Genomic DNA, 115,343 nt, shown 5'->3' on the forward strand with positions numbered 1-115,343 from the left:
GCGTCCGCATCACCCCCCACACCCCCACCACCACCTGGCTCCACACCCTCCAGGAACACCAGGTGGCTGCACGTCAACACGATTACCTGCCGCTGGCGCAGGTCCAGGCCCAGGCGGGGCTGCCGGGTGACACCCCGTTGTTCGACAGCCTGGTGGTGTTCGAGAACTACCCGGTGGAGGAGGGTTCGGCCGAGGAACACGGTCTGAAGGTCCTCGACGTCACCGCCGAGGAAGCCACCAACTACCCGCTGGCACTCAGCGCGTACGCCACTGAGCGGATCCGTCTGCTCATCGGCTACGAACCCGACCATTTCGACGAGGAGACCGTCCACCGTCTGCTCGAGGACCTGTCGGCGATCCTCACCTCACTGGTCCAGGAACCCGGCCGTCCCCTGGCCGCCGTGGCGGGCGCGGACACCTCCGCCACCACCGCCTTCACCGACGGCGCGCAGCTGGATCTGCCCGAGGACACGGTCACCGCGTTGTTCGCCGAGCAGGCACGGCTCCGTCCCGACGCCACCGCGCTCGTCGGCGAGGACGTGGAGTGGACCTACGCCGAGCTCGACCAGCGGGCTCGGGAAATCGCCGACCATCTGCGTGCCCACGGGGCCGGCCACGAGTCCCGCGTGTTCTTGTCCATGCCGCGCTCGCCGCGCGTGGTCGCCGCCATGCTCGGGGTCCTGAAGGCGGGTGCCACCTACGTCCCGCTGCACGACGCCGTTCCGGCCGAACGAGTGGCCGCTCTGGCCGCTGACCACGGGGTGGACACCGCGATCGTCGACCCGGGGATGCTGGAGCTGTACACCGGCACCCCGATCACCGTGCACCAGTACGGTCCGGACGGGATCACCACCCGGTCCGGGGGCCGACCGGAACGGCCGGGCCCCCGNCTCGGCCGCCTACGTGATGTTCACCTCCGGCTCCACCGGCAGGCCCAAGGGCGTGGTGGTCGACCACCGCAACATCGTGGCCCTGACCCGGGACTCCCGTTGGGCGGAGGCGCACGGACGGATCCTGTTCCACTCCCCGCACGCCTTCGACGCGGCCACCTACGAGGTCTGGGTCGCCTTGCTCAACGGCGGAACCGTGGTGCTCGCTCCCGAGCACGGGATCACCACCGACACGGTCCGGTCGGGGGTGCGCGACCACGGGATCACGGCGCTGTTCCTGACCACGGCCCTGTTCAACCTCTTCGCCCAGCAGGACCCCGCCTGCTTCGCGGGACTGCGCCAGGTGTGGACCGGCGGTGAGGCCGCCGACCCGGCCTCCTTCACCCGGGTATCGGAGGCGTGCGAGGCCACCGAGATCGTGCACGTCTACGGCCCGACCGAAACCACCACGTTCGCGACCTGCGCCCCGATCGGCCCTGGGCACGCAGGGAAGGCAAGCTGTCCGATCGGCCGCCCCATGGACGGAACCAGCGCCCACGTGTTGGACACCGCCCTGCGACCGGTCCCGGTCGGCGCGGTCGGCGAGCTCTACATCTCCGGAGAGGGAGTGGCGCGCGGCTACGACCGGCGGCCGGAACTGACCGCCGAGCGGTTCGTCGCCGACCCCTTCGGGTCCGGCGGGCGCCTCTACCGCACCGGCGACCTGGTGCGGTGGCAGGACGATGGACAGATCGAGTTCCTGGGCCGCGCCGACGGACAGATCAAGCTCCGGGGCCACCGGATCGAGCTCGGCGAGATCGAGAACGCCATGGCCGGCGCTGCGGGTGTATCCCGGGCCGCGGCGGCCGTGGTCTCCTCCCCCTCCGGGACACCGGTCCTGGCCGGATACCTGACCGAGGCCGTGCCCGGCACCGTGGACACAGCAGCGGTGGCCGAAGCCATCGCCCGGGTGCTGCCCGGCTACATGGTCCCGTCGTCGATGACCGTCATGGCGTCCCTACCGCTCAACGACAACGGCAAGGTGGACCGCCGTGCGCTGCCCGCACCGGACCGGCCCGCCGAGACCCGGTACGTGGCACCGGAAACACCCACCGAGGAACTCGTGGCCGAGGTCTGGTCCCACCTCCTCGAGGTCGAGCGGATCGGACGCGACGACAACTTCTTCGACGTCGGGGGTGACTCGGTCAAGAGCATCCAGGTCGTCGGGGAGATCCGCACGGCTTTGGACATCACCATGCCCAACCGGGCGCTGTTCGACCACCAGACCGTTCGAGCCTACGCCCGGGCCCTCGAGGACGAGCTCATGGGTGACCTGGCGGACTGATCCCCGGCCGGAAGTGTGGATCGAGGGGCCGGGCGCCTCCGGCGCACGGCCCTGTGTCCCCCCGCCCCACGAACACGGCAGGAGCATGACGTATGAACGACAGCCACAGCGACACCGGACGCGCGACCTCCGACCGGGCGAGGTTGCGTGAAGAGATCCAACGCAGAATGCGTGACCGGGGAAAACGCCACGACGAGATCCCGCTCGTGTCCCGGGACGAGCCCGCCGTACTGTCCTTCGCCCAGCAGCGGCTGTGGATCCTGGACCGGATCGAGCCGGGCCGTGTCGACTACAATTCCGGGTTCGCCCTGGATCTCCGCGGAAGCCTGGAAACCGGGGCGCTCGGGCGGGCGCTGACCGCCCTGGCCCACCGGCACGAGTCCCTGCGCACCACGTTCACCGAGGTCGACGGGCAGGGGCGCCAGGTCGTGGGCTCCCCCGCTCCGGTCCCTCTCTCCGTCACCGACACCGACGACGAGGAGGAACTCGCCGAGCTCGTCGGCCGCCGCTACCGGGAACCCTTCGACCTGGAGACCGGACCGCTGCTACGCGTGCACCTGTTCCGGAACGGGGAACACCGCCACGTCCTGCTCGCCGTCATGCACCACATCATCACCGACGGCTGGTCGCTCGGCACCCTCCAACAGGAGCTGGACCAGCTCTACACCACCGCGCTCGAGAACCCGCATCTGAGCGGTGACGCGCTCGCAGCGGCTCTGGCTCCGCTCCCGTTCCAGTACCTGGACTACGCGGCCTGGCAACGCGGTCGGCTCAGCGGGGAGGCCTACGAGCGCTCACTCACCCATTGGCGGGACCGGCTGACCGGGGCCCGGCCGCTCGAGCTGCCCACCGACCGGCCCCGCCCGCCGGTACGGAGCACGCGGGGCGCCGAATACGGTTTCCGGCTCCCCTCCGCTCTGGTCTCCCGCCTCGAGCAGGTGGGGCGTGCGCACAACACGAACCTGTACATGGTGCTGATGGCTGCCACCCGGATCGCCATGGCGCGGTGGACCCGCGATGACGACGTGGTCCTCGGCACCGTCACGGCGGGCCGGGAGGACCCCCGGTTGCATGGTCTGACCGGCTTCTTCGTCAACACTCTCGCGCTGCGCGGCCGCGTGGACGAGTCGCTGTCCTTCTCCGGGAACCTCACTCGGACCCGTGATGAGGTCCTGGCCGATTTCGACCACGCCGAGGTCCCCTTCGACGCCGTGGTGGACGCGGTCCTGGCCGAACGCGATCCCGCCGTTCCTCCGTTGGTGCAGGCCGCCCTCGTCCTCCAGAATGCCCAGGGCGGCGAGCCGGTGTCCCTGGGTGGACTGGAGGTAAGGCCCTTCCCGGTACGGCGGGGGGGGGAGCACGCGGTCTTCGACCTGACCCTGCAGTTCCATGCGGACTCCGAAGGGCTCGCTGGTTCCGCGGAGTTCAACGCCGACCTCTTCGACGAGACCACCATCGCCCGTTTCGTCTCCGATCTGCACGAGGTCCTGGACTGCGCCGAGGACGTGCGTCCCCTGCAGGCCCTGCGACCTGCAGGGAAGAACATGGGCGCCCTGACCGGTCCGGCCGGGCCCCGGCCGCGGACGCTGTCCGATCTCGTGGCCGAACGGGTGAGCGCCCACCCCGAGGCCGCGGCCCTGACGGGCACCGGGGGCCCGATCTCCTTCGCCGGGCTCGACGCCCGGGCCGCTCGGATCGCCGGCTACCTGCGCGCCCACGGGATCGGGCGCGGGGACCGGGTCGGAGTGTGCGTGGAACGCACCCCGGAGCTGGCTGTGCTGTTCCTGGCGGTGGTCTACGCCGGTGCCGTCCACGTGCCGTTGGATCCGTCCTATCCGTCGGCGAGGCTGGCCCATATGGTCGAGGACGCCGGTCTGGCGGCCGTGTTGGCGTCACCGGGCCAGGAGGGCCAGTGGCTCGGATCGGTACCGGTGCTCCTTCCCGAGGACGGCCGGGGACACGGCCCGCTGCGCGAACCCGTCACTGTGCACGACCCGGCGTACATGCTCTACACCTCCGGTTCCACCGGACGTCCCAAGGGCGTGGTCGTCTCGCACCATGGTCTCGCGGCTCTGGCCCGTACTCTGGGCCGGCCGATGGAGGCCGGGCCGGGCTCCCGATGGCTGCAGTTCGCGTCCCCGAGCTTCGACGCCTTCATCGCCGAGCTGCTGGTCGCGCTGCTCAACGGAGCCACGTCCGTCCTGCTTCCCCAGGCCGACCTGGTCGGTGACGGACTTCCCGCCGCCCTGCGCGAGTACAGCATCAGCCACGTCATCCTGCCTCCAGCGCTCCTGCCGAGCCTGTCGCCCGAGGACCTGGAGCCGGTCGAGCACCTGCTCGTCGCGGGTGAGGCCTGCCCCGGGGAGTTGGTGGCACGTTTCTCGGCGGGCCGCCGGATGTACAACGCCTACGGCCCCACCGAGGCCACCGTGTGCTCCACCGTGAGCGCGCCGTTGTCCGGCTCGGGCACTCCGCCCATGGGCGTTCCGGCCGACGGAACGCGGATCCAGGTGCTGGACCGCTGGCTGCGGCCGGTACGCGACGGGGTCCCGGGTGAGCTCTACATCAGCGGGGACGGCCTCGCACACGGGTACTGGAACCGGCCCGGACTGACTGCGTCGAGTTTCGTCGCCGATCCTCTCGGTCCGCCCGGGGCCCGCATGTACCGGTCCGGGGACGTGGTGCGCCGCCGTCCCGACGGGGAGCTGGAGTTCCTGGGCCGGTCGGACGAACAGGTCAAGATCCGCGGGCACCGCGTCGAACCGGGCGAGGTGGAGACCGCGCTGCAGGACCTGTCCGAGATCGCGCAGGCCGTGGTGACCGTGGACACGGATGCGGCCGGGCCCAGGTTGGCCGCCTACGTGGTGCTCTCCACCGCTCCCGCGCCCACCCCCGCAGAACTGGCCGAGCAGGCTGCCGCGGTACTCCCGGGCTACATGGTCCCCTCCGCGTTCGTCCCGGTGGACCGGATCCCGCTGACCCCCAACGGCAAGACCGACCGCAAGGCGCTGCCGGCCGTCGATTGGACCGAACAGTCCGGGGCCGAGTACACGGCCCCGCGTACCCGGGCCGAACAAGAGCTCGCCGACCTGTGGTGCGTACTGCTCGGGCTGGAGCGTGTGGGTGTCCACGACGACTTCTTCCGGGTGGGCGGGGATTCGGTCGGCGCGGTCCGGATGGTGGCCCGAGCCGCCGACGTCTTCGGTACACGGCTCCAGGTACGCATGGTCTTCGACCACCCCACCATCGCCGAGCTCGCCGGGCTGCTGACGGCCGAGAGGGCCGGGGGCGGGACCGCCGAGGCCGCCCTGGTTCCCGTGTCCCGCGACGCCGCCCTTCCGCTGTCGGCCGCCCAACGCCGCTTGTGGTTCCTCGACCGGTACGAGCCCGGTGGTTCGGAGTACAACTCCGGTGGCGCGCTGCGGCTGACCGGGGCGTTGGACGTGTCCGCCCTGACCGCGGCCCTGGACGCCCTGGTCCACCGGCACGAGTCCCTGCGCACCACGTTCGCCGAAGACGGCGGACGCCCCGTGCAGATCATCGGCGCCTCCACGCAGGCGCGCACGGAAACGGCCGACCTGGGCGACGTCCCCGGCCGGGACCGGGAATCGCGGCTCGATGCACTGCTCCACGAATTCGTGCACCGCCCCTTCGACCTCGCAGAGGGCCCCCTCTTCCGCGCCCTGCTGGTCGGCCTGGGCCCCACAGAACACGTATTGGTCCTGGGTATCCACCACATCGTCGTGGACGCTTGGTCCCTGTCCGTTCTGACCCGGGAACTCGGCCTGCTGTATCGGGCCGCCGTCCGGCCGGGAAGCCGATCCGGACCCGGCCCGCTGGCCGAGGAGGCCGGGCTGCTGCCGCCCCGGTTGCAGTACGCCGATTTCGCCGCGTGGCAGGACGCCTCTCTGGAGTCCGAAACCTTCCATGACGGGCTCGAGTACTGGCGAAGCCTCCTGGAGGGCGCCGAACCCCTCGCGCTTCCCACCGACCGGCCGCGTCCGCCCGTTCGCCGGGGGAGGGGCGCCACCCGCGCCTTCGAGGTCCCCGAGGCCACGCTCGCCGCGGTCAGGTCCCTGGAGGCCGAGCACGGCATCACCCTGTTCATGGTGCTGGCCGCCGCCGTGCAGGTGGTCCTGTCGCGCTACACCGGGCAACGCGACATCGTCCTGGGAACGGTGACCTCCGGCCGCGATCGCGCGGAGCTGGAGGACGTGGTGGGCTTCTTCGTCAACACGCTCGCGCTGCGCATGCGGGTGGAGGAGTCGCTCACCGGATCCGAGCTCCTGGCGAGTGTCCGCGAGAGCCTGCTCACCGCTTACCAGTACGGCGACGTCCCCTTCGACACGGTGGTGGAAGCCGTCGCCCCGCGCCGGGACCCGTCGCGGCCCACACTGGTCCAGGCGGTCCTCTCGTTGCAGAACGCACCCGCTCAGACCTGGGAGATCGACGGTCTGGCCGTGGCCGAGCAGCCGTTGTCCCGGCGCAGTTCCCTGTTCGACCTCAGTGTGGACTTCTACGAGGACGGTGGACGGCTGCACGGGTCGGTGGAGTACGACGTCGACCTGTTCGTCCCGGAGACGATCGACCGGTTCACCGACCACATGTGCCGGGTGTTGACCGGCATCTCGACGGCCCCGGGCGCTGCCGTGCACACGGTGGACCTGGCGTCACCGGAGGAGCACACCGCTCTTCTCGCCGCCGGAGAGGCCGCGGAGGAGGACACCGGGTCCCACGTTCTCGACGGTCTGACCGAATCGGCCGCGACCCGCCCCGACGCGCCGGCACTCACGGGCGGGGCGCACACGCTGACATTCGGTGAACTGGACGAGCGCGTCAACCGTCTGGCCCGGCACCTTGCCGGTACGGGTACCGGCCCCGGTGACCGGGTGGCCACGGTCCTGCCGCGCACCACCGAGGCCGTGACGGGCCTGTTCGCGGTCCTACGCGCGGGTGCGGCCTACGTGCCGATCGACCCCGACGCCCCGGCCGAGCGGGCACGCACCGTCCTGGAGCGTTCGGGAGCCGACCGGGTGCTGACCGTCCCGGACATGGTGGAGCGGGTACGGCGGACCTTGGGCGAGCGGGTCCCGGTCACGACGGTGGAGGCGGCCTCGACCGGACCGGGCGCGCCGGTCACCGACGCCGACAGGACACGCCCGCTGTACGGTGCCCACCCCGCCTACGTGATGTACACGTCCGGCTCGACCGGGACCCCCAAGGGTGTGGTCGTCACCCACGCCAACCTGTGCGCCATGGCCTCTGCCTACCGGGCCGCGGTCCTGGCCGGCCCCGAGACCGCGGGTCGGCAGCTCACCGCCGCGCACGTGGCCGCGTGGACCTTCGATGCTTCCTGGGACCCGCTCGTCTGGCTGCTGAACGGCCACCACCTGCACGTCATCGACGAGCACACCCGCACCGACGCCGAGGCCCTCTGCGACCATCTCGACCGGGAACGGGTGGATTACCTCGACACCACACCCTCGTACCTGGCCCAACTGGTCAACGCCGGTCTGGCGGACGAGGGGCGGCACCGGCTCACCGTACTGACGGTGGGAGCCGAGGCCTTGGACGAGGGCCTGGCCGAACGGCTCTCCTCCGCCGGTGTCCGCGCCGTGCACAATTTCTACGGGCCGACCGAGAACACCGTGAACAGCACGGTCTGGCAGGTCCGTCCCGGAACCTCTCCTCTGATCGGCCGCCCGGTCGCCGGCACCCGTGCTCTGGTGCTCGACCCCTGGATGCGCCCGGTCCCGGTGGGTGTGCGCGGCGAGCTCTACCTGGCGGGGCCCTCACTGGCCCGGGGCTACGACGGAGCACCGGGCCAGACCGCCGAGCGTTTCGTCGCCGATCCCCACGGCTCCGGAGAGCGGATCTACCGGACCGGGGACATCGTCCGCTGGACGAGTGAGCGAGAGCTGCAGTTCATCGGGCGCGACGACGACCAGGTCAAGATCCGCGGTTTCCGGATCGAACTGGGCGAGGTCGAGTCGGTGCTCTGCGCACTGCCCGGTCTACGTTCGGCCTTCGTCCTGGTCCGGGAGGACCGTCCCGGGGTCCGGCGGCTGGTCGGCTACGTCGTCGCGGAGGAGGACTCCTCGGCCGTGAGTGCTGCGACCGTGCGTGAAGGGGCCGCTCGACGGCTGCCCGACTACATGGTTCCGACCGCCGTGGTCGTTCTGGAGGATCTGCCGCTCAACGCCAACGGCAAGGTCGACCGCGGGGCGTTGCCGGCGCCTGCGAACGAGGCCTTCGACACCGCCGGATACGTTCCACCGAGCGGTCCGACGCAGGCTCTCCTGGCCCAGGTCTGGGAAGAGTTGCTGGGTGTGGAGAAGATCGGTGCCCACGACAACTTCTTCGATCTGGGCGGAGACTCGATCCTGAGTATCCAGCTCGTGTCCCGGGTCCGCGCCGCCGGCCGGGAACTGTCCTCCAAGGACGTCTTCCTCCACCAGACCGTCGAGGCGCTGGCCGGCGCCATGGACGAGCAGAAGGAATCGGCCGGTCCGCATGCCGAGGGGCCCGTCCTCGGTGAGGTCACTCCGACCCCGGTGCAGCGTTGGTTCCTCGAGACGCACCCGCGCTCTCCCGAGCACTTCGACATGTCCCTGCTGGCGGAGACCGCCGCGGGCACCGATCCCCACCGGCTCGCACGTGCGGCCGAACACGTGCTGGCCCACCACGACATGCTCAGGCTCAGGGTCGAACACACCGGAAAGGACTGGCGGCAGCATCTGGACGCGGACCCCTCACCCGGGGCGGTGCGTGTCGTGGACGCCGCCGGTCTGTCCGAGTCCGGTGTCGAGGAGGTCCTCGCCCGCGAGGCCGGTCGGCACCGTCCGGCCACACGTTTGGCCCAAGGACCGTTGTTCGAGGCGGTGGTCGTGGACACCGGCGCCGCCGACCGGCACCGCCTGCTGTTGTCGGCCCACCACATGGTGGTCGACGGGGTCTCATGGCGCATCGTCCTGGAGGATCTGGCCACCGCCTACGGGCAGCTGCGTGATGAGCGCCCGGTCGATCTCGGGGCGAGGACCACACCCTTCCCGGTGTGGGCCGAGCGGCTGACCGCCTTCACCCGTCAGGGCGGGTTCGCCGACGACCTGGACGCCTGGCTCGGAGCCGTCTCCGGGGCCGCTCCGTCCGTACCGGTGGATCTGGCCGAAGGCCGCAACGACGTGGCCTCCCAGGCCGTGGTCCCCTCGGATCTTTCCGAGGAGGAGACCGGCGCCCTGCTCTCCCGGGTGCCGGGCGCGTTCCGCTGCCGGATCGACGATGTGCTCCTGGCCGCGCTGGGACGGGTCCTGGCCGACTGGACCGGGTCGGGCCGAGTCCTGGTCGAGAAGGAGGGCCACGGGCGCGAGGACCTGTTCGAAGAGGTGGACCTGTCCCGCACGGTCGGATGGTTCACCACGATTTATCCGGTTCTGCTGGAGCTGCCCGAGGGGGCCGACTGGACCGCAACCGTGGCCGCGGTCAAACGCCGGACCAGGAGCGCCCCGAGCGGTATCGGGTTCGGTGCGTTGCGGTACCTGGACGAGGGCCCCGGCACCGAGCCGCTGCGCCGCCTGCCGGAGGTCCCGGTCTCCTTCAACTATCTGGGCCGTTTCGCGCAGGAGAGCGAGGAGGGGCTCCTCCGCCGGTTCGTGCCCGTGCCCGCTTCGGACCACGCGCCGTCCGAGGAACGCACCAACCTGCTCGACGTCACCGGGTCGGTCACCGGGGGCCGGCTGCACTTCTCCTGGACCTACTCGACCAACCGGCACCACCGGCGGACCGTCGAACGGCTCGCCGAGTCCTTCACCCGGGCTCTGCGCGAGCTGATCTCCGCAGCCGCGAACCGCCGCGGCCGCCGGAACTGATCCACACCCTGCACCGCAACCGTGAGAGGAACGAGGAGTTCATGAGCAACAACCCTTTCGAGAACGAGGACGCCACGTACCTGGTCCTGGTCAACGCCGAGGGCCAGCATTCCTTGTGGCCCTCTTTCGCCGAGGTCCCCGATGGCTGGGACATCGCCTTGGAGGAGACCTCCCGTGAGAAGGCCCTGGCCTACGTGGAGGAGAACTGGACGGACATGCGCCCCAAGAGCCTGGTGAACGCTCTGGGTGAGTGACCCGGGCCCACGAGGGCGGGGGCACCGGTGCGATCCGGTCGCCCCCGCCCCGTTCTTGTACGGGACCGGTGTTCACGCGGGCTCGGCCAGGCGGGCACGTACACGGAACCGCTGCCCCGGGGCCCCCGCGCCGCAGCGGTTCAGAAGCGCCGTCCCCAGGTCGGTGGCCGAGTGCCGGACCCTGTTGCCCTCCCGGGTCGTGGTGATCAACCCGGCTTCCCGAAGCGCTGCGGTGTGTTCGCTGACGGAGGTGGCGGAGACGTGCAGGGCCCGGGCCAGCTCCCCCGTGGAGGTCGGGGTGAGGAGTTCGGTCAGGACCGCCGAGCGGGTACGCCCGAGCAGGCGGCCCAATGCTTGCTGGGAGCGGTCCGGACCCAGGAGCGCGGAGTCCAGGGACCGGTCCGGCCCCAGGGCCGGAAACAGCAGCGCCGTGCGGGAGCGCCCCGAGCCCGGGTCGGTCCACTGCTGCACCCGGGGGCCGGTTCCCAGGAACACCGAGGGGAAGAGGAGGAGCCCGTCGTCCGGGTACACGGTCCGATGCTGCCCGTCCTCCAGTTCCAGACCGTTCTCGCTCCACCGGCAGTCTCTCCCCAGGGAACCGACCACCGCTTCTGCACCCTCCTTGGCCAACCGGGATCCGGCCCGGTCGGCGGCCAAGGACTGGAGCGCATCCACCCGTGCCTGATCGGGAGCCACGACAGCTCGGCCCACCCGGGCCAGGGTTCGCACCGCGCATCGTGCACGCTCGTGCACCGGCAGATCGAACGTGTGCTCCCCGCCGGTCGAGGAGCACTCCCACGGCGGTAAGCAGGAGCGGAAGGACAGAGCTCTGACCAATTCCGCCCGCACGAACGGAAGCTCGGACAAACGGGCGCGGGTCCGGCGTGTCCATTCGCCCCCTCCGGGACGGCCCGGTCCGTGGAGCACGGCCTCCAATGCGTGGACGGTCTCCACCAAGGGGGACAGTCCCGGGTGAATTCGGATACGCGCCGTGTCCCGCACCGTCAAATGGACTCTGGTCACGTACGACAACCTTTCCGATGAGGGTCCTCCGGGTCCGGGGCCACGAGCGGCCTCAGCGGACTCTGCGCAGGTAGGCACGTAGCGCGAGCGGCAGGAGGATGACGTGGCACAGGACCACGGCCACCAGGCTCAACGCCAGCGGGCCCGCAACGGGTCCGCCGATCATCAGCCCACGCACGGTGTCCACGAAGTGGCTGACCGGGTTGACCCCGACCCACAGCTCGAGCCAGCGGGGCATGGTCTCGGGGTCGGCGAAGATGTTGCTCCCGAAGGTCAGCGGCAGGATGACCGCCATCGAGACCCCCGGAACCGCCTGCGGATTGGCGACCATCATCCCGATCAACACCGAGAACCAGCACAGGGTCAGCCCGAACACGATGACCAGCACGCAGGCGAGCAGGGCCGACAACGGGTCGGTCTGGACCCGAAAGCCCAGGGCGAGAGCGAGCAGCAACAGGACGGTCACCGCCACGGCGTAGCGGACGACGTCGCCCAGCACAGCTCCGACCAGGGGAGCCGAGCGTGCGATCGGCAGGCTCCGGAAACGGTCGAAGACCCCTTTGGAGATGTCGGTGTTGAGCGCCATCCCCGTTCCGATGCTCGCGTACATGGTGATCTGCACCATCAGGCCCGGCACCAGGGTCTGCAGGTAGCCCTGCCAAGTACCGGAGATCGCGCCCCCGAACAGGAACACGAACACCATCAGGAACAGGACCGGCTGGATGACCGTGTCGATCAAGGTCGTGGGCGTGCGCACGACGTAGCGCAGGTTGCGTTTGGCCAGGGTCAGCCCGTGCCCGGTCGCCTCCAGGGCACCGATCCGCCGCTTGACCGGCGGAGTCAGGGTGTTTTCCGGGGTCAGGGTCGGAGCGCTCACGCGGAGGCCTCCTCATGGTCGTCGCCGGGCAGGGCACGGCCGGTCAAGGAGAAGAAGACGTCGTCGAGGCTGGGCAACCGCAGGGCCAGTTCGTCGGTGGTGACCGCCTCCTGGTCCAAGCGCCGGACCAGGGCCGACAGCAGCACGGGGTCGTCGGTCGGCGCGGAGATCGAGACCCCGTCGGATGCCAGGGCGGGCTCGGTGTCCAGCAGCTCGGTGAGGAAACCGATCACCCGGTCGGTGTCGGCAGGGTCGACCGTGCGCACATGCAGTGTCTGGGAGCCGGTCGTGCGCTTGAGCTCGGCGGGGGTCCCCCCGGCCACGGTCCGGCCGTGGTCGATCACGGTGATCCGGTCCGCGAGTTCGTCGGCCTCCTCCAAGTACTGCGTGGTGAGCAGGACGGTGGTGCCCTCCTCGGCCAGATCGCGCACGGTCTGCCACAGGTCACCGCGGCTGCGCGGGTCCAAGCCCGTGGTGGGCTCGTCGAGGTAGAGCACCCGGGGGCGTCCGACCAGGCTGGCCGCCAGGTCGATCCGTCGCCGCATACCGCCCGAGTAGGTCTTGACCGGCCGCTCCCCGGCCTCGGTCAGGTCGAAGCGCCCCACGAGTTCCCGGGCGCGTGTCTTCCACTCCCGGCCGGGCAGGCGCAGCAGTTGCCCGATGAGTTCGAGGTTCTCCCTACCGGTGAGCTCTTCATCCACCGACGCGTACTGGCCGGTGAGCCCGATCAGACCGCGTACCGCGACCGGGTCGCGCAGGGCGTCGTGGCCGGCCACGTGCACACTGCCCTGGTCGGGCTGCGCCAGCGTCGCCAGGATCCGCACCATCGTGGTCTTGCCGGCCCCGTTGGGGCCCAGGACCCCCAGGATCGACCCGGTGGGAACCTCTAGATCCACCCCGTCCAGTGCGGTGGTGTGGCCGAATCGCTTGACCAGGCCGGAGGCCCGGATACATACGTCCGTCACGATTCCTCCTCTCGTTCGCACCACTGTCCCGGCGCGGGCGGACACCGGGCGGACAGTGGGCGGACAGGAGCGGACACCGGCCGGACGAGGGGCTCTTCAATCGCCTGCTCCGATCACCTCCGTCGGCGTGGTGCGCAGAGCAAGGCGCACCGGGAGCACGACCGAGGCGTACCCCAGCACGGCCGTGGCGGAGACAAGGGCGACGTAGACCAAGGGCGAGCCCGCCGGGACGGGGGTTCCGAGGAAGGCCGTGCTCAGCACCGCCAGGGGCAGCGCGGCCACCAGAGTGCCCAGCAGGACCGCGAGCACGATGATCACGCACGCCTCCCACCTCTGCGCGTTCAGTACTTGGCGGCGAGTGGCCCCGATCATCCGCAGCAGGGCGAACTCGCGCGAGCGGGCAGTGGTGGACATCACCAGACTGTTGACCACCGCGATCGCGATGTAGCCCAGGATGACCGCCAAACCGGTGAGGTTGACCCAAGCGGCCAGGTCGGCCTCGGCCCGAGCGCTGTCCGCGAACCCTTCCCGGTCGGTGATCTGCAGGGTCGGGTACCGCTCGGTGAAATCGGCCAGCGCCGAGTGCAGTTCCTCGGTCCGAACCCCTTCGGCCGCACCGGCCAGGACCTGGGACGGCGGGCCCGTGTGACCCTCCACGGCCTCCTCGGGCAGCATCGCCTCGCCCAGCCCCAGCCCACGGTCGTAGGTGGCGACCAGTTGCACCGTGGCCGGCGTGCCGTCTCCCAGGTACACGTCGATCTCCTCCCCCACGTCCGCCCCGAGCAGGTTCGCCCCGGAACGCTCCATCGCCACCGCCGCGCCGCTCAGGTCGGCCAGGTCGCCCTCGACGAGACCGGGATCCAGGTTCTCCCGCAGTCCTTCGCTCTCGACCCCCCGGGCAGAGAAGGAGGCCAGTTCGGGATCACCGAAGATCGGGCGGGGCACGACCAGACGGGTCTCCTGCAGTGGAGTGACCGCGCCGGCCTCGGGCAGCTCCGCCAGGTCCTCGACGACCTCGGGGGCCATCCCCCCGGAACCGGTGTCGCTCACCACCGCGTCCGCGCCGATCCCTTCCTCGACCTGGCCGGAGACCGCCCCGGCCACCACCGACTGGGTGTGGACCATGGACAGGGTGAAGCCGACGGCGAGCACCAGCGGGGTCAGCACGCCCCCCAGCCGGCGCAGGTCGGCCCCGGCGGACTCGGCGGCGAGGAAACCGCTCACCCGGCTCCGGCGCAGCGGGCGCACCAGGGCCTCCACCAGCGGGCGCAGCAGCACGGGCCCCAGCAGCGCCACCGCGATCACCAGCAGCAGGGCCGCGCTGCCCGTCCCCGCGGCCCCGGCATCGTTGCGCAGGGCGATCGGGGTCATCGCCGCACTGGCGGCGAGCACCACGCACACCATCCCCGCTACGCCCCGCCATCGTGCGGGAGGACCGGAGGTGGGAGTGGTCTCGCGCATCGCCTCCACGGGGTTGGCCCACGCAGGGCGCAATGCCACGGCCGTGCCCGCGAGCAGGGCGGTCAGCGTGATCAGCAGCACCGCGGCGACCATGGGCAGCGCTCCGACCACGAGCGGCAGGTCGGCGGGCAGGACCCCGAACCGTGTGAAGGCCCCGTGCATGGCCCGGGCGACCAGGATCCCGGGCAGGCAACCCAGAAGGCCGGCCACCAGGGACAGCAGCAGGGCCTCGGCGCCGACCATGCGCAAGAGCTGGCCAGGGGTGGAGCCGATGGCGCGCAGGACCGCGAGTTCGCGCCGGCGGGCGTTGAGCGACAGGGCCATCGTCCCCGAGACCACGAACAGGGCGATGAGCACCGCCAAGCCGCCGAAGGAGGCGGAGATCATCAGCAGGAGCCCGCGCGCTTCCCCCACGTCGGAGAACTCGGCCCGGCTGGTGTCCTGGCCTGTGCGGACGGTCACGGGGGTCTGCCCCGCGGCGGCCTCCACGGCACCGGTCAGCTCCTCGGCAGCCACACCCGGAGCAGCCACGAGCCCGATCGCGTCGAAGGACCCGGGTTCCTGTGCCAGGCTGCGGGCCTCGTCCGGGTGCAGGAACACCGAGCCGCCGCGTCCCTCGCCGGCGTTCTGGTGGGCGACGGTGCCGCTGACCCGGTACTCGGCGGGAACGGCCCCGCTGACCAGGTCCACGGTCTCCCCCGGCCCGGTCCCGAGTTCCTCGGCCAGGCCGGTGGTCAACGCCACCTCCCCGGTCTCCTCGGGGGCCCTGCCCTCCTGGGGCGTGAAAGGCGCCAGCGGGGCGGTGTCCCAACCGTGGCCGGAGACCGGCACGGGATCCCGGCCGCCGGGTGCGGCCGCGGCCAGGGACAGGTGGTGGTCACCGACCGCCGTGTCCACCTCCTCCAGGGTTTCCAGTTCGCCGACCAGGTCGGCGGGCAGGCGGACCGGTTCGGAAAGGCGCTCGGAGACGGTGAAGTCACCGCCGGGCAACCGCAGGGTCTGCTCACCGTCGACGACCGCGTCGGCGCCGGCATAACGGTGGGGGTCCACGGAAGAGCGCAAGCCGGACTCGACGAGGATCCCGGAGGCCGTGATCAGAGCGGCCGCGCACAGCAGGGAGACGAACGCCCCCGCGAAAGAACCCTTGCGGGCGCGCAAGGTCTTCCAGGCGATCTCGAACATCACCGCTCCCCGAGCCGGCTGATCCGCTCGGCCACAGCGGCAGGGGTCGGGGCCCCGAGGGAATCCACGAGCCGGCCGTCGGCCAGGAAGAGCACGTTCTGGGCGTAGGAAGCGGCCACGGGGTCGTGGGTGACCATCAGTACGGTCTGGCCCAGCTCGTCCGCGCTCTCGCGCAGGAGCGAGAGCACCTGGGCACCGGAGCGGGAGTCCAGGGCCCCGGTGGGCTCGTCGGCCAACACCAGTTCGGGACGGGTGATGAGCGCGCGGGCCACGGCGGCCCGCTGCTGTTGACCGCCGGACAGTTCGGCGGGCCGGTGGTGCAACCGTTCGGCCATCCCGACCCGGCCGACCACCTGCTCGGCCCACTCCCGGTCCACGGCGGTGCCGCTCAACCGCAGCGGCATGGTGATGTTGTCCTGGACCGTGAGCGCCGACAGCAGGTTGTAGGCCTGGAAGACGAATCCCACACGTTCGCGGCGCAGCCGGGTGAGCCGGTTCTCCGACAGCCCGGAGAGCTCGGTCTGCCCCAGCCACACCTCACCGCTGGTCGGACGGTCCAGGCCGGCGGCGCAGTGCAGGAACGTGCTCTTGCCCGATCCGGAGGGGCCCATTACCGCAGTGAAGCCGGATTTGGCAAGCTCTACGGAAATACCTTGAAGTGCGCTCACTTTTCCAGCACCCGAACCATAGGTGCGGTAAACTTCCCTCATTCTCAGTGCGAAGCCCTCTTCCGCAATTACGGAAGGCCCGGAACAACCCCTGCCGCTTGCATCTCTTCCTTCGAGCAAAAGAACTCCCTTGTCGATTCCCCGGCGGATGCTACCATCAACCCGGAATTGGCCCCTCACAGATTTCCGGGGATTTTCCTTTGACGCACGCGGGTGAACTCCTGCATCAACACCGGACGGCACTGGAACACACGGCCCGTGGAGCGCGCTACACCGCGTCGGCGGGGGCGGGAGCCTTGCGCTCCTGGGCGTTGTCGGGCGGATTCCTGCTGACCCATGTACTGGTCGTCCTCCTTGTCGGCGCTTCGCTGCTCGAACGGATGAAGAGGCTGCTCGAACAGAGCACCGAGAAGGACCTTCGACTGGCTCGCGCGCACTTGGACCGGGACTCCGACCGCGAAGGACCACCATCCCACCGAGTGGAATTCCGGGTCTCGCTGTGCTGGATGGTCGCCCATTCCCTGGCCGGCCTGGCCTGCGCGCTCGTGATGTTCGTCCTGGCTGTGGGTGTCGTTGTTTCCCTGACCTGTCCGCTGTGGTGGTGGATGCTGCCCCCGGAAATAGCGGTCAGCCCCGGCGGCTATCCGGTGGACTCCTGGCCCGCGGCACTGCTCACCCCGATCGTGGCCCTGGTCTATCTCGCCCTGTTCGTGGTCTGCGTCCCGCGCCTGGCGGACGGCCACGCCCTGCTGGCCCACAAGATGCTGCTCGGCACGAACAGAGGCAGGCTCAGGACCCGGATCGCGGAGGTCACCGCGCTGAGGCAGACGGCCCTGGAAGCGCACGGCCTGGAGCTGCGCCGGATCGAGCGCGACCTGCACGACGGGACCCAGAACCGGCTGGTCGCGGTCCGTATGCATCTGGGCCTGGTCGAACGCCTGCTGGCCGAGGATCCCGAACGTGCCCGGGAACTCGTCGCGGTCGCCAAGGGCGCCGCCGAAGAGGCGCTCGGTGAGCTGCGCGGTGTCGTGCGCAGTATCTATCCGCCCATCCTGGCCGACCAGGGCTTGGCCACGGCGTTGTCCTCCCTGGCCTCGCGCTCGACCGTGGACTGCTCGGTGGACGTGTCGGAGCTGTCCCGGCTGCCCGCAGCGGTGGAGACGGCCGCCTACTTCGTGGTCACCGAGGCGCTGACCAACATCACCAAACACTCCGGGGCCTCCCGCGCGCACGTGGTGGTCGGTGAGCACGACGGTGAGATCGGCATCGAGGTCACCGACGACGGGCGGGGCGGCGCCGATGAACAACAGGGAAGCGGGCTGTCCGGAATCCGTCAGCGGGTGGCGGCTTTCGAGGGACGGACCCGGATCATCAGCCCGCCGGGCGGGCCGACCACGATAGAGGTGAAACTGCCGTGCGCGTTCTGATCGCCGAGGACGACGCGCTCCTGCGCCAAGGACTCGTCCTGCTTCTGGAGACGGAGGGGTTCGACGTCGTCGGAGCTGCCCGGGACATCGCGGAGTTCTGGGCGCTCTTCGACGAGCACCGGCCCGATGCGGCCGTCCTCGACATCCGTCTGCCGCCCGATTTCCGCCGCGAGGGGTTGGAGGCCGCGATCCGGCTCCGCCAACAGAGCCCGGGCTTTCCGGTACTGGTGTTGTCGGCCCATGTCGAGGAGGGTTACGCCGCCGAACTGCTCTCCGACAGCCGGGCCGTCGGCTATCTCCTCAAGGACCGGGTCGGTGACGTCGCCGAGTTCGCGGAGGCGCTCGAGCGGGTCACCCGTGGCGGGGTTGCGCTGGACCCGGAGGTGGTCTCCCACCTGATGCGCGGCCCCAGTAGCGGGGACCCGTTGGGGTCGCTGACCCCCAGGGAGCTCCAGGTGCTCGGGCTCATGGCCGAAGGCCACGGCAACACGCGCATCCGCGAGTTGCTCGGGCTGTCCACACCCGCGGTGGGCAAACACATCGGTTCGGTCTTCACCAAGCTCGGGCTCACCCAGGAAGGCAGCGGGCATCGCCGTGTCCAAGCGGTGCTGGCCTACTTGGGGAGCGGCACGGCACCTGAGGCGCCCTCGGCGTAGGCGCGTGCGAACCCTTCCTCACCCATCTTCCCGGCCAGTTCACGCACCAGCGAACGCACCCTGGGATTGCCGTGGTCGCGCCGTCCCCGCAGGCGGGTGGCGGTACCGAGCGCGCGTGCCGCACCCGCCGGGTCCTCCGCCTGCCCCAGGGCGCCGGCCACCAGTTCGGCCGTTTGCGCGCGGACGTCGGGCACCCCGAGCAGGCGGGCGGACTCCCACGCTCGGAGCGCCCTCTCTCGGGCCCGCTCCGTCTCGTTCTCGGCCAGGGCGAGCATTCCCTCCTGGCGCAGCAGCACCACTCGTAGGTAGTCCGGGTCGGCCAGGGGGCCCGACATCAGGTTCCGGGCCCGCGTGAGCAGCTCGCGTGCGGCCCCGGGCTGTTCTCGGAGCAGCGCCAGGTCCGCCAGGCCGACCAGACACAGGATGCGGTGTTCGACGGTGGGGGCCTCCGTGGTGTCCAGGACCTCGCGGAAGGTTTCCTCGGCCTCGGTGGTGTTCCCGGCCCGGGCGAGCTCGTCGCCCAACCGGATCAGGATGAGGGTGAAGTGCTCGGAGGCGCCCAACGAACGCTTCAGTTCCAGGGCTCTCCTGAGGTCGGCGACCGCACCGTCCACGTCGCCGCGCGCGGAACGGAACCCCGCTGAGGCGGCGATCAGCTGCGCGCTCGTCCACGCGTCCCCCAGTTCCCAGAAGGCCTCCGCCGCGACCTGGATGTCGCGCTCGGCCCCGGCCGCGTCCCCGGCGGCCTCGACGGCCAGCGCGGAGGTGGCCCGGCCCGCGGCCCGCACCCAGGGATGAGGGTGGGCCAGGGCGGTCTCGGCGTCGGCCCGCACCCCCTCGTGGTCGTCCTGCAGCAGACGGTGCTTGGGGGTGATCATCGCCAACGGTGGGTGCGCCGCCAGCGCGGCGGCGTCGGGGACCGCCGGCCCGGTGCGGGTGCCGGCTTGCGAGGGGCCGGCGGTCTCGGGCCGGGGCAGGATCGAACGCACCGCGTCCGCGAGCATCCGGGTGGTCGGTCCGTGGACCCCCTGGTGACGGTCGAGTTCCTCGTACCAGCGTCCGGCCTCCTCGTAGCGGCCCCGGATGATCCAGTACCAGCTCGAGGCCGCGGTGATCCGCACCGCCCGGTCCGGATCCCCGTCACCACAGGCGTGGCGCAGGCTTTCCAGGAGGTTGTCGTGCTCGCTGTCGAGGATCTCCAACCCGCGCGGTTGGTCGCGGCCGAGCAGCATCTCGGCGGCGTCCTCGGCCAGGGCGGCGGCGTGGTCGGCGGCCGCGTTCCGCGTACGTGTCTCCTCACCGGCATCACGCAGGCGTTCGGCCAGGTAGACCCGTGCGGTCTCCAACAGGCGGTACCGCGGCTCCCCCGGGCGCGGTTCGGTGACCGAGAGCAGGGACTTGTCGGTGAGGGAGGACAGCAGGTACGGCACCTCGTCCCCGGACACGCTCTCCGCGGCGCACACGGCCCGGGCGGTGTCGACGGTGGCACCGCCCGGCAACACCGACAGACGGCGCGCCATCAGCCGCTCCTGGTCGGTCAACAGGTCCCAGGTCCAGTCCAGGACGGCTCGCAGGGTCCGGTGGCGGGCGTTGGCGGCGCGCCGTGTGCCCGACAGGAGCCGGAAGCGTTCGTCGAGGTGGTGGGCGATCTGCTGCACCGTCATCGAGCGGGTGCGCGCGGCGGCCAGTTCGATGCCCAGGGGGAGCCCGTCCAGCCGGCGGCAGATCTCGATCACCACGGAGGCGTTGTCGGCACCGACGGTGAACCCGGGCCGGGCCAGGGAGGCCAGTTCGGTGAACATCGCCACGGCCTCTCCTCCGTCTTCCTCGGGCACGTGCAGGGGCTCGACACGGAGCAGGGCCTCGCCGTCGGTCGCCAGGGGCTCGCGGCTGGTGGTCAGGATCTGCAGATCCGGGCATCGGGTGAGCAGACGGTGCACGAGGGCGGCGGCCTCGTCGGCCAGGTGTTCGCAGTTGTCCAGGACCAGCAGGGTGGGGGCGGCCGACAGGGCCGAGACCAACCGGGTGAACCTGTCGTGGCCGGGGGGCGCCAGGAGGGCCTCGCCCGTGCCCAGCATGGCGGCGACGGCCTCGATCAGGCTGTCGTCCCCACGCAGGGGCCCCAACTCGGCGAAGCGCACTCGCAGGTGCGCAGCGGCTCGGGCGGTGTACTCGGCGGCCAGCCGGGTCTTGCCCACCCCTCCTGGGCCGAGCAGGGTCACCAGGCGGGTGCGTTCCATGAGCGTGCCGATGGCGGCGAGTTCCTCGGCCCGCCCGAAGAAGCGGGTCAGGTAGGGGTTGGTCCACTCCGAGGTCCGTGCCGGGGCGTGATCACGCAGGATCTGACCGTGGAGTTCACCGATCCACGGGGCCGGGTCGGCGCCCAGCTCCTCGGCCAGGGTGCGCCGTAGGTCCTCGTGAACGGTCAGGGCCGCGCTGCTCTGCCCGCTCTCGTGCAGGACCCGCATGAGCAGACCGTGGCAGCGTTCCCGGGTGGGATGGGCCGAGCACAGGGCGCGGAGTTCGGGAATGGTCCCGGTGGGATCGCCCGTGCGCGAGACGGCGTCGGCGCGGTCCTCGGCGGCCGCGGTCCTGAGCTCTTCCAGGCGCGGTACTTCTCTGCGGGCGAACTCGGCCTCCACACCGCTCAGGGGGGCTCCCCGCCACAGCGCCAACGCCTCGTTCAGCAGCCCTTCCGCGCGGTCGGGGGCGTGCGCCCTGAGCAGCCGGGCGCCGTCGGCGACGAGGTGTTCGAAGTGCAAGGCGTCGACCTCTTCGGCCGGCAGGTCCAGGAGGTAGCCGCCGCGTTGGGCATGGGGGCCGATCCTCAGGCCGTGTTCGCCCAGCCGGGTCCGGGCGCGTGAGGCGAGGCGGCGCAGAGTGTCCGCGCCGCCCTCGGGGGGAGCGCTGTCCCACAGGTCGTCGATGAGCGTGTCCACGGACACCGCCCGGCCCGGGGACAGGGCCAGCCGTGCCAGGAGAACGGACATGCGCCGTCCTCCGAGCGGTAGGGCATCGCCCTTCTCGTCCCGGATCTGGAGGGGGCCCAGCATGCACACGCGCACCCGGTCAATCTGCCAGAGCAGTCGGCGAACCCACAAATCCGGGGGCGTGCTTTCCGTGCCCGCGCGCTGCCTGCCCGTTGCCCGCCGCTGTCCACCAGTGGCGCAGGCGGCCTCGTCCGCACCGGTCCCTGTACATACGGCGAACTGCGCATCCCGGAACCGCGGGGGAAACAGCACACGGATCGGACATATACAACAGAAGTCAATTTCTGAATCATGCGATACAGAATCCTCATGAATCAACCGGAGAATCAGCAACGCCGACAAGGCCCTCATCTTCCAGAGCGCGCTCTCCCACCACCGGTTGTCGGGCACGGGGCGGACACCATCCGCCCCGTGTTCTCCACCCGTCCCTACGGTCGGCTCGGGCCTCACAGGGGCAGGTATTGAGCCGACAAGAGAGCGCCGAACAGAAGGATGAGTGCGAGGAGCACGGTCCCGACCACCGATACCGTCGTCCACCGTGTGGCGGGCAGGCGCCGGAGCACGACGATGCTCACCGGCAGCAGCACGAGCACGCTCGTGGCCACCCTCGGCATGGGACTCCACGTCACGAAGCTGACCATGACGTGGCCGGCGGCGTTGACGATCAGCGCGTAGAAGACCGCCGAGAGGGCCTCGGTGCTCCACCGAGGCGGCAGGAACACCGAAACCACGGCGAGGACCCCCACGGCCACGGTCACGATGACGAACGCGGCCGTGAACTGTCCGTCGCTCAGTTGGAGGGCCTGGGTGGGAAACCACGGTTGCGCGGCAAGCCACCGGTAGAGGCCGAACGCGCCCTCTTCGACGTTGTGCCCCGTCCACATGCCCCCGGTGTCCGGGCAGGTGCAGACCGGGACCACCTCGGCGGGTGTTTGTCCTCCGTACGGGTTCGGGCCGCTTCTACTCTGGCCCTTCCAGGGGGAGTTCACACGCACGGAGGGGCAGAGCAATGAGCGAATCCATCCCCGGTTACACCTACGCCGGCAACGACACAGCCGCGTCACCGGTCCACACGCAAGAGCTGGACCGGCTCAAGGCCACCGTGATGTTCACCGGCGAGGACGAACAGGCGCTACGGCTGGCGGGGGACGTGCTCGAGGACCAGGTCGATGACGTGCTCGACGTCTGGTACGGGTTCGTCGCCGACCATCCCCATCTGGTGGCCTACTTCTCCACGCCCGGCGGGGAACCGGTCCAGGGGTACCTGGACCGGGTGCGGCCGCGGTTCGGCCAGTGGATCCTCGACACGTGCCGGCGCCCCTACGACCAGCCTTGGTTGGATTACCAGGAAGAGATCGCCCAGCGCCACACCCACGAGAAGAAGAACACTACCGACGACGCGGACTCGGTCGACAACATCCCGCTGCGCTACATCATCGCCTTCATCTATCCCATCACCGCCACCATGCGGGGCTTCCTGGCCCAGAAGGGGCACGGCGCCGAGCAGGTGGAGGCGATGCACCAGGCCTGGTTCAAGGCGGTGACCCTGCACGTGGCGCTGTGGTCGCGCCCGTACGTGCGCGACGGCGACTGGTAGAGCGTGGTCAGCGGCCCGGGCCCCGCCCGGGCCGCACGGACCGATCACAGCCACGGCATTTCCCCGACCGAATGCCCTCCTTTTACTTCCGAGAAAAGCCGTGAAAAGCCGAGGGACATAGAATTCGGGAGATGACCTACGTGATCGCCCAACCGTGTGTGGACGTGTTGGACCGCTCTTGTGTGGACGAGTGTCCGGTCGACTGCATCTACGAAGGCGACCGGATGCTCTACATCCAACCCGAGGAATGCATCGACTGCGGCGCCTGCGAACCGGTGTGCCCGGTCGAGGCCATCTACTACGAGGACGACCTGCCCACGGAGTTCGGGGCCTACCTGGCCGACAACGAGGAGTTCTTCACCCAACCCCTGCCCGGCCGCACGGGCCCGTTGGGTTCGCCCGGCGGCGCCTCGAGGGTCGGCGTGGTCGGAGTGGATACGCCGATGGTGGCGGGACTGCCCCCGCAAGGCGCACGTCGAGGAGCCGAGGACAGCACCTGACCCGGGCCGCAGCCGCGGAGAAAAACCACGCACGCCCGTACCGGTTCACAAGCAGGCAGCGGCGGGAAGCCTGCCGGAGACCCAGAACCCCTGTTGCGCTCGGAGGCCCGATGGACCGGATACACCGAATCACCGATGACGTCTTCCTCGTCCGGGGGACGGCGGTGAACTGGATCCTCCTGCGCGAGGGCCGCGACCTCACTCTCGTGGACGCCGGCTACCCCCGCGACCTCGGTCTCCTCCTGGCCTCGGTCGAACAGCTCGGGCACCGGATCGAGGACCTCCGCGGTGTTCTCATCACCCACGCCCACGTCGACCACATCGGCGCCCTGCCAGAACTCCTGCGCCGCCACCCCGCCCCCGTGTACGCGCATCCGGACGAGGTTGCGCTGCTGCGCGGCGAGAAACACGAGCAGGCGAGCACCTGGGACGTGGTCTCCCGCAGCTGGCGCCCCCGCTTCGCCCGGTGGGCGCTCACCGTCGCCCGCGCCGGGGCCCGCACCCACGTCCGCATCCCCGAAGCGGTGCCCTTCCCCGGGCCTGGGCCCCTGGACCTGCCCGGACGGCCGAGCCCGGTCCCCTGCCCCGGCCACACCTCGGGCCACACCGCCTACGAACTCGCCGACGCGGGCACCGTCCTCACCGGCGACGCCCTCATCACCGCACACCCGCTCAGCGGCCACAGCGGCCCCCAGCTCCTGCCGGCGTTCTTCACCCACGACACCCGCGCGAGCCTTGCCGCCCTCGACGCGCTGCGCGGACTCGGCGCCGACACCGTCGTGCCCGGCCACGGCCCGGTGTGGCGCGGCCCCGTCGCGAAGGCCGTCGACGCCGCCCGCGCCCACGCGCCACAGGGGTACCGGGGCCGGCAACGCTGACTGGCGCCCTTTGCAGACCCGTGCGCAGTTGGTGTTGCCCTCACGAGGCATGGGAGAGTCCGAGCACGAGGCACGCCGGGTCCGCTGGCAGGCTGGGTGTGCGACGCCCGGCCGTGTTCTCCCAGCCGCACGCCGACCAGCGCCCGCTCCCGCCCGACACCCGGTTCCGGACGGAACCGGGTCCTGCCCGGGCAGGAGAACCATGCATCAGTTCGCCGACGACCCCATGCGAGGTACCGCTATGGCCATCGATCCGAAACCGCGCAGCCGCACCGTCACCGACGGTGTCGAGGCCGCCCCCGCCCGCGGCATGCTCCGCGCCGTCGGTATGGGCGACGGCGACTGGGACAAACCGATCATCGGTGTGGCCAGTTCGTGGAACGAGATCACCCCCTGCAACCTCTCCCTGGACCGTCTGGCCCGCGCGTCGAAGAGCGGCGTGCACGCCGGTGGCGGTTACCCCCTGGAGTTCGGCACGATCTCCGTCTCCGACGGCATCTCCATGGGCCACAAGGGCATGCACTTCTCCCTGGTCTCGCGTGAGGTGATCGCCGACTCCGTCGAGACGGTCATGCAGGCCGAGCGACTGGACGGTTCGGTCCTGCTCGCGGGCTGCGACAAGTCGCTGCCGGGCATGCTCATGGCGGCCGCACGCCTGGACCTGGCCTCCGTCTTCATGTACGCGGGCACCATCGCGCCCGGGTGGGTGAAGCTGTCCGACGGCACGGAGAAGGACGTGACCCTCATCGACGCCTTCGAGGGTGTGGGTGCCTGCAAGTCCGGAAGGATGAGCGAGGCCGACCTCGACCGGGTCGAACGTGCCATCTGCCCCGGTGAGGGTGCCTGCGGTGGCATGTTCACCGCCAACACGATGGCCTCGATCTCCGAGGCGATGGGGATGAGCCTTCCCGGTTCGACCTCGCCCCCCTCCGCCGACCGGCGCCGTGACCACGACGCGCACCGGTCCGGCGAGGCGGTGGTCAACATGCTCGAGCAGGGCATCTCCGCGCGCGACATCATGACGAGGAAGGCGTTCGAGAACGCCATCACCGTGGTCATGGCGCTGGGCGGTTCCACCAACGCCGTCCTGCACCTGCTCGCCATCGCCCACGAGGCCAAGGTCGACCTCGAGCTCGACGACTTCAACCGCATCGGTGACCGTGTGCCGCACATCGGCGACCTCAAGCCGTTCGGCAAGCACGTGATGAAGGACGTCGACCAGGTGGGCGGCGTGCCCGTGTTGATGAAGGCGCTCCTGGACGCGGGGCTCCTGCACGGTGACGCCCTCACCGTCACGGGCCGGACGGTCGCGGAGAACCTCCAGGAACTGGAGCCGGACCCCATCGACGGCACCGTCCTGCGCGGCCTCGACGACCCTCTCCACCCCACCGGCGGCCTCACCGTCCTGCGGGGCTCGCTCGCACCGGAGGGCGCTGTGGTCAAGAGCGCCGGTTTCGACACCGAGGTCTTCACGGGCCCGGCGCGTGTGTTCGAACGCGAGCAGGCGGCGTTGGACGCGCTCAGCGCCGGAGAGATCCACAAGGGCGATGTCGTGGTGATCCGCTACGAGGGGCCCAAGGGCGGCCCCGGCATGCGGGAGATGCTGGCCATCACCGCGGCGATCAAGGGCGCGGGCCTGGGCCAGGACGTGCTGTTGCTGACCGACGGGCGCTTCTCCGGCGGCACGACGGGCCTGTGCGTGGGCCACCTCGCCCCGGAGGCGGTCGACGGCGGAGCCATCGCGTTCGTCCGCGACGGGGACGGCATCAGTGTCGACATCGGTGGGCGCACCATCGATCTCCACGTCGACGCGGAGGAGCTCGAGGCACGGCGGGACGGTTGGGAGCCTCTGCCCAACGAGTTCCCGGAGGGTGTGCTCGGCAAGTACACGAAGCTGGTGCGTTCCGCCTCCACCGGCGCCATCACGTACTGAGGCTGTAGGGGCGCGGCCGGCGCGATGTGGCGGCCGCGCCGGCTTCAGGTTGTTAGTGCTCTTGTGGGCACTGAAAACGTTTTCTGGTGCCTGTACTAGCACTAACAACCTCGCCCGGCGGCCCGTGCCAGGACCGAGGTGATGTAGGCGGGCCGAGCCAGGTCCTGCCAGGTGAACCGGACGATGCGCACCTCCGGGTAGTGCAACTGAAGGGCGTTCTGGCGTGTGCGGTCCCTGGCCAGCATCTCAGGTCGGCTGTGCGGTCCGAGACCGTCCGCTTCACCGAGGAGCCGCAGATCCTCCCACCACAGGTCGGCCACAGCGATGAGCCGACCGGAACCGTCCACGAAGCGATGCTGGAGGCCGGTGGGTGGGAACCCCGCGTCCGTACAGGCCAAACGCACCCTGGTCTCCAACGGGCTCTCGGCCCGACCGTCCGCCAGGAACCACCAAGGGTATGTGCGTACGCACCCCTTGCGGTTCCGGTTGGCCAGGGCCAGAGCCTCGAGGTCTTCCTCGCGGACGAGGGCCTGGTTGAGCGCTGAGTCCATGAGGCACACGGCGGTCTCCCGGTCCACCCCCAGAAGGGTGTCGCACAGGCTCCGCCCGGGCGTGGTCACCCGCAGGAGGCCGTCGAGCGTGGTGGTCTCTCCCGGGGCGATCTCCCAAGTGTGCAACGTGATGTGGGGGCGGTGCCGCTTCGTTCCGGGACCGGGAACGACCATGTGCACCGTGTGCCCGTCCCAGCGCGGCAGCCCCTGCATGCCCCAGAGGTGTGCAGCCGTCTCCGCCCCCGCGAAAGAACGCGGCCCCAACGCCAACTGTGCGGCCATGACCGACGTGCGAAGGAAACCGTCGGTGTCGGAGCGGTCCACGAGTGAACGCACGGAGTAGACCCCGGTGTAGGGGTGGCCCAGGGTGCCGTTGCGCTTGAGACCGCGAAGGTCGCTGTGGCTGAGCCCTGCGTACCTGGCCTGGTGTCCGCTGATCACCCCGTGCTGCTCGTCGGCGATCGCCAGGGCGTTGAGGAAAGGGGTATCGGGGTGGTCGCCCCGGACGGGAGGGGAGGGGACTGCCGGCACATCCATGGCTCAAGGATGATCGCAAGCTCTCAGCTCGCACAGGTGTGAACCTCGGCCTGTGGACAACGCGGGAGACGGTCCACCCTGACCGGGCACGAGGGAGAGGTCGGATCGGTGGTCTTCACCGCCGATGGCGGCGGCGTCTTCGCGGCCGGGGAGGGCAGCATGCTCCACAAGTGGACGCTCCCTTGAGCGCTCCCGGCCCCCGCGCTAGGGGATCTCGATGAGTCCGGCGAGCACGCGGCGCACCATCCGTTCGAACAAGGTGTGGGTGTCCTGTTCCGTTTCGGCGCCGGGGCTGCCCGCCAGAGCGGCCGTGATGAACGGGTGGTGTTCCTCGGTCGCGGCGGTGGCCAGGTAGGAGGTGTGCGCGAGCTGTGGGTCGGCGGGCGAACTCCGTCGTCGTAGCTCGGTGCGGGCGAACAGGGTCACCAGCCCGTTGAGCAGTCCGATGGTCTCCAGCCGGGCCGGTGGGGACAGCGGGGCGGGCGCCAGCGCGCGCAGCGCCTGCTCGAGGTAGTCCATGCCCCGGGGTCCCACCGTGGGCTCGGTGGGCAGGTCGAGCAGCCACGGGTGGCGCAGGTGAACCTGTTTCGCGCGCTTCGCGAGCGTGAGCAGGTCCTCGACGGGGTCCCCGCTGAGCGGGTCGCCGAGGTCGATCTCCCCTGCGGTGGCGTCGGCCATGAGGGCGAGGAGCTCGTCCCGGGTGGTGACGTAGCGGTAGAGCGAGGCCGGGCCGGTACCCAACCGCTTGGCCACCTGCCGCATGGACACCGCCGCGAGGCCGCCCTCGTCGGCCAGTTCGATCGCGGCGGCGGTGATCTGGCTTCGGCTGCGCCCCGGTGCGGGTCCGCGTTCTCCTCGTTCGGGGCGGCTCCACACGGCTGTCGGTTCCTCTGCCACCGGCTCCCCTGTCTTCCCCTGTTGCGGCTCTTCCTCTACCCTAATATTGCGAACACCGATCGCAGTATCTTGAAAGGCGGAACCATGGACCCACAGCTGTGGACCCCCACCCGTTGGGCACGCAACGGAAACGTTCGACTGGCCTTCGACACCTGGGCCGGCACGGGTGACGGTGAGCCGCTCCTGCTGTTCATGGGACTCGGGGTCAACAGGGCGTGGTGGCCGGACGGTCTGTGCCGGACCCTGTCCGAGCACGGCTTCGCGGTGGCCCGCTACGACCAGCGCGACGCCGGCGAGTCGACGCACCTGCCCCCGACGAGCACCCGTCTGCCCGTGACCGCCCTGTTGGGCAGACGCGGCGAGGCGTACACGGCCGAGGACATGGCCGACGACGCCGTCGCCGTCCTGGACGCACTCGGGTGGAAGTCCGCGCACCTGTTCGGCATGTCGCTCGGCGGCGCCGTGGCACAACGTGTCGCGGTGCGCCACCCCGACCGTGTGCGGACCCTGACCTCGATGTCGGCGGTCCCCGGGGACGCGGCAGGGCTGCGTACCCTGCGCTACATCCACCTCCCGGCGCTCGCCCGGCTCAGCCGGATGAAGCACCCCGACACCAGGGAAGGCACCATCCAGGCGAGTCTGGCCATCTCCCGGTTCTGTGCCTCGCCCGCACAGCCCTTCGACGAACAGCAGGCACGCGCGCAGGCCGAACACCTCGCCGACTCCGGCACCCGCGACACCCGCGCGCAGAGCCGCCAGATCGGCGCCCAGTGGCACGGCCCGGCGATCAGCGCGATCACGGCGCCCACGCTGGTGCTGCACGGCCAGGACGACCCGCTGCTCAAGCCGCGCGCGGCCGCCGCGATCGCCTCACGTGTTCCCGGTGCGCGTCTGGTCGCCCTTCCCGGCGTCGGCCACGACATCCCCGCACCGGTGTGGGCGACCGTCGCCGAAGAGGTACGCGCCCTTGCGGAGGGATCCACGAGGCGGGCCGAGTCGCGGTGACGCCCTCCGGGTGGGGACACCTCTCAGCCGGGCTGTCCGGCCGAGGCCGGACAGCCCGGAGCTCGTCTCAGACCGGAGGTTGGGTGCGCGGGCTCAGGGCCCAGAGGAGAGCGAGAAGCTCGTCCCAGGTGCGGGCCTCGGTCAGGCCGGCAGCGGAGGCGACCCAGTAGGACTGGGTGGCTTCCCCGTAGAAGATGATCAGCCCCCGGTGGCGGGCTTGGAGCACGGCGGCGTTGTGGTGCTCGGTGGAGAACTCGGCGCGGTGCCCGCCGAGCCGGGGCAGGGACTGGGCCCGGTGGGTGCGGCAGGTGCTGTGCGCGCACGTGGGACACGAGGTGCCGGGGAGGTCGCCGGGCTGCGCGGGAGGGGGCGTGGTGTGGGCCGACTGCGCGGTGCGGGGCTGAGGGGTAGGATGCATGGCCGATCCTGCTTTCTATGTCTTTGGTCTGGCTTGGGATTCAGGGTTTGTGTGGGGCTCAGGAGACGTTGGCGCGTCTTCTGAGCCCTCTTTCATGTGTGGAGCCCGTGCGGTTGCCCTACACCTGGCTCCACGGGTTCTCGTCGAGGTCGTGGTCCAGGAAGAACCAGACCTTGCGCAACTCCGGGTGGGCGTTGTCGCCCCACGAGGTCGCCAGGGTGTCGACCAGCGCCAGCCCGCGCCCCGACTCACACCCCACGCGCGTGCCCCCGGGCTCGGGTTCCAGCCGGCCCCACCGGCGCTGGGTGAGGCTGCCCCGATCGGCGCAGGTCAGATGCAAGCCCCGCGTGGAACGGCGGACCTGGAGCGTGAAGCTGCCGCCCGGGCGGCTGGAGCGGCTGTGCTGGATCGCGTTGGAGGCCAGCTCGCTGCCCAACAGCGTGAAGAGGTAGCGGTAGTCGGCGGAGTAGGTCACCGCGCAGGTGTCCAGGAACGCCCGCACCAGCGGCAGGAGCGTCGGGATCCCGGGGAAGCTGTACTGGCGGTGCCGGTAGTGCGGGCGGTCACGGCGCCCGGAGAAGTAGTGGGCGTGGTGCGGACGGATGAAGCTGGACAGCGGAACGGTGACCTCGCTGCGAGCGAGCTCGGACACGAATGCGGACATGAACGGACACACTCCTCGGCATAGCAATGCACGGACAGAGGTGATGGCGGGGTGCCCGTTGGAGAGATTCACGGTTGACGTGACGCGCGGAACGGGCTGGGAGTAGCGTTCAGACCGGAGACCCTCGGTGAGCCTCCGACTGATTCTCATCCTAGAATGAGATTCCCAAGAGTCAAGCGATTCCAATAAGCTTCCCGTTATGACCGAATTGGATCCGCCTGCATGCATCCTCCCCAGAAAAGCCCGAATATCCGACGCCGCCGCCTGGGCCATGTCCTGCGTGGTCTACGAGACCAGGCGGGCCTGACTCTGGACGCTGCAGCCAAAGGGGCCGGAGTACCCCGGTCAACCTTGGGGCGCATGGAAACCGCCGAAGCCCGTCGGCTCCGGCTCAGCGACCTCAACGCTTTGGCCAACTTCTACGGCGTGGACGCCGAGACTCGGGAGGGCATGCACGAGCTGGCGCGGGAAGCCAAGGAGCGCGGGTGGTGGTCCAAATACAAGGATGTGTTCGGCGAACATGCCTTGCCCGACTGGGAGGCTGAGGCTTCGGCGATCCAGACCTTCCAACCGCAGCTCATCCCGGGGCTCTTCCAAACACCGAGCTACGCTACAGCCATCTTCCGCGGAGGGCGAGCCACACCCGACGAGGACATCGAACGCCCCGTAGAGGCCCGCATGAGTCGTCAGCAGATCCTCAACCGCGTGCATCCTCCACGCATGACGGCAGTGATCGATGAAGGTGCACTCCACAGACTGATCGGTGGGCCGGAGGTCATGCGAGAGCAGCTTGAGCATCTCAGCAATCTGGCCATGCGGCACAACATCGACGTGCAGGTACTCCCTTATGGTGCAGGCGAGCACTTGGGCATGGAAGGCGCGTTCACCGTCCTGGACTTTCCCGAGCCGAAGGACGCCCCGATCGTGTACGTGGAGAACGCAACCACCGGGCTCATGTTGGAAGACGCAGAGGAGCTGGATTCCTACAACATGATCTTCAGCAATGTCCAGGGGGTAGCGCTGTCCAGCTCTCTATCCATCAACTTCATCCGCAATATCGCACAATCACTGGAGAAACAAACATGAGCAGCCAGATTGGTTTCCGCAAGAGCAGTTACAGCGGGCGCGGACAGGACTGCGTCGAGGTTGCTCAGCCCGTGACCTTCAGCAAGAGCAGCTACAGCGGGCACGGTCAGGACTGCGTCGAGATCGGCTCTCTCCCCTACGGCGCCGCCATCCGTGACTCCAAGCACCCCGACGCCGGCCACCTCCCCTTCCCCGCCTCCGAGTGGACCGGCTTCCTCGCCTCCGCTTTCAACCGCTGAGCAGACACGACGGTGCCCGGCCACTGCCTGCTCTGGCAGTGACCGGGCGCCCTGGGCAAGCTTCCCCCGACTCGTCCGTCCGCTCTACTCGGGACGCATTTCGGTCCTCCGCCCCACCGAGCGACTCGGCGATCGCACTGGACTCGGCCGGCCCGGCCTGCGGATCTTCCACGACCTCAGCGGCGATGACCTCGGGCGGGGTCGGTGGGCCTGCATCCTCGATCCCGGGCTCCCGCATCCAGGTGATGTCCGGGTTCACCTGTCACGAGCCAGGAGCTATTCGAGGGTGAACGCCTTGAACCTCTCAGTCTCGACCCGCTTGCCCCGGTCCTCCCCCCGGCTTGAAGCACTCGACGAAGTCGTCCAGGTGCGCCATGGCCCGAGATTATCGGCCCACTCCGGTCTTCAGGAGGGCCGCTGCTCGCCGGGGGTGAAACTCGGCAGGGGAAGCCTGCGTGCCCGGTTCCAGCGGTCGCCGCAGGCTTCGTGTCCGTTGTCAGCAACCCTCTTTACCGCGTCATGGATGCGTTCTATGGTCCGGGCATCTTCCACATCTCCCAAGCACGGACCAGGTGAACATGGGCAGCCACCGGAGCCCGAGAACCGCGATCGCAGTACTCGTGTGCGCGCTCGCGCTGACCGGATGCAGCCGATACGACGACGACGTGGTGGCGGAGAACGGACTCGAGGTTCCGGTGGTGTTCTTACTGCGGGAGAACCCGCAACAGTCGCTCGAGGAGTCATCACCGAAGGCGTTCAAGCGCCTGGCTGTCGACCCCGGGGACAATACCTCGCTCCGGACGAATTGGTCGGATCCGGACCCGCCGTGGCACATATGGCCCCTGTCCGAGCTGAAAGACCCACCCTGCCGAGAGGACCTCCACATCGTGGCCTACGCCGAGGACGGACGCACCATCGTGCGCGATCGCCCTGTGTGCCCCGCCGACACATGGACCGTCACCGACTGAGCGGGACGCGGCAGCAGCCGAGGCAGGGGCAACCCCAGCTCCATGAGCCGGCGCGCTCCCCGAAGCCCCTGTGCGAACTGGGCCCCGGTCCTGTACGGGTTGCTCACACCAACAGCTGCTTCTCCTGTGCCCAGGTCTCGAAGCCCCCTTGGGGAAAAGGAAGACGCATCCCCGAAGCGTGCAGATCATCCACCAGCGTCGACGCACCCGAAACGGTGATGTCCCCGTTCTTGCAAGCGTCAGCGATCAGCCCCAGAGTGCCTTGGACGTGGAGGCCGTAGCTGCGGGCTGTCTTACGTGCGCCTTCGTCGTCCAGGACCAGAGTTCCTCCGTGCAGCGCAACGTAGGTGCACGACGACGAACCCGCCGGCGACCCGAACCCTGTCCGCGACCCTGTGCGCTGCCGACTGATCGCACACGATCGCGGAGTACCCCCTCATGCGCCAGGACTGGCCCCTGAACAGCTCGTCGATGAGTGGCCCCTGGAAGAGGGCGACCGCAAGCCGATCGACAACAAGAGCGGTGACATCCGGCTCGGGTTCGCGCAAGCTCAACTACTCCACCGCCCTGGGCACCTACGACCTGGAGGAGACCGGCACCGCCATGGAGGTCCTGGCCGCCATGTGCCCCGGGCCATAGGGCAGATGAGCGCTCTCCACTCAGCCGGCGTTGAACGCCTTCTCGACCATCAGCGTGTCCTCGTACAGGTGCATGCGGACGATCCGGTTGTCCTCGACCATCAGGTGCATGGCCGCCGGTGTGGTGAATTCCTTCCCGGTGGCCACGACGGTGTGCGTCCAGACCACCAGCAGTACAACGTCACCACCGTCGACGATGACGCGCTCCAGTACGACCTTGCTCCTGCCGGGCGCGAAGTGCGGCCACATCGTGGTGAAGTACGGCGCGACCTCCTCCCGGCGGGTACGGCGCCCGGTCCAGGACAGCGCGTCACTGCCGGGGACGTGCCAGTCGATCTCCTCGGCGAACAGTTCCTGGATGCCGTCGGGGTCCTGCCTGCCGAGGCGCTCCACGAACTTCTCCGCCACGGCCCGCGAGGTCTGAGTACCTGTTGCCATCGTCCTTGTCCTTTCGATCGTATGAGGTGTGCCGGTCGGGCCTCAGCCCTGGATCGGGAAGTGCTTTCCGCTCAGCGGCCTGCCGAGCTGCATGAGCGCCCCGCCTTCGCACAGCGTGCCGCGGTCTTGCCGTCCAGCTGTCCCATGAGACTCTCCGATTCCTTGATGTAACCATTTTTGTTACACCGCTGAGCGCAGAAAGCGACCCCCGATCAGGGAAGTCGACGGTCCGAGGTCAGGCGGCCTTCAAGATGTCCCGCAGCACGTCCTCCAGCGTGGTCTTGCCCAGTTCCCTGCGCAGGGCGGCCTCCACGTCGTCGTACACGGCGGCCATCGCCGGACCGATGCCGTGGCCCACCACGCACTCGGGGTCCGGTGTCGCGCGGTGCAGGGCGAAGACCGGCCCCGGTTCGATCGCCTGGTAGACGTCGAGCAGGGTGATCGTCGCCAGGTCCCGCGCGAGCATCCAGCCCGCTCCCGCCCCCCGCCGTGAATCGGCCAGGCCGGCCTTGCTCAGTTTGGCCAACAGGCGACGGATCACCACCGGGTTGGTGTTGACGCTCGTCGCGATCTGCTCGGAGGTGGCGACCTCGTGGCCACGCCGCTGATACAGCCCGATCCATGTCAGGGCGTGCGCCGCGATGGTCAGTCTGCTGTTGGCACTCACGTCGGAATCCACCTCCTTCGCCCCGGCTCTGGTTGTAACCATAATTGTTACAACCGTATGCGGCAAGTTCTGCGAGGCGGGCCGGACCGGCCTCGTCGGCCCGCCCGGCGCGTGTACCGGGCCTTCTTCACGCACGGCAGGACGGGCCCATGCTCACGTTCCTTCAGCTCGGGGATCTCCGCCCGAGGTTCCTGCAACGCCTCCCGTCCCTGACGCGGTTGCTCCTTCTCCGTCTCGGAACCCGCGACAATGCGAGGTGTCCCTTCGGCCGAGGCCGTTGCTCGCCGGAGTACCGTCGGGCCATGACCACCACGGACGAGGTGTCCTACACCTGGCACGAGGCCGTTCACCCGCCTGCCGCGATGGAGGTCACCCAGGTGTACGGGTATGTGTTCGACGCTCTCGCTCGTGTGGTGGTGCTGCGTGACACCCACATCGGGTCCTGGAACCTGCCCGGGGGCACCCCCGAGGAGGTCGACGGCGGCGATCGGGTGGCCACGCTGGTGCGTGAGGTCGCCGAGGAAGTCCAGGTCACCATCACCGACCCGGTCTATCTCGGCTATCAGCAGGTGGCCCGCCCCGGACGGGCGCCCTACGCCCAGTTGCGGATGGCCGCCCGTCTGGACCGGCTCGACGCCCGCGCCCCCGACCCCGACAACGGCCGGGTGCACGTGCGCTGCCTGTGTCCGGTGAGCGAGGCGGCAGAGCTGCTCGGTTGGGGCCCGCCCGCCGCACCCCAGATCAAGTGCGCCGCTGTGACCGCCGTGGCCTGGGGGCTTCCGGTGGGCTCCCCCGCCCCGGTCCACACCGGCTGACCGGCCGGATCCGGCCACGGGGCGAGCGCGTCCACCGCGTTCTTTGTGATGCCTGGGTGTGGTGGTGCGCTGGGATCGGGAAGTCCGCCCCCGCCGGGTCGCTCCGGGGGTGCGTTCCGGTTGGTAGTGCTCACATGAGCGCCGACAGCGGATGTTGGTGCCACCAGAAGCACTGTCGGCAGAGGGCGGCCGGTACCGACGGTCACGGATACGCGCGAGCGGCCCGCCCTTGCCCTCTGCCGGCCCCGCCTCGATGGTCTTGCCCAGGCCCACGTCGTCGGCGATCAGCAAGTTGGTACGCGGCATCGACAGGGCACGCACCACCGGTTCGAGCTGGTACTCCTCGATCTCGATGCCCGGCCGGAACGGGGCCTGCAGCGACGTGCTGGGGGCGCCCGGTGATCCGGGTGGTGTCGCTGGAGGTGATGCTGCTCGCGCGCACGTCCGCCACCACCCACTGCCGGTTGCGGACGGTCACGAGCTGCCCGGCCTGGGGGACGGCGCCCGGTTCCTCGGTCTCCACGTGTGCGGGTCCGCGCCGTACGGGTCCGCGTTGTGCGGGGTCGCGCTGGGCGGGGTCGCGGACGTCGCTCGTGGACAGGCTCTGGGGGTTCATCGGCAGCCCTCGTCGTTCCTGGCTCCCGTCATACCAGGTGCCGGTGTCAGCCCCCCGCTGTTACCAGAAGTCCGAGTGGTCTCCCGCAGCCCCCGTGGGGCACGTGCCCGTCCACGGTGTCACACCTTGCCCGGACCGGAAACCGCAGGCAGCAGTTCCTGCTTCACTGCCCACACCTCGAACCCACCCCCTGGGAAACGGAAACCTTGAGCCGACATCGGCCAGGTCGTCCATGAATGAGGAAGCGCTCTTCGCCGTCCAGGTCCCTTCGCAGCAGCCATCAGCCACCAGCCCTGCTGTCCCGCGCACGGTGAGTCCACGGCGCTCCGCGACTTTGCGAGCGGGTTTGTCGTCCATGTACACCGTTCCTCCGTGCACATCGACGTAGGTGCACAAAGTGGTCTCACCGATGTTGTGGTCAGGCGTCATGCTCAGCCGCTGACTCCATTCCAGGAACCTTCCGTGGAACGCCAAGGAGCCGGTCTGCGCCCGACCCAGCCATGAGGCGGACTCGACCCGTTGAAGAACCGCACCGTTCTTGTCGTTGCGCTCCACTTCTTCCAGGACCGCTTGAGTGGTGAGACACTCATAGCCCTGCAGCAGGCTCCCGAGAACATCGAGCCGGTCGATCCGTGAGGCGTACAGAAGGGGGGAAGCATCGATCAACAATGCGCGGGAAGAGGACAAACCGCTATTCCTCGTCGAATTCGTCAGAGGTCACCTGTCCTCGCATCATTTCGACCGCGCGCGTTTCGGTGATCAGGGCGTCATCGAGCGCCCGCATCACCGCTGAAGCGTATCCGGGAGGAACCCGGACTGTGGACAGATCGGGCAGAGGCTTCCAACCCAGAGAATTTCTGAACTCTGCGACCGTGGGGGTGCGCTGCTTCATCTGCTGCCAGAATTCCGCGCTCTTCCCACCTTCGGGGGCCGCCTGCTGGACAGCCAAGGTCCAGGACACCCGGTAGTTCGCGGACAGCTCGACGAGGTTGCGACGCACCTCGTCCTGATCCTTGCGCGCCACGGCCTGACGGGCTCTCTCCTTCGGCAGGAGGAACTCCGCGCCGAAGGCATCCACGGCTTTCTCCCGTTCCTTCCGAGAAGCGTGCACCCCCAGGTCGCTGGAGAACTCGTCCCCCAGAACCAGATGCCCGAGCTCGTGCGCGGCGGTGCTGCGCTGCCGGCCCGGCTGCAGACGTTCACTGACGATCGCCACGGCGACCTCGTCATCCACCAGGGAGGCACCGTCCGCGCCTTCCGGCAATGGGACGACTGCGGTGAACTGTCCGGCCTGCTCGCACACCTCCGTCATGGAACCCAGTGGTTCTGTGCCCAGGCCCAACTGTACGCGCAGCCATCCGGCCGCTCTTGCCGCCTCGTCGCTGCCGCGCACCGCGCCCGGGAAACGCAACAGGGGACGGGGAAGGAGTACCCCGTCGTCCATGAGCTGGCATACGTCCCGCAACCAGTCCGAGATCTGGGCCTCGGTCCGATAAGTCCTCTTGGAGTCGTCGCTCCTGTCGATCTCGGCGGCGCCGGCCGTGCGGCGGGAGACCACCGCAGGGGGAGCACTCAGAAAATGCGTCAGAGGATAGTCGAGCTCCCGGGCGATGCGAGTGAGTTCGACCGCGTCGACATGGCGGCCCCCACTCTCCAACTTGGAGACCATGGAGCGTTCCAAACCGATGCGGTCGGCCAATGCGCCCTGGGACAACCCGGTGGAGAGTCGACTCAGCCGAATACGCTCTCCGATCAGCTCCCAACTCAACTCTTGTGCCATGTGTGCGATCATCGCACAGCTTTCATGGCTTGGGAATCGGGGCCGGGCAAAATGTGTGTGCTGCCTTCCTGCCCCCTGTGGCCGGAACCGGCCACCCCCGCATCCGGGCGGTACTTCGTCCCGCAAGGGCCGGGCGCGCAAGGCCCCTGTTGTCTATGGTGTCGGCTACGGGATCTCCCCCAGAGCTTCCCCGGCCCCCTGCCCCGGAAAAGCTCCCGTGCCCCAGCTCGCGATCGCCAAGGACTTCCTCCGGACCTACGCGGACCTGGACAAGAAGCTGCGCAAGGGTGTCGACGACGTTGGCCCTGATTTCCTGCTCGTCCACGACAGCGCTGTCGACCTCGGTGCTTTCGTAACGGACGAACTGTGTGCAGGCGCCCGGGAGGAAGCCGCTCGGGTCGAAGCCGAGCAGGAGCAGGCCGAGAACGGTGGCGGTCTCCGTCCGCGCGTCGAGAAGCCGGAGAGAAGCGAGCTGCTGAGCCTCCGGTCGATGGTTCTCCTCGATCACCGTGTCCGCGGCGGAGGAGGGCAGATAGGTTCTCCGGAACAACCGCACGTCCAGTTCGGCGATGCCGCTGCAGGGGACCGGGTGGGTGTCGAAGGGCTGCGACTTGGCTCGTCTGCGCTCGATCAGGACCCGCTCGTCCTCGGAGGACGCGCGTCGGGTCGTGGGGCCCGGTCGTACCCACGTCACACCGTCGAGACGCACGGGCGGCGAGGCCGAGGCTTCGACACGGATGCGGATGATCGACTGCCCGTCGAAGAGGGCCTGTTCCACGAACACGGAGGGCCGGTCGAGGATCTTCCCCTCGTTCTGGATGTCGGTGAGGATGTCCCCACCGCCCTTGCCCGCGAGATCGTTGGCCATCGCGCAGATCGCCTTGCGGACCACGTTCTGGTCACGGATCCTGATTTTGAACTCGAGCGCGCAAGTCTCCTGGGTGCCGGGCTCCTCGGCGAGATCGTCTGCCATCATGTCCGTGCCGTTGGTCGTGCCCCGCAAAAATCGTGCTCACATGCCGTGACGTCGCGCTCTGGCCGACTACGCGGGCCGACCCGGCCCCTCACGCGAACTCGCCGTCGTGACACCGCTCACATCCGAGTCCAAGGCCGCAGATCGGCTCGGGGAGGCTGGTACCCCGTTCATGAGAAGTCCCTACAATCCCGGACATGGAATCCCCCACCCGAGTCCCCCCTGACGTCCCGTCCATTCCCGTTTCTCCCCCGGACGGTTCAGGTGTCCGCCTGGGCGAGCACACGGTTCTGCACCGGGCCAGGAACCCCGAGTCCGGCGAGCCGATTCTGGTCCGGGTCGACGAGCTCTCCCACAACGCCGGGGCCGCTTCCCCGGCGTTGTGGGAGCGGCTGAGGGAGATCGACCACCCCGTCCTGTTGGAGATCCTCGAGCACGAGACCGACCGGGGGCGCTCCCGCACCATCCACGAGGCCCCGGCCGGGGAACCCTTGGCGGACATCGTCGGTGAACGCTTCGGCGAGCGCGTGTCCAGGCGCGACGCCCTGGACCTGATCGACAACCTGCTCTCGGCCCTGGAACTGTTCCATGAACAGGGGCTGGTACACGGCATGGTCGGCCCCGAGACCGTGTTCCTGGCCGATGACGGCTCGGTTCAGCTCCTGCCGTCGGTGGCGGATCGGGCCGCGGCCCCGGCAGGCCCCCGGGAGGACGTCTGTGCCGTGGGGGAGCTGCTGCGCGCCATGGTCACCGGATCCGACACCGCGGCGGTGCCCGGGACCGGGGACGACTTCTTCCTCCTGGTGCACGAGGCGACCGCGGCCGGGACCGAGGAGGGCCCTCTCGATGCCGCCCGGTACCGGGAGTTGGTCCGCCGGGCACAGGACCGTCTGCCCGACACCTCCGGGAAGCACGCCGCCTCCGACGGTGCCCAGGAGGGGCCCGCGTCCGGTCCGGCCGAGGGGCCCGACCGGCGCCGCCCTCTGCTCATCGGTGCGGCCGCCGGTGCGTTCCTGCTCGTGGCGGCGCTGCTGGCGTGGCACTTGACCTCGGGCGGGGGCGGCACGGAGCCGGGGTCCGGTGCGGCGGAGGCGACCATGCCCGAGCTGGTGGGGCTGAGCCCGGAGGAGGCCACCGGGCTCCTCGACGGGCTCGCCGTCTCGACGTCGGTCTCCTACGACCAGGTGCGCGACGACGACACGGAGGCGGGCCTGGTCGCTTCCAGCGCCCCGGAGGCGGGTACGGCCCTGTCCGAGGGCGAGGACGTGACGGTCTCGGTGTCGGTCGGCCCGGTGGAGCTGTCCATGCCCGACCTGGTGGGACAGACCGAGACCGAGGCCCGCGAGGAGCTGGACGAGCTGGGTTTCACCGACGTCACCGTCACGCAGGAACCCTCGGACTCCGAGCCCTCGGGCACGGTCCTGGAGACCGACCCCGAGGAGGGCGAGGCCGTGGCCCACGACGCCCCGGTGACCCTCACCGTGAGTGAGGGTCTGACCCTTCCGGACCTGGTCGGCCAGGACGAGGAGGAAGCCCGCGCGGTTCTGGACGACCTCGGTCTGGTGGCGGAGGCGGTCGAGGCCGAGGGGTCCGACCGTCCCGAAGGGGAGGTGGCCTCCCAGTCCCCGTCCGCGGGGGCGATCGTCGACGACGGCTCCACCGTGACCATGTCAGTGGCGCAGGGGCCCGAGGACGACCCGGACGAGGGGTCCGACCATGGTTCGGAGGACGGCTCGGGCCAGGACCACGGCGGCGAGGGCGGCCCCCAGGACGGCGGCGACCAGTGGAACGGCGAGGACTCCGCGGACACGAACGCTCCCGAGGTGGAGCCGTGCACGTCCGGTTCCTGGTCCGAAGCCACCAACTACCCCGAAGGGACCCGCGTGATCCACGACGGACGCGAGTACGAGGCCGTGTGGTGGAACAGCGACATCTCCCCCGAGGAGACGGAGGAGTGGGGGCCGTGGCGCGAGGTCGGTTCCTGCTGACCCCTCTCGGCGGGAGACGAGGTCCCTCTTGCACAAGGGAGGAGAGCCGTCTCATCCGCAGCAGCGGGCGCCGGTGATTCCGCGTCCCCGGGGAGGTCCTCCGGGCGGCGCGTCGTGGTCACTCCCCCGGGACCGGCGGCCCGGAACCCCGTGTGGCGCCCATACACACGCGGTTCCGGGGCGCTGCGGCTTCCCGTGGCAGGGCCCGCCGAACCCTGCTCCGGGGGAACCCGGTCTCGGGACGGCCCCGTTCTCGGCTCGGAACCGCTCCACTGCCGGAGGCCACCCTGGCCCGTGACCGGTGCCGACGGTGTTCGGTTCCTCGACCGTTCCCGCGCCCCGCCCACCTCGGGGCCACGGAATCGGCCCGCCCTCTCGGACGGCCGGCGATGTGTTCCTCCGCCCATCAGGAGTACGCATCGGGGGTGAAGGGTGCCGTCGCCCTTCGACCGGTTTCGTGCTGTCGGTCGACCGCGGGGAGCTGCGGCCGCCACGCAGCCGGAGGACCGCGTGCTTCGGGAAGCGCCGCCCCGGTCCACCGCAGCGGACCGTCCGGGGCCGTGGGACGCCCGTTCCCTGACTGGTCCCGGGAACGGTCCCGCTCGCCCCTGCTCCGGGGGCCGCCTGCGGGGGCCGGGGGCCGTGGTCCGGTGTGGGCTCCGACCGCAACGGGGCCGGTGTGGCCGGCGGGCGGGGCGACATGCTCGTTGCGGTGCACTTCGGCGCGGTTCCCGGAGGGGCCGGTGTCCGCCGAACCGTCCTGGGGTTCACCCGAGGGGCCGGTCGAGTCGGTGACCGCTTCCGGTGCTCCCTCCGGGGCCGCCTGTGTGCTGTGGTCGACCACCAGGGTCGGAGGGGTGTCCTCGACGTCGAAGCGCCGCCAGGCCGTGGTTCCGGACTCGTCGCGTTCTGAGAGGCGCAGGTGGATGTGGTCGGCCGAGCGGTCCGCGGCCTCCTGGTAGGCCCCGGTCAGGTCGAACTCCGCGGAACCGGCGGCGGGACATGCGGCCCGTGCTCCACCGATCTCGCGGCTGTCGAGCAGTGCACGCACCGTCGGCTGGTCGTTCCAGGTGGCCCTTTCGTCGAAGGGTTCCACCTGGTGCAGCTGCACGGCGGCGTCGTTGTCGCAGTCGTAGGACCAAGCGACGTCGGCTCGCAGCACAGCGGAGTCCACAGCGGCTTCCGATTCGGGCTCGACCGGGAACCGGAACAGGGCCCTGCGCGTGTAGACGCGGTCCCACACGAGGCGGCCGGTGCCCACACTGTCCGCCGGGTCGTCTCCGTAGGACGTGTCGGGGAAGGCCTGGTCGACGTGGGTCCGCAGCGTGGCCGCGGATTCGGTCCGGTCACTGGAGGGGGCCGTGTCGGTGGAGGCCCCGTCCACGGCGTAGGCGCTCCCGGCTTCGCGCGGGCCTCCGGGTTCGGTGCCGACGGTGGCCCTCTCCGCCGCCTCTCCGTCCCGTTCCCGTGGCGTGCCGCCCTCCCCGGGGGCGGTTTCGCCCTCGGCGGGGGCGGCCGCCCACAGCGAGAGCGCCAGGGCATGGGCCGCACAGGCCGCCGTCGCACGGGTCAGGGAGCGACGCATGACAGTCAGTGCCTACACATTCCAACAACGAAGAAAAGGAATACCGACGAAACTCCGATGTCTCGCCCGAACGAAAAGAAAAGTACCAAGATCTGACTGCGGTCCACAAACTCCGCCGATATATACACAGACCAAAACCTGGACCACCGGAGCCAGGGGCACGGATCGAAACAAAAGGCACCCCCTGAGCAACGGCCCCCGGATCATCGCCGTTTTTATTCGGCCCACGAATACCGGTTCACGCCGACCCGAAAACGAATCGCGCACCGAGCACGGAACCCGCCTGTTCACGACGCCCTCACCGCACCGGAGCCCGACCGCAGCCGGCCGGAGACTGGCCTCCCAGGGCCGAGAGCCCTTTCAGTTCTCCATTTCGGACCAGGACTGCGATCCGTTCGGGTCCCCCGAATGGCGTAGGCGAGTGTGGCGCGCCCGCGCTCCGCCCGGGCTGCGGCGACGGCACCCGGGGCCGGCCGAACGGGACCGGAACCGCTGCCCGAGCCCTGGGGCACGTTCCCGCTGTGGACCTTCGGCATCATCGCCGGGTCGACCTGGGCGGACGAGGCCCGGGGCCGTTTCTGGGGGGTGGGACCCCAAAGAGGTCTGGTCGTTCATCTCCTGGGTGATCTACGCGGCCTATCTGCACGCGCGCGCCACGGGCGGCTGGCGCGTACCCAAGGCGACCTGGATCAACGTGCTCGGCTTCGCCACCGTCCTGTTCAATTTCTTCGCGGTGAACTACATGTTCAGCGGCCTGCCCTCCTACGCCTGAGGGCCGAGGGGTTCCCCTCGACGGAACATGCGCAACTGGGCGTTGCCAGTGCTGTGGCTGGAAACGTTCGCCCGGGTGCCCTCACGCCGCGGTGGGTAGCGGTCGGCCTCCCCAACGAACACCCTTCTCGCTGCGCACTCGGGCGCGTTCGCGGCGTTGGGCCGCGAGCACGTGCGGGTCGCGGGCGTTGGCGTTGCGCCACCGCACGGCGGTCTTCCCCTCCACCACACGCAGCCCTTTTTCCCTGGTCAGGACCGTGTCTGACCGCATACCTTCGAACCAGGGATACCTGCCGTCGAGGGGGCACGCATGAGCTCGGCCACCGTTCTCGCTCTACCGTTCACCGGACGGTGGTCGGTCCGCAACAGCCCGACGCGGCGCGTACCCAGCCATGGCACGGAGAACCTGGCTGACCGCTACGCCATCGACTTCATCGGGGTCGACGAACAACACCAGAGCGCAAGGGCATGGGACTGGCGCAGCGTGCTGGCCACGGAGCCGCCGGAGCGTTTCCTCTCCCACGGCCGCCCGGTCCTGGCACCACTCGACGGCGTGGTCATGGCTGTGCACGACGGTGAGGACGACCACGAGGCACACCGGTCCCTTCTGACCCGGGTGCCCTACGCGTGGGGCCGGGCCTCCCGAGAAGCGCGGGGCGTGTCGGCCATGGCCGGCAATTACGCGGTGATCGCCTACCCCGACATGTCGGCCCACATCCTCCTGGCGCAACTGCGCCGGGGTTCGCTGCGCGTGGAGGCGGGCGACCAGGTCGGCGCCGGTCAGCAGATCGCCGAATGCGGTAGCAGCGGCAACGCGCAACAACCCCATGTGCACCTGCAGGCGATGGACGGACCGGATCCGGTGCACGCACAAGGGCTGCCGGTAGCCTTCGCCGATTTCCGGGAGTGGGTCCACGGGGTGGATCCGCCCTACTTCGTGGAGACCGGCCTGCCGGGTGAGGACTCGGTCGTCGAACCGCTCCCCCGCTCCTGAGCCCGTTGATGGAATCGGGCTCGGAGGTGCCTGGGTGCGGTGGCGCGTCGGGGAGAGGGAAGAGACGGACACGAACCGCCCCAGGGGGTGTCTACGCTCAACCACCCGAGGGGCTCAGCCCCAGGGCACCTGCACGGCGCCAGGCCTCCCTCGCTCCGGACTCTCTTCTCTTCGGGCTCTTCCCCTTCTCTTCTTTTCAGGGCGTGTTCGTGGTTTCCCTCAGTTCCCCCGTGTCCCGTTCCTGGGGCCGGGCTTTGTCTGTGGCCGGGGTTCAACCCCCTGGCGTGCGGCTCTGCGCATGCCTTCTCCCACCCCTGTGGGGAGGGGCCTTCCCCCGGTTGGGCTCAAGGGCAGGGCGCGGGCTCACGCGTCCCCCGTGCATGAGTGGTCGAGGGGCTCCGGGCGTCCAGATACCGCGCAAGGAGGGCTGGGGAGACCACCGCGCGGAACGCGCGAGGGGGCCTTCGGCCCAGGGGGCGACGCACCGCGCGAGAACTGGGGTTGAGCGAACCTGTCGCTTGGGGGAGGGGAGAGCCGGCACCGTGCACCTGCTCTGAGGCTCGGCCCCTCACGTGGCTGAGCATCTGGGTCTCTTATGGCCCGGGAGGTCCTGCACCGACCCGACCAGCCTCCCCCGTATCCGGGGCGTCCCCGGATCGGTAGCGCACCGCCCCTGGTTTTCACAAGCGGAACTTGTATAAACTCGGGGCATGACTTACGTGATTGCCCAACCCTGCGTGGACGTACTGGACCGCGGTTGCATCGACGAATGCCCGGTCGACTGCATCTACGAGGGTGACCGGATGCTCTACATCCACCCCGACGAGTGCGTGGACTGCGGCGCCTGCGAGCCGGTGTGCCCGGTCGAGGCGATCTACTACGAGGACGACCTGCCCACGGAGTTCGGGGCCTACCTGGCCGACAACGAGGAGTTCTTCACCCAACCCCTGCCCGGCCGCAAGGAACCGTTGGATTCGCCCGGCGGCGCTTCGAGAGTCGGCGTGATCGGGCTGGACACACCCCTGGTGACGGGCCTTCCCCCACAGGCCGTGCAGTGAAGGGCCGACCCACAGAGCCCCGAGAGGGCGGGAGCACGAAGCCCCGAGAGAGCCGGTCCACGGAGCCCCGACAGGACCGGCGCGCGGCCGGACGCCGGGGGCAGGTGTTGCAGCTGTTGCGCGGCGCGGACCGACCGTTGGAGATCACCGAGATCGCCGAGCGGCTCGGTGTCCACGCCAACACCGCCCGTTTCCACCTGGAGGCCTTGACCGAGAACGGCCAGGTCGAGCACACCACGTCCGAGCGCGGTACTCCGGGGCGGCCCGCGCGCCTGTACCGGCCGGTCCCGGGCATGGACCCGGCGGGACCGCGCAGCTACCGGGTGCTGGCCGAAGCGCTTGCCGCGAGTCTGGCCGGAGAGCCCGATCCCGGCCGCCGGGCGATCGAGGCCGGCCGCTCGTGGGGCCGGTCCCGAGCGGCCGCGGACACGACCGGGTCGGCCGATCCGGTCACGCTGCTGATGGGCATGCTCGAGGAGCTGGGTTTCGCGCCCGAGCTGTTCCCCTCCCGCGACGACGGGCAGCAGATCGGGGCGCACCACTGTCCGTTCCTGGAACTGGCCACGGATCGGCCCGACGTGGTGTGCCCCCTGCATCTGGGCCTGATGCAGGGGGCGATGGAGGCGTGGGGGTCCCCGGCCACGGTCGAGCGGCTCGAGGCCTTCGTCGAACCCGACCTGTGCGCCACCCACCTGAGCACCGCGGACACCTGAGCGGTACAGACGTCCCACGGGGGCCGGAAGCACCGGAAAGACCCGGTCACACCGGCCCCGCACAGCCGTGTCCGGGCCGGAGGACGGCCGGCCCGGACACGGCGCTGCGGTCTCAGCCCTTCGGTACCGCGTTCAACGCCTCGCGCACGGCGGTCAGCGACCCCTCGGGGTTGTCCCAGAAAATCATGTGACCGGCGCCTTCGACCCCGACCAGGCTCGCCCCGGGGTGGGCCGAGGCCGCTTCCTTCACGCCGGCCGCGTCGACGACCGGGCTGTCCGCGCCGTACACCAGGGTGGTGGGTTGCGGGACCGAACCCCAGTAGTCGAAGAAGTCCTCCGTCTCGAAACCGCGGTGGGTGGCGTCGATCGACTCGGAGGCGCAGCTGGCCAGCCAGCGCGCCCGCAGCTCGCGCTCGCGCAGCGACCAGCGCGGCCAGAAACCGGCCACTTCCTCGGCGTCGGTGCCGCGCTGGGCCTGCTGCAGCTGCTTGCGGAAGGCCTCCAGCGTGGTGGGGTAGGGCGCGCGTCCCGGCCCGCTCATCGGCGGGTCCACCAGGACCGACCCGGCGTAGGCGGCGCCGGGACGGATCGCTGCGGCCGCGGCGATCCGCGCGCCCAGCGAGTGCCCCAGCAGGACCGTCCGGCCCAGCCCCAACCCCTCGACCGCGGCCTCGACGTCGTCGGCGTAGGCGCCCAAGCCGTAGTCACCGTCGTCCGGGGCGTCGGACAGGCCCCGGCCCCGCAGGTCCACGACCACGGGCCGGACCAGGTCGGTGAGCCGGCGGGCGACGAAGTCCATGGAGATCGCGGGGCTGGTGATCCCGGGCAGGATCAGCAGGCTGGGCCGCTCCTCGGCCCCGGATTCCCGTTCGAGGTCCCCGTAGTCGAGCGCGTGCAACCGGAGGCCGCCCGAGCGGAACCAGCGTCCGAGAGCGGGGACGTCGGCGAGGTCGGCGAGGGCCTCCTGGTGGAGCGGTCTTTCGGACATGGTCGTTTCCTCCTGGAGATGCGGCTGTTGCAGATGCGGCCGGGGACGGTTCATGCCCGGGCCTGGGAGAGGTAGGTCCGGGCGTCGTCGAGCCCGACGACGTCGGCGTACTTGGCGTCCAGGTCGAACAGGGCCGCTTCCTGGGGACCCTCGGCCCGGTCACCCACACAGTCGCGCGGGACCAGTGCGGAAAAGCCCGCCTGTACGGCGTCCACGGCAGTGGCGCGCACGCACCCGCTCGTGGTCGCGCCGCACACCAGGAGGGTGTCCCTGTTCAGCCCGGTGAGCATGGTGGCCAGTGGTGTGCCTGCGAAGGCCGAAGCGCCCTTCTTCACGATGAGGGGATCGCGCTCGCCGCGCGTGAGCCGCGGGTCGAGTTCCACGGCCGCGCTGCCCTCGCGCATCCCGCGCATGCCCGGTGCCTTGTCCAGCCACCGGTACCAGTCGCCGGCGATCTCCTCCTCGGAGTAGGCGATGACGGTGTAGATGACCGGGACCGAGGCGGCGTGTGCGCTTTCCACGAGACGGGCCGTGGAGTGCACCGTCGGGGTGAGGTCGGCACCGCTCGGGAAGCCCGGTTCGGTGAACCCGCGGCTCAGGTCGACCACGACCACTGCGGGGCGCGCGCCGCGCCGCACCTGGGAACCGAACCCGGCCTGGGCGTAGGTGTGGGCCGTCGACCCCCCGTAGGTGTCCAGTTCAGCCACGGCGGGCCTCCTTCAGCAGGGCGATCTGTTTGGATTGTGCGGCGAGCTTGCCGATCAGGAGCCCCTGCAGCACCCCGACCGCGAAGGCACCGACGTACGGGAGCACCTTCTTCGTCCTGGGTCCGACGAGCAGGCCCAGACCGTCGAGCTCCTCGCCGGCCGGCGCGGGGGCGGCGGCAGCGGTGGCGGCGGCAGGCCCGGCCTGGGCGGGGACCTGACCCGCGGCGGAGGCGGAGGCAGCGGCAGCGGGCTCGGCGCCCGACCCCTCACGCAGCATCCGGGAGAGGTTGTCGGCGAACTGCTGGAGCAACCGGTCGGAGACGGTCCCGATGGCGGCCTTGCCGAACTGGGCGATCTTGCCGCGGATCAGCAGGTCGGCCTCGATGCTGAGGACGGAACCGCCCTCGCGTTCGGTGACGCCGAGGGTCACCTCCGCTTCGGCGTCGCCGCTGCCGCCGGCCTCGGAGCCGCGTGCCTGCACCCGCAGCGTGTGCTGGTCGGCGTCCACGTCGAGGAAACGCACCGTGCCGGAGTAGGCGGCGCTGATCGGGCCGACCTTGACCTTGACGTTTCCCTGGTAGGCGTCGCCGTCCCGGCCGTCCAGCGCCGCGCCGGGGACGCAGGTCACGACCCGTTCGACGTCGTTGACCGCGGTGAAGACCTCTTCGGGGGAGGCCTCGACGAATGTACTCTTCTCCAGTTTCATGCCCGGCTCCTCTCATCGGCGGGGTTGTCGGCGGATCGGCCGCACACGGCGCCGCAGGCTTGTCGGCGTTCGTCCGCGCACGCCCCGATGGCGTCGACGATGGTCTGATAGCCGGTGCACCGGCACAGGTTGGAGGAGGCCGCTTCCCGGATCTCCTCCCGGGTGGGTTCGGGGTTGTCGGCCAGGAACCCTTCGGCCAACATGAGGAACCCGGGTGTGCAGAAGCCGCACTGCAGCGCGTGGTGTTCAGAGAACTTGCGTTGCAGGTCGCCCAGGCCGTCGGGGCCCGCGAGCGACTCCACGGTGCGGATCTCCCGGCCCTCCGCCTGGACGGCGAACATCAGGCACGCGCGGGCCGGCGACCCGTCGACCAGGACGGTGCAGGCACCGCACACGCCGTGTTCGCAGCCCACGTGGGTCCCGGTCAGGCGCAGGTCGTGGCGCAGGGCGTCCACCAGCGTGCGGCGTGCCGGGGTGAGCAGTTCGTGTTCCTCACCGTTGACGGTGAGGGTGATCAGGAGACGGTCGGTCATGAGTGGGCCTCCAATGCGTGCTGCACCTGTTCCGGGGTGATGGGCGTCGCGTCGAACTCGACCCCGGTGTGGCGCAGGGCGTCGTTGACGGAGTTGACCACCGCCGCGGGAGCGCCGATGGTGCCGCCCTCGCCGCTGCCCTTCGCGCCGCTCTCGGTGAGCAGGGAGGGTGTTTCCAGGTGGCTGATCGCCACGTCGGGGATCTCGGCCGCGGTGGGCACCTTGTAGTCGATGAAGCTGGCCGCCGAGGGTTCGCCCTGGGCGTCGTAGGTGATGCGTTCGTACAGGGCCCCGGCGATGCCCTGGGCGATCCCTCCGCGGGCCTGGCCGTCGACGACCTGCGGGTTGATGGCCACCCCGCAGTCCTCCACGCACAGGTACCGCAGGATCTCCACCTTCCCGGTGCCAGGGTGCAGTTCGGTGACCACGGCGTGGGTGGAGTTGGAGAAGGTCCCGTCGCCCGGGGTGTCGAAGTCGCCGGAGCCGGTGAGCCCGGGCACGGTCGCCTTCGGCAGCAGGTTGGGCCGCAGGTAGGCGATGTCGGCGATGTCCACGTAGCTGACCGCCCGGCCGGGGTCGTCGGTCCGGCGGACCGTGCCGTCGTGGAGTTCGACGTGGTCGGGTGTGGTGTCCAGCATGTGGGAACCGATGTGCAGCAGTTTCTCGCCGAGCCGGTCGGCGGCCCGGGAGACGGCGCTGCCGCCGATGGTGATGGAGCGGCTCGCGAAGGTGCCCCACCCGTAGGCGGTGCGTTCGGTGTCGCCCTGCTGGATCTTGACCTGGTCCGGGCCGAGCCCGAGCCGGTCGGCGGCGATCTGGGCCATGGTCGTCTCGTGGCTCTGGCCGTGGCTGAGTGTGCCGGTGCTCACCACCACCGTTCCGGAGGTGTCCATCCGGGCCTCGGCCAGGTCGTATCCGGGGACCACGCTCATCTTGCGCTTGGCGAAGGCGTCCGAGCCGTAACCGCTGCGTTCGTTGAAGCAGCAGTAGCCGATGCCGATGGTGCGCCCCTGCGCGGCTGCCGACTCGCGCAGCTCGTACCAGCCCTCGTCCTGGACCAGCTGTTCGGCCAGGTCGAGCGCTTCCAGGTAGGAGCCGGGGTCGTAGGTGACGGCGTTGACGCCGGTGTAGGGGAACTGGGTGATCACGTTGCGCCGGCGGATCTCCACCGGGTCGAGGTCCAGTTCCCGGGCGGCGCGTTCGAACAACCGCTCCATCGCCATCACGAACTGCGGCCGGCTCACCCCGCGGTAGGGGGCGGTGGGGGCCTTGTTCGTGGTGATCCCGCGGGCCCGCACCCGGTAGGCGGGCACCTTGTAGACGCCGGGCATCTCCGCCGAGGCCATCAGCGGCTCGATGCCTGCGGTGAAGGGGTAGCAGGAGTAGGCCCCCATGTCGCAGACGATGTCGGAGTCCAGGGCGAGGATCCTGCCCTCGGAGTCGAAGGCGGCGCGCGTGTCGTAGTGCTGTTCGCGGCCCAGGAACGAGGCGGTGAGTGCGTCCTTGCGGTCCTCGATCCATTTGACGGGCCGGCCCAGCCGCAGCGCGGCGGCGGCCGCGGCGATCTCTTCGCGGCCCACCACGCACTTGATGCCGAAACCGCCGCCCATGTCGCCGACCGTGACGCGTACCCGGTTCTCGGCCAGGCCCAGCGAGCGGGCCAGGGCGGTGCGGACCGTGTGGGGCACCTGGGTGCAGGTCTGCACCAGCAGGTTCTCGTCGCGTGCCTGCCACGAGGCGACGACGCCGCGTGTCTCCAGCGGCAGGGCGTTCTGCCGGCTGCTGCGCGTATCGACCCGCACCACGCAGTCGGCCGAGGCGAACACGTCGTCGATGCCCTCGGTGGCGAACATGGACACGTCCAGCAGCGTGTTGCCCGGGGCCTGGTCGTGGACGGTGGGTGCGCCTTCGGACAGTGCGACCTCTTCGGAGGGGACCGCGTCCAGGGCCTCGTACTCCACCTGTGCTGCTTCGACACCGTCCTCGGCCGCGTAGGCGTCCTCGGCGATGACGATGGCCACGGGTTCACCGGCGAACCGGACGCGGTCCCGGGCCAGGATGGGCATGTCGGTGGGGACGAACTCCTCCGGGGGCCGGTCCAGGATCGCGGTGATGTCGTTCAGGTCCAGGTCGGCGGCGGTGTAGGCGGCGACCACCCCGGGGACACGGCGGACCTCGGACAGGTCGACCGACAGCAGCCGTCCCGAGGCGACCGTGGCGCGCACGAACTGGGCGTGCACCATGCGCGGCAGGGCGAGGTCGTCGACGAACGTGCCGGCGCCGCTGAGCAGGCGGGTGTCCTCCTTGCGGCGGACCGCGGTTCCGGTCCAGGCCCCCTTCTCCGGCGCGACGGTCTCCGGGGCAGCGGTTTCCGGGGCAGCATCGGTGGTGGTCATCGGGCAACGGCCTCCTCGCATGCACGAACGATGAGTGTCCGGGCCAGGACCCGGCGGTAGTCGGAGCTGCCGTCGGCGTCCGACGGGGGATCGATCGCCGCCTCGGCCGCCTCGGCGCACGCGGCGAACAGTTCGGGCCCGGCCGTGCCGCCGGCCTGGAGCACCGCCTCGGCCTCGGGCACGCGCACCGGAGCCGGGGCCACCCCGCCCAGGACCACCCGGCCGCCGCGGACGGTGCCGTCGGCGTCCGGGTCGAGGTCGACCGCTGCGGCCACGGCCGCGAAGTCCCCGGCGCGTTCGGCGAACTCGGTGAGTGCGCAGTGCGGCGCCGGCTTCGGGAAGACCACGTCCACGATGATCTCCTCGGGTGCCAGGGTCGTCATGTAGAAGCCGAGGAAGAGGTCGGCGGCCTCGATGGTGCGCTGCGCGCCCCCGGGGCCGCGGACCACGACCCGGGCGTCGAGCAGGACCGCCAGCAGGCACCATTCGGCGGTCGCGTCCCCGTGCGCGAGACTGCCGCCCACCGTGCCCAGTGTGCGGATCGGCAGGTGCCCCACCCAGCCCATCGCCTCACGCAGGACCGCGTGGTCGGCACCGAGGACCGAATCGGGTGCGGTCTCCACGGCCCGATGGGTGGTGAGGGGGCCGATGTGCAGCCCTTCCTCGTCGGTGCTGATGGTGGACAAGCCGGGAAGGGCCGTGACGTCGACCAGGTGGGCGGGCCTGGCCAGCCGGAAGTTCATCATCGGGACCAGGCTCTGCCCGCCGGCGATGATCTTGGCGTCATCGCCGAGTTCGGCGAGCAGGTCGAGGGCCCCGTCGACGTCGCGGGCACGGTGGTAGGTGAATGCGGCGGGCTTCATGGGTCTCCTCAGCGGATGAACTGGTAGGAGAAGGATTCGGAGTCGGCATCGTCGAGCGGTGTCCCACGCCACAACAGTTCGTAGGAGATCGCCGATTCCCCGTGGAAGTCACGGAGCTTGCGGTCGCGCTCTTCCTGCTCGGGGCCGTCGGGCAGGTGGTACAGCTCCATGTTGGCCAGCGAGGCCTCCTGCACGATGGCGGCCCGGTGCGCGCGGCGGGAGACGTAGCGTGCCAGCGCCTCCTGTGCCTTGTCGACGGTGACCGAGCCCAGCTCCTCGGCCAGGACCGCGGCGTCCTCCATCGCCTGCGAGGCGCCCTGGGCCTGGTACGGGAGCATCGCGTGGCAGGCGTCGCCGAGCAGGGCGATCCTTCCGTGTGCCCACACCGGGTCGGGGCGGCGGTAGTGCAGCGGCCAGGCGCCGGTGCTCTCGGCCTTGGAGAGCATCGCGCTCACCCGGTCGTCCCAGCCGGGGAAGGCCTCGGCCAGCTCCTGGACGGAGGTCGGCACCGAACTCTGCGAGGCGAATTCGGGCGGGCACGGCACGATCGCCACCACGTTCAGGTACTCGCCCCCGTTGATCATGTAGTGCACCAGGTGGCGGCCGGGCCCGTACCAGATGGTGCTCTGGAACCGGTCGACCAGCCAGCGGGTGGCGGGGTCGGCGGCGATCTTGTCCCCGGGGATGAGGGCCCGGTAGGCCATCTCTCCGGAGAAACGCAGTGTGTCGGGGAAACCGGCCGCGTCACGGACGCGGGACTTCACACCGTCCGCGCCGATGAGCACGTCGGCGGTGTAACGGCGGCCGTCGGCTGTCACCGCCACGGGGCGTTCGGGGTCGCTGTCGTCGACGCCGGTGACCGGGCTGTTGATCTCCACCCGTACGGGGGGACCGGCGCCCTCCGGGTCGGTGCACGCGTCCAGGATGACGCGGTGCAGGGCGGCCCGGTGGTAGTGCCAGTAGGGCGCGTTGAACTCGCGCTTGCACCGGTCCCCCAGCGGGGTCTGACCGATGACGCTGCCGTCCTTCCAGCGCCGCCGGACCTGGTCCTGCGGTTCGGTACGGATCTCTTCGAGCTTCTCGCGCAGGCCCAGGCGGACGAGGATCCGGCTGGCGTTGGGTGCGGACTGGATTCCGGCACCGACCTCGGCCAGTTCGGGGGCCTGTTCCAGGACGGTGACGCGCAGGCCGCGGCGGCGCAGGGCCAGGGCGGCCGTGAGGCCTCCGAGGCCGCCTCCGGCGATGGCCACTTCGTAGGACTGACGGGACGGCATCCTTACTCCAACAGGTGTGAGAGTGCGGTTGGCTACAGGGGGGCCGTGGTGTTGGTCGGTTCTAGCCCTGAGGGATCAGCTGGTCGTTCTCCCCGATCCAGGACATACGGCGCATGGGCAGGTAGACCAGCCAGGCGACCAGCGCCGGAAGAACGAACTGGAAGGCCGCGATGAGCAGCAGCACTTCCACGCTGAAACCCATCGTCTCGATGGTCATGAGCGGGCCGACGAAACCGGCGGTGCCCATACCGGCACCCGCGGCGTTGCTCTCCACCGCGAAACCCACCGTCGCGATGGGGGCCAGTACGGCGCCCGCGACCGTCGGCGGGATGAACAGGAGCGGGTTGCGCACGATGTTGGGCACTTGAAGCATCGAGGTTCCCAACCCGAGCGAGACCACCCCACCCCAGCCGTTCTCCCGGAACCCGGTGACCGCGAAGCCGATCATCTGCGCGGCACAACCGATCATCGCCGCCCCTGCGGCGAGTCCGCTCAGGTCCATCATGACCGCGATGGCCGCGCTGGAGATGGGCAGGGTCAGCGCGATGCCCATGAGGACGGCGACCACGATGCTCATCAGCACCGGCTGCTGTTCGGTGGCCCACATGATGATCTGGCCGAGGCCGCGCATACCGCTGTCGATGGCCGGGCCGGCCGCCCAGGACACCCCGAAACCGGCCAGTACGGTCACCGACGGGGTCAACACGATGTCCAGGCGCGTGCGCTGGGAGACCAGCTTGCCGATCTCGGTGGCCAGCACCGCGGCCAGGAAGGCCCCGGCCGGGCCGCCCAGTTCGGCGCCGAAGGCACCGGTGGCCACCGCCGAGAACAGCACCAGCGACGGTGCCTTCAACGAGTAGCTGACGGCCGCGCCGATGGCCGGGCCCATCATCGCCATCGTCATGGTCCCGGCCTCGGCCAACCAGCCGAGACCGGCCTGTTCGCCGACCGTCTGCAGGATCAGACCGATGATCAGCGACGAGAACAGTCCCAGCGCCATGTAGGACAGCGCCGTGACGAAGTAGGTGTGCAGCGAGGGGTAGACCCCGCGGGAGGCGAGGAACTCTCTCATGTCAGTTCCCGGGGTAGTTGCCGCTGAGCAGACTGCCGGCGTCGGGGACCTCGGTCCGCAGGCCGAGCTCGCTGAGCAGCCGGTGGGTGGTCGCGGTCGCCGCCGAGAGTACGGGCAGGTCCACGCGCTTCTCCAGGGCGGGGATCGCCGGCAGCGACGGCATCTGCACACACGCCGAGGTCACCAGCGCATCGGCCCGGCTCAGGTCCAGCCGTCTGCTGTGCTGTTCCAGATCGGCCGGGTCGAGCCCGGCGACCGCGAGGTTGTCCGGTACCTCCAGGCTGAGCGCGTCGACCACCTCGGTCCCGCTGTCCTCGATGTAGTCGGCGACCATCTTGGTCAGCGGCTTCATGTAGGGCGTGATGATGGCGACGCGCTCGGCCCCCAGCGCCGAGATCCCCGACAGCAGGGCCCCGGCGCTGGACACGACCGGAGCGGAGGCGCCCTCGGCGTCGAGCACGTCGCTGATGGTGTCCTCGGCCGTGCAGTGGTATCCGGGCCCCTGGGCCATGATGGCGACCAGGCACGCCGACGCCACGACGTGCGGACGCGCGTCCGCCAGTTCGGCGGCGGCGCGCTCGCTCTGCTGGTTCATCGACCGCAGCTGCTCGGGCGTCACCTGCTGCATGCGGGTCCGTGCGCTGTGAAAGGTGAAGCGTTCCTCGGGCCGCTCCGCCTCCCGCGCACGCAGCATGCGCGGGAGTTCGGTCTCCATGGTCAGGTTGGAGCTGGGAACGACCAGGCCGATCCGGTAGTCGGTCACCGGTTCCTCCTCGGTTGGGTGTGCGCGGCGGTGCCGGCAGGGGGTCAGCGGCGTCCGGTCGGACGCATCTCGGGCACGGTGATGTCGCCGTCCACCACGATCGGCTCATCGTCCAGGTAGAGGCTGCAGTTGCGCATCGGGATGTCGAAGTGGCAGGGGGTGTCGTTGGGCCCGCCCAGTTCGTTGTTGGGGCCGATGGAGAACATGACGTTGCCGTAGAAGGAGCGCAGCTCCATGCCCATGCCGCCGGGGAACTGTGTCAGTCCGTGCCAGTGGGCGCGCTCGTCCAGTCCCCAACCCACGTGCGACATTCCGTAGCCGCGCGGGTCGTCGAAGGAGGCGATGTAGGAGGACAGGAGCTCGGCGTCCAGGCCGCCGCTGATGTCGGTGATGAAGCCCTTCTCGATCTTCAGGGTCACCGGCGTCTGCACGTAGGTGTTGAAGGGCAGCAGGACATCGCCCGGGGAGAGCACGATGGTGCCGTCCACCCCGTCGTCGGCCCCGCCGGTGAAGACGAAGGCGGCCGGCCAGTGGTCCCAGCGGCCCGGGGTGTCGGTGTAGCCGTACTCGCTCATGGTCGGGTACACGCCGAGCTTGTAGGTCACGTCGGTGCCGGCGGGGCTGGTGATGCGCATGGTCTTGGCCTTGGCCAGGAGTTCTGCACCGTGCTCGACCCGCTCGCGCAGCTCGCGGGTGGGCATCAGGCGGGACAGCAGCTCGGGCGGCTCGACCACGGTCAGGATGCGGGTGTCGGCGCCCTGGATCTCGAACTGCTCCTTGCTGAACAGCAGGAACGTCAGGTCGATGAGCATGTCGGACTGCTTGAGGGCGTCGACGGCGACCTGGTTGCCGGCCAGGCCGGACTGGCCGACCGCCCACGCGCCGGCGTCACCGCGTGCGCTGGGAAGGCGCATGTGGAAGGTGTTCGCGCCGAGCTCCTGGGCGGCGAAGAGGAAGGCGTCGGCGAGGTCGCTGCGCTCGCTCCCCTGGGAGAGCACCGCCACGGTCTCGCCGTCGCGGACACCGCTGAGGGACAGCTGGCGCACGCACATGTCGTTGAGGTTGTTCTGGTCCATGACTCCTCCAACCGTGGATGGTTCTCGGTCTTGGCCACGGGGAGAGCCGTGACCACCCGCAGATCGTCAGTACTCAAACAATCCGTATGCTGACTATCTACTGTGACGGGACACACGTCAAGAGGTTCTGTGTAAAGTTCGGTTCGCGTGATGTTCCCGTGGCGTTCAGTGAAGGCAGGCGCGAATCGATCGCTGTCCCGCGCGGTATAGGGTCGCCCCCGGCTCGACCGCGAAGCACTGCGCCGTCCGGGCTGCCGGCCCGTTCAGCCCGGCAGGAAGTCTGCGAATCGAAGGAGACGAACAGTGGGAGGTAGCGACCGGATGGACCCCGCACCCGGCCATACGGACGGGCAGAGCCAGTCACAACCGGACATACCACCTGAGCTGCTCGCCGCCCCCGGTTACCTGGTACGACGGCTCTACCAGACCTACACCGCACTGTGGGGCAGCATCGTCCACTCCACGCTCACCGGCCCGCAGTTCGCCGTGATGCGCGCGATCCGGCGCACGCCCGGGGGCGACCAGGGTTCGTTGGCGTCCATGGCCGCGCTCGACCGCTCCACCATGGCCGACGTCGCCCGCAGGCTGGACCGCCGCCAACTCATCGAACGCCGCACCTGCACCAGCGACACCCGGCGCAAACTCCTCTACCTCACCGCCGAGGGGGAGAAGATCCTCTCGGAGACGGCAGCGCACGCGGCCCATCTCGACGAGCTGCTGCTGGCCGAATTCTCCCCGGAGGAGCGCGCGCGGGTGGTGGGCGACCTGCTCAACCTCTCCGAGGCCTGGGAACGGCTCGCGGAGGAAGACCCCTCCGAAAACGGGTGAGGGCGCCCCGGCCTCCCGCATTCCGAAAAGAAGGGGCTCCTCGGCGGAACAGCCATGCCCCACGCCAACCGGCCCCGAGGAGCGCCTTCCTCTCTGTCGAAGTGATGCGGTCCCCGCGGAAAGGGCCCGGACATCGAAGGCAGGAGGACGCCGGACACCCCCGGCCCGCCCGGCGCCGGCGGCCCTTGCCCCGCAGCCGGCCAAAGCCCGACAAATGGCACCGGATACATTTCGGTTCGAAGTTGCATTAACAACAGGATCCCTCGAAACATACTCACGGCAAACACGCCGAAGCCGCCTGATCGATATCTCGCAGATACAGACAAGAACACCGGGATCCTGTTATCTTTCTTGTGCTCCAAATCCCCCCGTGAATATTGGACGGAAAGATGTCACGCGAAAACGAGAGCCGCCCCCACTTCCTCTCCCGACGCGGCATGCTCCTCACTTCTGCGGCGGCCGCAGGAACCATGGCCCTCAGCGGGCTCCCCTCCCCTGCTCAGGCGCAGACCTCCGCCGCCGCCGCACCGTTCCCCACCATCCGCAACCGCTCCGCCTGGAACGCCCGGGCCCCGCGCAGCACCCCGGGGACGGTCGCCGGGGCGCCGACCTACATCGTGGTGCACCACACCGCGACCGCGAATCAGACCGACTACTCCCTGGCGCGTGCCTACTCGCTCTCCCGCGGCATCCAGAACTGGCACATGGACAACAACGGCTGGATCGACAGCGGCCAGCAGTTCACCATCAGCCGCGGCGGCCACATCATGGAGGGCCGCTCCGGTTCGCTGCTGGCGGTCGACGGCGGCTACCACCTGGTCGGCACACACGTGGCCAACTACAACGGGGTCGCCGTCGGTATCGAGAACGAGGGCACCTACAACACGGTCGGTCCGACCGGTGCGCTGTGGAGTTCCCTCATCGAGACCTGCGCCTGGCTGTGCTACTTCTACGGCCGCCCCACCAGCGCGATCGTCGGCCACCGGGACCTCGGCTCCACCCAGTGCCCCGGCAACCAGCTGTACAGCATGCTGCCCATCCTGCGCAGTGACGTCAGCAACTACCTCAGCAACCACAGCATGACCCTGTCCGCACCGGAGCTCTCGGGCTCGGAGATCCCCCCACGCCCGGAGGTTCCCGCCGACGAGCCCGTGGTGGCTTACGAGCACGGTCCCGCACTCGGTTCGGACGACATCAACGCACACGAGGGCTGAGCCCTGGGGCCCGGACCGCGACCGGCCAGGCGTGCACCGGTCCGGGCCCCGTTCCTCGGCCCGGGTTCTGTCCCCGCAGGGTCCTCCCCGACCGGGCACCCTCCGTTCGTCGGACGCGCCGAGCCGCCGGAAGCCGACCAGGGCGACACCGGCCCTCACACGGGGACCGGCAGGAGAAAGCACGAAACACCGGGTGAGCACAGCACGGAGACAGGCTCCCGAACCATCGGTTCCACGCCGGCCGCGGCCAACAGGTCACCGTCGTGGTGCAGGAGCTGCGCCCGATACAGCGGCCAGGGACGGTGGCTGATCCGCAGCCACCACGTGCGCCCCAGATGCCTCGTGTGCAGCCCCCAACGCGCGGTGAGGAAACGTTCCAGGTCCCCGTGCTCGCCCAGGGCCTGCCCCACTCGCAGGGACCACGATCCCCGAGCCGCCCCGGGGAACCGGCGCCGGACCGCGCCCGCACGGCGACCGCCCGGGCCGCGGCGCAAAGAGACGTCCGACCAGGTGTAGGGCAGCCCCGTCACGGCTCGGGCGGAGGAGGCCACGACGGCGGAGTCGGCATCCATCGTCAGGAACACCACCCCGCGGCGCCCGTGGTCGTCGACGGAGTACAGGCGCACGTTCACCTCACCGAACGCCCCGGTGGGCGCCGCGCCCGCGACCAGGGAGCTGCTCACCCGGAAGGCGACCAGCCCCGCGTAGGTGACCCCGTCGAGGGTGTCGGGCCGGGTGCCCTCGGGCAACAGCGGCGCCACGGCAGCGGGGTCCACCGGCCAGTGCACGAACGCCACGTCCACCCAGGACTGCCGGACCAGGGCCGGCCCCGGCATCGGCGGCGGGGTCGGGGACAACGTTGCCCGGGACGAGGCGAGCGGGACCGGAGGGGTGGCGCCGGCGAGGTTCTCCATGGTTCCATCATGCCGCTCGCCCGCACGAGGGGCCGGTCACGGCCCCCGTGCCTCCGCACAGCTCCCCCGGGGACTCTGCCGCGTGGGGCCGCCTCGGAAGAGGGTCAGGCCTCCGCGATCACCACGGCCCGGTCGTTGCCACGGCCGGATCTCATGGAATCGCGCAGGTGGCTCTCCGAGTAGCCCGTGATACCGAGGGAGGCGCGGCCGGGGTCGGAGACGGCGATGCCGCCGCCGGTGGTTCCGCGGGCGACGACGTAGTGGCCGTAGTCGGCGCCGGGGTCACCGATCAGGGTCCCGTGGTGGACGTGCAGGATGACGGACTTGCCGTTCCGTGCCTCGGAAAGCCCGGTGCCGTAGGTTTCCCGGGAATGGGAAACGTTGTTCTCCGACAGGCCGTCCTCGATATCGGTCAGGTCGGAGCCCCAGTAATCGACGGATTTCTCGTTCGGCCGGCCGTAGGGCGAAAGACCGGCGTGGACACGGAACTCCATCACCGCGGGCCCACCGTTGTTCACCCCTTCTTCATATTCCGCTGGGTCGTATCCCGAGGCGACCATGGCCACGACCCCGGCCGTGGGCCCGCAATTCTCGCTGGACCACGGACCGGTCTGCATCTGGTTGATGACCACGAGGTCGTTCGCGGAAGCCGGGGAGGCCGATGCGGTAGCGGTTCGCGGTTCCGTGGAGAGCCCGATCCCACCCAGGAGGAGGCCTGCGGCACCCGCGGCCGAGTAGCCGAGGATCTGGCGGCGGTTCATGTCCATGGCTGTGAAAGCTCCTTTCTCCATGCTTGCGCCGGCGGCTCGGAAGCCTGTCGCCCTTCCCCTGGCGCCGGACCTTCCAGTAGCTCGAAAGTTTTTTTCGCTCTTCCGTGCCGGTGCGTATTTAAGCAACGTAGACGCGGAACAAATGAGGGTCAACCCCTTGGACCTCGAAGAAACGATCCAGGCATTTACCCTTCGTTCCATGTGGTACGCCGTGCATAAAACGGGTCGGAGAAATTCCTCGCACCTTCCACCGGCACCGTGGAGGCATCGGCCGGTGTACCGCTCGCCGTGGGATGGCTGGTGGTCTCGGGGCAACCGATCGGGCTCTGGGTCACCGGCGGGTTCCGGGCACTGATCGCGGTGCCGCTGCCGTGGCGGGTGGGCCTGCACCTGCGCAACGCGGCCGCACTGGAACAGGCGGGATGGGAGAAGGCCCGGATCCTGGGGAAGGAGTCCCGGTTGGTGGCCGAACGCGCCCGGACGCGTGAGCGTTCGCGCATCGCCGGCGACCTCCACGACGCGGTGGGCCACGAGCTGAGCCTGCCGACCCTTCGGGCGGGCAGGTTCGATCCTGGCGACGGGCCCGGGGATCGAGGTGGTCGCCGAGGCCTCCGACGGGCGTGAAGCGGTGGAGATGACCAGCGCCTACCGCCCCGACGTGGTTCTGATGGACATCCGTATGCCGGTGATGAACGGCCTCGACGCGGCCACGGAGACAGGACACCGGTGACCGCCGTGACCGCGGCCTCGCCTTCTCCGAATTCCTTGACGAGAGCGTGGCCTTGCAACGCGAAGCGCTCGTCCTGGATCGTCGGTGCACCCATGTCGCCTTCCCCGGTCGTGTTCCGTGCGAGTTCACGCTAGGGATCGGCGACCGGCGGGCGACACTGGCGGCAGTAACGGCTCACCCTTGACTTTCGTCATGGCCGGGGTCGTGGGGCCCGGGGCGGTCAACCGTGGTCGGAGGTGAGCAGCTGGCCGACGGCGAGGTCCCGGTAGAGGCCGCCCTGTTCGAAGAGTTCGGTGTGGGTACCGACGCTGCGGACCCTTCCGGCGTCCATGACGACGATCCGCTCGGCCGTGGTGACCGTGGACAGGCGGTGGGCGACGACGACGACGTTGGTCGTGCGGGAGGCCTCCAACATCACCTCCTTGAGCGCGGTCTCGTTCGCGGCGTCCAGCTGGGAGGTGGCCTCGTCCATCAACAGCAGGCGCGGTGCCCGCAACAGGGCCCGGGCGATGGCCACACGTTGGCGTTCACCTCCGGAGAGGGTGACACCGCGGTGGCCGATCTCGCTGTCCAACCCCTGGGGCAGCCGGGAAACCAGGTCCTCCAGGCGGGCGCGGCGCACGACGTCGACCACCTCGTCCTCGTCCGCGTGCGGCGCGGCCATGACCAGATTCTCTCGGAGGGTGCCGTCCAGGACCGGGGCGTCCTGTTCGACGTAGCCGATCTGCGTGCGTAGCAGGTCGAGGGGCAGGCCGCGCACGTCCTCGCCGTCCAGGAGCACGGTGCCCGAGGTGGGGTGGTAGAAGCGTTCGATCAGGGAGAACACGGTGGTCTTGCCCGAGCCGGAGGGCCCCACGAGGGCGGTCAGGCCGGTGCCGTCGGCGCGGAAGGAGACACCGCGGTGCACGTCGGGCAGCTCCGGCCGGTATCTGAAGGTGACGTCGCGCAGTTCCACGGAAGCGGGGGTGGGTTCGGTCCGTCCGGTCTCGGCCGGGTCGGCGACGTGCTCGCGTTCCAGGGTGGTGACCTCGTCGATCCGCCCGACCGCGGCCAGGCCGGACTGGAGCTGTGCCATGGACTGGACCAGACCGGAGATCGGCTGGATGAGGTAGAAGAGCAGCAGCAGGAAGGCGATGAGAACGGACAGCTCCATCTCACCGGTGGCCACCAGGCCTCCGCCGACGGCGAGGATGCCGAGGAAGGCGGTGTTGGCGGCCAGGGAGGCCGTGGTGCCCGAGACGGCGACCCATCCTGCGACCGCGACCCCGTGGCGCCACGAGCGCACGGCGGATTCGTCGAGTCGCTCCGTCTCATGCCGTTCCGCCGAGGAGGCCTTGACCGTACGGAACGCGCCGAAGACCCGTTCGAGCCGTGAACCCATCTCGCCGAGCGCCACCTGGGAGGCCTCGGTCGCGGTTCTGATCCGGGGCAGGACCAGCGCCATGAGCAGCCCCACGGTCGTGATCAGCCCGGCGGCCACCAGGAACAGGCGCCAGTCCAGGACGAGCATGATGATGACGCCGCCGAGCAGGAGGATGCCGCTCGTGATGATGTTGACGACCCCGTTGGTGACCACACTGCGCAGGAGCGTGGTGTCGGCTGTGAGGCGGGAGACGAGGTCGCCGGGTTTGAGCCGGTCCACCTCCCCCACACGCAGTCGCAACAGTGTTCCCACGAGGGTGCGGCGCACCCCCAGGACCACGCTCTGGCCGGTCCGTTCGAGGCAGTAACCGCCCAGAGCGCTCAGAACAGCGCCGCCCAGGATGAGTCCGGCCAGGGTCAGGACCGGACGCAGGGTCGAGGCCCCTTCGGCGAGGGCGTCGATGACGTGCCGCGCGAGGAGGGGTTGAGCCAGGCTGGTGGCGCCGCCCAGGAGGGNGACGCCGGATCGAGCTCCGGGGAGCAAGGTCGCTCGAGCTCTCACCCGCTGTGTCGATCACCATTGGTCGCACCTCTGTGTGGAGGCGTCGGCCCGGGCTTTCGCTCCCGTCCGCCGCCTTCGGAGGACACCCCGCGGTCCGGGTTCGGTCGGGGGTGTTCGGTCGTGGCGGTCCGGAGCGGCGGGGCCGACTGCCCGGCGTCGGGGTCGGCCGGACACGGGGGGCAGGCCTCCGTAGGTACCGGACACGGGGACCGGTTCCGGGGCCGGGTCCGAACGTAGTGGAGGGGAGCGGGCGTGTCCACGCTGCGTCATGACCGCATCCGGACACGGGTTCGGTGCGTGGGGCCGGGATCGGGGCGGGGCCGGCGCCGACAGGGGGCATCCGAGGGAGCAACCACACACCGGCATCAGTCACAATGACCACTAACCACCACAAATCCACCAGAGAGACTACTCGTACACATGCCCATCCCCAAGGCCGAACTCCACGTCCACATCGAGGGCACCCTCGAGCCCGAACTCGCCTTCGAGCTGGCCCGGCGCAACGGCATCGACCTCCCCTACGCGGAGGTCGAGGAACTGCGCGCGGCCTATTCCTTCAGCGACCTGCAGTCCTTCCTGAACCTGTACTACGAGCTCATGGACGTGCTGCGCACCGAGGAGGACTTCCGCGACCTGACCCTGGCCTACCTGGCCCGCGCAGCCTCCCAGGGGGTCCGGCACGCCGAGATCTTCTTCGACCCGCAGGCCCACACCACCCGCGGGGTCCCCTTCGAGGTCGTCCTCGACGGGATCACCTCAGCGCTGAAGACCAGCGAGACCGACCACGGCGTCTCCACCGCCCTCATCCTGTGCTTCCTGCGCGACCGCCCCGCCGCCGAGGCGATGGAGACCCTCACGGCGGCCCGCCCCCACCTGGAACACATCAGCGCAGTGGGCCTGGACTCCGCCGAGGTCGGCCACCCGCCGGCCAAGTTCACCGAGGTCTTCGACGCCGCCGCCCGGCTCGGACTGCGCCGCGTCGCCCACGCCGGGGAGGAAGGCCCGCCCGAGTACATCCGGGAGGCGCTGGATCTGCTCGGGGCCGAGCGCATCGACCACGGCATCCGCTGCCTGGACGACCCCGAACTGGTGTCCCGCCTGGCCGAGTCCCAGACACCCCTGACCGTGTGCCCCTTCTCCAACGTGCGCCTGCGCGCCGTGGACACCCTGGACGTGCATCCCCTGCCCGCGCTGATGAAGGCCGGGCTGCTGGTCACCATCAACTCCGACGACCCGTCCTATTTCGGCGGCCACGTCCACGACAACTTCCTGGGCGTGCAGGAGCACCTGGGGTTGAGCGACGAGGACCTGCGTTCCCTGGCCCGCAACTCGTTCACGGCCTCGTTCCTGCCCGAGGAGCGGCGCGCGGCCCTGATCGCCGAGGTCGACGCCTACCGGTTCGGCTGAGGCCGCAGGTCACGGCCGGTCCTTCACAAACCCTCGCGGACACGGCGGGCGACCTCGGTGTGGCCGGCCTCCTCCAGGGCGCGGAGCTGGCGTTCGGCGAACTCCTCGCGGGCGGCGCGGTCGGGCACCGCGTCGATCAGGCCGCGCAGGATCACGACCTGGACGTCCTCCTCCGCGCTGTCGGGGATCGACTCGGCCGGCCACCAGTAGCTCTCGTATCCGTACTCGTCGACGTCGTGACCGGGTTCGGGTCCGGTGAAGACCGGTTCCTCGGGCGTGCCGTGGACGGGATCGAGGTAGACGTAGTCGTGCTCTCCCCCGGTCTCGCCCGGTTCGGGGACCGACTCGAACCGGGACCGGGAACCGGCCCACGGGCCCCGCTCGGGATCGAGGGGACCGGAACGCTGCCCGCTCCACAGCTGCGGGTCCGGGTCGGCGGACGCCGCGCCGTGGCCGTCCCACGGACGCCGACTGGGCCCCGCTCCCCCGGCAGGCGACGGCGGTGTGCGCCCGTCCGCCGACCGGGGGCGGTGCGTCCCGCCCCCGTCGCGTGCCGCGTCCTCGCGGTGATGCGCGCCCTCGCGGCGCTCCGTGTCCTCCTGGGGGTCCGCACCGACCGGCGCGTGGGCCCGCGCCGGGGCGTGGACGCGTTCGGTCTCCTGCAGGGCGGCGCGCAGGCCGAGGTCCTTACGCAGGTCACTGAGGCGGGCGAGGCGCTCGGCGTCCTCGTCGGGCAGCCGCAACCGTACGTGTTCGGCCCACACGGCGATGCCGGTCGCGGTCACCGCGCTCTCGACAGCCAGGTGGGCGCCCAGGGCGCACTCGGTACGGGCGTGGTCGCGCGGACGGGTGCGGGCGACCTCGGCCGCCGCGCGGGCCACGACGTCGCGGACGGCGAGGGCGACGGGGTTGCGCACGGTCAGGTCGACGTGGCCGGACCAGCGCCAGTGCACGACCGCGGAGAACTGCAGTTCGTAGTCGGACGCGGCCGTGGACAGGGCGACCTCGCCCACGCGGGTGCCGTGTACGGGACCGTCGGCGTAGGCATGGGAGGTCTCGTTTCCGGCGGCGGGGCCGTGCACGTGGGCGGAGCCGTCCGCGTGCTGTCCGGGACGGTTCGGGGTGCCGCCCGGCCCGCCGGGACGGCCGGAGCCGATGGTGACACTGCCGCCCACAGCCAAGAACCCGGCGACGGCCACGACGAGGCCGAGCCACAGCAGTGTCCAGACACCCGCCAGGGGATAGAGCACGGCGGGGGCGACGACCACGACGGTGGCCGCGAGGGCCGAACCGGCCACGGCGGTGCGCGTGTCGGTGAGGGGAATGGTCGCGCTCTCCTCTCACGGCGGGACCGGGAGCACGGCCACGGCACGTGGAAGCGCCACCACGCCGTGTGTGCACCCTGGGGGCTGGGGAAGTCCCCGGGGACCGGACGTGAGAGAGGGCCACCGGGGTGTATGGCCCAGTCTGCCCGAGATCTGGAGCGATCGTGTCACGAACGGACACGACAGCGCCGATCCGGAAGAGCTTCACACCGCTCGCCCCGGCCTCCGGGACGAGCGGAAGGCGAACCCCGCACCAAGCCCGGGTGAGCGTTCGGTGAGAAGACGCGGCAGGGTTCCGTGTCGTCTTGGAAATGACCCTCCGCATCGGGACTATTGCCCGATGCGACCACTGTTCGTGCGGCCTCCGACGCCATCCACACAGAACGGAAGGGACCACGGCGCGAGCGCGGCACAGGCCCGACGCCGATTCCGCCCCGAGGTACAGGGGCTGCGTGCGGTCGCTGTGCTGCTGGTCCTCATCTACCATCTCGACCCCGACCTGGTTCCCGGCGGGTACGTGGGTGTCGACGTGTTCTTCGTGATCTCGGGTTTCCTCATCACGTCCCTGCTGTACCGGGAAGCAGGCAAACACGGCCGGGTCTCCATCGCCCGCTTCTACGTGCGCCGTGTGCGCCGACTGTTGCCGGCATCGACGGTGGTGCTGCTGGTGACCGGCGCGGTGGCGCTGGTGTTCCTGCCGATCACCCGCCTGAGCGACACCGCGTGGCAACTGATCGCCTCGGCCGCGTACGTGGAGAACCTCTACCTGGCGCAGCAGGCGGTGGACTACCTGGCCTCGGACTCCCCACCCAGCCCGGTCCAGCACTTCTGGTCGCTGGCGGTGGAAGAACAGTTCTACCTGGTGTGGCCGCTGCTGTTCGTGCTGTGGGCCTGGGCGGTACGGAGGTGGCGGGCCACACCCAGAATGCTGGTGGGGGGCCTGGCCGCGCTGTTGGCGGTCTCGCTCGCGCACTCGGTGGTGTACACGGCGCAGGACCCGGCATCGGCCTACTTCCTGCCGACCACCCGGGCCTGGGAACTGGCCATGGGCGGGCTGGTCGCGGTCGTGCTCTCGCACCGGACCCTGTCCCCGGCGGCGCGGGCCCCGCTCGTGTGGGCGGGCCTGGCGGCCATCGGGATCTCCGCGCTGGCCTACGACGACGCGACCGCGTTCCCGGGATGGACGGCGCTGCTGCCGGTCCTGGGCAGCGCGGCGGTGATCGCGGCCGGACACACACGGACCCCGCTGAACTCGGCACCGGCGCAGTTCTTCGGTGACATCTCGTACTCGCTGTACCTGTGGCACTGGCCGTTGATCGTCTTCGCGCTGACGTGGACGGGATCGGTGTCCCTGGGCCTGTTGGAGATGGTCGCGGTGGCGGCCGCCGCGGTCCTGCTGTCGTGGTTGACCAAGGTGTGGGTGGAGGACCCCGTACGCGAGCGCGGCCTGATCCCGGGGATCCGCTCGGCCGGGATCGTGGCCCTGTCCGGGATCGTGGCGGTCTCGGCGGTGGGATTCGTGTCGCTGGCCCGCGTGCAGCAGTTCTCCTCCGTGCCCTTCGACCCGCGGGTGCACGTGGGGCCGGCTGCGCTCTCGGAAGGCAGTGCCTCCAACGGCGCGGAACTGTACCCGCCGCTGGTGGAGGCCGAGGAGGACGTCCCCGAGCTCTACGACGACCAGTGCCAGGGCGAACGCGAGGACATCGACCCCCGCACCGACTGTGTCTACGGAGACCCCGACGGCGACCGGACCGTGGTGGTCGTGGGCGACTCACACGCCGCCCAGTGGGTTCCGGCGCTGGGCAAGGTCGGGACCGAGCGCGGTTGGCGGGTGGTGTCGCTGACCAAGTCGGCGTGCGCGTTCACCGCGACCCCCGTGCAATGGAACGACGGCTCCGACTACGACGAGTGCCAACAGTGGAACGACGCGGTGGTGGAGGAACTGTCCGAACTGGCCCCGGACGTGGTCTTCTCCAGCGCCTCCACGAACGTGACCCCGCAGGACCCGGGAGAGGACCCCACCGGCACACTCGCCGACGGGTTGGCCGCGCAATGGGAGGAAGCCGCGCAGCACACCGACCGGCTGGTGGCCGTGCGCGACACCCCCGTCACCGGACGGGACGTGTTCGAGTGCTTGGAGGAACACAACGACGACCTGTCACAGTGCTCCGTCTCCCGCGACGCCGCCTTCGAGGACGAGGACCCGCAGGTGCGGGCGGCGCGCGCCATGGAGGACCACGTGCACCTGCTCGACATGTCGGACCTGTTCTGCGGCGAGGACCGGTGCGAGGCGGTCATCGGGAACGTGGTGGTCTACCGCGACTACCACCACATGACGGCCTCCTACGCGGAAATGCTGTCGGAGGAGTTGGCCGAACGCATCGAGCAAGTCACCGGTTGACGGCCCGGCGCCCCGCCCCCTCGAGTCGAAGGGGCGGGGCGCCGGTCAGCTCACGACGGCGGTGGTGAGGGCCAAGCCGGCCCAGGCCGAACCGGTCCCCAGAACGAGACTGACCAGCACGTACACCGCCGCCCTGCGCCCGGCCCCGCCCCGGGCCATCTGCACGGTCTCCAGGGCGAAGGTCGAGTACGTGGTCAACGCACCACAGAACCCGGTGCCCCACACCGCCATGGCCTGCGGGGACAACGGCAGCCCCAGGAGCGCCCCGAGGAGCAGCGACCCCGCGGCATTGACGACGAGCGTGCCCCACGGGAAGGCGGCACCCAGCACGCCGCGCAGCACCAGGTCGGCGAGGAAACGGACGGGGGCGCCGAGCGCAGCGCCCACGGCAACGGCCCATGCGCTCACGGGGTCCCTCCCTCTCCCAGGATCCGTTGGGTCAGGGCCGAGGCCGCACACGCTGCCACGAGCGCACCGGCCAGGGTCAGCGAGAGGTAGGTCAACGCAGCTTCGGGGGCGCCGCGTTCCAGAGCGGTGACCACGTCCATGGCGTAGGCGGAGAAGGTCGTGTATCCGCCGAGGAACCCCGCGCCCAGGAACGGCCGCACCCACGGGTTCCGCGGTCTCCGGTGCGCGAGGACCTCCACCAGTACGCCGATGAGCAGGCTGCCGGTGACGTTGATCGCCAGGACCGTCCAGGACACGCCCGCGGCCGAGGGCGGCCAGGCCAGGTCCAACCCGTACCGGAGCACGGCGCCGAGGGCTCCCCCGACGGCGACGGCCCCGGTCAGTGCCCACAACGGGGGCGAGGTCGCGGAAGACATGGTCCCATCCTGCACCCGCTCCGTCACCCGAACGGCCCCTCACGGGAGGCGGGCACCGTTCTTCCCCGTCGTTCAGTCCCTGTAGTGGATGGCCAGGTCTGTGCGCCCGGGGTGAACGTCCTTGCGCAAGGCTCGGGTCTTCCGATCGTAGTCTCCGTCCAGCAGCCGACGATATGGGTGGCTGCGCTCGTCGGACAGGCCGGTGATCCGCTCGGCGAGGCGCTCGGCCTCCTGCCGGCGCCCTGAACCGTCGATGCCGTCCGCGTCGTGGACCACGTGAAGGTCCAGCGCTTCGATCCCCACGTACCAGAGGGCGCCGTGAGTCAAGGGGAACAGCAGCGATCCCAGGTCGCCGCTGACGCCGCGCGGCCCCAAAGTGCGCTCATCATCGCCGGCGGTGACGATGATGAGCGCCTTCCGGCCCATCAGACGTCCGTCGCCGTACCGACGCGGCAGACCTGTGTCTTCATCGAACTCACCCTGCGCGAAACCGGTCTGCAGCACTCGATCGAGCCACCCCTTCAACATCGCCGGAGGTCCGTACCACCAGAGCGGGAACTGGAGTACCAGCAGCTCGGCGGCGGCCAGCCTCTCCTGTTCCCGCCTGACTTCGGGCTCCACCTCTCCCCGTGCATAGGCCTCGCCCGTCAGCTCAGCGAGGTTTCCGGGGACTTCGGACAGGCTGCCCAGGTCGCGCTCGCTGAGCGCCGGGACGAACCCCTCGGCGTAGAGGTCGGAGACCGTCACCTCATACTGTTCTGACAGTGCGGTGCTCCCGGCGCGGAGCAGGTGCTGGTTCAGCGAATCGCGTCGGGGATGGGTGTAGACCCAGTGGACGCGGCCTGGGGTCGGTTCGTGGAATGTGTTCATGCGTCCATCCCACCCGATTCCCGTGAGACGGAGAATCGCCAAAAGTCTCACATGGATCATCCATCGTCTAAACTGGCGCCGTGGACACCTTGACTGATGTGCTCAACCACATCCGATCCTCCGGAGCACTGCTGGGCCGGACTCTGGCGAACCCGCCCTGGTCCGCCACGTTCGCGGAACGCGCCTCCCTGTCCCTGGTCACGATGCTCCGTGGCCAGGCCTGGATCGTGGACGGCAGTGAATCCCACCGGCTGGAGCCCCAAGACATAGCCGTCGTCGTGGGGTCGGCCCCCTTCGATGTGACCAGCGACCCCGAAGCAGGCCCTGCGCCCATGTACGTCCAGGCCGAGGACGGGGTCTGCATCGACGATGCGGGCAACGCCGCTGACAGCATCGCGCTGGGCACACGCACCTGCGGCATGCAGCTGGATGCCGATGACGCCATGCTGACCGGATCCTTCACCGTCACGGGACGCGTGGCCGACCGACTGTTGAGTGCCCTGCCGCGAGTGCTCGTGGTGCCACGAGCTGCCCAGCGCACCGCAGCGCTGCAGCTGCTGGAGGCCGAGATCCTTCGCGAGGAGCCCGGCCAGCAGGCCATTCTGGATCGGCTGTTGGATCTGGTGCTGGTCGGGGCGTTGCGGGACTGGTTCGCGCTCCCCGAGGCGAAGGCCCCCGGCTGGTATCGGGCGAGTTCGGATCCGATCGTGGGAACCGCGCTCGCAGCCATCCACGATGCTCCTCACCAGCCATGGACCATCGAGCTGCTGGCCCGTCAGGCTCATGTCTCGCGCGCCACGCTGGCACGGCGATTCACCGACCTGCTGGGAGAACCCCCGATGACCTATCTGACCAGCTGGCGGATGTGCGTGGCCGCCGATCTCCTCGAACGCAATGACGCCACGGTCGAGTCCGTCGCACGCGAGGTCGGCTATTCCAGCACCTACGCCCTGAGTACAGCCTTCCACCGCGAATACGGCGTCCGTCCCAGTCGGCACCGTCGCGCGTCGGCCAACAGGGCGGAGAGCCCGGCCCAGAACAGGTGATGCCCCGACAAACCCTTCCGGGTCCACAGCGGGGCCGAGATCGCGGAAGGCATGACCCCTCCTGCGCCCGGCCCGGGACTTGCGGCGGCGTGGTCCGGGCCTCCCGGTGACCGGCCGCCCTGCCGGCACCCCTGCGGCAGAGGACCTTCCGGCCCGTTTTCGCCGGAACCGGGCGGGAACAGCGACGCCCATGGACGAGCGTTTCGGACCCGAACTCCGTCGACGTCGTATCGCCGCGGGCCTGTCCCTCGCCGGCCTGGGCGCGGCGACCCACTACAGCAAGGGTTACCTGAGCAAGCTGGAGACCGGCACCAAGCCTCCCTCCCCCGATGCAGCGATCTCCTGCGACGCGGCGCTGGACGCCGGCGGTGAGCTGAACGGGCTCGCACCGGAGCGGGGACCCACCCGCGAGAGCACCGGCGTGGACCGGCGTACCGCGCTGACCCTCGGCGCCGCCACTCTCGGAGCGGCGACGCTCCCAGGGGACACAGTGTCCACGGGAGGGGCGGACCCACCTGCGCGTGTGTTCTCCGAGGAGGCCCTGTCCACATTCCGGGACCAGTTGGCCGGCGTGCGGGAACTGGGACAGCACACCGCTCCCGACCTGGTCCTTCCCGTGGTCCGCGCCCACGCCGGGGCCTTGCAGGAACTGGCGGCCTCGGCCCCGTCCGCGCGTCGGGACACGGTCCTGCGGCTGGCGGCCCGCTTCTCCGAGTACACGGGATGGATGGCGCAGGAGTCCGGTTCGGACCACGGGGCCAGGGCCTGGACCGACGAGGCCGTGGCCCTCGCCTCGGCCGGCGGCGACCGGGACATGGCGGCCTACGCCCTGGTCCGGCAGGCCCTGATGCTCCTGTACGCACACGACGGCGCGGGCACGGTCGACCTGGCCGGACGCGCGCAGGATTTCTCCGGGATCTCCTGCCGGGTCCGGGGGCTGGCCGCGAAACGGGAGGCCCAGGGACACGCCCTGCTGGGCGCGCGGGCGGAGTGCGAGCGTGCGCTGGACCGTGCTCAGGAGCGCCTCTGCGATCCGCCCGGTGGCCCGGAGACCCTGGGTTCCGTGCACGTCCCCGACCCGGTCGGACTCACGCGCGGATGGTGCCTGGTCGACCTCGGGAGACCGGACGCCGGGGCCCGGGTACTCGATCAGGAGGTCGCGGCGCTTCCCCGTACGGCGGTTCGTGCGCGGGCCCGGTTCGGTGTTCGCAGGGCCCTGGCACACGCGCTCTCCGGGGAGATCGACCACGCCTGTGCCTTGACCGAGGGGGTACTGGCCGATTCCGCACCGTCGGAGTCGGCGACGGTCGTGGTGGATCTGCGCCGACTGGCCCAGGCTCTGGCCCGGTACCACGGGCATCCGGCCGTCAAGGAGCTGTCCCCGGCGCTCGTGGGCGCCCTACGGCGCCACTGAGCGCGCCGTGCCCCACCGGCGCCCCAGGTACCGGCCACAGAGGTCGAGTACGTCCCTGAGCGGGTTCGACAGCAAGAGTCGGCAGTAAGAGAGGACCTCCGACACAGGTGTGGATCGCCGATCAACACCTGAAGTAGGTCAGGAGGTCCTCCGTGGCCCGCCTCGCCCGCCCAACGCTCCTCCCACGCCCACCGGACACCTGGATCCGGCCCGTTCCCGGGCCTTCGCGCCGGAGGGGTGGGCGCCGGGTGTTTCAGGCGCCGTCCCCCGGGTGGCGGTACCCGTTCGCGGAGGCCGGGTGCGTGTCCTGCGGCGGAGCGGCCTCACCCTCACCGTCCACGGCGAAGGGGGCTCCTCCGGACGGGCCCGGCCCCCGCCCCGCTCCGTCCGGTTCTTCCTCGGGGGCCGTGTCCTCGACCGGTTCCTGTCCGCCTTCCTCGTGCGCGTCGGTGTCCGGGGCCGCCCAGGCGGGGATCCCGAAACGTTTCCGCAGCCCGGGTGCCAGATGAGCGCGCGGGCTCTGCTCCACGACTACGGCGAGCCGGTTGGCGAACGCGATCCGCTGGTGGTCGTCCTCGATCAGTTCGACGGCGGCGGCCAAGATGTCGAGGGGTTCCTGTGGCGGTTGTTCCCCCGCTGGTGCAGCAGCGGCCGGAGGCGCGTCGTCGCCCAGGGCGCCGAGCGCGGAGGCCAGGTCCGGTTCCCACACGTGCAGCCGGTCCCGCAGGTCGGTGAGGCTCTCGCCCTTGCCGGCCTCGGCCAGGCGTGCCAGCGTGTCGATGCGCCCCTCGGCACGGTCGATGTCGCTGCCGTTGCGGGCCAGCTCCCAGATGACCGCGTGCCCCGGGGAGGAGAGGGCGTCCTCTGCGAAGTAGCGGCGCTTGGCCTGCTCGACGTCGCGTTCGGCTTCCCACTTCCCGCGTTCCTTGCGCACCCGCGCGAGCGCGTCCAGGTGCTCACGGTCCTCGTCGCACAGGGCCAGGTCGAGCTCCTCCGCCCACACTTCCATGGTGCCTCCGCCGGCGAGCTCGCTCCGGCCGAGGCGGGCGGCGAGCGCGTGGAGGGTCAGGTCGGCCTCGTACGGGCCGTGCGCGGCGAGGGTCTCGCGGGCCGCGGAGACGATCGCCTGTTTGGCCTGGGCTTCCGGGGCCCGCAGAAGGGGACGGGGTTCCCCGGTCCAGTGCCACCGAACAGTGCCCTTGAGGACGAAGGTGTAGTCGGGGTCGGCGCTGACCAGGCGTGTCTCGCGCAGGCGTGTCGTGTTCGGCACGGTTGGAGGCGGAGCATCGGTCTCGGCCGGGGGCCCGGTCACGAAGGGCTCCTCCCGGGGCGGGTCGGGCGTCTCCGTATCGGTGAGTCCGAGGAGGAGCACGACCACAGCGGCGGTCAACAGCAACAGGCCCGGGACCCAGACCCAGCCGCCCGCCACGGGGTGGAGCACGGCCGCCACGACGACAGCTGCCGCCACGAGGCCGGCACCGATTCGGGTGGATGACATCACGGGGTCTCCTTCACGGGGGGAGCACCCAGGTCCAGCCCCTGGGCGCGGTCGATGAGGGACAGCAGGGTCCGGATCTCACGCGCGTGCCTGCGCAGCTCGTCGGGGCCGAGGGAGCCTGTGGGCATGCGTAGGGCGAGTGCGTAGAGCTCGCCCATGTGACCGGTCTCGTGTACGGCCGCGACCAGCCATCGCAACCGGTGTTCCGGTTGGGCCAGCCACGGTGCGAGGAGCGCGCTCAGGCTCTCGGGCCTGCGTTCCAGGAGAGCGATCAGGCCGTCGACGACCTGCCGTCCGTCCGCTCCCACGGCGTCGAGGACGTCGGTACGGGTCACGTCGGCGAAGAGCTCGACGTGTACGTCCCGCGCCCGGCGTGTGGGGTCCCAGAACACTGTCGTGAGCGCGTGCAACTGCGCGCGGAACAGTGAGGGGTCGGTGGAGACCAAGCCCCGTAGACGTCGGCGTGCGTGGTCGGCAACCTCTGAACGGCTGTGCGCGGAGAGGTGTCGGAGCCGGACCAGGGCCGGGTCGGGGTGGGTCGTGACCATGTCCTCGGCACAAAGGTGGATGAGCATGTGTGCGAGGCGTACGGGCAGGTCCCGGTCGCGTGACCATTCGTAGACGCGCCGCCTCACCCGGTGTCCCTCGGACCGGTCCGCAAAGGCTGCGCCGAGCAGCAGGCGGGCCTGGGGGTGTCCCTGGATCGCCCAGCCCCGGGCGCGTTCCAGGAGCGGTCCCGGCCGACGTGCGCGCAGGACCTGTTCGGCCCAGTTGCGCGCGACCTGGTCACGCAGGTGGGCGGGGAGGAGGTCACCGGTGACGCAGCGGTCCACCCACGCACCGACGTGGTGCTGCAGGTGCGGGTGTCCGTCCCAGAGGACTTCACGGAGGACCTGCGCACGCCACGGGTCGGCGAAGCGGGCCCGGCGGTCGGTGACCGTGGCGTCCGAGCCGCGTAGTTCGGCGGTGAAGGACGAGCGTTCGATCGGCAGGTCCTCCGGGGCGCCGCCCGTGTGTTCCGACAGCCGTGCCCGGGCCGCGGCGATGTCCTCCAAATGGGCCCCTTCCAGAAAGGCGACCGAGATGAGAACGGCACGTGTGCGGCCGTCCGAGGCGTCGAGGGCGTCGTCGATGTCGGCGTGTCCGGCACCGAGGACAGCCTCGATCCACTCCGTGACGGCGCCGACGTCACTGCCGGGTGGCAGGGCGTCGCCGGCACGGCGGGCGACATCGGCGATCTCGCCCACCCCAGCGGTGTCCAGCCACGCGTGGAGACGCTCGCCGCCCTCGTCGGCGGGTGTCGCCAACCCGACGGCCTCCATGTGGGACGAGAGGACACGCCACGGGTCGGGACGTGCGGCGGGGACCACCTGTCCGCGCAGGTCCTCGGGCAGGTCTTTTTCCGTCCGACGGTCCAGGAGCACGATCAGGCGTGCTCCTCCGATGGCCACCTGGCCGGCGAAGGAGCGCAACCGCACGGGCCAGAGGGGGTCCGTCAGTTCGCCCCGGAGGTCGAGCAGGAGGCGCTCTCCGGCGGACGGTGTGTCGCGGTCCCAGAACCCGTCCTCCGCGTTGATCTGGCGCAGGCCGCTCTTCTCCTCGCCCTCCGGCACGAGGATCGTCTGCGCCAATGCCTCACGGCCCCACCCCGGTTCGCCCGTCAGTACCAGGTGGGTCTCGTCCCCCAACCGGGCTCTGAGGGCCCTTTCGTCGTGCCCGGGCGGGCAGACGAACCGCTGCCGCACGGTGCGGAGCCATTCCGCGCGGACCGCTGACCCGTCGCGCTTGAGCTGGTGGTGCTCCAGGAACCGGTGTGTGTCCTCCGTGTCGCCATGGAAGAAGTACTGGTCCCCCGTGCCGGTGTGCACCGCCGCGTCGTTGTACTGTGCCCCGTCGCCGGCGTTCACGGGGCCTCTGGTGTCGGTGACCGAGCCCCGGGGAGGTCGGGGTCCGTTCACAGGTTGCTCCGGCCCGTGAAGTGGTTGTTCTGGTTTCCCTGCCCGTTGTGGACCTGGGAGTTGTTGTACTGGGCACCGGAACCGGTGCTGACCGGGCCTCGTGTGCCGCTCACGACGGGACCGATGTTCCCACCCACCCCGCTGACACCGTGGTTGGTGTACTCACGGGCCTGGACGGCGACACCGTGCACGTCGCCCGCCGTGTTCGAGGTCTCGGCACCGGCCCGTTCGGGCTCGGGGTGCCCGGCCTCCTCCAGGTGCGGTGCTGCCACGACCGCGGCCTCGACGATCTGTTCGAGGTCGGCCTCTGCGTTGCGGTGGTAGAAGCGGCGGTACTGGCACCGCGCGAGCCCGCGGACGTCCTCGGGCAGCTGTTCGGGCCGGATCCTGGGGGCGCCGTCCACCAGGACCGGGACGACGACGCCGGTCTCGAGCACCGAGGCGATCTCGTACCGGGTCCAGTCGGCCGGGTCCTCCAGTGCGCGTCCGCCCGGTCCGGGCAGGTCGAGCCAGTCGCGGCCGATCACGGCGAAGAGCACTTCGCAGCGGGCCAGGGCCCGCTCCAGGCCCTGTTCGAAGTCGTCGCCCGCGCCGATCGACCGGGAGGCGAGGAAGACCTCGTCCCCGCCGAAGTGTGCGGACAGTTCCCGGCTGAGGAGTGTGGCGACGTGCTCGCCGTCACCGGTGCGGTAGTTGACGAAACAGGTGTGCATCGGGATCTCCTTCTCGTTCACTCACAAAAAGGCGAAAACGGGTTCGTCGGAATTCGATGTGACGCCGCAAAAGATGTTCCACGCCCCAAGCGCCAAAGAAAAGCCGGAAAGACCCGTTTCCTCACGCCTGTTCCGAGGGAAACGGGAAACCCCAGGACTGCCGGGACGACCCGGGTAAAGGCCTCACACGCCCTTTTCCCGAGGCGCGCACAGAATGACCCTCACGGCTATATGATCTGCCCGGGAAACGGTGGCAAAAGGATCCGTGGGCCCCGAAACCCCGACCCCGGATCCCTCGTCCCGCCCCGTCGTCCGCCCGGTACGGGTGTGCCCGCGCCGCCGTGACCAGGAGGGTCCATTGAGCACGTACGGAATCGACCTCGGCACCACCTACTCGTGTGTGGCGGCGGTGGACGACGCCGGGCGCGCCCACATCACCAAGAACGCGGCGGGTGAGGACACCACCCCGTCGGTGGTCTTCTTCGAGTCGCCCACCAACGTCGTGGTCGGCGAGGAGGCCAAGAACACCGCGCTGCTCCTGCCCGACCAGGTGGTGTCGCTGGTCAAGCGGCAGATGGGCGAGCAGGCGCGGTTCGAGTTCCACGGGCACGAGCACACCCCCGAGACCGTCTCGGCGCTGCTGTTGCGGGAGCTGGCGCGCGCGGCCGGTGAGCACGAGCGTGCCGAGGTGGGGGAGGTCGTGGTCACCGTCCCGGCCTACTTCGGGGTGACCGAGCGCGAGGCCACCCGCCGGGCCGGGGAGATCGCGGGGCTGCGGGTCCTGGACGTGGTTCCGGAACCGGTGGCGGCGGCGCTGCACTATCAGAGTCTGGACTCCGGACGGGGCCCGCGGCATCTGCTCGTCTACGACCTGGGCGGGGGCACCTTCGACACCACGGTGATCCGGGTGGAGGACAACGACGTTCGGGTGGTGTGCACCGACGGCGACCACCGGCTGGGTGGCGCGGACTGGGACGAGAAGCTCACCGATCACCTGTTGGAGCGGTTCTCCGCGCAGTATCCGGAGACCGACCCGGGCGGGGACGAGCAGTTCCTGCAGGACGTGTCGGCGGCGGCCGAGCGTCTCAAGCGGTCGCTGACCGTGCGCGAGAGCGCGCGGCACAACCTGCGGTTCGCCGGGGCGGCGGTGCAGGTGGAGCTGGCCCGGAAGGACTTCGAGGCGCTCACCTCCGACCTGCTGGAGCGCACCTTGTCCATCACCGAGCGCACCGTGGCCACCGCGCGCGAGCGGGGTGTGGACACTTTCGACGACGTGCTGCTGGTGGGCGGGATGACACGGATGCCGGCGATCACGGAGGCGTTGCGGGCGCGGTTCGGTTTCGAGCCGCATCTGCACGAACCCGACCTGGCGGTGGCCAAGGGCGCGGCTCTGTTCGCCCTGGTGCGTCAGGTCAAGAACGTCATGGGCGGGGCGGAGGAGGACCAGGGGTCGGTGCGCGAGCGTGCCGAACAGGTGGGCCGCCGCCTGGGGTTGACCACCTCGGAGGTGGAACGCCTGGCCGGCAAGACGGTCACGAGCGTGTCCCCGCGGGCGTTCGGGGTGAAGACCATCGACAGCGCCGACCCGGTCTACGAGAGCGATCCGATGTCGGCCCGCCAGTACGTCAGTCACTTGTTGTCCGCCAACACCCCGCTGCCCGCGGTGGCGCAGGAGGGGTTCGCAACGGTGTGGGCCGAGCAGGAGGCGGTGCGGATCGATGTGTGGGAGCAGGCGGGTTCGGTGGTCTCCGAGGAGTTGGAGCACAACGCCCAGATCGGGGATGCGGTGTTGAGCGGGTTGCCGCCGAGCCCGGCCAACACTCCGTTCCGGGTGGAGTTCCGCCTGAGCGAGACGGGTCTGCTCAACGTGCGCGCCTGGGAGCCGGAGCGCGGCAGCCAGGTGCGTTTCGACATCCGTATCGGCGGGATGAGCCCGCAGAACGTGGAGCGGGCCCGGGACGCCGTGGGGATGATCCGTACCTCCGGTTGACCGGTGTGAGGGGAGGAAGGGCCCGATGTCCTGGGACGCTCGGGACCGCAAGCGCTACGAGGAGGAGGTGCTCACGCCCGCGCGGGTGGAGGGCCCGCCCGCGGACCTGTTCGTGCGCTACGACATCGGCCCTGTGTTGGGCCGGCGGCTGCGCACGGACCCGGAGGCCTTCACCGAGCACGTGGAGCGGGTGTGCACGCACTGGCGGGGGTTGCGGGTGCGCCGCCGGGCGTTGAAGAAGGTGCTGGTGGAGTTGGTGGCTGCGCACGAGCGCCTTGCTCGGTCGGGGTGCCTGACGCACGCGCATTTCGCGGCGGTGCGTGAGCAGGAGCGGGTGCGGGTGGGCCGGGAGTGGTCCGAAGTCGCCGGCAGCCTGACGACGTCGTTGTTGGAGCGTGCGGAGCTGCGCTCGATGATCCGTTCGGTGGGCATCGACGAGCCGCAGGCCGAGCGGGTGTTGGCCGAGCGGGGCGTGCGGGTGGTGGAGGGGCTGCCGCGTCTGCCGGTGCGGGCTCCTGTGGCCACGTTCCGGACGCTGCGGGAGAACCTGCGTACACGTGGGGCGGTCTTCTCCCCGGAGGTGGTGTTCGGTTCTCGGCGTCTGGAGCAGGGTTTCACGGTGTTGGCCGGGTTCCGGCTGGCCGACGGCTCGGGGTTGGACGAGGAGGCGTTGGCGGGGGCACGGGCCCGGTTGGGGGTGGAGGCGCTCACCGACGGCAAGGCGGCCGCGGAGAACGTGCTGTCGATCCTGCGGGCGGACGGCGACCGGGACCGGCGTGAGGCGATCGTGCTGTGGGAGATCGTCGATGACCTGCGGGGGCGTCCGGCGGCGTTGTCTGAGTCGGGGTTGGTGCGCCCGTGGGTGCGCTCGGGTCTGGACGAGCAGGAAGCCCGTCTGTTGGCGGCGGCGGTGCGGCGCGCGGGCCCGGGGCCGGACGCGGGGGCGCGGGTCGAGGCCGAGGTGCGGGCGTTGTTGGCCGACAATTTGTTGCGGGAGGCCCAGCGGGCGGTGGTGGACCTTCCGGAGGGGCACGGGTTGCGCCGGGCGGTGGCCGAGCGGGCCGAGCAGGTCGCGGAGTTGGTGCGGTGCGCGGAGGGGGCCTTGCGGGGTGATCGTCCGGAGGAGGCGGCGCGGGCGTTGGCTTCGGCGGTGGAGGTGGCCGCCGACGACAAGGTCCTGGCCGACCGGTTGGCGGAGATCGCGCCGGCGGCGCCGCGGTCGGTGGCGGCGCGGGTGCAGGGGCGCGGGGCCGTGGTGGCCTGGCAGCCCAGCCCGAGTCTGGCGGGCGGTGTGCGGTACCGGGTGGAGCGTGTGACGGGGCGTGGTACGGCGGCCCGGAGCACCGTGGTGGGTGAGTTGGCCGGGACCGAGTTGGTCGATCCGGAGCTGCCGGTGGGCACCGATGCCCTGTACTCGGTGGCGGCGGTGCGTGGGGGCCGGGCCTCGTCGGGGCCGGTGGGGTCGGACCCGGTGATGCTGACCCCGGACGTGGCGGATCTGCGGTTGCGGTCGGGCCGGTACTCGGTGACGGCGTCCTGGCGGGTGCCGGAGGAGGCGGTGCGGGTGGAGGTGCTGCGTTCGTGCGGTGCTCCTCCGCGCGCTGTGGGCGACGGTGTGGCGGTGTCCACGGACGGGTCGGGGTTCCAGGACCACACGGTGGAGCCGGGGCGGGAGTACTTCTACCGGATCCGGGTGGTGTATCTGACCTCGGCGGGGCTCACGCGTACCTCGGAGGGTCTGGTGCGCCGGGCGGCGCCGGGGCCGGGTCCGTTGCCGGTGTCGGATCTGGCGGTGGAGCGCCGGGAGGGGAGCACGGTGGTGTCGTGGCCCTCTCCCCCGCTCGGCCGTGTGTCGGTGTGGGTGGGCCCGCGCGAGCCCGTGTGGGCTCGGGGGACCCGGCTGACCGAGCGCGATCTGGCTGCGTTCGGTACCGAGGCGGTGGAGGCTCCGGGGCCGGTCGCGGGCGGCCGGATCGGGGTGCGGGTCCCGGTCCCGCCGGGCACGAGCCATGTGCTGGCCGTGACGGTGGCCGGTGAGGAGCGGGTGGCGGGTGCGCACCGCCGGGTCACGGAGGTGCCGCAGGTGCGGGAGTTGCGGGCGCAGCGGTTCGGTTCGACGGTGCGGTTGTCGTGGTCCTGGCCCGAGCACGCGGCCAGTGCCCTGGTGGTGTGGGGGCCCTCGGGGCCTGAGCACGGGGACGAGGGCGGGGGCGGGCGCTCGTTCTGTTCGCGGCGCCGGTACGAGCGTGAGGGCGGGTTCGAGGCGACGATGGGTCCGGGCTCGGTAGAGGTGTCGGTGTGCACGGTGGTGCCCGATGGTGCGGGCGAGGCGATGAGCGTTCCGGTGCGGGCGAGGGTGCCGGGTGCGGTGGTGGTGGCCTACCGGGTGGAGCCGGTGGGGTGGTGGCGTCGGGAGCGCACGGTACGTCTGACGGCGGAGACCTCCGGGGAGGTGCCCGAGATCGCGGTGGTGCACGCCCAGGGCCGGGTGCAACCGCACTCGGTGACGCAGGGGCAGGTGTTGGCGACCTTCCCGGCCGGACACCGGCGGGCGGGTGAGCATGCGCAGGTGCGGGTGCGTCCGCCGCAGGGGTCGGGGCCGGGGTGGCTGATGTGTTTTCTGGTGTCGGAGGCGGAAGGGACGGATCGGGTGCGGTTGCGTCAGCCCTCGGTGCGGGAGTTGCGGCTGTGAGGTGGCGTGTTCCGCGGGCTCCGACGCTGTCGCCGCCGGTGCGGCCGCTGGTGTGTCCGTACTGCTACGCGGATTTCCCGGCGCGGCGGATCCGGTTCCGGTGCACCGGGCTGCCCGGTCCCGGCGGCCGGCGCTGCGAACCGGTGGAGGACCCGGCACTGCGGATGCACCTGGGGCGGCGCGAGGTGCTGCCGCCGGTCTTCGATGCGGACGGGCGGCGCGGGCACGCGGTCTGCGCGGGGTGCCGGGGATCGACGGGACGGCAGGTGTGCCCGGTGTGCCACGTGCAGTTGCCGGTGCGGTTCGCACGGATCCGGGGGCGGCTCATCGCTCTGGTGGGGGCGCGTGAGGTCGGCAAGACGGTGTTCATGACGGTGCTGGTGCACGAGTTGATGAACCGGGTCGGGTCCCGTCTGGGCGCGTCGGTGGGCGGTTCGGACGACCGCACCCGGCAGCGGTTCGTCGCCGACCACGAGGCCCCGCTCTACGAGCGTGCGACGTTGTTGCAGGCCACGCGGCCTACGGGGCTCGTGCGGGAGCCGTTGGTGTTCCGGTTCACGACCCGGCGGCGGGCCCCGTGGGGTGAGCGCTCCCCACGGCACACGCTGTTGTCCTTCTTCGACACTGCCGGGGAGGACCTGACCAGCCAGGAGAGTGTGGCCGCGCACCTGCGCTACCTGGACCGTGCCGACGGGATCGTGTTGTTGGTGGACCCGTTGCGGTTGGCGGGGGTGCGCGACCTGTTGGCGCCGGGCACGAACCTGCCGCCGCCGGCCGGGCCCGGGGAGGACCCGGTGCACGTGTTGGAGCGGGTCACCGAGGCGCTGGTGCTCGGGCGCGCGCCGACCCGTCGGTGGGTGGACGTGCCGTTGGCGGTGTGTGTGACCAAGCTCGACGTGCTGCGCGAGCACTTGGACGAGGGCTCCCCGCTGCGGCGTCCGCAACCGGACGCGGCGCACGTCGGGACGGCCGACGGCCAGGACGTGCACGCCCAGGTCCAGCAGCTCCTGCACCGGTGGGGCGGCGGCGGGCTCGACGACCACGTGCGTACCCATTACCGGCGGGCCCGCTACTTCGGGGTGTCGGCGCTGGGGACGGATCCGGGGCCGGAGCGGCGGGTGCGCGGAGGTGTGCGCCCGTACCGGGTGGCCGATCCGTTCCTGTGGTTGCTCGGTGAGTTCGGGGTGGTGCCGGTCCGGCGTTGAACCGGCGGCCCGGGGAGGCCGGGTCCGTGCACGTACCGATCATGGAAGGCGGCCGAGGCCCGATGGGTTTTGCGCAGTTGTACTACACCTCGTGCGAGCGCGGTCTGGGCGGCCACGCGGGGTATCAGTTCAACGCCGCGACCCCGGGTGTGGACGCGCGGGTGCTGCGGGAGGTGGAGCGGTTCACTGCCTACGAACCGCCGGGTTCGGTGCCGGTGGAGGAGGTTTCGGCGCACCCGGTGAGCCTGAGTTACGCGCCGGACCTGGGCGGGGCCCGGGTGGTGAGCCGGGTGGTCTCCAGCGGGGCGGACCCGTCGGGGCGGCCGGGCAACTACTTCGCGCACAGCTTGGTGTGGCCGGGCGCGGATGCCGGGACAGCGGACGCAGAGGACCCGGTGCCGCGGCCGGTGGCCACTGGCGACACGGGAACGGCGTTGTTGCCGGCGGAGCTGTGGGAGGCGGGGTTCTGGACGCAGGTGCCCTCCCCCGATCCGGATCTGCCGTTGCTGCGTTCGCCCTCGGCCCCGTTGGACCGGGCACGGACGGGCGAATGGCAGCGCTCGTGCGGGGTGCGGCCCTCGGAGGTGGCGCGGCTGCTGGGTGCGGTGGACGCGGCGGTGGAAGGCGGGCGTCCGGTTCTGGTGGCGGCCGACAGCGCGGCGGTCGCGCACTGGATCGCGCTGGTCTCGCATCTGCTGTCGCCCGACCGGGCCCGGGCGATGGGGTTCACGACCTACTGCGCACGGCCCGGGGAGGTGTTCACGCACGTGGTGGGCGTGCCCGCCGGCACCGACACCGACGGGTTGCGGGACCGGTTCGTGGTCTTTCGGCCCCCTCGGCACGGGGACACGGGGGACGGCGCCCGCCTTCCGGAGATCGCGGGGCCGCACCGGGAACTGGCGCACGCGCTCGTGGCGGCCGGCCCGGAGCAGGCCCCGGACCTGTGGCGGCGCCTGGCGCGGTACGGCTCCGGGCAGGAACGTTCCCTGGCCGACTGGTGGCCGGTCCTGGTGGCCTCCTCGATGGTGGAGGGCCCGGGCCGGGTCCCGCCCGAACAGTGGCAGACCGCCCGCAGGTGGTGGGCCGGCGCCACCTGGCTGCCGCAGCCGGCCCTGGCCGAGGCTCTGTCCCGGCTCCTGGACCTGTACGGGTCCGACCTGCCGCCCGAGGCACTGCAGGACCTGTGGGCCCTGGCGCACCGCACGGGTTCGGCCGATCAGGCCGACCGGTTGGAGAGCGAGGGAGCGTTGCGGTCCCTGCGTTCGGTGGTGGAGGGCGAGAAGGCCCTCGGGACGGTCCCTCTGCGCTCGGCGCGGGCCCGGGAGGCGGCACGCGAGCAGGTCGGGGCGCTCCTGGAGGGTGAGGGCCCGCGCGTCTGCCCCGACCGGGTCCTGGCCCTGCTGGGGTGGGCGTGGGACGCCCGGTGCGGGGTCCCCGAACGGTCGCTGGAGCGCTACGGGGCCCGTGTGGTCGCCGCTCTGATCAGTGAACTGCCCGACGGGTCCGACCCCGATCCGTCGGTGGCCGCACTGGTGCGGGCACGCGCGGAGGTACGCCGGGGCATGGTCGGTGCGCTCGCGCAGTTGCCCCGGGAGCGGTTGGCGCGGCTCGCGTCGGGACCGGTGGGCGCGTGGACCGTCCGCGACCGCGATCCGGCGGGTGTGGTCCTGCGGGAGCTGCATCGTGCGTCCTCGCCCCACCCCGACCCGGCCGGGCTCGTGCGGGAGCTCATGGATGCGCGCCGGGAGGCCCGCCCGCACGCATCCCCGGGGTTGCCCGAACACGATCTGGACGTGGAGCTCCTGGGGCGGGTGCTGGGCCCGGCCGGTGCTCCGGGCCCGGCCGAACGGACCCTGGTGCGGCTGTGGCGCTGCGACCTGCTCGCTCCAGGGGTGGCCGGTTGGATCGGGGACGCGTTGACGTCCGTGCCGTGGCCGGAGCGGTTGCGTGCCTGGCACCGGTTGGCGGCGGCGTTGTCCGGGCACTGGCTGCGCCCGAGGCTGCCTGTGGAGGCGGCCCGGGCCCTGGAGGGGTGGGAAGGGGCCCGTCCGGCGCTGCGGTCGTTGGCGCGCGCCTCGGACGAGGAGATCGCGCAGGAGGGGCCCTGGCGTGTGCTGCGCGAGTGTTCGGCACGTGCGCATCCCGCGGTGCGTGAGGCGGTGCGCCGTCGTGCTGCGGAGACGCTGTTGGCCCGGCGGGACCCGGGCACGCTCGCCGGGGCGCTGGGGCGGTGTCCGGCCACGGTTCTGGACGCCTACACCGACCGTGTCGGGCAGGCACTGGCCGAAGACGACCCGGATCCGGTGTTGGCGGCGCTGGTCTTCGCGGCGGCGCGTTCGCACGCGTGGCCCCGCAGGCCCGAGGACCGGGCTCCGGCGGGCTCCGGTGCCGCCTGGTCTGCCGCCCCCGAACCTGGGGATGCGGGCGGGTCGGTCCCGGACGCGCTCGGGGCCGCACCGCTGCCCCCGGGCACTGCGAGCTGCGTCCCGGGAGTCCGGGCCACAGGGGCGGCCGCGGCGGTGCGCGCGGAGCTCCTCACCGATGACGTGCTGGCTCCGGCTCTGTCCACATGGGGGCGCCGCCGCACCAACACCGTCCGCCGTCGGCTCCCCGCTCCCCTGGCGGCCGAGTTCGACGTGTGGCTGCGTGGCGTGCGCGGTCCGGGCCCCCTGGGCCGCTTGTGGGAGGGGTGGGGCCGGTGAGGAGCGAGGGATGCGCTCTGCCCGCACTGCTCGGGGGCCTGGTGGGGCTGCCGGTGCTCGTGGTGGCGGTGCTCAACTGGCCGATCGTCGTGGCGGTGCTGCTGACCGTGCTCCTGGTGGCGGGGATCGTGGCCGTGACTCTCGGCGCTCTGGTGTTGACCTGGCTCTACGCGCGCAGCGTGCACGCGGTGCTGTTCGCCGGCGGCCACCCGGAGGAACCGTCTCCCGGCCCCGGCGAGGACCCCGCGCACCGCAGTTACCACGGTGGCCCGGCCTGGTCGGATCTGCGCGCGGTGATCGGCGGTACCTGGCGGGTCTCTGCCCCTTGGACACTTCTGCTCGCCCCGCATCTGGCCCTGTACGCGGGAGCGGTGGCGGTCCATCAGTGCGCGGCGTGGGTCTGCGTGGGGGCGCTCCGCGCGGCCGACACGGCGTTGCTGGTGGTGCGGCGGGTGCGGATGGTGTGCCCGCACTGTTTCCGGCGTCTGGGGTACCCGGCCTACGCGTGTGAGTGCGGGCGCTGCCACACGGCGATCCGGCCCGGGCGGCGCGGGATCTGGCGGCGTGTGTGCCTGTGTGCGGCGCGTATGCCGACCCTGCTCCTGTTCGGCACCGCCGACCTGCACACGGTCTGCCCCTACTGCACGCACACCCTGGAGCACCGTCCCGGGGAGGCCCCCGAGCTGGTGCTGCCGCTCTTCGGCGGCGCAGGGGCCGGCAAGACCCGCCTGGTCAACGGCCTGTACCGGGCCTTGGAGCAGGGCGCCGAACCCGTCCCGGACGCCTACGCCGACACCGTGGGAGAGGGGGCGCGCCAGTGGCTGGGTGAGGCCCGCACGGTGCTGCGCCCCTCGACACGGACCGTTCCGACCCTTCCGGGGCATCCGGTCCGCGGTCTGACGGTGCGGGTGGGCGCCGGCGGCAGCACCCTGCTCCTGCAGCTCTACGACGCGGCCGGGGAACGGTTCACCCGCGCCTCGACCGTGGGCGAGCTGGGGTATCTGGGCCAGGCCACCACGTTCCTGCTGGTCGTGGACCCGCTCGGCATCGATGCGGTGTGGCGCCCCCTGGGGCCGGCCGAGCGCGGGAAGCTGGCCCCGGTGCGTTCTCGCACGCGCGACCCCGAGCTCGCCTACACGCAGGTGTTGGAGGAGGTCGAGCGCCGGGTGGGTGCCGCGGTGCGCCGGGCGCGCCTGGGGGTGGTGGTCACTCGCGGGGACCTGTTGCGGGACACCTCGATCGCACCCGAGGGGCCCGGCCAGGACGCGTTGGTGTACTGGGCCGAGCACACGCTGGGGTTGGGGAACCTGCTGCGGTCGGCGCGCGCCCATTTCGGCCGGGTGCGTGTGTTCCACACCTGTGCGGTCAGCCGGCCGAACGGGGAGGTCGATCCCAGCGTGAGCCATCTGCTGCGGTGGGTGTTGGAGGGCCGCCCGCCCGCGTTCGGTGCCCTGGTGGAGGCGCCGGAGCTCCTGGACGGTGCCGTGTGAGCGCCCCGCAGCACCGTGCGCAGCGCCGCGGCCTGGGTGCGCTGGTGCTGGCGGGGTCGGTGGTGTTCACGGCGGCCCTGCTCACCGCGCTGCTGTTCCAGGGGTGGCAGGCGTTGGCGGCCTTGTGGGACTGGGCCGTGGCCACCAACAGGGGCGCTCTTCCAGAGCACCTTTGACGGCGCAAGGCCTCCCCATCACAGGAAACCCGAATGCTCAACCACACAGAGGGCCGGGCCCATCGGGATCCGTGGCCGAGCAGACCCGACCCTGGGGCGGGCCGAACCGGTGTCAGCGCCGTTCGGCCGCACCGGAATCGGTGTACACACCCTGGTGGGCGCCGCCGGAGCGGGCCTGGCCGTGGTAAGGCTCGCCCTGCTCGGTGTAGGTGGCCTGCCGCGCGGTCACGTCGCGCTCCCACTCGACGTAGCGCTCGCTCTCGCCGAGCAGCATCGTGGTGAGCCAGACGGCGACACCGATGTCGTCGACCAGGCCGAACACCGAGAAGAAGAGCTCGGGAACGAAGTCGATGGGCGAGACGATGTAACCGGCCATGACGAACATGGCGAGCAGCTTGCCGTGGCCCAGCTCGGGATAGCGGCCGCGCAGCTTGGCACCGATCATGCGGGGGACGGCGAGCACCCGCTGCCACACGGACACCCGTCCCCCGGTGTTCTGGATGACCTGCCAGGCCGCCGCACCCGCGGCGGCGCGGTTGTACTTGCGCATCGTTGATCTCCTCGGGGGGAACGTGGCTACTCACGATATGACGCGAATCCTCTTCCGGATGTTCCCGGGTGCGGGCGAAAAAACCGCACGGGCGCCCGGATGCGATCCGGGACACAGCGGCCCCGCAGGCCCCGGACGGGGCCGCGAGGAGGCCGCGCCGTCCACAAGAAGGGGATCGGCTCTGGCTTTCGGGGCGTTCGGCATGGATCGTGGAGAAGGTGCACGACGACCTTCCCTACGTGAACAAAACAGCCCATAACAATCGATCCCGACCCCTGTCCACGCCTCCCCCGAAGTTGGCCACATCCGGCCAGTCGCGGACCGCCCCGAACCCGACCACCCCACACCGAGCACCCGTTCCCGGCCCCGTGTCGCCTGGTCGGGGCTCCCCCCGGCCCCAGAACGCCCACCACCACCGGAGGCGACCCTCCGTGCACCGCTGTGCACACCGATCCGTCCCCGCGCACCCGGAGGCCCCGGCAGGGCCTCCCGCGCCCGAGCGCACATTGGTTACGATGCGTCCGAGTGGCGCCCGCGAGTAACAGCGACCCCCGCAGAGCCCCGACCCCGAACACCCACGGGACCGATCGACGCGTAAGACCCACCCGAGTGCGCAGAACCGATGGAGCTTGCCCAGTGTCCAGAGCCCTTCCGCGGTCGGCGACGGCCGTCGCCCTGTTGGCGGACGTCCCCAGCACGGGCCACGTGGGCGAGGTCCGGGCGCAGCGGTTCGCGATGCACGGAGACGGCATCGGCGAACGCTGCGCCGCATTCGTCGACTTCGCCCGCGCACGGTCCGAAGCGGGGCAGAAGGTCCTCGCCCTCTACCCGTCCTGGCAGTGCGAGACGGCCGTCCGCGCCGTCAACTTCGCCCGGGGAGCCACCCGGGACGACCACATCGCCGGCATCGCCGTGGACCTGTCGCCCCTGGCGCTCTCGCTCGTGGCCGACCAGCTCGCCTACCTGACGCCCTACGTACCGCCGGGCATGGTGGCCGCGCTCAGCGACGAACTGCCCAAACACCTGTTGGCGGGCGCGTGGCTGCGCAGTGTCTCCAACCTGGCGAGTTTCCCGGTGTCGCTGCGCCAACAGATGGGTTCGCTCGCCCCGTCGGTCTCCTACCTGGCCTACTGCACGCCCGAGCGCAGCCTGGAACGCATGCGCCCCTCCGAGGTCGCGCGCACGCTGCCCTTCCGTCCGGTGCGCCCGGTGCAGCTGCTGTGCTCGACCCCCGACCCGACCATCACCGGGCTCTTCGACGACAGCCTGCCCCGGGCCATCGCCCCGGTGGCCACCCGGCGCCTGCCCGCGCAGCCGCTGGGCCCCGTCTACTGGGGCACGTCCAAGTACGTGGAGTTCGTGGCGCTGAGTGCCCACCCCCAGGCCCTGGCCTACGCCGCCAGTTCACTGCGCACCGCCCTGTGCACCTGGTGCGGCGAACCGACGCGCTCCAGACCCTGCCCCTTCTGCGCAGGCAACGCGACCCGGCCCCTGCCGCCGCGCCCGAACGGGCCCTGGCCCCCGCAGGGCGGATCCGCCTCTCCCCCACGCGAGACGGGACCACCGCCGGGGTCCGCTCCCCCGCTGCCCGCGCATCCCCGTCCCGGCCCACGGACCGAAGCAGCACCCGCCCGCGGACACCGACAAGGCCTCGAGCCGCCCCGTAACGGTTCCGCCCGCAACGGGGCACCGCCGACCGACCCGTCCCACCACCGCCGACCGCCCGGCCCCGAACCCCTGCCCGACCTCACCACCCACACGCTGCCCGGGCACACACCGGAGGCACACAGCACCCATCCCCGATAAGACCCACGGGGCCACATCCGTCTCGGGAACCCCTCCCATGAGCGGATGCCCCGTCCCGCGGCGGACCTGCCCCGCCGGCCGATCCCTGACCGACCCACGTCCCCCGAGAGCACCCGACACGATTCCCTGAACGGAAAGCACAGCCCTATGAACCCCCGTCAGCGACGCGGCGTCCTGCTCATGGTGGTGGCCGCCATCGGCGCCGTGGCCGTGTTCGCCTCCGTCTTCGTGTACCTGCGCGGCCAGCAGGACCAGCTCGGCGAGTTCGCGACCGTGCTGCGCGTGTCCTCCGAGGTCGAGGCCGGCCAGGCCGTCAGCGCCGAGCACGTGGAGCAGGAGAGCGTGCCGCGCATGTACTTCGACGAGGAACTCTTCCTCAGCGACCTGTCCGACGTCGAGACCCCCACCGACCAGGAACTCGTGGCCGCCACGCACCTGGAGGAGGGCGCGCTCCTGCAGCGCGGCATGGTCCAGCCCCAGCCCACCCTGACCACCGGTGAGCGCGAGATCGCGATCATGGTCAACGCCGAGACCGGGGTGGCGGGCAAGGTCCAGCGCGGCTCGGTCGTGGACATCTACGGCACGTTCCAGGCCGGCGGCCACGGCGATGCGTGTGCGGTGCGGGTCCTGACCGAGGTCGAGGTGCTCGACATCGGGGAGCTGCGTCCCCAGGACGACCCCAACGGCGGCAGCACCGGCGTGGTCCCGGTGACCTTCCGTCTGGAACCGGACTCCGCGCTGGAGCTGGCCTACTCCGAGGACTTCGCCACCAAACTCCGCCTGGCCCTGGTCAGCACCGACGGGGGCGGCGACCCCGGCGGCAACGAGTTCTGCAGCGACGACTTCTCCGAGCAGTTCTCCGGTGGCGGCGGTGGCGACCAACACCGCGCCCCGGCCGAGGAGGGGATGTCGTGAACTTCCGTGTGCTGGCGGGCATGCCGACCTCCGAGACGGAGATGGTGCTGTCCGCGCGCTTCGACGAGCTCACCACCGCCGACCTGGTGGCCTCGCGGGGCAGTACCGCGGCGCTGATCGAGGCGGCCGGGGAGTTCCCCGAGCTCGACGTGGTCCTCATCCACCAGGACCTGGGCCCCGCCCCGGTCTTCGACGCCGTACGGGACCTCTCGCACCGCCATCCCCAGCTCGCGGTCCTGCTGGTGTCCACGACGATGGACTCCGACACCTTCACCGCCGCGATGGAGGCGGGGGGGCGGGGGGGGCGGNNGCGCCCCCGGCGCCGCCACTTGGAGTCGGCCTCCCTGGATCTGCCGGCCACGGGCGTACGCGGGCGTGTGGTGACCCTCAGCGGCGCCAAGGGCGGGGTCGGCACCACCACGTGTGCGGTGCAGCTGGCCATGGCCGCGGCCGCCAAGGACCGGGTGGTGTGCCTGGTCGACCTGGACCTGCAGACCGGTGACCTTCCCGCCTTCCTCAACCTGCGCCACCGCCGATCCATCAGCGACCTGGTCGAAGCCGGTGACGACATCACCCCGGGCATGCTCTCGGAGACCCTCTACGTCGATCCGCGGGGCCCGCACGTGCTGCTCGGTCCCGAACACGGCGAACGCGGTGAGGACGTGACCGCGCGGGCCGCCCGCCGGGTACTGACGGCGCTGCGGTCGCGCTACGAACTGGTGCTGGTCGACTGCGGGTCCACGATGAACGAGGCCACGGCCATGGCGGTGGAGATGGCCGACCGTTCCGTCGTCACCGTCACCCCCGACGTGCCCTCCACACGGGGAGCGCAACGGTTGACGGCGCTGTGGGAACGGTTGCAGATCCGCGCGCAGGACGACGTGTTCACGCTGGTGACCCGGCACAGCCGCAAGAACGAGATCCAGCCCGACTTCCTGCGCCGGCTGCTCGGCACCCAGGTGTTGCGCACCCCGATCCCGGCCTCCTACCGGGGGTTGGAACCGGGGGAGAACAACGGCGATCCCACCAAGGTCACCGACGAGGGCCTGCGCAAGGCGTTCGCCCGGGTGGCCTCGGAACTGGAACTGACGGCCGCCCCCGAGGAAACACCACCGGGCGCGGGCAAGGGTTCGGTGCCCACCCCGCCCGGGGGCGCCCGGGCACCGTCCGGACCCCTGCCCTCCACGCGGGACGTGTCGGGGTTCCTGAACGCCTCGGTCGGGGCCGAGCACCACGGCAACGGGCGGGCGCCGGGGCCGCACGGGACCGGTGGGTTCGGTGGTTGAGCACGGGGCGGGCCGGTGCAAGGCCCCGCGTTCGGACCACGGCGGCGTCATCGTCGAGTTCGCCGCCGTCATCCCGTTCCTGATGCTCGCCCTGGCGCTGGTGTGGCAGGTGGTCCTCATCGGGATCACCTCGATGTATGCCTCCCACGCTTCCTCCGAGGCCGCCCGCCAGGCCGCCGTCACCCCCGACGACACCGCGCTCGTCGAGGAGGAGGCCCGCAAACGCGTCCGGCCCCCGTGGGACGGCGAGGACATGATGGACGTGGACATCGTCGAACGCGACGGCGACCGGTTCGCCCAGGTGTCCCTGTCCATGCCGATCTTCCTGCCGGGCGCGGCCGGGCCCTGGGACGTGACCGGGGAATCCGCGGTCGTGCCCGAGGTCGATCCCCTCGGCGGTTCCGGAGGGGGGAACGGCGTGTGAGTACCTCCTCCGATCGCCCGGCACGATGGCGCGCCCGGGGCAGCGGCGCCGACCGGGGCGGGCCGATGCTGGAGTTCGCGGTCGTCTTCCCGATCCTGCTCGTGGTGGTCGTGGTCGCCCTGGAGGCCTTCTTCGCGTTCGTGGCCGTCGAACGCCTGGAGTCGGCCGCCCGTGCCGGGGCCCGTGTGGCCGGAACCCAGCAGTTGGAGGGCGCCGAGTCCACCGCGCGCGGGGCCCTGCCCGTGTGGTTGGAGGAGGCCACCGTCACCAGCGGCACCAACGAGACCGAGGGGTTCTACGTGGAGGTCTCGCATCCGCTGCCGATCGTGTTCTCCTCGGCCGGCTTCGACCTCTCGCTGACCCGCCGGGTGGACATGCCGAATGTGTAGGGCGAGCACCGACGACACCGAACGAGGGGGATGAGGACGATGGGTCTCAAGGACCGTCTGGAGGAGGACCGCGTCTCGGAGGGGCGCCCCGACCGCGGCAGTGTCACGCACTGGCGGCGCCGGCTCCTGGCCGAGATCAACCTGGAGGACCTCACCCGCCTCACCCTCGCCCAGCGCCGGGTACGCCTGGAGAAGGTCGTCGGGCACATCCTCACCCGTGAGGGCCCGGTGCTGGCCGAACGCGAACGGTCGGTGCTGATCCGCCGGGTCGTGGACGAGGCCCTCGGGCTGGGGGTGCTCGAACCCCTGCTCGCCGACGAGACCGTCACCGAGATCATGGTCAACGGCCCCGACAACGTCTTCGTCGAACGCGACGGGCGCATGCAGCGCGTGGACGCGAGCTTCAACGGCGAGGACCAGCTGTACCAGACCATCGACCGCATCGTTTCGATGGTGAACCGGCGCGTGGACGAGTCCTCACCCATGGTGGACGCGCGTCTGCCCAGCGGCGAGCGGGTCAACGTGATCATCCCGCCCCTGTCGCTGTCGGGGCCGGTGCTGACGATCCGGCGGTTCCCGAAGCCGTACCCGATCGAGGACCTGGTGCGGATGGGCAGCCTGGACTCCCCCACGGGGATCCTGTTGGCGGCGATGGTGCGGTCCCGGTTCAACATCGTGGTCTCCGGCGGGACCGGCAGCGGTAAGACGACCTTCCTGAACGCGTTGTCGGCGTTCGTACCGCCGACAGAACGCATCGTGACCATCGAGGACTCCGCGGAGCTGCAGCTGATGCAGGAGCACGTGGTGCGCCTGGAGTCGCGTCCGCCCAACATCGAGGGGCAGGGGGCGATCGCCATCCGCGACCTCGTGCGCAACGCACTGCGGATGCGCCCGGACCGCATCATCGTCGGTGAGGTGCGCGGCCCCGAGACCATCGACATGCTGCAGGCGATGAACACCGGCCACGACGGGTCGTTGGTGACGGTGCACGCCAACTCCGCCGACGACGCCATCCACCGGTTGCAGACGCTGGCGACGATGGGTGAGGGGCTGATCCCCTACGACGCGCTGCGCGACCAGATCAACAACGCCGTCGACGCGATCGTGCACCTGGGCCGGTGGCCGGACGGGTCGCGGCGGGTGGAGGAGATCGCGGTGGTCTCCTCCAAGCGGCGGGAGGAGTTCCGGTTGGACTCGGTGCTGGAGTTCGAGGCCGAGCCGATCGGACCCAACCGGACCGTGGAGGGTTCCTTCCGGCACCACCCGATGCCCCGCCACATCGCCGGGCGCATCCACCACGTCGGCGAGACGGTGCCCGCGACCTTCGGTGTGGTCGCCGAGAACGGTGGCCGGGGCGGTCACGCAGGAGGGAGCGGCCCCGGTGGCGGTGGTCCCGGCGGCGGGTACCCGGGTGGCGGCCCCGGTGGCGGGCCTGCTCAGAATCCCCCGCCACGGCAGGGCCCCGGACGCCCGCCCGTGAACTGACGCCTCCTCCCCCAACCCCCGAAGGAAGGACGGAACCCCCGGTGAACTGGGAGATCCTGGCCGACTGGCGCGCCTCGGCGATCCTCGGCGCCCTGGTGCTGGTGCTGACCGTGGCGCTGTGGGCGCTGTGGGAGTTCGTCTCCGGTACCCAACAGCGGCGGATGATCGCCGAACGCAGCGCCCTCGAACGGGCCGAGCACGAGGCCGCCACCCCCATGGCCCGGTTGGAGTTGGCGCTGTTCCGCACCCAGTGGGGCGCCCGCCTGCACCGGCGCATCGCACGGTCGGGCGCCGACGTCCGACTGTCCACGTTCGTGGTGGCGCTGTCGGCCGGGGCGCTGCTGGCGGTCGTGGTGGTGTGGCAGGTGTTGGCTCCCTTCTTCGGGCTGCTGGCCGCGGCCGGGGTCGCGTTCCTGTTCTTCTCCTACCTGAACCGGGCCGAGGCCAAGCGGCGGGAGGAGTTCACCGCCCAGCTGCCCGACCTGGCGCGGGTGCTGGGCAACGCCACCTCGGCCGGGTTGGCACTGCCCACGGCCGTGGCCATGGCCGCCGAGGAGCTCGACGGCCCGGCCGGGGAGGAACTGGCGCGCATGACCGAGTCGATGAAGCTCGGCGCGAGCTTCGAGGAGGCCGTCGCCGAACTGCGCGAACGGATGCCCTCCCGCGAGCTCGGGGTGCTGCTGGCCACGCTCGTGGTCTCCTCCCGTTCGGGCGGTTCGCTGGTCACGGCTCTGCGCAACATCTCCTCGACCCTGGAGCACCGCAAGGAGACCCGGCGCGAGGTGCGCACGACCCTGAGCGAGACCACCAGCACGGTGTGGGCGCTGGGGGCCATGTCGGTGGGGGCGGTCTTCCTCATCAACTCGATCGAACCCGGCATCATGCGTGTGATGACCACCTCCGCGGCCGGGATCGCGGTGCTGCTCGTGGTGGCCGCGCTGTTCACGATCGGGTTCGTGCTGGTCAACCGGATCACCCGGTTCGAGATGTAGGGGCAGGTGGATCATGGTTGCGGTGTCGATGGGACAGCTCTCGGCCACAGCGGTGCCTCTCGGGCTGGCTGCGGCCGCCGCGGGGGTCGTGCTGCTGGCCGCGTACGCGGTGAACCTGCTGCTCTCCCGAACGCAGGTGAGCTTGCAGGGGCCCACGATCGGTTCCGCCCCCCGGCCGAAACGCAAGTCCGACGGGGTGTTCGTCCTGCACCGTCTGACCGAGGCTCTGGGGAGCCCGCTGGCGCCGTCGGTCCTCAGGTCCTTCGGGGAGCGGCGCCGGGCTGCGGTCGCCGAACGGATCGAGGCCGCCGGACGTCCCGACGGGATCACGGTGGAGCGCTACGTGCAGCGCCGCACCGGTGAGGTCGTGCTCTACGGAGGCGTGGGGCTGCTGATGCTGCTGGTCGGCCAGGTGTTCCTGGCTGTGGTGGTGCTCGCGTTCATCTTCATGACCGACCTCAACCTGTACGTGCAGGCCCAGGAGCGCGCCGACAAGGTGCAGTCGCAGCTGCCCGACTTCCTGGACGTGCTCGCGGTGACGGTGAGCGCGGGGATGTCGTTCCGTGCCGCGGTGGGGCGGGTCGCGGACTCCATGCCCGGGGTGCTCTCGGAGGAGTTCCAGCTGGCCATACAGCAGATGGAGCTCGGGACCTCGCGCCGGGAGGCCTTCGAGATGCTGCGTCGGCGCAACCGCAACGAGTCGCTGAGCAAGTTCGTCACCGCGATCCAACAGGCCGAGGAACTGGGTGCGCCGCTGAGCCAGACCCTGGTCGACATCAGCCAGGACATGCGCCGCGCGGACGCGCAGTACATGCGCCGCAAGGCGCAGCGGCTCAACCCCCGCGTGACGATGGTGACGGCGGTGACGTTGCTTCCGGGGTTGTTGATCCTGGTGGTCGGGTCGATGTTCATCGGTACCGAGGTCGATCTCGGGGTCGTCCTCGGGGGGTGAGGTGGCACCGGGGTGAGCGGGTTCCGTCCCAACCCGGCACCCCGGTGGTGTCCGTCCGCGTGTTCGGACACCTGTGATGGTGGCAGCCACCGGAGACAATTCCGCGAACGGACGGTGAAACTCCGACGTGCGCACCGGGTTCTGGTGCGCTCAGCCACGTGAAGGGCTCAGCCTCAGGGCACGTGCGCGGTGCTGGGGCTGAGTGAAGTTGCTTCAGTCCGCGTACAGACCCCCCGCACGGGCAGCCCCCGGCCCGCTCACCCTCCGCCGGAAAGCTCGCCCTCCCGGACCTCGCCGGGTTCGGGCACCTGCAGGTCGACCTCGGCGCCGAAGGAGATGAAGGTGTACTCGGTGTACCACCACCGCGGGTACTCCCCGTCGCCCGTGCCCAGGTCCTCGGGGGACAGCCGCGTCGACGTGGGACGCATGTGGAAGTGGGTCTCCTCCTCCCACGAGAACTCGAGCGGCACCCCTTCCTCGGTGCTCACCAGGGTGAACACGGCCGGATCGGCGGCGGGGTTGTCGGAGGCGGGGAACTCGCCCTCGATCCACACCGCGTCGCGCTCGCCGGTGGGGCGCCCCTCGGCGAGGTGGGGGTAGGCGTCCTCGGCGGTCTCGGCCGGCACGTAGTCGGCCCGCCGGTACCCGATGATCCGACCGTCGTCGATCGCTGAGCGCAGCGGGGCCGCGATCGCCTCGCGGGTGTGCGCGTCGGTCCGGTCGGGTTCGGCCGATTCGGCCCAGGAGGCGGGATCGCCGTCACTGGAGGTGTCCCCGGCGTCGAGGAGGCGTCCCTCCCACCACATGCGGTCGCTGATGGGGCCACCGTCCCCGACGGTGCTGTTCCAACGCAACGCCTCCTCGGGGCCGTTCTGGTAACGGACCCGGTCGTAGAGGGTCGGCCCGCGGGTGCGGGCGCTCTGGTGAGGGCCGGTGCCGTTGCCGCCGTGGGTGAGGATGGTGAGTTCGAAGGTGTCGGCGGTGAGCACGGTGTCGCGGGCGCGCACGAGCAGTTCATCGCCGACTGCGTGGGGGTGGCGGTGTTCGGGCTGTTCTGGACCGAGGGTGTCCAGGAGGAGGGCTCCCCCTCCCGCGACCACGGCGATCAGCGCGAGGAGGCCGGCCACCAGCGCCGCGGTCCGGCCGGCGCGCACCGGGTCTCCCGGCGCGCGGGAGGCCGGAACGGACCGCAGCGGCGGGTCGTGCTCCCAGGCGGGGTCGTCGTCGGCGGCAGTGGTGTCGGGCCATACCCGGTCGAGGTGGTGGCGTAAGGGTGAGGTGGGCCTGTGGGGTCCCCCGGCAGGTTCCGAGCCTTCACTGCCCGGGTCGGCTGCGCCCTCCACTCTCCGCCCCGCGCCACCCGCTCCCGGACCGAGCGGCTCTGGCCCCTCGTGGGGCCTCTGTGAGGTGCGCGCCTGCAGGAGTCCGCCGAAGGCGCCCCCGAAACGCTTTTTCCTCGAGCGCTCGCCCCCGGGCGTATTCGGAGACTCTTCGGATCCTTGCCCACAGGGATCGGAAAACGGTCGTTTCACCTTCAACCAGGGAAGATTCTCTTCTTCCTCGGGTGAGGGCACTCCACCGTTTCCGTCAGGGCCACCCAATTCGGGGCCGGGCTCCTCCGACGACGTTTCCGCAGTTCGCGGCCGAAGTCCGGAACCGCTTCCCCCGTCCGTGCCCCGGTGCGGAGGCCTCTGATCGCCCCCGGGCTCCTCCGCCCCGCCGCGAGAACCGCGCTCGCCCTCTCCCCCACCGTTGCGGAGAACCCGGTCCGGATCGGCCGGGCGCGGGTCCTCGCCGTGTTCTGCCCCCGAACCGCCCGGAAGCCGCGCGAGCACCCGCAGGCACGCCTCTGCGGCGGCCCGCGCGGTCGGCCGCTCCCCCGGGTCCGCGGACAGCGCCCGGCGCAGCAGCGGACGCAGGCCCGGCGGTGCGGCGGACAGTTCCACCCGGTTGAGCCGGGCGCGTTCTTCCGAGTCGGCGAGGTCGCCGCCATTGCCGAACGGCGGTTCCCCCGACGCGGCCAGGGTCATCACACATGCCCACGCGAACACGTCGGAGGCCGGTTCGGGCGGGGCTCCGGCGTAACGTTCCGGGGCCAGCCATCCGGGTGCGCCCGCCACCGGAGCGGGGGCCGAGTCGTCGATACGGCGCGCGATCCCGAAGTCCCTGAGCCACGGCCCGTCGGGGGCCAGGACCACGGTGCCCGGTTCGACGTCGCCGTGCACGGTGCCTGCGGCATGGACGCCGGCCAGGGCGTCGGCGATCGCGGCGGCCAGGCACAGGAGCGCTCCTTCGGGCAGGGGTCCGCGTGTGCTCACCCAGGTGGCCAGGTCGGTGCCGGGCACGTGGTCCAGCGCGGCCCAGGGGCGTCCGCCGTGGGTGCCGCCGTTGCGGGCGGTGAGCAGGTGCGCGCCCGTCTCCGGTGTGGGTGGGTCCTGGGCGGAGGGTGCCCATCCGAGGTGGGCGAGTTCGAGGGTGCGGCGAGCGCCGCCGGGTGCGAGCACCGCGTACACGGTGCCCATCGTGCCGGTGCGGAGGCGGCCGACCAGGCGGTGGCCGCCGACCTTGGCAGGGTCGGCGGGTTCGAGCGGACCGATGCGGAGGGCGGGGATGGCAGGAGGGGCCATGGGGAGTGGCTTCTTCCGCGCGTCGGTGGTGCCGGAGTTCGTGTGCGAATGTACCGATCCTGGCCCCCCACAAACGTCTTGGACGGACACGAATTGCTCACTTCACACTCGTCGCCTGTTCACGCGCCTACGACCGGTGGATCCTTGCCTCGTGCCCGCACGTGGCGACCGCCGCCCCGGGGGCGGGGGCGTCGGACGGCTCGGCCGCAGCCCCGCCCGAGCAGCGCCGCCCGAAAAGTGGCCCCGAAGGCCTCGGCCTGGACGTGCTCCCACACGAACGAGCGGACATCACTCCCGAAATCGGACGACTCGTGACGACCTCGGGGTGACTTCGGGAAAACACACCCCAGGGACCGGCCCGCGCGGCTAGCATTGACTGAGTTCCGGACCTTCGGGTGCAGCAACCAGCTCGACCCACCGCGGAATGCCGTTATTGCGTCCGAACACACGAAGCGCCTTCGGCCGGTTTTCCAGACGGGTTCGAAGACAGAATTCTTGTGTGGTAGAAATATGAACACCGGGAAGCCGACACCCCCTCTTGAGCGGGAGCGGGCCTCCCGGAGGAAGGAACCTTTTTCCCGTCGTTGTCGGGGGACTAACGGCGTGTTGCACTGCGCTGGAACGGGAAAGAGGTTGCCTTCCACAATGGTCACGGCGGCACGAGCCGCCGAGGGGAGGCCATGACCTGGCCGCTCCTTCGGCCCGAGGATGGAGTGAGGGTTCGCAGAACACGGCGAGGCCGGGCTGACGAGAACGGACGCCTGTCGTTTCCCGGCTCTTGAGGGAGAGTCACCGTGTTCGCTTCCGCGACCCCTCGAATGTTCCTCGGGCACGGGACGGACCGGCTCTCACAGTCGATCCGTGCTGGTGGAGCGGCCGTACGAGGGGAGGCCCCGGTGCTTGGGGGAGCATCGGGGCCATGCCCCACCGGGCCGGTGCGCACCGCGGTTCTCCGTGGTGTTCCGGCCCGCGGGAGGGGGCGGGGCCACACGTGCCGCAGGCAGTTCCCCGCCCGTACACCGCGCCGGGGCCGACGTCACTTCGGGGGCCGTCGGCCCCGGTGACCGCCGTCCGGAGTGGGTCGCGCCAGGGGAGGGCGCGACCCCCGGGACGACGTTCGGGGAGAACGAGCAAAGCCCCCCGTTCCAGGGAGGAGACCGGGGCGAGGTATTTCTGCCCGCCCGGAACATCACGTGCATTCCGACAGAGAAACGACACACCCGAGCAGCGACCGGCCGGCCGAACGCGATGGTTCGGTCGGACAGCGGACGTCACCTCGCGAACGCATCGCACATCGCATCGAACTTCGCAGAAGCGACATGATGCCCACCAAAAATTACATTCAACGAGAATCTCTGATTGAACGTTGCTAGGTTATTACCATGAAACCCTCGTTCAGCCCCACGATCCGTCGCCGCCGTCTGGCGCGCATCTTTCGCGACCTTCGTGAGGAATCCGGGAAAACATTGGAAATGGTCTCGAAGGAGACAGGTGTGCCGAGGGCGACGCTCGGCAAGCTCGAGACCGCAGAACTGAAGCGCATCCGCAGCGACCAGCTCGACGCCCTGGCATGGCTGTACGACTTCGACGACGAGACGTGGTCGAACGTGCAGCAGCTGTCCAAGGACGCGGCCGAACGCGGCTGGTGGGCCAAGTACAAGGACCTCTACGGGCGTGGTGACCTGCCTTCCTTCGAGGTCGAGTCGTCCTTCATCCGTGTCTACGAGTCCCAGGTGATCCCGGGGCTGCTGCAGACCTCCGAGTACACGCGGGCGGTCTTCACCGGCACGAGCGCCTTCGCCGAGGACAAGATCGCCCGCCACATGGACGGGCGGCGCGAGCGCCAGGCGATCCTGGAGCGCGAGTACCCGCCGGAGTACGCGGCCGTTCTGGACGAGTCGGCGCTGCGCCGCACCGCCAGCAGCCCACAGATCATGCACAAACAACTGCTCCACCTGGTGGACCTGGCCAAGCGTCCCCGGGTGAACATCCATGTGCTGCCCTTCGACGCGGGCATGCACGGGGCCACCCTCGGGAGCTTCCAGATCATGGAGTTCCCCGAGCCGGCCGACCCGAGCATCGGCTTCTCCGAGACGCCGACCTCGTTGGTCTTCGTCGAGGAGCGCGACGACATGCGCCGGATGGACTCGATGTGGCGTGAGGCCCACAGCGCCAGCCTGACCGCGAACCAATCCATCGATTTTCTGGAGAGAGCCATCGAGGACCTGGGGGACAAATCGTGATAGCTCCCGAATTCCGCAAGTCGAGTCTGAGCGGAGCCGGACAGAACTGCGTGGAGGCCAAACGGGTGAGGGACCCCGGCCCCGGGGTGAGGGTCCGGGACTCCCAGCACCCGTGCGAGGGCCACCTCTTCTTCCCCGCCCCCGAATGGGAGGCCTTCCTGTCCGGCCTCCGCTCCCCCGAATAGCCGCCCTCACCCCCAGGACAGAACAACAAGAGTGACCAGACCCGGCCCGCGGCCCCCGTGGATCCCCCTCTACGCACCGCAGGACCCACCCCCGATGACCGCAGTATCTCCCTCGGCCCCGCCGGAGGCCGCACGACGGCCTCCGGCACTGTCGTGTCAGGGCCCCTGGCAGAGGTCGTGACCATCCCCTGATCCTGCCGTCCCACCTGCGCTGAGTACCTTCGCACACCCGCGCGCCGGACCTCGTTCACCCACTCGGCACCAGGGTGCGAGACCCTGGGGGCATGCGCGTTTACCTCCTCAGACACGGACAGACACCTTCGAACGTGGCCGGCCTGCTCGACACCGGTGCGCCCGGCCCCGGGTTGACGCCCTTGGGTGAGCGGCAGGCGCAGGCCCTGCCGGGGGCTTTCGGCGGCCGCGCGCTCGACGCCCTCGTGGTCTCGACCCTGGAGCGCACCCGGCTCACCGCCGATCCCCTCGCCCACGGTTTCGGCCTGGACCCTCTGGTCCTGGACGGGCTCCGCGAGGTCGAGGCCGGGGATCTGGAGATGTCCAGCGACCGGGAGGACCACCACACCTACGTGAGCACCGTCTTCGCGTGGGCGCGCGGTGACCTGGACCTTCGGATCCCGGGCGGCCCGGACGGACACGCGTTCCTGGGCCGCTTCGACGAGTCCCTGGAGCAGATCGCCTCCCGCGGTCGGGAGAACGTCGCGGTGGTCTCGCACGGCGCGGCGATCCGTTCGTGGGCCAGCGCGCGGGTCTCGGGCGCCGATCTGGAGACCATCGAGCACACCCCGTTGGCCAACACCGGGCTGGTCGAGATCGAGGGCGACCCGGACTCGGGATGGCGCCTGGTGGACTGGACCAGCCGACCGTTCGGCGGTGCCCACCTGACCACGCTTCAGGCGGACGATCCCACCGGCGAGGCCGTGGAGGCCTGAAGGCTCACGGAACCGGGCACCGGCGCGCGCCGGTGCCCGGCCCGGGCGCGGTCCACCGAGACCGTCTCCACACCGGGTACTGGCGCGCAGACACCGGCTGGGCCTCCAGCGAGCAGCACTACAAGGACAACCTCGAAGCGACCTGGAGGGAGACCGCCCAGGACGCGGGGACGCTGGCCGGCATCCGTAACGAGGACGGCTGGCTCATCGACCCCCGGAGCGAGGACCCCTACGCCAACCTCAGCTGGGGATGGTGGTGGGACAACGCCACCGACTCCGCGGGCCAGATCTGGGAAGGGCATTCGGCCTGGTCCCAGCGGGAGAGCGACCCCGAGTACCACGAGACCTACACGGCGATCAACACGGTCACGCTTCTGGGCGGGCCCTTCAGGCTGGGCGCGGAGATCCTCGACCTCGGCGGCGGAGGAACCAGGGGCGGCTCGGGAACCGAGACCGGAACGGGCTCGGAGAACCCGACCGGGTCCGGGCCCTACGACGGACCGGGTCCGGGCCCCGGGGCCGGCGGGGGCGGCCGGGAGATCGGCGACGTCATCGAGGACGCGCGCACCCCGATCACGGAGCGCCTCGACGACGCGCTCGAGCAGACACCCGCCCTGCCTCCCCTCACACCGGACCGCCCCGACGAGCAACCGCCCTCCGGACCCTCCGAGCCCGGAACGCGGCCGGGCCAGGACCCCGCCGACCAAGAGCCCGCTCCCCCGCCCACCCCGCCACCGGGCGGGACCAGCGGCCAGGGCGGCGAGAGCGGTGGGCGCTCCGACCCGCGTGGAGACGATCAAGCCCCGCGGGGCGACAACGACGGGCAGCAGCCCCGGCCTCGCGATGGCGACCGGCAAGGACGCGAGGGCACCACGCCCCCGCCCGTCACCGGTGGAGGAAGCAACACCACCGGCGACGGCACCGGTTCCAGCCCGCAGGGCCGCGACGGCAGCGGCGGTCTAGAGGACACCACTCGCCCCAGGGGCGAGGAAAAAACTCCGGAGCGCCCGCCCGGACGCCAGGACGAGCAGGACCAGTCGCAGCAAGAGCATCAGGGCAGCCGGCAGCGGGAACGCCAGGACGAAGAACCCTCACCGACCCCAGAAGCGGAAACCGGCGGCGGAGGAGGCCGCGACGGCGGCGGAGGCCCGCCGCCCACCTCGGGCGGAGACGAGTCCGGACGAGGTGGTTCCGACGACGAGGGACGTGAGGACGGGAGCGATGACTCCAACAATATCGACCCGTACAGCATCACGCCTTCCGATCACCTACCCAGAGGAAACCTACGGGCGGGCGAGAGCGATGGTTACGACGGCAGAGGACATACCATCGCACGCCATGTCGATGTCGACGACGACTACCTGCGAAACCGAACCCTTGACAGAGATCGACCCTCGGACATACCTCCAAGCGGTAGATTTGCAGGCAGGTACCATGACCTGGAAACAGCAGAGCGTGCAACAGCAACCGCTCCAGCATTGCACAGAACCAGCATTAACGAATGGTTAAAAAATGACATGAGCAGTTTACGAAACCAATCTTTCACCCTCAGTCAGGTTGACGTGAGCATGGACTCAGTGGGACACGCATTGAGACGACAAGACAGCGGAAACAACCCCACCGACTGGGAAACGCTCGATCCCAATAAAATCAGAGCAACCCTCCGATATGACGAAGCCATGAACCCACAACCCTTCAGAGTTCACACTTCTTCCCCGGAGCCGAGTCTCGCATGAGCAACATCGAGGAAAAGTACCCGACCATCAAAAAATTGTTCATTACATACCTTCACCAGGACTGGACCATCGACGGAGAAAACCTACCCGATCTATTCGAGAACCTAAAAGCACTTCAGGGAATGTCTGCAGATCTAATTCAGGAAATAAACTCTCTACTATCCGAGAACTACAGCAATGAAGACTTGGATTACATTTTCTTCAATCGATGGCTAGCTGGCTATGAGCCAGACGAGGACGAGGGAGAAACCTGGCATGATGTCCTGCGCCAGATCAGGAGCATTTCTGAATCCTACTCACAGAAATAACCCACTCTGCACCTTTCAGGAGATCAAGTTCTTTCCCTGAAACGGAGGCGGGAGATGCAGTGAACCAACTCGAACATTACCGCCCCCAAGGCACCAGTGGCTGGACGACCTCTTCTTCGGCCGGTGGCTCACCGGATACGAACCTGCCGAAGACGACGGAGCAACGTGGACCGACGTCCTGAACCAGAGCGAAGAGCTGTGTGGCATTCATGCGCGGCACTGATGCAACTGGCAAAGCGAACCCCCGGAATCCCCGCTGACCTGACGCAGGAGGAGCGTTTATGATCGCTTATCTCGACGACACCATCGACTGCTGCGTGTACACGGGCAAGGCCGCCCCGAAGCCGTGGAAAACCTCCTGACACGCCGCCTCTCGCATGTACCCCATAAGCACTACATGAAGGTCGGGAACCACATGGTCGAGGTGCGGCGGAGCGACGAGAAGTGGGCCGAAGAAGAACAGGTCGTTTTCATGCAGTGGCCGGTGCACGTGGAGCTCTACGGGGACCACGACGACCCGCAAGGGTTCACCGAGCTCACGGCCACTGTCCTCAGGCTCCTCTGGGCACACGGATACTCGGCTGTCGCAGCATGCGACTTCGAGCACGAGCTCCCCTGGTCGGGCGGCATTCAGAGTCCTGTGATGCCACCTGAACGGTTCTGAGGAGCTACTTCTGCACCAGGATCTTCCAGTCTCACCTCAGCCCCACCCCGTGGAGCGCCCATGATCCACCTGACCCCCGTTGAGGTCCGTTCCTTCCTGATGCAGAAGCACAAGAGGAACACCACGTTCATCCCCATCGAAGACTGGTCGAGTTCCCTCCGGGGCCAGAGCTTCATCGAAGGCGCGCTGGAGCTGACCATCGGCGGGAAACCGCTCATGACGCAGGCCATGTGGGATGAGATCGACTTCCTGTGGCCAATGATCATCAAGGGGTTGGAGGAGCTCGCGACCAGGGGTTCGGCCTCCGTCTGGTTCCCCGACCAGCCGATCGAGTTGGTGTTCGAGCGGGTCCGGAAGGACACCCTCCGTGTCGCCGTCCAGCCGCTTCGGCTCGGGACCGCCCGCAGGCCCACGTGGAGGGCCGCCGCAGGTGTCGAGGAACGCAACTTCTACGCGCACATGATCGGCGCGGGTGAGCACTTCTTCCGGCGGTTGGAAGAGCTTGAGACCGACGGCGGGTTCCAGCAGGAGCTCCGTAGGCTCGAGACGCTGCGTTCGCAGGCCCTGAGCTAGCGGCGAAGCCGAGCGCACCCGGCGGGGCGCGGGGCAGCGGGTGTCCGGTAGCGGTCAGAACCCGGGTGCGCGGGGGCGGGCGCTGGTAGGCATGAGCGGCCTTCTTCCCCCGAGGACGAGGAGTCGCCATGAGACCGACGCGTGGGACCGAGACGCCGGAGGCGCGCGCAGCACGGAACTCGCCGAGATCGCAGGCACCGGGGCCGACCGGGACGCTGCGCACGCTCGCGCGGATCCTGGCGAGGCTCCGGGGCGTGGGCGTTCTCCGCACGGGCCGGAAACGTAACGGTTGCGGTCTCGTACCGGCCCGCGCCGGTGCACGTCAGTGAGTCAGGTGGATCGGTTAAGCGAAGAGTTCGTCGACCGTGCGGACCTTGATCACGCGACGCATCCACGTGCGCAGGGTCTCCAGGTCCTCGCAGGAGCGGATGCGCCGTTCCTGCTCCTCGCTGGGCACCAGATCCCGCTCATTCAAGAACACCAGGATCTGGTCGACCGCCTCGGCCCGTCGGCCCTCTTCCCGGCCGAGGCCGACGTACTCACGGGCGAAGTCGCTCTGCCACTCGTAGGTGTTCACAGACATCAAGCCCTCCGACTCCTTCCGCGCCGCCTCCTGGAGCCGGCGAGTGCAGGGTCGTCATGCCTGATCGGGACGGTGTTGGTGGTCAGTTTCGGCGCAGTTCAGCACGGCCGGCAGCAGTCCGGGAAAGCGCGTGTCGATCTCTTCGGTGCGCAGCGAGACGAAGCAGCGTGTGCCCTCGGTCCGGCTGCGTAGCAGACCGGCCTCGCGCAGGATCCGCAGATGGTGGCTGAGGGTGGATTGCGCGATGGGCAGGTCGAGGTCCTTCCACGCGCGTTCGTTCTCGGAGGCTCCCTCGAAAGCTCCCTCGGAGACCCCGCCGGATCCCTCGTCGGCACTGCCCTCGGGGCCGGCGAGCATACGCACGATACGCAGCCGGGTCGGCTCGGCCAGGGCGAAGAGGACCGTGACCAGTTCCACGTCGTCGACGTCGGGATGACGGTGTGTCCTGGGGGCCAACCCGATCCTCCTCCCGGCGGCGCCGGCCGTGCTTCGGCGGGCGCCCGACGTGGCGTTTGTGTGCGCAGAAACCCGAGTGTACCGTCGTAATTCGATGTTCGTCGAACATCGAACATGACCGTCCGGGAGGGTCCACCACATGCCGACCGATGTCGCACTGTCCGTGCTCGAACACGCCTCCGTCTCCGAGGGCTCCACGCCCGGGGAGTCCCTGCGCTCGGCCAGGGACCTGGCGCAGAACCTGGAACGCTGGGGATACAAGCGCTTCTGGTTCTCCGAGCACCACAACATGAGAGCGATCTCCACCGCCGCCACCTCGGTCGCGCTCGGTTTCGTCGCCGAGGGCACTTCGACGATCCGCATCGGGTCGGGCGGGATCATGCTGCCCAACCACGCACCGCTGGTGATCGCCGAGCAGTTCGGCACCCTGGAGTCGCTCTATCCCGGGCGTGTGGACCTGGGTCTGGGCCGCGCGCCGGGCACCGACCCGCGCACGATGCGGGCGCTGCGCCGCGACCACACCGCCTCCTCCACCTTCCCCTCCGACGTGCAGGAGCTGCAGGCCTACTTCGAGCCCGCCGCCCAGGGCCGATCGGTGAGCGCGGTGCCCGGCGAGGGCCTGCGGGTTCCGCTGTGGATCCTGGGGTCCAGCCTGTTCGGTGCGCAGTTGGCCGCCCAGCTCGGATTGCCGTACGCGTTCGCCTCGCACTTCGCCCCGCAGGCGCTGCAAGAGGCGCTGCGGGTCTACAACGCCACGTTCCAGCCCTCGGAGCAGCTCGAGAAGCCCTACTCCATGGCCGGTGTGAACGTGTTCGTCGCCGACACCGACGCCGAGGCCCGCAAACTGTTCACCACGATGCAGACGGCGTTCCTGGGCACGCTCCGCGGCTCGCGGGGTCTGCTGGCTCCCCCGGTGGAGCCCTCGAGCCTGGACACGAAGTGGCGTCCGGGCGAGAAGGAGCAGCTCGACGCGATGCTGCGGTACTCGTTCGTGGGCTCGAAGGAGACCGTGAAGCCGCAGATCGAGGACTTCGTCGCGCGCACGGGCGTGGACGAGCTCATGATCTCGACGATGATCTACGACCCGCAGGCACGGTTGAACTCCTACCAGGGGCTCGCGGAGATCTTCGAGCTGGAGGGTCCCGGCGCCTGAGGCCCGGCGGCGCGGCCCTCATCAGGAGGGCCGCTCCACGAGGCGTCCGGGGCCGGCCCTACTACTGCACCCACCGGTACCGGTGCTCGGGTCTTCCGGTCGTCCCGTGGCGCATGTTGAGCGCGGCTCTGCCGTCGGTGCACAACTGCTCCAGGTAGCGCCGTGCGGTCACCCGCGCCACCCCGGTGCGTTCGGCGGTCTCCGTCGCCGACATGTCGGTCCCGGCCTGTCGGAGGGTCTCGGCCACGAGCCGTCCCGTGGGCGAGGCCAGGGCCTTGGAGTGGGACCGGTTGGTCGCGGGCCGCAACAGCCCGACGACACTGTCCACGTCGCTCTGCGTCGCCTCCCCCGTGTGCTGCAACCGGCTGCGCGCGGCCGCGTACCGTTCGAGCTGGTCGCGCAGGGCCGACAGGCTGAAGGGTTTGATCAGGTAGTGGACGGCGCCGTTGTGCAGCGCCTCCCGCACGTGTTCGACGTCGCGCAGGGCGGTGATGACCAGGGCGTCCACCAGCCCCTCGTCCTTCGTCCGTTCGGAGCCGCGCAGGGTCCGCAGCAGCTCCATCCCGGAGCGGTCGGGGAGGAAGAGGTCGAGCAGGATCAGGTGGGGCCTTTGCCTCTCGATCGAGCTCAGGGCCGCGGCGGCGGTGTGCGCGATGCCCGTCACGGTGAACCCGGGGGCGGCTTCCACCAGGGAACTGTGGTTGTGCGCCACGCGTGCGTCGTCCTCGACGATCAGGACCTTGATCACGGCCTACCTCCGGTCGGCGCCGAATCTTCCGTCACCGCACCATCCGGGGCCGCACCGTCCGCACGGCCGCCACCGCTCTCACGGCCCTCCTCGGCCCGGCCGCCTCCACTGCCTGCACCGTCACCGGCAGCGGCAGCGGAACCGCCGACGAGCGGCAGGCACGCGCTGAACACCGTTTCCCCGCCCGGCTCGGCCCCGCCGTCCCGTTCGACGTCGACCCATCCGCCCCGGCGCAGGCAGGCCTGCCGTACCAGGGCCAACCCGAGTCCCCGGGGTCCGGGGCCCGGCCCGAGCTTGGTGGTGATCCCCGGCGCGAAGAGGCCCTCGCGCACATCGGGTTCCGGGCCGGGCCCGGTGTCGATGACACGGATCTCCAACAACGGCCCGTCCTCGCTCTCCTCGGCCTCGTACTCACGCAACAGCAGTTCCACCCGGCCGCCCTCGCCCACGGCCTGCAGCGCGTTGTCCACCAGGTTGCCGACCACGAGCAGCACGTCGCGGCGCAGGGAGCCCTGCAACGGCGAGTCCAGGTTGGACAGGGACTCCAGTTCCAGCACGGTGCCTTGCTCGTTGGCCTGGGCCGACTTGGCCAGTACCAGCGCCGCCACCGACGTGTCCCCGATGTGCTCGGCGATCTCGGTGCTGGTGCGCATGTGCGCGGCGGTGAGTTCGGCGAGGTAGGAACGCGCCTGGCCCGCCTCCCCGAGTTCGAGCATCCCGGCGACCGTGTGGATGCGGTTGGCGTACTCGTGGCTCTGGGAACGCAGCGCCCAGGTCGCGGTGCGCACCCCGTCGAGTTCGTCGGACAGCCGGGTGAGCTCGGTGTGGTCGCGCAGGGTCACCACCACTCCTCCGTCGGTCCGGCCGACCCGCACCGGTCTGCGGTCGCACACGAGGATGCGTGCGCCCACGGCGATACAGACCCCGTGCTCGGCGTCGCGCCCGGTGAGCAGGTCGAGCAGGGCGCCGTCGGGTACGTGTTGGCCGGGCCGGTCGCCGACACAGGCCTCGGGAAGGCCCAGCAGGTCACGGGCGGGGGCATTGGCCAGGGTGATGTGTTCGTCGGCGCCGACTGCCAGGACCCCTTCCCGGACGGAGTGGAAGAGGGCTTCGCGTCCGTCCAGGAGCTCGGTGATCTCCTCCGGTTCCATGCCGTGGGTCTTGGCTCGGATACGGCGGGAGATGAGGTAGGCGCCGCCGGCCCCGAGCAGGAGCATGCCGGCGGTCGCGGCGACGATGCCGGGCAGGGCGTCGGTGAGGGCGGTCTCGACCTCCTCCACCAGGATGCCGACGGAGACGAGCCCGGCCACGTCCCCGCTCTCCGGTTCTTCGCCCGGTTCGCTCCCCGGTCGCATGACGGGAACCTTGGCCCGCAGCGTCAGTCCGGCGGGGCCTTCCTGCACGCCCGTCCAGGTCCGGCCCTGCAGGGGCGCGCTCGGGTCGGTGCTGGTCGGGCGCCCGATCTGTGCCGTGTCGGGGTGGGAGTGGCGGATGCCGTCCTGGTCGGCGACCACGACGTAACGCGCACCGGTCCGGGTACGGACGTCCTCTGCCGCCTGGGCGATACCCGCGCCCTCGCCGTCGGCGAGCGCGGACCGGATCTCCGGTGTCGCCGCCACGGAGCGGGCGATGGCCAAGGCCCGCTGCTCGTACTGGTGCTCGGCCTGCGAACGGTGGTGGAGGGCCCAGAGAAGACCGAGGACGGCCAGGGCCGTGGTGAGCAGGACGAGGCTGGCGACGAAGAGTTGGCCGGTCAGGGAGACGCGGCGCCGTCGAGCTCTCTCACGCATGACCTCCATCTTGCGGTGCACCGACGACCGGACCAACACGGCGCGACGCGAACATTACGACCAATAACCCCCGAAAGAACACAAGAGCGTGATCCAGGCCATGTAACGCGCATCATGTGACGTAATCCGCATGAAAGAGCGGGGCAGCACCGGTGGTGTCGGCCCGCTGCGCGTTGTGTGTGCCCTCCCTCGCGTCGCGGAGCCCTGATCCCGACCCCGCTATCGGAAGCCGCCATGCTCAGCATCATCGGATTCGCGGTCATCGCCTCGGTGGCGACACTGCTGATCCTGGGACGTGTGTCCCCGATCGTCGGCCTGACACTCATCCCCCTCCTGGGAGCCTTCGCCGCAGGGTTCACCCCCGCCGAGATCACCGGTTTCTTCGAGTCCGGGCTCGGTTCGGTCATGGACGTGGCCGTGATGCTGGTCTTCGCGATCCTGTTCTTCGGCGTGCTCAACGACGCCCACCTGTTCAACCCGCTGATCAACTTCATGCTCAGGGTCAGCCGGGGCAACATCGTGGGTGTGTGCGTGGGCACGGTCCTGCTCGCGGCCATGTGCCACCTGGACGGGTCCGGAGCCACGACCTTCCTCATCTGTCTGCCGGCGCTGTTGCCGCTGTACAAACGCCTGGAGATGAGCCCGTACCTACTGATGCTGCTGGCCTCCACGAGCATCGGGATCATGAACATGCTGCCGTGGGGCGGTCCCGTGGGCCGGGCCGCGGCGGTCATCGGCCTCGACCCGGTCGAGCTGTGGCACGGGCTCATCCCCGTCCAGATCATCGGCCTGGTCCTGCTGGTGGGGATGGCCTCCGTCCTCGGTGTGCGGGAGCGCCGCCGCATCGCCAAGCGCAGGGCCGGCCACCAGATGGCCGGCGTCGGGGCCGGCGGCAACGGCTCCGTTGACGGGGCCGCGGAGGGCTCCGTGGAGGGTGCCACCGGGGAGCCGGCGAGCAGCTCCGCCGACGGTGCGACGGAGGACTCCGCTCCGGCGCTCCACGAGCGCCCGCACCGCCCGCTGGCCAACTACCTGCTGATGCTGGCCACCGTGGCCGTTCTGGTCTCCGGCGTGCTGCCCTCGGGCCTGGTCTTCATGGTCGCGCTGAGCCTGGCGCTGATGATCAATTGCCCCAGCGTGTCCGCGCAGATGGAGCGCGTGCGCAAGCACTCCCCCAACGCCCTGGGCACCGGCGGCATCATCCTGGCCGCGGGGTCGTTCCTGGGCATCCTGGAGGAGTCGGGGATGTTGGACGCCCTGGCGGGGAACATGGTCTCGTTCCTGCCGGACGTGCTCGTGACCCACCTGCACCTGTTCATCGGTTTCCTGGGTATGCCGCTGGAACTGGTACTGAGCACCGACGCCTACTACTTCGCGCTCCTGCCCCTGGTCGACAACATCGCGGCCGGTCAGGGCGTGGAGTCGACGACGGTCGCCTACTCGATGATCATCGGCAACATCATCGGGACCTACATCAGCCCGTTCAACGCCTCGGTGTGGCTGGCGGTCGGGCTGGCCGGCGTGGACCTGGGCAAGCACATCCGGTACTCGTTCATGTGGATGTGGGGCTTCACCCTGGCGCTGTTCGCCGCGTCGGTCGGGATCGGGGTCATCGCGCTCTGAGGCCGTTGCCGTGCGGACGGGAGTCTCCGGCTCCTGGGGCGCACGGTTCACAGAGCCCTGCTCCCCGGGAGCCGGGTCTGCTCAGCCACGCAAAAGGCCAAGCCCCAAAGCACGTGCACGGTGCCGGGTCTCCTGAGCCACAAGAAACAGGCCTGCTCAGCCATGTGAGGGGCTCGGCCCCTCACATGGCTGGGCCCGCTTGGCTCGGGGGCCGGGCAGACCCGACCCTGCGGCACTGCCACAGCGCGTCCTCGGGCGCCCGAGGGTGGCCCGGGCGCCCGAGGACGCGTCGGTTCGCTCAGGTCAGCAGGTGCTCTCGGCGGGCTCACCGGCCAAACGCTCGCCCAGCCAGTCCTGGGCTCCCGCGGTGTCGGCGAAGAAGCTGAGCATGTGTGGACCGGAGGAGGTCTCCACCCACTCCACCGTCGCACCGGCCTCGCAGTAGTCCTCGCTCAGCTCTTCTGCCTGGTCGAAGGGGATCACGTCGTCCCCGGTGGAGTGGAACAGGTACAGCGGGGCCTCGGGCGGGGTCTCGCCGGGCTTGTTCTCCTCCAACCGTGCCTGCCACTCGGGGGTGGCGATGAGGTCGGTGTCGACCACGTCGTCCATGCTCTTGCCGATACCCAGGGGGAGGGTGTCGATCATGCAGCCCTCGGAGGCCTTGTCGAACATCCACTGGCCCCGGTAGGTCAGGTGCTCCTCCAGCTCCAGCTCCGGGTAGGCGGCGTCGTAGCCGTAGGCGGCGAACGCCAGGAAGGTGAAGTACAGGCTTCCGTCGATGTTCTCGGCGACCCGGGTCAGGTCGGCGGGCACACCGCCGGCGGCGACGCCTTCCAGGGTCAGGTCCGGTGCATACTCGGGCTGCATCTGCCCGGCCCACACCGCTGCGCCCCCGCCCTGGGAGAAGCCGGTGACGCCCATGGGCGACCCGGTTCCGAGGTCGGCCCCCTCGAGGCGGGTGGCGGCGCGCAGGGCGTCGAGGACGGCGGCACCCTGGGAGTGCCCGACCATGTACGTGTGGTCGTCGGGGGTGCCGAGGCCTTCGTAGTCGGTGACGACGAGGGCCTTGCCGGAGTCGACGACGCCCTTCATCATGGCGGCCTCGTAGTCGAGCCCCTGCTCGAGCCCGACCGAGGGGGCGCAGTGCGAGCCGAGCCCGTGGGTTCCGATGGCGTAGGAGACCAGGGGGCGTTCGCCCTCGCCCTCCCAGGGGTCGGTCGGGACCATGACGGTTCCGGTGACGGCCATGGGGTCGCCCATGGCGTCGGTGGACAGGTACATCACGCGCCATGCGTCGGCGGGGAAGGTGCCGACGCCCAGCGGGTCGGTCTTGGGTTCGTAGGGCTCGGCGCGGATGACGTCGCCCGGTTCCCCGTCCGGCAGCGGCTCGGGCGGCTCGTAGAAGTCGTTCTGGGCCTCGGAGCTGTCGGGGTCGGGCTGTTCGAGGTCCTCCAACAGGTCGTAGGTGGACTCGGCATCACCGAGGTCGACACCCTGCGGTGCGGTGGTGTCGGGGTCGGCGGGATCGATCCCGGGGGCGCCGGTCTCGGCGAAGGCGGGGCCGGCGGTGAGGGTGAGGGAGGCGAAGAGGGCACCGGCAGCGGTGGTCGCGGCCATGGTGGTGCCCCAGCGTCCTGGGCGGGGGTGTGTTCTCACGGGGGTCTCCTGGTCGTGTTCGCCGGTCCCTGGGCGGGGACCTGCCACTCCATGAGCATGCGCGCTTGTGAACCGAATCACTACTCATGAGTAACCGAAGTTGGTGGACGTGATCACTCAACTCCGTACAGTTCGTGCGCGCCGATACCGCGGACCGACACGGCACTTCCGCTGCCCCATCAGGTACAAGGCCGGCCACATGTGCGTGGCCGGCCTTCCCCGCGACTGAGGCCGGGGGATTGCGCCATTGAGGTGACCCGGCCGCTTCTCCCCCGGCCCGACGCCGGCCATTCCGGCGGCGCCGGCAGCCACCGCCGGGGAAGGATCGGTGGCGTCCCGACCCCGATCCCTCGGCCCCCGCCGGGGACAGAACAAGCTTCACACACCCGCCGGTCGACCGCCGGGGATTATGTGCCATTTGACCAGCACGTCCTGACCCTCTGGCCGAATGTGGCCACTCTCGGCGACGTCCGACTGAAGCTGGTGGATGCCGGATGCTGGAGCGTCGGGACACTCGGGGCGAAGCAGTGGACTCTCGGGAAAACTGTCGTGGCACACAGGCGACCATTGCGGAGTTCTCGGGTTCAGACCGAACAGAACCGACCAGGGGATGCCCCGGATACCCGCACACGCTTCAAGGTGGATGCTGTTCCGAACGGAATGGAGAACCTTCTCGTTTGCCCTGTTCAGGACTGGAATCCACAGGTCCGGGGTGCTACTCGGGGCCCGCCCGGTCCTCACCTGGGCGCCCCACATGAGCAGGTCTGATGCCCGCCCGAGTATCGGACACGGTTCTCCACGCCAAAGCACAGACCGTTTTCCGAAACCCCGGGCCCGGCCGGACGCACAGAGGCCGAGCCAGGGGTTTCGGGGGACGCTCGGCGTTCGCGCAGAGGCCGCTCGGAGAGACCGGAGCCGAAGGAGGGCCGATGCCGGCCCGTCGGCGGCCCCGGTACAGGACCTGAGGGGCCGGCGAACTCTCCGCCCGCCTCGTTCCGAGTTCGCTCGGTCTCTCCACAAGGAAGCAAACAAAGGGTGCCACAAGAACGGACGGAACCCTGGCCGCTTCCTCTGTCCACTGCTTGTCCCCAGGTTCGGGGCAAGCATGGCGCGGTGATGGGAGGCATGCGAAGATGACCCTGTTCCAACTGAATTGCTTGGCGTTCTCCCCCGAACGGAGACAACACACCCCATCCCGGTCGGCGCGATGCGCGACACCGGTAACCGGCACCGCTTTCACTCGGTTTTGTGCGGTATGCGGACCCGTGGACCTGCAATCCTCTGCGGATGAACTGCACAGACGTGAGCTCGTGGCCATGTGCGCTCCGTGGCTCTGGCGAGTCAGGGGTGGCCGTATCCGGCCACGTGCCATGACCACGTGTGATGCGAGGTACGGGGGAAGAACGAGTGGTAGTGGCGGTCGAGAGGTACATCGGCTGCCACGCACAAGAAGCTGTCCCCCTAGAGGAGCCGTTCCCCTATGAGTAAGTTGCGCGAGCTCTGGCTCAGAGCCCAGACCTGCCTGGTTCCCCCACGCCGGAAGAACGACCAGGGGGCCAGCATCATCGAATACGCGGCAGTCATCATCCTGGTCGCGGCCGTGGCGGCGGCGATCTTCGCACTGGGGATCCCGGACAGAGTTCGAGGCGCAGTAGAAGTCTCCGTAACTGAGATTTTGAACGGTGGAGGCCCGGACTCGGAGGGGCCTAACCAGCCTGGCGACTAGAAAATGAGATCCAAAAGAACACTCTCAGAACAGAAATCATCAGGACTCAATACTTCACTTCTTGCTGCTGTAATTTCCACCACTTTGGCGGGTTGCGTCGTCGCGCCTGAGGATGGGTCAAGCGGGGACAACGCCACTCCCGAGAACTCCGAAGAGGGACCATCGGGTGAAACAGCGAATGAACGCGGATTTATTGCTACTTCTTACACTACATCGACTGAGCTCGGCGTTGACCTTGAGATCAACATTCGACCACTAGAGCTTCTCAACAATGAATCTCTAAAACTCAGCATGGAGGTGACCAATAACTCTGGCAGCGGATACGTTCTGGCAGATGCCTTAAGTGATCCTGAGAATCTTTACTCGGCAAGCAACACAACACTCATTGACCCAGCCTCCCAGAATCGCCATCTCAATAATGAGCTAGGAGACGGGTCTTGCTACTGCACCTTCACAGAGGGAACACTCGCCAGCGGAGACAGCGTCGACCTTGAGGTCATGTTTCCTGCTCCCCCTGAGGAAACAGAGAGCATGACAGTAACGACCCCTGTAACCTCTCCTTTTTTCGACATTCCGATCACTGACACCTCTGAATCAATCGATGAAGATTACAATGAGGGGGAGATTCTTCCTCTCACCATGATCTCGGATGACGAAGGTGACACCGGTCGGAGCGAGCAGGAGAGCGAAGATGAGATCAGCATCCTTCTTTCCTCTGATGTTCTTTTTGATTTCGACAGCTCGGAACTCACCTCTGATTCTAACGAGATCATCGAGCAAGTCGCTAGCGAGATCGACCAGTCCAATTCCGACACAGTCGACATCGAAGGCCACACTGACGACCAAGGATCGGACACTGTCAACCTTCCCCTCTCTGAAGAACGCGCAGACTCTGTAGAATCCGCGCTCTCTGAGCTAGTTAATCGAGATGACATTACATTCGAGACTGAGGGGCACGGATCAAGTGACCCGGTAGCCGATAACGACACTGAAGAGGGACAGGAACTCAACCGTCGCGTGACCGTCACGTTTGCGAAGTAACGGAGGAAAACATGCGCAGTTTCACCCAGAAGGTGCTCATTGCTTTCACCTGTGCTGCCTTCCTTCCACTGGCGTCCGGGAGTGCCAATGCCGATGAGGATCCTAATCTCTTGGGTTCAAGTGAG

Annotated in this window: 96 protein-coding genes and 3 pseudogenes (1 of these 99 running past the window's edge); 54 read left to right on the forward strand and 45 right to left on the reverse strand. The window is 70.1% G+C overall.

What is annotated here, in order from left to right; genetic code table 11:
• Positions 1 to 62 precede the first annotated feature (62 nt).
• The 4 genes and pseudogenes from D473_RS28135 to D473_RS0112930 all read left to right on the forward strand — a co-directional run.
• Positions 63 to 719, forward strand: a pseudogene (locus tag D473_RS28135) (AMP-binding protein); the annotation flags it as partial.
• Positions 720 to 906: 187 nt separating this feature from the next.
• Positions 907 to 2,214, forward strand: a complete 1,308-nt coding sequence (locus D473_RS28140; RefSeq protein WP_017609486.1) for a non-ribosomal peptide synthetase — start codon at positions 907 to 909, stop codon at positions 2,212 to 2,214.
• Between the two features lie 92 nt (positions 2,215 to 2,306).
• Entirely contained in the window at positions 2,307 to 10,079 is a 7,773-nt protein-coding gene (locus D473_RS0112925) for a non-ribosomal peptide synthetase (protein ID WP_017609487.1), read from the forward strand.
• Between the two features lie 41 nt (positions 10,080 to 10,120).
• On the forward strand, positions 10,121 to 10,333 hold the full coding sequence (locus tag D473_RS0112930; RefSeq protein WP_017609488.1) for an MbtH family protein: 213 nt from the start codon (positions 10,121 to 10,123) through the stop codon (positions 10,331 to 10,333).
• 72 nt (positions 10,334 to 10,405) lie between these two features.
• Here the strand turns inward: D473_RS0112930 and D473_RS24805 are convergent, their stop codons facing one another.
• From D473_RS24805 to D473_RS0112955, 5 genes are all read right to left on the reverse strand, one after another.
• Positions 10,406 to 11,356, reverse strand: coding sequence for an ArsR/SmtB family transcription factor (locus tag D473_RS24805; protein WP_026126892.1), 951 nt, complete (start codon positions 11,354 to 11,356; stop codon positions 10,406 to 10,408).
• A gap of 52 nt (positions 11,357 to 11,408) precedes the next feature.
• Positions 11,409 to 12,233 (reverse strand): ABC transporter permease, encoded by an 825-nt coding sequence (locus tag D473_RS0112940; protein WP_017609490.1) that lies wholly within the window; start codon positions 12,231 to 12,233, stop codon positions 11,409 to 11,411.
• Positions 12,230 to 13,198, reverse strand: coding sequence for a daunorubicin resistance protein DrrA family ABC transporter ATP-binding protein (locus D473_RS0112945; RefSeq protein WP_017609491.1), 969 nt, complete (start codon positions 13,196 to 13,198; stop codon positions 12,230 to 12,232). Before D473_RS0112945 ends, D473_RS0112940 begins: the two co-directional genes overlap by 4 nt.
• A 96-nt stretch (positions 13,199 to 13,294) precedes the next feature.
• A complete protein-coding gene (locus tag D473_RS0112950) occupies positions 13,295 to 15,841 on the reverse strand; it encodes an FtsX-like permease family protein (protein WP_017609492.1) in 2,547 nt (848 codons plus the stop codon).
• Complete coding sequence (locus D473_RS0112955; RefSeq protein ID WP_083917998.1) at positions 15,841 to 16,551, reverse strand: ABC transporter ATP-binding protein; 711 nt, start codon at positions 16,549 to 16,551, stop codon at positions 15,841 to 15,843. The genes D473_RS0112950 and D473_RS0112955 overlap by 1 nt, the downstream gene beginning before the upstream one ends.
• Before the next feature lie 158 nt (positions 16,552 to 16,709).
• Here D473_RS0112955 and D473_RS0112960 point away from each other — a divergent pair, with 158 nt between their 5' ends.
• A complete protein-coding gene (locus D473_RS0112960; RefSeq protein WP_026126893.1) occupies positions 16,710 to 17,936 on the forward strand; it encodes a sensor histidine kinase in 1,227 nt (408 codons plus the stop codon).
• Positions 17,924 to 18,592 carry a response regulator transcription factor gene (locus D473_RS0112965; protein WP_017609495.1) on the forward strand — a complete coding sequence of 223 codons (669 nt, stop codon included), beginning with the start codon at positions 17,924 to 17,926 and terminating at the stop codon, positions 18,590 to 18,592. Before D473_RS0112960 ends, D473_RS0112965 begins: the two co-directional genes overlap by 13 nt.
• On the opposite strand, the gene D473_RS0112970 is transcribed toward D473_RS0112965, so the two are convergent.
• Both D473_RS0112970 and D473_RS0112975 read right to left on the reverse strand, forming a co-directional pair.
• On the reverse strand, positions 18,550 to 21,582 hold the full coding sequence (locus tag D473_RS0112970) for a BTAD domain-containing putative transcriptional regulator (protein WP_017609496.1): 3,033 nt from the start codon (positions 21,580 to 21,582) through the stop codon (positions 18,550 to 18,552). The genes D473_RS0112965 and D473_RS0112970 overlap by 43 nt on opposite strands.
• A gap of 446 nt (positions 21,583 to 22,028) precedes the next feature.
• Positions 22,029 to 22,466 (reverse strand): HXXEE domain-containing protein, encoded by a 438-nt coding sequence (locus D473_RS0112975; RefSeq protein WP_152436835.1) that lies wholly within the window; start codon positions 22,464 to 22,466, stop codon positions 22,029 to 22,031.
• A 125-nt stretch (positions 22,467 to 22,591) separates the two neighbouring features.
• On the opposite strand from D473_RS0112975, the gene D473_RS0112980 reads away from it, so the two are divergent.
• From D473_RS0112980 to ilvD, 4 genes are all read left to right on the forward strand, one after another.
• A complete protein-coding gene (locus tag D473_RS0112980) occupies positions 22,592 to 23,179 on the forward strand; it encodes a protoglobin domain-containing protein (RefSeq protein WP_017609498.1) in 588 nt (195 codons plus the stop codon).
• Between the two features lie 131 nt (positions 23,180 to 23,310).
• The gene (gene fdxA, locus D473_RS0112985; RefSeq protein WP_017609499.1) at positions 23,311 to 23,679 is read left to right on the forward strand and encodes a ferredoxin; all 369 of its coding nucleotides are present in this window, start codon (positions 23,311 to 23,313) and stop codon (positions 23,677 to 23,679) included.
• Between the two features lie 110 nt (positions 23,680 to 23,789).
• On the forward strand, positions 23,790 to 24,557 hold the full coding sequence (locus D473_RS0112990; protein WP_017609500.1) for an MBL fold metallo-hydrolase: 768 nt from the start codon (positions 23,790 to 23,792) through the stop codon (positions 24,555 to 24,557).
• 202 nt (positions 24,558 to 24,759) lie between these two features.
• Positions 24,760 to 26,490, forward strand: coding sequence for a dihydroxy-acid dehydratase (gene ilvD / locus D473_RS0112995; protein WP_017609501.1), 1,731 nt, complete (start codon positions 24,760 to 24,762; stop codon positions 26,488 to 26,490).
• A 101-nt stretch (positions 26,491 to 26,591) separates the two neighbouring features.
• Here the strand turns inward: ilvD and D473_RS0113000 are convergent, their stop codons facing one another.
• Together D473_RS0113000 and D473_RS0113005 are read right to left on the reverse strand one after the other, a co-directional pair.
• Positions 26,592 to 27,578 (reverse strand): hypothetical protein, encoded by a 987-nt coding sequence (locus D473_RS0113000; protein ID WP_017609502.1) that lies wholly within the window; start codon positions 27,576 to 27,578, stop codon positions 26,592 to 26,594.
• A gap of 204 nt (positions 27,579 to 27,782) precedes the next feature.
• On the reverse strand, positions 27,783 to 28,475 hold the full coding sequence (locus D473_RS0113005) for a TetR/AcrR family transcriptional regulator (protein ID WP_017609503.1): 693 nt from the start codon (positions 28,473 to 28,475) through the stop codon (positions 27,783 to 27,785).
• Between the two features lie 84 nt (positions 28,476 to 28,559).
• Here D473_RS0113005 and D473_RS0113010 point away from each other — a divergent pair, with 84 nt between their 5' ends.
• Positions 28,560 to 29,480: an alpha/beta fold hydrolase gene (locus tag D473_RS0113010; RefSeq protein ID WP_017609504.1), complete on the forward strand. Its 921-nt coding sequence runs from the start codon at positions 28,560 to 28,562 to the stop codon at positions 29,478 to 29,480.
• Positions 29,481 to 29,547: 67 nt separating this feature from the next.
• Here the strand turns inward: D473_RS0113010 and D473_RS0113015 are convergent, their stop codons facing one another.
• Both D473_RS0113015 and D473_RS0113020 read right to left on the reverse strand, forming a co-directional pair.
• A complete protein-coding gene (locus tag D473_RS0113015; protein ID WP_017609505.1) occupies positions 29,548 to 29,898 on the reverse strand; it encodes a hypothetical protein in 351 nt (116 codons plus the stop codon).
• 118 nt (positions 29,899 to 30,016) lie between these two features.
• A complete protein-coding gene (locus D473_RS0113020; protein ID WP_026126896.1) occupies positions 30,017 to 30,562 on the reverse strand; it encodes an ATP-binding protein in 546 nt (181 codons plus the stop codon).
• Positions 30,563 to 30,784: 222 nt separating this feature from the next.
• Between D473_RS0113020 and D473_RS0113025 the strand changes: the two genes are divergently transcribed.
• The 3 genes from D473_RS0113025 (at position 30,785) to D473_RS24810 (ending at position 32,855) form a co-directional block, all read left to right on the forward strand.
• A complete protein-coding gene (locus tag D473_RS0113025) occupies positions 30,785 to 31,648 on the forward strand; it encodes a helix-turn-helix domain-containing protein (protein ID WP_026126897.1) in 864 nt (287 codons plus the stop codon).
• Positions 31,645 to 31,887, forward strand: coding sequence for a DUF397 domain-containing protein (locus tag D473_RS0113030; RefSeq protein ID WP_017609507.1), 243 nt, complete (start codon positions 31,645 to 31,647; stop codon positions 31,885 to 31,887). The genes D473_RS0113025 and D473_RS0113030 overlap by 4 nt, the downstream gene beginning before the upstream one ends.
• Before the next feature lie 578 nt (positions 31,888 to 32,465).
• The gene (locus tag D473_RS24810) at positions 32,466 to 32,855 is read left to right on the forward strand and encodes a hypothetical protein (RefSeq protein WP_152436836.1); all 390 of its coding nucleotides are present in this window, start codon (positions 32,466 to 32,468) and stop codon (positions 32,853 to 32,855) included.
• Positions 32,856 to 33,514: 659 nt separating this feature from the next.
• On the opposite strand, the gene D473_RS0113045 is transcribed toward D473_RS24810, so the two are convergent.
• Together D473_RS0113045 and D473_RS0113050 are read right to left on the reverse strand one after the other, a co-directional pair.
• Positions 33,515 to 33,931, reverse strand: a complete 417-nt coding sequence (locus tag D473_RS0113045) for a nuclear transport factor 2 family protein (RefSeq protein WP_026126898.1) — start codon at positions 33,929 to 33,931, stop codon at positions 33,515 to 33,517.
• Positions 33,932 to 34,166: 235 nt separating this feature from the next.
• On the reverse strand, positions 34,167 to 34,598 hold the full coding sequence (locus tag D473_RS0113050; protein ID WP_026126899.1) for an Rrf2 family transcriptional regulator: 432 nt from the start codon (positions 34,596 to 34,598) through the stop codon (positions 34,167 to 34,169).
• Positions 34,599 to 34,900: 302 nt separating this feature from the next.
• Here D473_RS0113050 and D473_RS0113055 point away from each other — a divergent pair, with 302 nt between their 5' ends.
• Positions 34,901 to 35,413 carry an NUDIX hydrolase gene (locus tag D473_RS0113055; protein ID WP_017609512.1) on the forward strand — a complete coding sequence of 171 codons (513 nt, stop codon included), beginning with the start codon at positions 34,901 to 34,903 and terminating at the stop codon, positions 35,411 to 35,413.
• Positions 35,414 to 36,089: 676 nt separating this feature from the next.
• On the opposite strand, the gene D473_RS26635 is transcribed toward D473_RS0113055, so the two are convergent.
• From D473_RS26635 to D473_RS24815, 3 genes are read right to left on the reverse strand one after another with little or no spacing between them, the layout of a single operon-like run.
• Positions 36,090 to 36,716 (reverse strand): hypothetical protein, encoded by a 627-nt coding sequence (locus D473_RS26635; protein ID WP_241474782.1) that lies wholly within the window; start codon positions 36,714 to 36,716, stop codon positions 36,090 to 36,092.
• A 4-nt stretch (positions 36,717 to 36,720) separates the two neighbouring features.
• A complete protein-coding gene (locus tag D473_RS0113065) occupies positions 36,721 to 37,809 on the reverse strand; it encodes a helix-turn-helix domain-containing protein (protein ID WP_241474783.1) in 1,089 nt (362 codons plus the stop codon).
• Positions 37,810 to 37,831: 22 nt separating this feature from the next.
• Positions 37,832 to 38,785, reverse strand: coding sequence for an AlbA family DNA-binding domain-containing protein (locus D473_RS24815; protein ID WP_152436837.1), 954 nt, complete (start codon positions 38,783 to 38,785; stop codon positions 37,832 to 37,834).
• Positions 38,786 to 38,979: 194 nt separating this feature from the next.
• On the opposite strand from D473_RS24815, the gene D473_RS24820 reads away from it, so the two are divergent.
• Positions 38,980 to 40,770, forward strand: a complete 1,791-nt coding sequence (locus tag D473_RS24820) for a PASTA domain-containing protein (protein WP_017609515.1) — start codon at positions 38,980 to 38,982, stop codon at positions 40,768 to 40,770.
• Between the two features lie 406 nt (positions 40,771 to 41,176).
• Here D473_RS24820 and D473_RS26095 read toward each other — a convergent pair whose 3' ends face one another.
• Positions 41,177 to 42,355 carry a DNRLRE domain-containing protein gene (locus D473_RS26095; protein ID WP_051043055.1) on the reverse strand — a complete coding sequence of 393 codons (1,179 nt, stop codon included), beginning with the start codon at positions 42,353 to 42,355 and terminating at the stop codon, positions 41,177 to 41,179.
• Positions 42,356 to 42,868: 513 nt separating this feature from the next.
• Between D473_RS26095 and ccsA the strand changes: the two are divergent.
• Positions 42,869 to 43,127, forward strand: a pseudogene (ccsA, locus tag D473_RS26640) (cytochrome c biogenesis protein CcsA); the annotation flags it as partial.
• 81 nt (positions 43,128 to 43,208) lie between these two features.
• Here ccsA and D473_RS27690 read toward each other — a convergent pair.
• Positions 43,209 to 43,397, reverse strand: a complete 189-nt coding sequence (locus D473_RS27690) for a hypothetical protein (RefSeq protein WP_083917999.1) — start codon at positions 43,395 to 43,397, stop codon at positions 43,209 to 43,211.
• 39 nt (positions 43,398 to 43,436) lie between these two features.
• On the opposite strand from D473_RS27690, the gene D473_RS28430 reads away from it, so the two are divergent.
• The 3 genes from D473_RS28430 to D473_RS24830 all read left to right on the forward strand — a co-directional run bounded on the left by D473_RS28430 (position 43,437) and on the right by D473_RS24830 (position 45,891).
• Entirely contained in the window at positions 43,437 to 44,120 is a 684-nt protein-coding gene (locus tag D473_RS28430) for a M23 family metallopeptidase (RefSeq protein WP_017609518.1), read from the forward strand.
• A 710-nt stretch (positions 44,121 to 44,830) separates the two neighbouring features.
• Positions 44,831 to 45,178, forward strand: a complete 348-nt coding sequence (gene fdxA, locus D473_RS0113095; RefSeq protein WP_017609519.1) for a ferredoxin — start codon at positions 44,831 to 44,833, stop codon at positions 45,176 to 45,178.
• 104 nt (positions 45,179 to 45,282) lie between these two features.
• Entirely contained in the window at positions 45,283 to 45,891 is a 609-nt protein-coding gene (locus D473_RS24830) for a helix-turn-helix transcriptional regulator (RefSeq protein WP_017609520.1), read from the forward strand.
• A gap of 112 nt (positions 45,892 to 46,003) precedes the next feature.
• Here D473_RS24830 and D473_RS0113105 read toward each other — a convergent pair whose 3' ends face one another.
• The 10 genes from D473_RS0113105 to D473_RS0113150 all read right to left on the reverse strand — a co-directional run bounded on the left by D473_RS0113105 (position 46,004) and on the right by D473_RS0113150 (position 56,269).
• Positions 46,004 to 46,879, reverse strand: a complete 876-nt coding sequence (locus D473_RS0113105) for an alpha/beta fold hydrolase (protein ID WP_017609521.1) — start codon at positions 46,877 to 46,879, stop codon at positions 46,004 to 46,006.
• A 50-nt stretch (positions 46,880 to 46,929) separates the two neighbouring features.
• Positions 46,930 to 47,586 carry an isochorismatase family protein gene (locus tag D473_RS0113110; protein ID WP_017609522.1) on the reverse strand — a complete coding sequence of 219 codons (657 nt, stop codon included), beginning with the start codon at positions 47,584 to 47,586 and terminating at the stop codon, positions 46,930 to 46,932.
• A complete protein-coding gene (locus D473_RS0113115; RefSeq protein WP_017609523.1) occupies positions 47,579 to 48,292 on the reverse strand; it encodes an SRPBCC family protein in 714 nt (237 codons plus the stop codon). Before D473_RS0113115 ends, D473_RS0113110 begins: the two co-directional genes overlap by 8 nt.
• Positions 48,289 to 48,825, reverse strand: a complete 537-nt coding sequence (locus D473_RS0113120; RefSeq protein WP_017609524.1) for a (2Fe-2S)-binding protein — start codon at positions 48,823 to 48,825, stop codon at positions 48,289 to 48,291. The genes D473_RS0113115 and D473_RS0113120 overlap by 4 nt, the downstream gene beginning before the upstream one ends.
• The gene (locus D473_RS0113125) at positions 48,822 to 51,221 is read right to left on the reverse strand and encodes a xanthine dehydrogenase family protein molybdopterin-binding subunit (RefSeq protein WP_017609525.1); all 2,400 of its coding nucleotides are present in this window, start codon (positions 51,219 to 51,221) and stop codon (positions 48,822 to 48,824) included. The genes D473_RS0113120 and D473_RS0113125 overlap by 4 nt, the downstream gene beginning before the upstream one ends.
• Positions 51,218 to 52,084: an FAD binding domain-containing protein gene (locus tag D473_RS0113130; protein WP_017609526.1), complete on the reverse strand. Its 867-nt coding sequence runs from the start codon at positions 52,082 to 52,084 to the stop codon at positions 51,218 to 51,220. The genes D473_RS0113125 and D473_RS0113130 overlap by 4 nt, the downstream gene beginning before the upstream one ends.
• A gap of 8 nt (positions 52,085 to 52,092) precedes the next feature.
• Positions 52,093 to 53,358, reverse strand: coding sequence for an FAD-dependent monooxygenase (locus tag D473_RS0113135; protein ID WP_017609527.1), 1,266 nt, complete (start codon positions 53,356 to 53,358; stop codon positions 52,093 to 52,095).
• A gap of 61 nt (positions 53,359 to 53,419) precedes the next feature.
• Entirely contained in the window at positions 53,420 to 54,430 is a 1,011-nt protein-coding gene (locus D473_RS0113140) for a PTS transporter subunit IIC (RefSeq protein ID WP_017609528.1), read from the reverse strand.
• Between the two features lies 1 nt (position 54,431).
• Entirely contained in the window at positions 54,432 to 55,193 is a 762-nt protein-coding gene (locus D473_RS0113145; protein WP_017609529.1) for a maleate cis-trans isomerase family protein, read from the reverse strand.
• A gap of 44 nt (positions 55,194 to 55,237) precedes the next feature.
• Positions 55,238 to 56,269: a M29 family metallopeptidase gene (locus tag D473_RS0113150; protein ID WP_017609530.1), complete on the reverse strand. Its 1,032-nt coding sequence runs from the start codon at positions 56,267 to 56,269 to the stop codon at positions 55,238 to 55,240.
• Positions 56,270 to 56,572: 303 nt separating this feature from the next.
• Here D473_RS0113150 and D473_RS0113155 point away from each other — a divergent pair, with 303 nt between their 5' ends.
• A complete protein-coding gene (locus D473_RS0113155) occupies positions 56,573 to 57,097 on the forward strand; it encodes a MarR family winged helix-turn-helix transcriptional regulator (protein WP_026126900.1) in 525 nt (174 codons plus the stop codon).
• A gap of 389 nt (positions 57,098 to 57,486) precedes the next feature.
• Positions 57,487 to 58,311, forward strand: a complete 825-nt coding sequence (locus tag D473_RS0113160; RefSeq protein WP_026126901.1) for a peptidoglycan recognition protein family protein — start codon at positions 57,487 to 57,489, stop codon at positions 58,309 to 58,311.
• Positions 58,312 to 58,466: 155 nt separating this feature from the next.
• Here D473_RS0113160 and D473_RS0113165 read toward each other — a convergent pair whose 3' ends face one another.
• Both D473_RS0113165 and D473_RS0113170 read right to left on the reverse strand, forming a co-directional pair.
• Positions 58,467 to 59,225 carry a DUF2071 domain-containing protein gene (locus tag D473_RS0113165; protein WP_017609533.1) on the reverse strand — a complete coding sequence of 253 codons (759 nt, stop codon included), beginning with the start codon at positions 59,223 to 59,225 and terminating at the stop codon, positions 58,467 to 58,469.
• Positions 59,226 to 59,329: 104 nt separating this feature from the next.
• A complete protein-coding gene (locus D473_RS0113170) occupies positions 59,330 to 59,992 on the reverse strand; it encodes a twin-arginine translocation signal domain-containing protein (RefSeq protein ID WP_017609534.1) in 663 nt (220 codons plus the stop codon).
• Between the two features lie 261 nt (positions 59,993 to 60,253).
• Between D473_RS0113170 and D473_RS0113175 the strand changes: the two genes are divergently transcribed.
• Complete coding sequence (locus D473_RS0113175; protein ID WP_017609535.1) at positions 60,254 to 60,619, forward strand: histidine kinase; 366 nt, start codon at positions 60,254 to 60,256, stop codon at positions 60,617 to 60,619.
• A pseudogene (locus tag D473_RS26650) lies at positions 60,564 to 60,710 on the forward strand (response regulator); the annotation flags it as partial. The gene D473_RS0113175 and the pseudogene D473_RS26650, both read left to right, overlap by 56 nt.
• A gap of 235 nt (positions 60,711 to 60,945) precedes the next feature.
• On the opposite strand, the gene D473_RS0113185 reads toward D473_RS26650, so the two are convergent.
• Positions 60,946 to 62,631: an ABC transporter transmembrane domain-containing protein gene (locus D473_RS0113185; protein WP_017609537.1), complete on the reverse strand. Its 1,686-nt coding sequence runs from the start codon at positions 62,629 to 62,631 to the stop codon at positions 60,946 to 60,948.
• A 438-nt stretch (positions 62,632 to 63,069) separates the two neighbouring features.
• On the opposite strand from D473_RS0113185, the gene D473_RS0113190 reads away from it, so the two are divergent.
• Positions 63,070 to 64,056 (forward strand): adenosine deaminase, encoded by a 987-nt coding sequence (locus D473_RS0113190; protein WP_017609538.1) that lies wholly within the window; start codon positions 63,070 to 63,072, stop codon positions 64,054 to 64,056.
• A gap of 23 nt (positions 64,057 to 64,079) precedes the next feature.
• Here the strand turns inward: D473_RS0113190 and D473_RS0113195 are convergent, their stop codons facing one another.
• Positions 64,080 to 65,354: a hypothetical protein gene (locus tag D473_RS0113195; protein ID WP_017609539.1), complete on the reverse strand. Its 1,275-nt coding sequence runs from the start codon at positions 65,352 to 65,354 to the stop codon at positions 64,080 to 64,082.
• A gap of 367 nt (positions 65,355 to 65,721) precedes the next feature.
• Here D473_RS0113195 and D473_RS0113200 point away from each other — a divergent pair, with 367 nt between their 5' ends.
• Positions 65,722 to 67,782, forward strand: a complete 2,061-nt coding sequence (locus D473_RS0113200; protein WP_083918001.1) for an acyltransferase family protein — start codon at positions 65,722 to 65,724, stop codon at positions 67,780 to 67,782.
• Between the two features lie 45 nt (positions 67,783 to 67,827).
• On the opposite strand, the gene D473_RS0113205 is transcribed toward D473_RS0113200, so the two are convergent.
• The 3 genes from D473_RS0113205 to D473_RS0113215 form a co-directional block, all read right to left on the reverse strand.
• Positions 67,828 to 68,190: a fluoride efflux transporter FluC gene (locus D473_RS0113205; protein WP_017609541.1), complete on the reverse strand. Its 363-nt coding sequence runs from the start codon at positions 68,188 to 68,190 to the stop codon at positions 67,828 to 67,830.
• Entirely contained in the window at positions 68,187 to 68,606 is a 420-nt protein-coding gene (locus D473_RS0113210) for a fluoride efflux transporter FluC (RefSeq protein WP_026126903.1), read from the reverse strand. Before D473_RS0113210 ends, D473_RS0113205 begins: the two co-directional genes overlap by 4 nt.
• A gap of 72 nt (positions 68,607 to 68,678) precedes the next feature.
• Entirely contained in the window at positions 68,679 to 69,476 is a 798-nt protein-coding gene (locus tag D473_RS0113215) for an NAD(P)H-dependent oxidoreductase (protein ID WP_017609543.1), read from the reverse strand.
• A gap of 80 nt (positions 69,477 to 69,556) precedes the next feature.
• Between D473_RS0113215 and D473_RS0113220 the strand changes: the two genes are divergently transcribed.
• Both D473_RS0113220 and D473_RS0113225 read left to right on the forward strand, forming a co-directional pair.
• Entirely contained in the window at positions 69,557 to 70,522 is a 966-nt protein-coding gene (locus tag D473_RS0113220) for an AraC family transcriptional regulator (protein ID WP_026126904.1), read from the forward strand.
• A 190-nt stretch (positions 70,523 to 70,712) separates the two neighbouring features.
• Complete coding sequence (locus tag D473_RS0113225; RefSeq protein WP_017609545.1) at positions 70,713 to 71,936, forward strand: helix-turn-helix domain-containing protein; 1,224 nt, start codon at positions 70,713 to 70,715, stop codon at positions 71,934 to 71,936.
• 253 nt (positions 71,937 to 72,189) lie between these two features.
• On the opposite strand, the gene D473_RS0113230 is transcribed toward D473_RS0113225, so the two are convergent.
• The 3 genes from D473_RS0113230 to D473_RS0113240 are packed head-to-tail and all read right to left on the reverse strand — an operon-like array spanning position 72,190 to position 76,105.
• Positions 72,190 to 73,434, reverse strand: a complete 1,245-nt coding sequence (locus D473_RS0113230) for a hypothetical protein (RefSeq protein ID WP_017609546.1) — start codon at positions 73,432 to 73,434, stop codon at positions 72,190 to 72,192.
• Positions 73,434 to 75,341 carry a hypothetical protein gene (locus tag D473_RS0113235; protein ID WP_152436839.1) on the reverse strand — a complete coding sequence of 636 codons (1,908 nt, stop codon included), beginning with the start codon at positions 75,339 to 75,341 and terminating at the stop codon, positions 73,434 to 73,436. The genes D473_RS0113230 and D473_RS0113235 overlap by 1 nt, the downstream gene beginning before the upstream one ends.
• A gap of 47 nt (positions 75,342 to 75,388) precedes the next feature.
• Complete coding sequence (locus D473_RS0113240; RefSeq protein ID WP_033353337.1) at positions 75,389 to 76,105, reverse strand: toll/interleukin-1 receptor domain-containing protein; 717 nt, start codon at positions 76,103 to 76,105, stop codon at positions 75,389 to 75,391.
• Between the two features lie 358 nt (positions 76,106 to 76,463).
• Between D473_RS0113240 and D473_RS0113245 the strand changes: the two genes are divergently transcribed.
• The 6 genes from D473_RS0113245 (at position 76,464) to D473_RS0113270 (ending at position 86,360) form a co-directional block, all read left to right on the forward strand.
• The gene (locus tag D473_RS0113245) at positions 76,464 to 78,095 is read left to right on the forward strand and encodes an Hsp70 family protein (protein WP_017609549.1); all 1,632 of its coding nucleotides are present in this window, start codon (positions 76,464 to 76,466) and stop codon (positions 78,093 to 78,095) included.
• 25 nt (positions 78,096 to 78,120) lie between these two features.
• On the forward strand, positions 78,121 to 80,787 hold the full coding sequence (locus tag D473_RS27195; protein ID WP_026126905.1) for a hypothetical protein: 2,667 nt from the start codon (positions 78,121 to 78,123) through the stop codon (positions 80,785 to 80,787).
• A 164-nt stretch (positions 80,788 to 80,951) separates the two neighbouring features.
• Positions 80,952 to 81,992, forward strand: coding sequence for a TRAFAC clade GTPase domain-containing protein (locus D473_RS0113255; RefSeq protein ID WP_017609550.1), 1,041 nt, complete (start codon positions 80,952 to 80,954; stop codon positions 81,990 to 81,992).
• Positions 81,993 to 82,018: 26 nt separating this feature from the next.
• Complete coding sequence (locus D473_RS0113260; protein ID WP_241474785.1) at positions 82,019 to 84,694, forward strand: GTPase-associated protein 1-related protein; 2,676 nt, start codon at positions 82,019 to 82,021, stop codon at positions 84,692 to 84,694.
• Entirely contained in the window at positions 84,691 to 86,184 is a 1,494-nt protein-coding gene (locus D473_RS0113265) for a TRAFAC clade GTPase domain-containing protein (RefSeq protein ID WP_241474786.1), read from the forward strand. The genes D473_RS0113260 and D473_RS0113265 overlap by 4 nt, the downstream gene beginning before the upstream one ends.
• Positions 86,181 to 86,360 (forward strand): hypothetical protein, encoded by a 180-nt coding sequence (locus tag D473_RS0113270; RefSeq protein ID WP_017609553.1) that lies wholly within the window; start codon positions 86,181 to 86,183, stop codon positions 86,358 to 86,360. The genes D473_RS0113265 and D473_RS0113270 overlap by 4 nt, the downstream gene beginning before the upstream one ends.
• Positions 86,361 to 86,472: 112 nt before the next feature.
• Here D473_RS0113270 and D473_RS0113275 read toward each other — a convergent pair whose 3' ends face one another.
• A complete protein-coding gene (locus D473_RS0113275) occupies positions 86,473 to 86,910 on the reverse strand; it encodes a YkvA family protein (RefSeq protein ID WP_017609554.1) in 438 nt (145 codons plus the stop codon).
• Between the two features lie 636 nt (positions 86,911 to 87,546).
• Here D473_RS0113275 and D473_RS0113280 point away from each other — a divergent pair.
• From D473_RS0113280 to D473_RS0113315, 8 genes are all read left to right on the forward strand, one after another.
• Positions 87,547 to 88,716: a hypothetical protein gene (locus D473_RS0113280; RefSeq protein WP_017609555.1), complete on the forward strand. Its 1,170-nt coding sequence runs from the start codon at positions 87,547 to 87,549 to the stop codon at positions 88,714 to 88,716.
• 147 nt (positions 88,717 to 88,863) lie between these two features.
• Positions 88,864 to 89,631, forward strand: a complete 768-nt coding sequence (cpaB, locus tag D473_RS0113285) for a Flp pilus assembly protein CpaB (RefSeq protein WP_017609556.1) — start codon at positions 88,864 to 88,866, stop codon at positions 89,629 to 89,631.
• On the forward strand, positions 89,628 to 90,917 hold the full coding sequence (locus D473_RS0113290; RefSeq protein ID WP_026126908.1) for an AAA family ATPase: 1,290 nt from the start codon (positions 89,628 to 89,630) through the stop codon (positions 90,915 to 90,917). The genes cpaB and D473_RS0113290 overlap by 4 nt, the downstream gene beginning before the upstream one ends.
• Positions 90,901 to 91,341: a TadE/TadG family type IV pilus assembly protein gene (locus D473_RS0113295; RefSeq protein WP_026126909.1), complete on the forward strand. Its 441-nt coding sequence runs from the start codon at positions 90,901 to 90,903 to the stop codon at positions 91,339 to 91,341. The genes D473_RS0113290 and D473_RS0113295 overlap by 17 nt, the downstream gene beginning before the upstream one ends.
• Positions 91,338 to 91,730: a TadE/TadG family type IV pilus assembly protein gene (locus tag D473_RS0113300; RefSeq protein WP_017609557.1), complete on the forward strand. Its 393-nt coding sequence runs from the start codon at positions 91,338 to 91,340 to the stop codon at positions 91,728 to 91,730. Before D473_RS0113295 ends, D473_RS0113300 begins: the two co-directional genes overlap by 4 nt.
• A 39-nt stretch (positions 91,731 to 91,769) precedes the next feature.
• Complete coding sequence (locus D473_RS0113305) at positions 91,770 to 93,215, forward strand: CpaF family protein (RefSeq protein WP_017609558.1); 1,446 nt, start codon at positions 91,770 to 91,772, stop codon at positions 93,213 to 93,215.
• Between the two features lie 41 nt (positions 93,216 to 93,256).
• On the forward strand, positions 93,257 to 94,207 hold the full coding sequence (locus tag D473_RS0113310; RefSeq protein ID WP_017609559.1) for a type II secretion system F family protein: 951 nt from the start codon (positions 93,257 to 93,259) through the stop codon (positions 94,205 to 94,207).
• A gap of 13 nt (positions 94,208 to 94,220) precedes the next feature.
• Positions 94,221 to 95,159 carry a type II secretion system F family protein gene (locus tag D473_RS0113315; protein ID WP_241474787.1) on the forward strand — a complete coding sequence of 313 codons (939 nt, stop codon included), beginning with the start codon at positions 94,221 to 94,223 and terminating at the stop codon, positions 95,157 to 95,159.
• Between the two features lie 257 nt (positions 95,160 to 95,416).
• Here D473_RS0113315 and D473_RS0113320 read toward each other — a convergent pair whose 3' ends face one another.
• Positions 95,417 to 97,786: a protein kinase domain-containing protein gene (locus D473_RS0113320; RefSeq protein ID WP_017609561.1), complete on the reverse strand. Its 2,370-nt coding sequence runs from the start codon at positions 97,784 to 97,786 to the stop codon at positions 95,417 to 95,419.
• A gap of 1,406 nt (positions 97,787 to 99,192) precedes the next feature.
• Here D473_RS0113320 and D473_RS24835 point away from each other — a divergent pair.
• From D473_RS24835 to D473_RS0113350, 7 genes are all read left to right on the forward strand, one after another.
• A complete protein-coding gene (locus D473_RS24835) occupies positions 99,193 to 100,029 on the forward strand; it encodes a helix-turn-helix domain-containing protein (RefSeq protein WP_193373281.1) in 837 nt (278 codons plus the stop codon).
• Positions 100,026 to 100,214 (forward strand): DUF397 domain-containing protein, encoded by a 189-nt coding sequence (locus D473_RS26660; protein WP_026126912.1) that lies wholly within the window; start codon positions 100,026 to 100,028, stop codon positions 100,212 to 100,214. The genes D473_RS24835 and D473_RS26660 overlap by 4 nt, the downstream gene beginning before the upstream one ends.
• A 284-nt stretch (positions 100,215 to 100,498) precedes the next feature.
• The gene (locus tag D473_RS0113335; protein ID WP_017609564.1) at positions 100,499 to 101,161 is read left to right on the forward strand and encodes a histidine phosphatase family protein; all 663 of its coding nucleotides are present in this window, start codon (positions 100,499 to 100,501) and stop codon (positions 101,159 to 101,161) included.
• Between the two features lie 32 nt (positions 101,162 to 101,193).
• Positions 101,194 to 102,897, forward strand: coding sequence for an RNase A-like domain-containing protein (locus tag D473_RS28435; RefSeq protein ID WP_152436840.1), 1,704 nt, complete (start codon positions 101,194 to 101,196; stop codon positions 102,895 to 102,897).
• The gene (locus D473_RS27205) at positions 102,894 to 103,205 is read left to right on the forward strand and encodes a contact-dependent growth inhibition system immunity protein (protein ID WP_152436841.1); all 312 of its coding nucleotides are present in this window, start codon (positions 102,894 to 102,896) and stop codon (positions 103,203 to 103,205) included. The genes D473_RS28435 and D473_RS27205 overlap by 4 nt, the downstream gene beginning before the upstream one ends.
• A gap of 397 nt (positions 103,206 to 103,602) precedes the next feature.
• A complete protein-coding gene (locus D473_RS24840; RefSeq protein ID WP_033353321.1) occupies positions 103,603 to 103,869 on the forward strand; it encodes a hypothetical protein in 267 nt (88 codons plus the stop codon).
• Between the two features lie 60 nt (positions 103,870 to 103,929).
• Positions 103,930 to 104,442 carry a hypothetical protein gene (locus tag D473_RS0113350; RefSeq protein ID WP_017609567.1) on the forward strand — a complete coding sequence of 171 codons (513 nt, stop codon included), beginning with the start codon at positions 103,930 to 103,932 and terminating at the stop codon, positions 104,440 to 104,442.
• Between the two features lie 343 nt (positions 104,443 to 104,785).
• Here D473_RS0113350 and D473_RS0113355 read toward each other — a convergent pair whose 3' ends face one another.
• Together D473_RS0113355 and D473_RS0113360 are read right to left on the reverse strand one after the other, a co-directional pair.
• Positions 104,786 to 105,025, reverse strand: a complete 240-nt coding sequence (locus D473_RS0113355; protein WP_033353323.1) for a hypothetical protein — start codon at positions 105,023 to 105,025, stop codon at positions 104,786 to 104,788.
• Positions 105,026 to 105,079: 54 nt separating this feature from the next.
• Positions 105,080 to 105,481, reverse strand: coding sequence for an ArsR/SmtB family transcription factor (locus D473_RS0113360; protein ID WP_017609569.1), 402 nt, complete (start codon positions 105,479 to 105,481; stop codon positions 105,080 to 105,082).
• A gap of 139 nt (positions 105,482 to 105,620) precedes the next feature.
• On the opposite strand from D473_RS0113360, the gene D473_RS0113365 reads away from it, so the two are divergent.
• Positions 105,621 to 106,634: an LLM class flavin-dependent oxidoreductase gene (locus tag D473_RS0113365; RefSeq protein ID WP_017609570.1), complete on the forward strand. Its 1,014-nt coding sequence runs from the start codon at positions 105,621 to 105,623 to the stop codon at positions 106,632 to 106,634.
• A gap of 61 nt (positions 106,635 to 106,695) precedes the next feature.
• On the opposite strand, the gene D473_RS0113370 is transcribed toward D473_RS0113365, so the two are convergent.
• Positions 106,696 to 107,382, reverse strand: coding sequence for a response regulator (locus D473_RS0113370; protein ID WP_017609571.1), 687 nt, complete (start codon positions 107,380 to 107,382; stop codon positions 106,696 to 106,698).
• The gene (locus D473_RS0113375) at positions 107,379 to 109,172 is read right to left on the reverse strand and encodes an ATP-binding protein (RefSeq protein WP_241474788.1); all 1,794 of its coding nucleotides are present in this window, start codon (positions 109,170 to 109,172) and stop codon (positions 107,379 to 107,381) included. The genes D473_RS0113370 and D473_RS0113375 overlap by 4 nt, the downstream gene beginning before the upstream one ends.
• Positions 109,173 to 109,406: 234 nt before the next feature.
• On the opposite strand from D473_RS0113375, the gene D473_RS0113380 reads away from it, so the two are divergent.
• On the forward strand, positions 109,407 to 110,795 hold the full coding sequence (locus D473_RS0113380; RefSeq protein WP_017609573.1) for a CitMHS family transporter: 1,389 nt from the start codon (positions 109,407 to 109,409) through the stop codon (positions 110,793 to 110,795).
• A gap of 303 nt (positions 110,796 to 111,098) precedes the next feature.
• Here the strand turns inward: D473_RS0113380 and D473_RS0113385 are convergent, their stop codons facing one another.
• Positions 111,099 to 112,412: a lipase family protein gene (locus tag D473_RS0113385; protein WP_017609575.1), complete on the reverse strand. Its 1,314-nt coding sequence runs from the start codon at positions 112,410 to 112,412 to the stop codon at positions 111,099 to 111,101.
• A gap of 1,519 nt (positions 112,413 to 113,931) precedes the next feature.
• Here D473_RS0113385 and D473_RS24845 point away from each other — a divergent pair.
• The 3 genes in view from D473_RS24845 to D473_RS27215 are tightly spaced (at most 11 nt apart) and all read left to right on the forward strand, a layout consistent with a single transcriptional unit that may run on beyond the window.
• On the forward strand, positions 113,932 to 114,177 hold the full coding sequence (locus D473_RS24845) for a hypothetical protein (RefSeq protein ID WP_051043056.1): 246 nt from the start codon (positions 113,932 to 113,934) through the stop codon (positions 114,175 to 114,177).
• Positions 114,178 to 114,180: 3 nt separating this feature from the next.
• Positions 114,181 to 115,218, forward strand: a complete 1,038-nt coding sequence (locus D473_RS27210) for an OmpA family protein (protein ID WP_152436842.1) — start codon at positions 114,181 to 114,183, stop codon at positions 115,216 to 115,218.
• A gap of 11 nt (positions 115,219 to 115,229) precedes the next feature.
• Positions 115,230 to 115,343, forward strand: partial view of a hypothetical protein gene (locus D473_RS27215; protein ID WP_152436843.1) — the beginning only. It continues 399 nt past the right edge of the window; the window shows 114 of its 513 coding nt (coding positions 1–114); it begins with the start codon at positions 115,230 to 115,232; its stop codon lies beyond the right edge, outside the window.

The organism is Nocardiopsis xinjiangensis YIM 90004, assembly GCF_000341145.1.
Classification (GTDB): Bacteria; Actinomycetota; Actinomycetes; order Streptosporangiales; family Streptosporangiaceae; genus Nocardiopsis; species Nocardiopsis xinjiangensis.

Bases quoted from the DNA above. Each gene is read 5' to 3' on its own strand.
- D473_RS0113105 (WP_017609521.1), bottom strand. From the start codon at position 46,879: ATGTCCGAAAGACCGCTCCACCAGGAGGCCCTCGCCGACCTCGCCGAC.
- D473_RS0113020 (WP_026126896.1), bottom strand. From the start codon at position 30,562: ATGTCCGCATTCGTGTCCGAGCTCGCTCGCAGCGAGGTCACCGTTCCG.
- D473_RS24810 (WP_152436836.1), top strand. From the start codon at position 32,466: ATGGGCAGCCACCGGAGCCCGAGAACCGCGATCGCAGTACTCGTGTGC.
- D473_RS0113210 (WP_026126903.1), bottom strand. From the start codon at position 68,606: ATGTCTTCCGCGACCTCGCCCCCGTTGTGGGCACTGACCGGGGCCGTC.
- D473_RS0113170 (WP_017609534.1), bottom strand. From the start codon at position 59,992: ATGGACATGAACCGCCGCCAGATCCTCGGCTACTCGGCCGCGGGTGCC.
- D473_RS0113255 (WP_017609550.1), top strand. From the start codon at position 80,952: ATGCACCTGGGGCGGCGCGAGGTGCTGCCGCCGGTCTTCGATGCGGAC.
- D473_RS0112990 (WP_017609500.1), top strand. From the start codon at position 23,790: ATGGACCGGATACACCGAATCACCGATGACGTCTTCCTCGTCCGGGGG.
- D473_RS0113015 (WP_017609505.1), bottom strand. From the start codon at position 29,898: ATGCATCCTACCCCTCAGCCCCGCACCGCGCAGTCGGCCCACACCACG.
- D473_RS0112970 (WP_017609496.1), bottom strand. From the start codon at position 21,582: ATGTCCGTTCTCCTGGCACGGCTGGCCCTGTCCCCGGGCCGGGCGGTG.
- D473_RS0112930 (WP_017609488.1), top strand. From the start codon at position 10,121: ATGAGCAACAACCCTTTCGAGAACGAGGACGCCACGTACCTGGTCCTG.
- D473_RS27205 (WP_152436841.1), top strand. From the start codon at position 102,894: ATGAGCAACATCGAGGAAAAGTACCCGACCATCAAAAAATTGTTCATT.
- D473_RS0113030 (WP_017609507.1), top strand. From the start codon at position 31,645: ATGAGCAGCCAGATTGGTTTCCGCAAGAGCAGTTACAGCGGGCGCGGA.
- D473_RS0113115 (WP_017609523.1), bottom strand. From the start codon at position 48,292: ATGAAACTGGAGAAGAGTACATTCGTCGAGGCCTCCCCCGAAGAGGTC.
- D473_RS0113160 (WP_026126901.1), top strand. From the start codon at position 57,487: ATGTCACGCGAAAACGAGAGCCGCCCCCACTTCCTCTCCCGACGCGGC.
- D473_RS0113215 (WP_017609543.1), bottom strand. From the start codon at position 69,476: ATGAACACATTCCACGAACCGACCCCAGGCCGCGTCCACTGGGTCTAC.
- D473_RS26095 (WP_051043055.1), bottom strand. From the start codon at position 42,355: ATGCGTCGCTCCCTGACCCGTGCGACGGCGGCCTGTGCGGCCCATGCC.
- D473_RS0113365 (WP_017609570.1), top strand. From the start codon at position 105,621: ATGCCGACCGATGTCGCACTGTCCGTGCTCGAACACGCCTCCGTCTCC.
- D473_RS27690 (WP_083917999.1), bottom strand. From the start codon at position 43,397: ATGCGGTCAGACACGGTCCTGACCAGGGAAAAAGGGCTGCGTGTGGTG.
- D473_RS0112980 (WP_017609498.1), top strand. From the start codon at position 22,592: ATGAGCGAATCCATCCCCGGTTACACCTACGCCGGCAACGACACAGCC.
- D473_RS0113225 (WP_017609545.1), top strand. From the start codon at position 70,713: ATGGACGAGCGTTTCGGACCCGAACTCCGTCGACGTCGTATCGCCGCG.
- D473_RS0113065 (WP_241474783.1), bottom strand. From the start codon at position 37,809: ATGGCACAAGAGTTGAGTTGGGAGCTGATCGGAGAGCGTATTCGGCTG.
- D473_RS0113315 (WP_241474787.1), top strand. From the start codon at position 94,221: ATGGTTGCGGTGTCGATGGGACAGCTCTCGGCCACAGCGGTGCCTCTC.
- D473_RS0113150 (WP_017609530.1), bottom strand. From the start codon at position 56,269: ATGGACCAGAACAACCTCAACGACATGTGCGTGCGCCAGCTGTCCCTC.
- D473_RS0113165 (WP_017609533.1), bottom strand. From the start codon at position 59,225: ATGGAGAACCTCGCCGGCGCCACCCCTCCGGTCCCGCTCGCCTCGTCC.
- D473_RS0113010 (WP_017609504.1), top strand. From the start codon at position 28,560: ATGGACCCACAGCTGTGGACCCCCACCCGTTGGGCACGCAACGGAAAC.
- D473_RS0113230 (WP_017609546.1), bottom strand. From the start codon at position 73,434: ATGTCATCCACCCGAATCGGTGCCGGCCTCGTGGCGGCAGCTGTCGTC.
- cpaB (WP_017609556.1), top strand. From the start codon at position 88,864: ATGAACCCCCGTCAGCGACGCGGCGTCCTGCTCATGGTGGTGGCCGCC.
- D473_RS0113375 (WP_241474788.1), bottom strand. From the start codon at position 109,172: ATGCGTGAGAGAGCTCGACGGCGCCGCGTCTCCCTGACCGGCCAACTC.
- D473_RS0113385 (WP_017609575.1), bottom strand. From the start codon at position 112,412: ATGGCCGCGACCACCGCTGCCGGTGCCCTCTTCGCCTCCCTCACCCTC.
- D473_RS0113200 (WP_083918001.1), top strand. From the start codon at position 65,722: ATGCGACCACTGTTCGTGCGGCCTCCGACGCCATCCACACAGAACGGA.
- D473_RS24840 (WP_033353321.1), top strand. From the start codon at position 103,603: ATGAAGGTCGGGAACCACATGGTCGAGGTGCGGCGGAGCGACGAGAAG.
- fdxA (WP_017609499.1), top strand. From the start codon at position 23,311: ATGACCTACGTGATCGCCCAACCGTGTGTGGACGTGTTGGACCGCTCT.
- D473_RS0113355 (WP_033353323.1), bottom strand. From the start codon at position 105,025: ATGTCTGTGAACACCTACGAGTGGCAGAGCGACTTCGCCCGTGAGTAC.
- D473_RS0113240 (WP_033353337.1), bottom strand. From the start codon at position 76,105: ATGCACACCTGTTTCGTCAACTACCGCACCGGTGACGGCGAGCACGTC.
- D473_RS0113335 (WP_017609564.1), top strand. From the start codon at position 100,499: ATGCGCGTTTACCTCCTCAGACACGGACAGACACCTTCGAACGTGGCC.
- D473_RS0112975 (WP_152436835.1), bottom strand. From the start codon at position 22,466: ATGTGGACGGGGCACAACGTCGAAGAGGGCGCGTTCGGCCTCTACCGG.
- D473_RS24845 (WP_051043056.1), top strand. From the start codon at position 113,932: ATGAGTAAGTTGCGCGAGCTCTGGCTCAGAGCCCAGACCTGCCTGGTT.
- D473_RS0113380 (WP_017609573.1), top strand. From the start codon at position 109,407: ATGCTCAGCATCATCGGATTCGCGGTCATCGCCTCGGTGGCGACACTG.
- fdxA (WP_017609519.1), top strand. From the start codon at position 44,831: ATGACTTACGTGATTGCCCAACCCTGCGTGGACGTACTGGACCGCGGT.
- D473_RS27210 (WP_152436842.1), top strand. From the start codon at position 114,181: ATGAGATCCAAAAGAACACTCTCAGAACAGAAATCATCAGGACTCAAT.
- D473_RS0113135 (WP_017609527.1), bottom strand. From the start codon at position 53,358: ATGCCGTCCCGTCAGTCCTACGAAGTGGCCATCGCCGGAGGCGGCCTC.
- D473_RS0112955 (WP_083917998.1), bottom strand. From the start codon at position 16,551: ATGAGGGAAGTTTACCGCACCTATGGTTCGGGTGCTGGAAAAGTGAGC.
- D473_RS0113025 (WP_026126897.1), top strand. From the start codon at position 30,785: ATGCATCCTCCCCAGAAAAGCCCGAATATCCGACGCCGCCGCCTGGGC.
- D473_RS0113275 (WP_017609554.1), bottom strand. From the start codon at position 86,910: ATGCGCAAGTACAACCGCGCCGCCGCGGGTGCGGCGGCCTGGCAGGTC.
- D473_RS0113190 (WP_017609538.1), top strand. From the start codon at position 63,070: ATGCCCATCCCCAAGGCCGAACTCCACGTCCACATCGAGGGCACCCTC.
- D473_RS0113125 (WP_017609525.1), bottom strand. From the start codon at position 51,221: ATGACCACCACCGATGCTGCCCCGGAAACCGCTGCCCCGGAGACCGTC.
- D473_RS0112950 (WP_017609492.1), bottom strand. From the start codon at position 15,841: ATGTTCGAGATCGCCTGGAAGACCTTGCGCGCCCGCAAGGGTTCTTTC.
- D473_RS0113350 (WP_017609567.1), top strand. From the start codon at position 103,930: ATGATCCACCTGACCCCCGTTGAGGTCCGTTCCTTCCTGATGCAGAAG.
- D473_RS0113305 (WP_017609558.1), top strand. From the start codon at position 91,770: ATGGGTCTCAAGGACCGTCTGGAGGAGGACCGCGTCTCGGAGGGGCGC.
- D473_RS0113320 (WP_017609561.1), bottom strand. From the start codon at position 97,786: ATGGCCCCTCCTGCCATCCCCGCCCTCCGCATCGGTCCGCTCGAACCC.
- D473_RS27195 (WP_026126905.1), top strand. From the start codon at position 78,121: ATGTCCTGGGACGCTCGGGACCGCAAGCGCTACGAGGAGGAGGTGCTC.
- D473_RS24820 (WP_017609515.1), top strand. From the start codon at position 38,980: ATGGAATCCCCCACCCGAGTCCCCCCTGACGTCCCGTCCATTCCCGTT.
- D473_RS28140 (WP_017609486.1), top strand. From the start codon at position 907: ATGTTCACCTCCGGCTCCACCGGCAGGCCCAAGGGCGTGGTGGTCGAC.
- ilvD (WP_017609501.1), top strand. From the start codon at position 24,760: ATGCATCAGTTCGCCGACGACCCCATGCGAGGTACCGCTATGGCCATC.
- D473_RS0113045 (WP_026126898.1), bottom strand. From the start codon at position 33,931: ATGGCAACAGGTACTCAGACCTCGCGGGCCGTGGCGGAGAAGTTCGTG.
- D473_RS0112925 (WP_017609487.1), top strand. From the start codon at position 2,307: ATGAACGACAGCCACAGCGACACCGGACGCGCGACCTCCGACCGGGCG.
- D473_RS28430 (WP_017609518.1), top strand. From the start codon at position 43,437: ATGAGCTCGGCCACCGTTCTCGCTCTACCGTTCACCGGACGGTGGTCG.
- D473_RS0113000 (WP_017609502.1), bottom strand. From the start codon at position 27,578: ATGGATGTGCCGGCAGTCCCCTCCCCTCCCGTCCGGGGCGACCACCCC.
- D473_RS0113120 (WP_017609524.1), bottom strand. From the start codon at position 48,825: ATGACCGACCGTCTCCTGATCACCCTCACCGTCAACGGTGAGGAACAC.
- D473_RS0113140 (WP_017609528.1), bottom strand. From the start codon at position 54,430: ATGAGAGAGTTCCTCGCCTCCCGCGGGGTCTACCCCTCGCTGCACACC.
- D473_RS0113055 (WP_017609512.1), top strand. From the start codon at position 34,901: ATGACCACCACGGACGAGGTGTCCTACACCTGGCACGAGGCCGTTCAC.
- D473_RS24815 (WP_152436837.1), bottom strand. From the start codon at position 38,785: ATGATGGCAGACGATCTCGCCGAGGAGCCCGGCACCCAGGAGACTTGC.
- D473_RS0113130 (WP_017609526.1), bottom strand. From the start codon at position 52,084: ATGAAGCCCGCCGCATTCACCTACCACCGTGCCCGCGACGTCGACGGG.